This window comes from Bradyrhizobium elkanii WSM2783 (genome assembly GCF_000472865.1).
Taxonomy (GTDB): Bacteria; Pseudomonadota; Alphaproteobacteria; order Rhizobiales; family Xanthobacteraceae; genus Bradyrhizobium; species Bradyrhizobium elkanii_A.
In genome coordinates, this window is record NZ_AXAP01000005.1 from 1 (window position 1) to 112,708 (window position 112,708).

Below are 112,708 nucleotides of genomic sequence, written 5' to 3' on the forward strand. Positions count from 1 at the left end.
CGTCCACCGCATCTCACCGCAACGTTCGTGACGATCGCGAGCCGCCCCTCATCCGCCGTGAGACGCGCGGAGTTAAATCACTGATTTGCCCGACGACGAAAGCGGAATGTTTTTGCGCGGGGGCTGGACGAGGCAAATCACGTTGGAATTGCTGCCGAATTTTTCTCCGCCGTCATTCCGGGGCATCGCGAAGCGATGAGCCCGGAATCCATGTCGCCACCTGCGCAAGTGGATGAATGAATTCCGGGCTCGTCCTTCGGACGCCCCGGAATGACGGAGAGAGCGATGCGCGCTTCACGCAGGCGGTTCATCCGGATCGAGTGCAGCCTCGAAGCGCGTCGATGCATCGCTTGCTTCGCCGGCCGCACCAAACACCGCGGCGGCGGTGATGTCCTTGGCGAGATGGGTGCATTCGAGCCAGACCAGATTGAGCATCAAGGGCGGCAGTTCGCGCGCCTGCTGCATGTTCCTGCAGCGGGCCTCGGCGCCTTCCATGCCCCACCATTGCTGGGCGACCGTCACGACTTTGCGGAAGTTGCGCAAGGTACCCGACGACTTCGCGCGATCGACCTTGGCGAGCTGCGCGCAATGGTTCAGCCAGTTCAGCCCGGCGACGATCGCAATCGCGACATCGTCGACCGCGCGTCCGGTGAAATCGATCACCGTGTCCTCGTGCGGCTGCTGGCGCAGGAAGCCGTCGATCATCTCGGCCTGGCGCGATGGCTCCGTCAGCAGCGCGGAGTCGCGTCCCGGAATCATGGTCAGATAGCGCATCCCTTCCAGCCGCGTGTGGCGCCAGATTTCGCGCGGGCTGGCGCTCGCATCATTCGATTTGCGCTTACAGGCAGGATACACGAGATCGCCGTGATCGGCCTTTTCGAGATATGTCGCGACCACCTTGTCCAGCGCCTGCAACAAGGCGTCCGCGCCGGCCCTGGCGTCCAGGACCTCTTCTGACGGCACCTCTCTGCCCCAACCAAACAAGGCCATGCTTGTTTCCAGCGTGATCCTCTCCTTTTAAGAGTGTAGCACCGGCGCGGCCGATTGCACTGTGCCAATCCGCCGTATTTTCGGCAGAAACGGGGCCGCGGGCGGCAGGATCCAAGGGAACCGGCGCTTTCCTAGCGATTGACGAGCCAGATGATCACGCTCAGCACGATGCTGAGCAGTAGCGATGTCATCAGTGGAAAATAGAACGAATAGTTTGATCCCTCGACACGGATGTCGCCAGGCAGCCGACCGAGCCCGAGCTTGCCGATCACCGGCCAGAGCAGACCGGCGGCGAGGAGCAGCAGTCCGAGGATCATCAGCGTACGCTGCATCCGATGCCTCCAATTCGTAGGGCCGTTTATCAATCCGCCCCACGAATATCGCTTAACCCCACGGTCCGCGCGAAGTGGACGCGCCGCCCCATGGGCTGCGGGAAGGATAGCCCGCCCCGGCGGTAGGTGCAGCACCGCCGCCGAGCTCGGCGGCGAGCTGCTGCAGCGCCGCGACGCGGTTCTCGGTCGACGGGTGGGTGGAGAAGAGATTGTCGACGCCATGGCCCGACAACGGATTGATGATGAACATATGCGCGGTCGCCGGATTGCGCTCGGCCTCGAAGTTCGGCACCTGGTGCGCGGCATTCTCGATCTTCATCAGCGCGGAAGCGAGCCACATCGGCTGGCCGACGATACGCGCGCCGAGATTGTCGGCGGCATATTCGCGGGTGCGGCTGATCGCCGTCTGCACCAGCATGGCTCCGAGCGGCCCCAGGATCATCAGCGCGATCGAGCCGACGACGCCTGGACCGCTGCTGCTGTTGCGGTGGCCACCGAAGAACATGCCGAATTGCGCCAGCATCGAGATCGCGCCGGCGATGGTGGCGGTGATGGTCATCAAGAGCGTGTCATGGTTCTTGATATGCGCAAGCTCATGCGCGATCACGCCGGCGAGCTCCTCTCGGCTGAGCTGCTGCATGATGCCGGCGGTGACGGCGACCGCGGCATTCTGCGGGTTGCGGCCGGTGGCAAAAGCGTTGGGTTGCGCCTCGTCCATCACGAACACGCGCGGCATCGGCAGGCCGGCGCGGCTCGCGAGCTCGGCGACAAGGCCGACAAGCTCGGGCGCGGTGCGCGCATCGACCTCATGGGCGCCGTACATCCTGAGCACCATGCGGTCGGAATTCCAGTAGGTGAATAGATTGGTCGCGGCCGCAACCACCAGCGCGATCATCGCGCCGCTGGCGCCGCCGATGAGATAGCCGATCCCCATGAACAGGGCGGTGAGGCCGGCCAGCAGAAGAGCTGTCTTGAAATAGTTCATCGTCGTTTCCCCTGCGTCGTTGCGGAAAAACCACTGTTGCAGGCGCACCTTAGGTAGGAACTTGCCCATCGCCGCCGCAAGTGGCGAAAGGTGCGTCGGGGCGACGCGGGCGGGCGGAAACAAGCAGGCTTCCTCCCACGTCGTCCCGGCGAAGGCCGGGACCCATAGCCACAAATGGTCGTTGTGGCGCGCGCAAGCAGCCGCACCCTAGCACAACAATGCACGTTTGTGGTTATGGGTCCCGGGTCAAGCCCGGGACCACAGTGGAGTGAGGGATAGCCCGAGCATAAAGCTTCACGTAAGATCATTACTATCTTTCGTAAGCCCATCCCCTACCGGCGAGTTCTGATGTTCAAGACCCGATTTGCGATCGCGGCCGTCACGATGATTGCGGCATCTGCGGCCTCCGCGCAGCAATTGTTGCCGGCACCCACACGTCAGGCACCGGCGGCTGCGCGGCCTGCGGCGGTGCCCTCCTCACGCGCGGCGGCTTGCCACAATGGCCAGAGCTTCGAGCGCTTCCTTGCCGATCTCAAGCAGCGCGCAGTGTCCGAAGGCGTGTCGCAGCAGGCGATCGCGGAAGCCTCGCCCTACCTCGTCTACAACCAGGGCATCGTCAACCGCGACCGCGGGCAGCGCGTGTTCGGGCAGATCTTCACCGAGTTCGCGGGGCGAATGGCCGCGCCCTATCGGATGCAGCAGGGACAGCAGCGCATCAAGACCTATGCAGCGGCGTTCGCGCGCGCGGAGAAGGAGTACGGCGTGCCGCCGGCGGTGATCGCGGCGTTCTGGGGACTGGAGAGCGACTTCGGCGCCAACATGGGCAATCTGCCGACGCTGCCTTCGCTGGTGTCGCTTGCCTATGATTGCCGGCGCTCCGAGATGTTCCAGAACGAGACCATCGCAGCCTTGAAGATCATCGACCGCGGCGACCTTTCGGCCGATGAGATGGTCGGCTCCTGGGCCGGCGAGCTCGGGCAGACGCAATTCCTGCCGACGCACTATTTCAACTATGCCGTCGACTACGATGGCGATGGCCATCGCAATCTCCTGAGCAGCGGGCCCGACGTGATCGGATCGACTGCGAACTATATCGCCAACGGATTGAAGTGGCGGCGCGGCGAGCCGTGGCTGCAGGAAGTGCGCGTGACCGCTTCCAACTTTCCGTGGGACCAGGCCGATCTCACAACCAAGCTGCCGCGTTCAAAATGGGCGCAGCTCGGCGTGACCTATCCGGATGGACGTCCACTAGCGAATGACGACATGCCCGCATCGCTGCTGTTGCCGATGGGACGAAATGGGCCGGCGTTCCTGGCCTATGCCAATTTCGCCGCCTACACCGAATGGAATAATTCGCTGATCTATTCGACCACCGCAGGCTATCTCGCGTCGCGCATCGCAGGCTGCCCGCCGATGCTGCGGCCTTCGGGTCCCGTGGCGCAATTGCCGTTCAACGAGATCAAGGAATTGCAGCAGCTCCTGGTGCGCGCCGGCTTCAATGTCGGCAAGGTCGACGGCGTGCTCGGACAGGCGAGCCGTAGCGCCGTGAAGGCGATGCAGATCAAATATGGACTACCGGCGGATTCCTGGCCGACCGCGGACCTGCTGGCGCGGATGCGCGGGCGCACCCAGCCGACGGAAGCGGCGATGCCGGCCGTTCGTTAGGACGTAAGTCCGCTTCGGGAAATGACGCCTCTGTGACGGACCTGCTCAAGAGGTCGTTCTTGCTGCTCACATCCTGATTTGGAACAAATCCTACTGGGGCATTGCACCCATCGCCGCAATGCACAAGTGTTGGGTATCGTTCATTTCCGGAAAGCCCTCATGAGCCAATCCTCCAAACTGTTCGAGCCCTTCAAGCTTGGTCCGCTGACGCTGCCCAATCGGGCGGTGATGGCGCCGTTGACACGCAACCGGGCGGCACCGTCGAGCTTCGTTCCAAGCCCGCTTGCGGTCGACTATTACGCGCAGCGCGCCTCCGCCGGCCTTCTGATCACCGAGGCGAGCCAGGTCTCGCAGCAGGGCCAGGGCTACCAGGACACGCCCGGCATCTATTCGAAGGAACAGATTGCGGGATGGCGCAAGGTTACCGATGCCGTGCACGCGCGCGGCGGACGCATTGTCATCCAGCTCTGGCATGTCGGCCGCATCTCCCACACCCTGCTACAGCCGAACGGCGGCGCGCCGGTTGCGCCATCCGCGATCCGCGCCAAGACCAAAACCTTCGTCAATGGCAGCTTTACCGACGTGTCCGAGCCCCGCGCGCTCGAGCTCGCCGAAATTCCTGGGATCATCGAAGACTTCCGGCGCGGCGCGGCGAATGCGATCGAAGCCGGTTTTGACGGCGTCGAGATCCACGGCGCCAACGGCTATCTGCTCGACCAGTTCGCCAAGGATGGCACCAACAAGCGCACCGACGCCTATGGCGGGTCGATCGAGAACCGCGCGCGGCTGATGCTGGAAGTCTCCAAAGCGGTGGCCGCGGAAGTCGGCGCCGAGCGCACCGGCATCCGCATCTCGCCGGTGACGCCAGCCAATGACGTCTCCGACTCCAATCCGCAGCCGCTGTTCGATTACATCGTCGATGGGCTCAACGCGCTGAAGCTGGTCTATATCCACGTCATCGAAGGCGCGACCGGCGGGCCGCGCGATGTCGCGCCGTTCGATTACGCGTCGCTGCGCAAGCGCTTCAAGCAGGCATATGTGGCGAACAACGGCTATGATTTCGCGCTGGCGAACAAGGTGCTGGAATCCGGTGCCGCCGACCTGATCGCGTTCGGCAAGCTGTTCATCTCCAACCCCGACCTGGTCGAGCGCCTGAAGAGTGGCGCAGCGCTGAACGAATGGGACAAGGCCACGTTCTACGGCGGCGGCGCGAAGGGATACACGGACTATCCGACGCTGGAGGCCGCGGAAGCGGCGCAGTAAAGCAAGCGCCGTCATTGCGAGGAGCGACAGCGACGAAGCAATCCATGCTGCCGCGCGCGCGGACAGCTGGATTGCTTCGCTTCGCTCGCAATGACGGGTGGAAAGGACGCCGTCTCTCTCCCACTGTCATTCCGGGGCGCGCGTAGCGCGAGCCCGGAATCCATCGGGCAGCAGGCGACGCCGTGAAATGGATTCCGGGCTCGCGCTTCGCGCGCCCCGGAATGACGAAAGGCCGGGATTGCTCCCGGCCTTTTTTCTCTCTCCGTCATGCCCGGGCTTGTCCCGGGCATCCACGTCTTTCCACACGCGCGGCGACGCGTGGATGGCCGGGACAAGCCCGGCCATGACGGCGTTGCAAGAGATCACTTCGCCTCGGCGCGCTTCGGCGGGGTAGCGGGCCACGACTTGATCAGGGTGTCGTAGTCGACCGTCTCGCCCTTCGGCTTCTCGTTGGCGAGCTTGCGCTGCGGCGCGATGGTGCCATCCTTCTCGGCCTTGGCGAACCAGTATTCCGGCTTCTCCTTCTTGTTCAGCTTCGGGCCGCAGGCGCCCTGCACGCCTGATTTCTCGAGCCGCTCCATCACCGAGTCCTGGGCCGCGGCGAGCGCGTCCATCGCCTGTTGCGGCGTCTTCGCACCCGACGACGCATCGCCGATGTTCTGCCACCAGAGCTGGGCGAGCTTCGGATAGTCAGGTACGTTGTTGCCGGTCGGGGTCCACTGCACGCGCGCGGGCGAGCGGTAGAACTCGATCAGGCCGCCGAGCTGGGGCGCGCGCTCGGTGAACGACTTGTCCCAGATATCGGACTCGCGGATGAAGGTGAGACCGACATGGCTCTTCTTCAACGACACCGTCTTGGAGACGATGAACTGCAGATAGAGCCAGGCTGCCTTGCGGCGGTCCGCCGGCGTCGACTTCAACAGCGTCAGCGAGCCGGCATCCTGATAGCCGAGCTTCATGCCCTCCTTCCAGTACGAGCCGTGCGGCGACGGGGCCATGCGCCATTTCGGCGTGCCGTCTGCGTTCATGACGGGAATGCCGGGCTTCACCATGTCAGCCGTGAACGCGGTGTACCAGAAGATCTGCTGGGCGATGTTGCCCTGCGCCGGCACCGGGCCCGATTCGGAGAAGGTCATGCCCTGCGCCTGCGGCGGGGCATACTTCTTGAGCCACTCGAGATATTTGGTGATCGAGTAGACGGCGGCCGGACCATTGGTGTCGCCGCCGCGCTCGACCGACGAACCAACGGGGCGGCAGCCTTCCATGCGGATGCCCCACTCGTCGACCGGCAGACCGTTCGGGATGCCCCTGTCGCCATTGCCCGCCATCGACAGCCAGGCGTCGGTGAAGCGCCAGCCGAGCGAGGGGTCCTTCTTGCCATAGTCCATATGGCCGTAGACCTTGACGCCGTTGATCTCCTTGATGTCGTTGGTGAAGAACTCGGCGATATCTTCATACGCCGACCAGTTCACGGGCACGCCGAGCTCGTAGCCATACTTGGCCTTGAACTTGGCCTTGTAGTCGGGGTTGGTGAACCAGTCGTAGCGGAACCAATAGACGTTGGCGAACTGCTGGTCGGGCAACTGATAGAGCTTGCCGTCCGGCGCCGTCGTGAACGACTTGCCGATGAAGTCGTTGACGTCGAGATAGGGATCGGTGACGTCCTTGCCCTCGCCCGTCATGTAGTCCGACAGCACGATGGTCTGGCCGTAGCGGAAATGCGTGCCGATCAGGTCGCTGTCGTTGATCCAGCCGTCATAGACGTTCTTGCCGGACTGCATCTGGGTCTGCAGCTTCTCGACCACGTCGCCTTCCTGGATGGTGTCGTGCTTGAGCTTGATGCCCGTGATCTCGCTGAATGCCTTGGCGAGCGTCTTCGCCTCATATTCATGCGTCGTAATGGTTTCCGAGACGATGTTGATTTCCATGCCCTTGAAGGGCTCGGCCGCCTTGGCGAACCACTGCAGCTCCTTCATCTGCTCTTCCTTCGAGATCGTCGAAGGCTGGAATTCGCTGTCGATCCATTTCTGGTTGACGGCATCGTCGGCGCGCGCCGGTGCGGCAACGCCCGCGGCAGCCACGAGCAGCGCGGCGGCGCTGGTCATCGCGAGCCAACGGCTCCTGGTCAGGTTCCTTCCTCTCAAGTGTCGCATGGCGGTTCCTCCGGTTATGGCGACAAATTAAAATCCAGGTCCGGGTTGATCCCGGATCTGCTCTTCTTCACTTCCTCAGACGGTGCGGAAAATCACAACGGCCGTGGCAAGCGAAATCAGTGTGGCGAGCCACAGGCTCGAAACCTCGACGCCCTCCTCCCCAATGGGCAGCGTGGTGATGGAGTCGGCGCCGACGAGCCCGATCCAGACGAGATGGATGACGGCGGCGAGCACCAGCGAGATGAAGAGACGATCGCCGCGCGTGGTCGGAATCCTGAGCACGCCGACGCGCTCGGCTTCGGGATAGGCGACCGCGAGCCAGGTCATCAGCGCAAGCGTCATGCCGAGCAGCGCAAAGAAGATCGCCGTCGGCAGCGTCCAGGCCATCCATGCGATACTTTCCATCGGGCGCCTCCTACACGCGGCCGAGCGCGAAGCCGCGCGCGATATAGTTGCGGACGAACCAGATCACGAGCGCGCCCGGGATGATGGTGAGCGCGCCGGCGGCCGCCAAGAGGCCCCAATCCATGCCGGCAGCGGAAACCGTGCGCGTCATCACCGCGGAGATCGGCTTGGCATAGACAGAGGTGAGCGTGCGCGCGAGCAGCAGCTCGACCCAGGAGAACATGAAGCAGAAGAAGGCGGCCACGCCGATGCCGCTTGCGATCAAGGGCACCAGGATCTTGATGAAGAAGCGCGGAAAGGAATAGCCGTCGAGGAACGCGGTCTCGTCGATCTCGCGCGGCACGCTGGAGACGAAGCCTTCGAGGATCCAGACCGCGAGCGGAACGTTGAAGATGCAATGCGCCAGCGCCACCGCCCAGGGCGTATCGAACAGGCCGATCGCCGAATAGAGATTGAAGAACGGCAGCGCAAAGACCGCGGCCGGCGCCATGCGGTTCGACAGCAGCCAGAAGAACAGGTGCTTGTCGCCGAGGAAGCGATAGCGCGAGAACGCGTAAGCCGCGGGCAGCGCCACCGAGATCGAGATCACGGTGTTGATGATCACATATTTCAGCGAGTTGATGTAGCCGGAATACCAGCTTTCGTCGGTGAAGATGCGCATGTAGTTCTCGATCGTCGGCTGGTGCGGCCACAGCGTCATGGTCGAGACGATCTCGCTGTTGGTCTTGAAGCTCATGTTGATGAGCCAGTAGATCGGCAACAACAGGAAGATCAGGAACAGCGAGATGATGAGGCGGCGCCCGGGAATCGTGCCCATCACACAGCTCCCTCTTTTTGCGGGCGCTCGGCGCCGGCATTGGTCATGACGGTGTAGAACACCCAGCAGACGATCAGGATGATGAGGTTGTAGACCAGCGACAACGCCGCGGCCTTGCCGAGATCGAATTGGCCGAGCGCGATCTTGACCAGCTCGATCGAGATGAAGGTGGTCGAATTGCCCGGCCCGCCGCCGGTGACGACGAACGGCTCGGTATAGATCATGAAACTGTCCATGAAGCGAAGCAGCACCGCGATCAGGAGCACGCGGTTCATCTTCGGCAACTGGATCGCGCGGAACACCGCCCAGCGCGAGGCGCCGTCGATCTGGGCGGCCTGGTAATATGCATCGGGAATCGACTTCAGGCCGGCGTAGCAGAGCAGCGCCACAAGGCTGGTCCAGTGCCAGACGTCCATCACGATGACGGTCGCCCAGGCGTCGAACTCGTTGGAAACGTAGTTGTAGTTGATACCCAGGCTGTTCAGGGTATAGCCGAGCAGGCCGATGTCGGGACGGCCGAAGATCTGCCAGATGGTGCCGACCACGTTAAACGGAATGAGTAGCGGCAGCGCCAGGATCACGAGGCAGACGGCGACGGTCCAGCCCTCGCGCGGCATCGACAGCGCGACCACGATGCCAAGCGGGATCTCGATCGCGAGGATGATCGCGGAGAAGATCAGGTTGCGCCAGAGCGAGGCGAAGAAGCGTTCGCCGAGATCGGTCGAGGGATCGAGCAATTCCTTGAACCAGCCGACGCCGTTCCAGAAGAACTGGTTGTTGCCGAACGTGTCCTGCATCGAATAGTTCACCACCGTCATCAGCGGAATGATCGCGGAGAACGCCACCACCAGGAACACCGGCAGCACCAGGAACCAGGCTTTCTGGTTGACCGTCTTGTCCATCACGCAACCCCCTCGACCAGGAGGCTGTCGGCATAGACGTGCACATGCGCGGGATCGAACACGAGCCCGGCCATGTTGTCGGGCACCGAAAATCCCGGCGGCACACGTGCCGCGAATTTGGAATCGCCGACGCGCACCCGCGCAAAGCGGATGCGGCCGAGATCGTCGATCCGCTCGATCGTCGCCGCGAGCAGGCCGGAGGCAGGCGGCGCGATGTCGACGAATTCGGGCCGCACCCCGATCTCGATTTTCGCGTCCGCGGGCAGCACGCCGTAATTGCGGTGCAGGCCGATGGTGTGGCCATCGATCCGCGCTTCGCGCCCATCGACGTGAGCCGGCACGATGTTCATGCCAGGCGAGCCGATGAAATAGCCGACAAAGGTGTGCGCGGGCTTGTCAAACAGTTCGGCCGGCGAGCCGCTCTGCACGACGCGGCCGTCATGCATGACGACGACGGTGTCGGCGAAGGTCAGCGCCTCCGTCTGGTCGTGGGTGACATAGATCATCGTCAGATCGAGCTCGCGGTGCAGCGCCTTCAATTTCGAACGCAACTGCCATTTCAGTTCAGGGTCGATGACGGTCAGCGGCTCGTCGAATAGGATCGCGGCGACGTCAGATCGCACCAATCCGCGGCCGAGCGAGATCTTCTGCTTGGCATCGGCGGTGAGCCGCGTCGCCTTGCGGTTAAGATAGGGCGCAAGGTCGAGCAACTCGGCGATCCGCTTCACGCGCGCTGATATCTCCGCCTTCGGCACGCCGCGGTTCTTCAGCGGGAAGGCCAGATTCTCGCCGACCGTCATGGTGTCGTAGATGACCGGGAACTGGAACACCTGCGCGATGTTGCGCTTCTGCGTCGACAGCGGCGTAATGTCCTTGCCGTCGAACAGGATCTGTCCGCGCGACGGCGTCACGATGCCTGAGATGAGATTCAGCAGCGTGGTCTTGCCGCAGCCGGAGGGGCCGAGCAGCGCATAGGCGCCGCCCTGCCGCCAAGTCATCGTCACCGGCTTCAGCGCGAAGGATTCCGGCGGCGCGTCATTGCCGCTGTAGGAGTGCGCGAGATCGACGAGGTCAATGCGGGCCATACGCCATCTCCCTCAATTCCGGCCAGGGGCTGCGACCAGGCGGTCGGCCAAGTCGAACACGAAGATATCGTCCGGATTGAGCGCCGCGTTGAGCGCCTGCCCGGGCTCATATTCATGCACGCCGTGCAGCACCGCGACCCAGTTGGCGGAACCGTGCTGCAGGTGGACAAAGCTTTCGGAGCCGGTGATCTCGGTCACCGTGACGGTCGCCCGGAAGGTATGGCGGCCGGTAGCGTGGCGGCCGACTTCGAGCTGGTGCGCACGGAAACCGACGCGATAGGCGCCATCGGCAAGGCCCAGATAGAGTCCGGCCGTTGGCGCCTGCATGCCGCCGGGATAGTGCACAGCGCCGTTCTTCTTTTCGATATTGACGATGTTGAGCGGCGGATCGGAATAGACTTGGGCGACGCGCAGCGTCTCGGGCTGCCGATACACTTTTGAGCTGGCGCCGGCCTGCAGCACGCGGCCTTGCCACATGCAGATGGTATCGCCGCCGAGCAGCAGCGCTTCCGAAGGCTCGGTGGTGGCGTAGACGAAGATCGCGCCTGACGCCTCGAAGATGCGCGGCAGTTCGGTGCGCAATTCCTCGCGGAGCTTGTAATCGAGATTGGCGAGCGGCTCGTCGAGCAGCACGAGGTCGGCGCCCTTGACGAGTGCGCGTGCAATCGCGGTGCGCTGCTGCTGACCGCCGGACAATTGCAGCGGCGTGCGCTTCAGGAACGGTTCAAGCCGCAACAGCTTTGCGGCATCCGCCACGCGCTTGTCGATCTCCTCGCGCGGCCGGCCCTGCACGCGCAACGGCGAGGCGATGTTCTCATACACCGAGAGCGAGGGATAGTTGATGAACTGCTGATAGACCATCGCGACCGAGCGCCGGCGCACGTCGATGCCGGTGACGTCCTTGCCGTCGACCAGCACGCGGCCGGTGGTCGGCTTGTCGAGGCCGGCGAGCAACCGCATGATCGAGGTCTTACCTGATAGCGTTGGTCCGAGCAGGACGCTGAGCGTGCCGCGCTCGAGCGTCAGCGAGACATCGTGGATGGCCGGGATGCCGTCCACGGTGCGCGTGACGTGGTCGAGCGAGACGCTCATGGCCGTCCTCCCGCTTCGCGTAGCGGACGTTCGCCGGACAGGCCATGAGCGGCGATCCATTCGTCGAGCGCCGATATCTCGGCGGCCGACATCCTCAAACCCAATTTGGAGCGGCGCCAGACGATGTCTTCGGCGGTCAACGCCCATTCGTTCGCCATCAGGTACCTGACTTCGCTCTCCGTCAAGGTGGCGCCGAAGGACTTTCCGAGATCGCCGATCGATTCCGCGCTGCCGAGTACTTTTGTCGCACGCGTGCCGTAGGCGTGTGCGAGCCGGCTCGCATGCGCCGCCGACAGGAACGGATAGTCGCGCACCAGTTCCGCAGCGAGCGCGTCGACCGCGGAGACATCCATCTCGCCACCGGGCAGCGGCGCCTTGCCGGTCCAGCCCTCACTGGCTTTTGCACTGGGCAAGTAGGGCGCAAGCCGCTCCAGCGCTTCTTCGGCCAATCGCCGGTAGGTCGTGATCTTGCCGCCATAGATCGAGAGCAGCGGCACGCCGCCGGGCGTATCGAGCTCGAACACGTAGTCGCGCGTGGCGGCCTTCGCCTCGCTCGCGCCGTCATCATAGAGCGGGCGCACACCGGAATAGGTCCAGACAACATCCTCCGGCTTCACCGGCCTCGCCAGATACTCGCTGACGGAGGCGCAGAGATAGCTGATCTCCTCCTCCGTCGCCTTCACCTTGGCGGGGTCGCCGTCGTAGTCGCGGTCGGTGGTGCCGATCAGCGAGAACTCACCCTGGTAAGGAATCACGAAGACGATGCGGCCATCCGCGTTCTGGAAGATGTAAGCGCGGTCGTGGTCGTAAAGCTTCTTCACGACGATATGAGAGCCCTGCACAAGCCGCACTTTTGCGCGCGCGTTGACGCCGGCGCCCGAAGCAAGCACCTCCTCGACCCAGGGACCGCCGGCATTGACCAGCGCCCGCGCCCGCACCGTCCGCCGCGCGCCGCTGCCGTCGTCCTCGACCGTGACATTCCAGAGACCGTCGGCCTGCCTGATCTCGACGGCACGGGTGCGCGTGCAAATCTCTGCCCCGCGATCGGCCGCATCGCGCGCGGTCAGCACGACCAGCCGCGCGTCGTCGACGAAGCAGTCCGAATACTCGAACCCTTTGACGTAGCGATTCTTGATCAGGGGCTTGCCGACCTCGTCGCGGGTGAGGTCCACCGTCCGTGTCGGCGGCAGCAGGTGCCGGCCGCCGATGTGATCGTAAAGGAACAGCCCGAGCCGGAGCAGCCAGGCCGGGCGCAGGCCGGCGTGGTGCGGCAAAACGAAACGCAGGGGGCGGATGATGTGGGGCGCGATCTGCCAGAGAATCTCGCGCTCGATCAGGGCTTCGCGGACCAGGCGGAACTCGTAATATTCGAGGTAGCGCAGCCCGCCATGCACGAGCTTGGTCGACCAGGACGATGTCCCGCTCGCCAAGTCATTCATTTCACAGAGAAAAACGGAACTACCCCGCCCCGCCGCATCGCGCGCGATGCCGCAGCCGTTAATGCCGCCCCCAATGATTGCGAGGTCGAAAATCCGATCCAACAGACGCTTCCCCGGCCACGAGCGTTCGCTTTCGGCGATTTCGCTTTCGGATTGGATTAGATCACAAAGGAAAACGAAAGCAAACCGAAAATGGGGAACCGGGGGTTCACGACCTGGGGATGGGGGGAGTTGAAAGGCGAAATCGGGGCCACATCCTTCGAGACGCGCGTTCCGCGCTCCTCAGGATGAGGATCTGGCGGCCGGCAACGAAGCAAATCCATGCCTCCGCAAGCGGCGAGATGGATTGCTTCCGCCTTCGCTCGTTGAGCTACGGCGGACAAGTCGCTCCGCTCGCAATGACGGGGGGGAGAGAGCGGCGCGCTCGCATCTATCCCCTCACCCTGAGGAGGCCGCGAAGCGGCCGTCTCGAAGGGTGAGGCCACCGGCGGTGCTAGACGCTTCGCAGTGTCACCGGTGCGGGCTCAGGCGCCGTGTCGTCGATATCGGCGGCGGGCTTATCCATCGCCACGACCACCTCGATGCCTCTGCTGTGGCAGATGTTGGCGAGTCCTGCCGGCAATTCGGTGTCGGTAATAAAAGTCTGGATCTGGCTGATATGGGCGATGCGGACCGGGGCGCTGCGGCGGAGTTTTGTTGAGTCCGCCACCAGCATCACGTTGCGGGCGTTGGCTATGATGGCCTGGGCGACCTGGACTTCGCGATAGTCGAAATCCAAAAGCGCGCCCTCCTCGTCGATCGCCGACGCGCCGATGATCGCGTAGTCGACCTTGAACTGGCCGATCAGTTGCGTCGCGGTCGAGCCGACCACGGCGCCGTCGGCGCGCCGCACGGTGCCGCCCGCCACCACCACCTCGATGCGGGGATGGCGGTACAGCAGCATCGCGACATTGAGGTTGTTGGTGATGACGAGCAGACCCTCATGCGAGGTCAGCGCGCTCGCGACCTCCTCCGTCGTGGTGCCGATGTTGATGAAGAGCGAGCAGCCGTTCGGAATGCGCGCCGCAGCCGCTGCCCCGATCGCCTTCTTCTCCTCGGCGGCGACGAAGCGCCGCGCCTCATAGGCAAGATTTTCCACGCCGGATGCGATGATCGCGCCGCCATGGATGCGCGTCAGCGAACGGCGGTCGCAGAGATCGTTGAGGTCTTTGCGGATGGTCTGCGCAGAGACTTCGAAACGTTTTGCCAAGTCTTCCACCATCACGCGGCCAAAGGCGCGCGCGAGGTTGAGGATTTCGGTCTGGCGATGGGTCAATATGGGCACGGCGGCACCTTGAGCGCGCGGAACGCTCTATCGTGCGGCGGTTTGGCGCTGCGGTCAACGCGGGAGATCGTCTCCTCCCGTCGTCCCGGGCTTGACCCGGGACCCATAACCACAGGCCTTTGTTATGTGCTCCGCTGCAACCGCTTGCTTGCGCCACAACAACTCCCTGGGGTTATGGGTCCCGGGTCAAGCCCGGGACGACGGGAGATCCTGGAATCTACGATGCCAGCTTCAGCTCGCCGTCGGCGAGGCGGCGGGCGGCGCGTTCGGCTTCGCGGGCGTTGCGGAAGACGTGGCCTTCGAGCCGGTTGAACTGATGACTGGCTGCGAAGAAGCGATAGCCACGCTCATCGCGTACGACGATTCCGGCCGGATTGGAGCCGACTTCGATTATGTAGGTATCAGACATTCCCAGTCCCGATTGAAGTGCGGGCCAATAACGGGAAGAGAGCCTGATTGTTCCTCAGGCCTCGCCGCCGTGTCATGCGAAAACCGATGCTTGGCGCCACGAAATGACCGCACTTGCTCGGCCCTCCGAGCACCGAATCACCTGCTTTCGCGAGAGGTGGGATACGAGCGGCTGATAACAATCATGTGTAAGCGATGAGACGTCCCGGTTACGTGGCGAGCGTCGCGCCATCGCGCTGGATCGGCTGCGGATTGCCGTGGTCGTCAATCGAGACGTAGGTAAAATTGCCGTCGGTCACCAGGATCGATTGCCGCTCTTTCCGTCGCAGCACCCAGGCTTCGAGATGGACGGTGATCGAGGTGCGACCGATCCGCACAAGGTTGGCGTGCACCGAGACGAGATCGCCGACATAGACAGCTTTACGAAAATTCATCGCCTCGATCGCGACCGTCACGGTGCGCGATCGCGCGACCTTCGAGGCGAACACGCCGCCACCGAGATCCATCTGGCTCAGCAGCCAGCCGCCGAAGATGTCGCCATTGGCGTTGGTATCCGCCGGCATCGCCAGCGTGCGGATGCAGAGATCGCCGTGCGGCTCGTTTTGTGCCAGCGGAACTTTGGTGTCAGTCACTTGAAACTCTCCCAGCCGGCGTCGGGCGCAAAACGGCCGCCGAATTTTTGCTCGAGTGCCTGCAAGGTAGACACCACATTCTCGACACCCCGGGTGCGGGCATAGTTCAGCGGACCGCCGCGGAACGGCGCATAGCCGGTGCCGAAGATCATGGCGCCGTCGACCACGTCAGCATTATCGACGATCCCCTCGCGCAGGCAGGCGACGCAGACGTTCGACATCGGCAGCACGAGACGATCGATCATTTCCTGTGTCGGTTCGGTGGCCAACGCCGGAGCTGTTTGCTCCCGCTTGCCGTCCTTCCAGACGTAAAAGCCCTTGCCGGTCTTGCGGCCGAGCTCGCCCTTCGCGACCTTCTCGCGCAGCCACGCCGGTGTCGGCGGCAAGAGGTCGCCGAATTTCGAGCGCAGCATGTCGCCGACATCGAGGCAGATATCGAGGCCGACCTGGTCGGCAAGCTCGATTGGGCCCATCGGCATGCCGAACTTCTTTGCCGCCGTATCGATGACTGATTTGTCGACCTTCTCGTCCAGCAGCAGCATCGCTTCCAGCATGTAGGGCGTCAGCGCGCGGTTGACGACGAAGCCGGGCGAACTCTTCACGGGCAACGGCAGGCGGTCGATGGCGCCGACGAAAGCGAGCGCCTGCTTCAACAGCTCGGCGTCGGTGCCGTCATGGCTGACGATCTCGACGAGCTGCAATCGCGAGACCGGATTGAAGAAGTGCAGACCGAGCAAGCGCGCGGGCTTTTCCAGCGTCGCGCGCAGATCCTGCAGCGGAATGCTGGAGGTGTTGGTCGCAAGAATTGCGCCCGGTTTCATCTTCGGCTCGATGCCGGCATAGACCTTCTGCTTCAGCTCAAGCTTTTCCGGCACCGCCTCGATGATGAGATCGGCATTACGCACGCCCTCGCCATCCATGTCCGGGATCAGCCGATCATGCGCGTCGCGCACCTCCGTGCGCTTGCGGATGATCTTCCCATAGAGATCATTGGCGCGTTTGATCGCGCTTGCGATCGGCTCCGGCTTCATGTCCGACAGCGTGACGCGCAGATCCTGCCCGGCGCACCAGGCGGCGATATCGCCGCCCATCGCGCCGGCGCCGATGACGTGGACATGTGCGATCGTGTTGCCGCCTCCCGCAAGCTTCTTCATCTGCTCGCGCAGGAAGAAGACCCGGATCAGGTTCTGCGCGGCCGGCGTCACCATCAATTCGGCAAAGGAACGCTTCTCGGCCGCAAGCATCGCCTGCTTCTCGCTGCCGTATTTTTCCCATAGGTCGATCAGCGCGTAGGGCGCGGGATAATGCGCCTGCGGCGCGGCCTTGGCGGCCTCGCTGCGCATGCGGGAGGCGAGGAAGCCGCGCACCGGGCCGAAGTTCAGGAGCGTGTTGACCGGCCCGGGCCTGGCGCGCTTCATGCGGCCGAACACGGCGTCCTTCACCGCGTTCCTGACATGACGCTCCTGCGTTACCGCATCGACCAGGCCGAGCGATTTGGCGCGGCGCGCATCGATGGTCTTGCCCGTCAGCATCAGGCTCATCGCCTGCATCGGGTTGACGAGCTGCGTGAAGCGCGCAGTGCCGCCTAAGCCAGGATGCAGGCCGAGCATCACCTCGGGAAAGCCGAACCGCGCGCCATCAATGGCAATTCGCGACTGGCAGGCCAGCGCGACTTCTAGGCCGCCGCCGAGGCAGAAGCCGTGGATCACGGCGACCGTCGGCACGCGCAGCGCTTCGAGCCGGTCGATCACCGCATGCGCTCGGCCGATCTCGGCTTCGACCAGGCGCGCATCGCTGGCGCCGCGGAATTCGTTGACATCGGCGCCGGCGATGAAGCCGCTTGTCTTCGCCGAGCGGATGACGAGGCCGGTCGGCCGCTGGCTTTCGAGCGCGGCCAGCACCGCATCGAATTCCTCGAGCACCTCGGCGTTCAGCGTGTTGGCGCTGGCGCCTTCACGGTCGAACAGGAGCCAGGCGATGCCGTCGCCATCGCGCGTCAGCTTGAAATGCTTGTAGGGACCGGCTTCCGGCGCGGGCCCGAGTTCGAGCACGCGGTCGGCAAGGACGTTCATGATCTGCGAATCCATGATCACACCGTCTCTATCAGCATGGCGCCGCCCTGCCCGCCGCCGATGCATTCGGTGGCGATGCCGCGCCGCGTGCCGAGCCGCTTCATGACGTTGACGAGATGCAGCACGATGCGGTTGCCGCTGGTGCCGACGGGATGGCCGAGGCTGATCGCGCCGCCATCGACGTTGAGCTTCGCACGATCAATTTCGCCCGCCGCGCCGTCGAGACCGAGGATCTCGCGACAGAATTTTTCATCGTTCCAGGCCGCAAGGCAGCCGAGCACCTGCGTCGCAAAGGCCTCGTTCAACTCCCAGGTCTCGACGTCCTGCAAGCTCAAGTCATTGCGCTTCAAGAGCGCGGTCGCCGAGAGCACGGGTCCGAGCCCCATGATGCTAGGATCAAGCGCGGCCCACTGGCTGTCGAGGATGACGGCCTTCGGCTTCAGCCCGTGCTTGGCCACCGCCTCCTCGGAAGCGAGGATAACCCAGGAAGCGCCGTCGGTGATCTGCGAGGAATTGCCCGCGGTGACCTGGCCCCATGGGCGCTCGAACACCGGCTTGAGTTTTGCCAAGGTCTCCGGCGTCGAGTCCGGGCGGACGCCGTCGTCGTGATCGTAGAACCTGCCGTCGCGCGAGAACGAGGTCTCGACTTCGCCCTTCAGCCAGCCTTCGGCTTGCGCTTTCGCTAGACGGCGGTGACTCTCTGCGGCGTAGGCATCCGATTGTGCGCGGGTGATGCCGAAGAGATGACTGACGACCTCGGCGGTCTGGCCCATGTTGAGCTCAGTGATGGGATCGGTCAGCCCGCGCTCCAGGCCGATGATCGGCTTGAAATAACCGGGACGGAGCTTGAAGAAGGCGGCGATCTTCGCACCCATGCCCTTGGCGCCGGCGAGGCCAGCGAACCAGCGCACGCCGGCATTGGGCCACACCAGAGGCGCGTGGCTAAGCGCCTCAGCGCCGCCGGCAAGGATGAGATCGGCTGTGCCTTCGCGAATATAGCGGTAGCCAGTATCGATCGATTGCATGCCGGAGCCGCAATTGATTTGCACGGTGAAGGCGACCATCTTCTCGCCCATGCCGAGCCGGAGCGCGGCGACACGCGCCGGGTTCATCTCGTCGGCAATGACATTGACGCAGCCGAGGATCACCTGATCGAAGGCATCGGGCGCGAACGGCTGCCGCGCCAATAGGGGCCGGCCGCATTGCACGGCAAGGTCAACAGGCGTGAACGGTCCTGGACCGGAGCGCGCCTTCAGGAACGGCGTGCGGCTGCCGTCAACAATAAAGACCGGTCGCGCCATCAGCTCGCAGCCCTCTGCTCTCCCAATTCCTGGAAGAACTGATGCACGTCGGCGCCCTTCCTGTAAATCGGCGACAGCGCCTCGGGCGCGAAATCGTCGACCTCGATCACCGCGGCGACCGCCGCGTGGGCGGCTATGAGCTTGTCGGCATCCGATTGGGTGATGACGCCCTTTTTCACCGCTTCGTGTGGATCGCGCAGGCGTGCGGCGCGCATGTGCCTGGAGATATCCTCGGTCGCGGTGAACAGGCGGAAGGCCTTCTCCAGCCGCGCCACACCGCCGTCGTCTTCGACGAAGGCCAGATCGGGCGTGATGCGATCGCGCGCGGCCGACGGCTCCAGCACCAGCGCGGCGCATTGATGCACGACGCGGTCGGAAGGCCCGAGCACGCGCGCCCCGAACGGCTGGATCAAGAGCTTCAGGAAGCCTGCAATGAAGCGGTTCGGCAGGTTGGCGAGGATCTCCGCAAAACGGTTCTCGATGGTCTTGAAGCCGCTCGCCATGCACCATTCGAGCGCGGCGAAATCTTCCTTCTGTCGGCCTTCATCCTGCCAGCGCTTGAGCGCGGCGGAGAGCAGATAGAGCTCGGAGAGGATGTCGCCGAAACGGGCCGAGAGCATCTCCTTGCGCTTGAGCGCGCCGCCGAGCGTGAGCAGCGCCATGTCGGCGCAAATCGCAAAGGCCGAAGAGTAGCGCGAGAGCTGGCGGTAGAATTTCGTGGCGTCGCCCGCATCGGGAGCCGGTGCGAACAGGCCGAAGGTCCAGCTTCGCCCCATCGCGCGGAACATGGTCTTGAAGGTATGGCCGATATGCTTCCATACCGCCTTGTCGAAGGCGTCCAGGCCCTTGGCACGGTCGGCTTCGCCGAGCGCGGTCATCTCCTCGAGCAGATAAGGATGGGCGCGGATCGCGCCCTGGCCGAACACGATCAGATTGCGAGTGAGGATATTGGCGCCTTCCACGGTGATGCCGACCGGCACCGCGCGATGCAGATTGCCGAGATAGTTTTGCGGGCCGTCGATCACGGCCTTGCCGCCATGGATGTCCATGGCGTCGTCGATCGCGATCCGCATCCGCTCGGTGGCGTGCAGTTTCATGATGCCGGAGATGACCGCGGGATGATGGCCGGCGTTCAGCGCGGCGCAGGTCAATCGCCGCGCGGCATCGAGCAGATAGGCGGTGCCGACGATGCGGGCGAGCGGCTCCTCGACGCCTTCGAACTTGGAGATTGAGATGCCGAACTGTTCGCGGATGCGGGCATAGGCGCCGGTGGTGCGCGCGGCATAGGCGGCGCCGGCCGCCGACAATGACGGCAGCGAGATGCCGCGGCCGGCGGCGAGCGCGGTCATCAGCATCTTCCAGCCTTGTCCAAGGCGCTCCTTGCCGCCGATGATGTAGTCGAGCGGGATGAAAACGTCGTGGCCCCGGTTCGGGCCGTTCTGGAACACCTGCATCGCCGGCAAATGGCGGTGGCCGATCTCAACGCCGGGCAAATGGGACGGGATCAGCGCGACCGTGATGCCGAGCTCTTCCTGGTCACTGAGGAGATGATCGGGATCGTAAGCCTTGAAAGCGAGACCGAGCAACGTCGCAACGGGTCCGAGCGTGATATAGCGCTTGTGCCAGTTGAGGCGCAGGCCGATCACCTCAACGCCCTCGAAATTGCCTTTGCAGATGATGCCGGTGTCAACCATCGAGGCCGCATCCGATCCTGCTTCCGGGCTGGTGAGGCCGAAGCAAGGAATGTCGTGGCCGGAGGCCAGACGCGGCAGCCATTTCTCCTGCTGCTCTTTGGTGCCAAAGCGCATCAGCAGCTCGCCGGGGCCGAGCGAGTTCGGCACCATCACGGTGACGGCGGCGGTCAGCGAGCGCGAGGAGAGTTTTCGCACCACCTCGGAATGCGCATAAGGCGAGAAGCCGAGGCCGCCGAATTGCTTCGGGATGATCATGCCGAAAAATTTTTCGCGCTTGATGAAGTCCCAGACCTCGCGCGGCAGGTCGCGCCACTCCCAGAAGATCTTCCATTCGTCGAGCATCCTGCAGAGCTCGTCGACTGGGCCGCCCAAGAAGGCCTTTTCCTCGTCCGTGAGTTCGGCTTGGGGATAGGCGAGCAGCTTCGACCAATCGGGATTGCCACTGAAGAGGTCGGCATCCCACCAGACGTCGCCGGCTTCCAGCGCCTCGCGCTCGGTGTCCGACATGGTCGGCATCACGCCGCGGGCGAACCCAAAGATCGGCTTGGTGACGAAGTCGCGACGGAAACTCATGGCGGTATCCTCATGATCGGCGGCGCGTTCCAGCATATTTTAGCGGAAAGTGGCCGACAGAAGTGAACACTTCGCTGGCAAATTGGCGCGAATTGACGCGGTCGATATAACGACCGAAGCGCGGTGCCAGTTCCCGGGATGAGCTTCGTAGCCCGGATGGAGCGCAGCGCAATCCGGGGTTATCTCGCAAACGGATTCGATTATCCCGGGTTGCGCTGCGCTTCACCCGGGCTACGCATCTACGCGTCCCACCTAATCCGGGCGGACCATCTCGAACATGGCCTCAGGCCGGATCTCGAAATAGTCGCCGCGGCGGCCGGCGCGGACGATGGGGCGCGCGGCGGCGGTCTGGTAGACGCCGTCCTTGATCATGGCCTTATCGATGTGCACGGCGACGACTTCGCCGAAGGTCACCCAGGCCGGCACCTTGTCGCCGCCCGCGTTCTGGAGCTGGATGATCTGGGTCAGCTTGCACTCGAAGGACACCGGGCTCTCCGCTACTCGCGGCACGTTGACGATCTTGCTCGGGGCCGCCGTCAAGCCCGCGACCGAGAACTCGTTGACGTCGTGTGCGACATGGGCGGCGGTCGCGTTCATCTGCTTCGCCAGGTCCATGGTGGCGAGATTCCAGACGAACTCCTTGGTCTCCTGGATATTGGCAACACTGTCCTTCCAGGACGTGGAGGAGAAGCCGATGATCGGCGGGACGTAGCAGAATCCGTTGAAGAAGCTGTAGGGCGCGAGGTTGACGTGGCCCTTGGCGTCGCGCGAGGAGATCCAGCCGATCGGGCGCGGGGCGATGATGGCGTTGAAGGGATCGTGCTTGAGGCCGTGGCCGTTCTTCGGCTCGTAATAATGCAGGTCTTTCGCGGTCACGCTGAATTCCTCGAGGATACGGCGTCATTCCGGGATGGTCCGAAGGACCAGACCCGGAATCTCGAGATTCCGGGTTCGATGCTTCGCATCGCCCCGGAATGACCAGGATGATGTCAGTTCGTCAACTTACCACGCGGCGAGAGACCCGCGATCACAAAATCGATCATCTGGTCGATGGTCGGGCCCGGCTTGGTGGCGCATTGGGCGATCATCTGCGGATGGAAGAAGCGCATCATCGCGGTGCAGGCGCAGAGCGAGGCGAGGTGCACGTCCGGAACGTCGAATTCGCCGGAGGCCGCCCCCTGCCCGATCACCTGGCCGATGGTGGAGGCGATCATCTCCATATGGGCGATGCAGACGTCCCAATCCTCCTGCATCGCGATCTCGACCATCTCGTGCAGCTTGGAGTCGCCGACATAGCGCTCCGTGTTCATGCGGTTGACGGTCTTCATCAGGTCGCGCAGGCGCACAGTCGCCGGGCCCGGCAACCGCACGATCCGCTGCGCCTCGACCTCGACCTCGCCCATCAGCGTCCGCGCCACGCCCTCGTGGATCGCCTTCTTCGAATCGAAGAAGCGATACACGTTGGCGGGGCTCATCCGGAGCTCCTTGGCGATGTCGGCGACCGTGGTCTTCTGGTAGCCGATCTGACGGAACAACCGTTCGGCCACCACGAGAATCCGCTCCCGGGTGTCACTTTCGATATGTTCCGAAACCAGCGTCATCTGTGAGGACTCAATTATGCGTTCACTGTTCAACTATTCAGCGGCCTCAGCAAGCGGAATTGCCGGGCGCGCATTGCCGTCATGCTGCGCCGCCGAAGCGGCTTCCTCGCCCGCGCCGCTCTCCTCCAGGCTCTTGCGGAACCATAGGGCATAAAGGCCCGGCAGGTACAAGAGCGTCAGGAAGGTCGCGACGAACAGGCCGCCCATGATGGTGATCGCCATCGGGCCCCAGAACGCCGAGCGCGACAGCGGGATCATCGCCAGGATCGCGGCCAGTGCGGTCAACACCACCGGGCGAGCGCGGCGGACCGTGGCCTCCACGATCGCCTCCTTGCGGGTCAGGCCGTGGGCAACATCGGTCTCGATCTGATCGACCAGGATCACGGTGTTGCGCATGATCATGCCGGCGAGCGCGATCAGGCCGAGCAGCGCCACGAAGCCGAACGGCTGGTTGGCGACGTTCAGGCCCAGCGAAGCGCCGACAATGCCGAGCGGCGCCGTCAGGAACACCAGGATCAGGCGCGAGAAGCTCTGCAGCTGGATCATCAGCAGCGTCAGCATCACCAGCACCATCATCGGGAAGAGCACGAAGATCGAGGCATTGCCCTTGGCCGATTCCTCGAACGCGCCGCCCGGCTCGATCCGGTAGGCCGGCTCGAGATGGTTCTGGATCTCCTTGAGCTTGGGCGAGATCTGGTTGGTGACATCGGGTGCCTGTACGCCGTCGACGACGTCGGAGCGCACAGTGATCGCCATGTCGCGGTTACGCCGCCACAGGATCGGCTCCTCATGAGCATATTCGATTTTGGCAATCTGCTGCAGCGGCACCGCGACACCATTGCGTGAGGTGATCGTGAGATCGCCGACGCGCCCCAGATCGAGCCGCTCGGACGGCACGGCGCGGGCGACCACGCCGACCTTCTCGATGCCGTCGCGGATGGTCGTAACCGGCGCGCCCGAGATCAGCATCGACAGCGCCTGCGAGACCTCCTGCGGGGTGAGGCCCAGCGCGCGGGCACGGTCCTGGTCGACGACCAGCTTCAGGTAGGGCGACTGCTCGTTCCAGTCGAGCTGCACGTCCTTGACGTTCGGGTTCTGCCGCATGACGTCGCGCACCTGATAGGCGATATCGCGGACCTTCTGGGCGTCGGGACCGATCACGCGGAACTGAACGGGGAAGCCGACGGGCGGGCCGAAATTGAAGCGGTCGACGCGCACGCGCGCCTCGTTCAGCGCGCCATTGGCCGCCGCATTCTCGATCTTGGCCTTGATGCGCTCGCGCGCCTCGACGTCCTTGGACAGGATTACGATCTCGGCAAAGGCCTCGTTCGGCAGTTGCGGGTTGAGGCCGAGCCAGAAGCGCGGCGAGCCTTGGCCGACATAGGCGGTGTAGGTCGCAATATCCTTGTCGCCTTTCAGAAGGTCCTCGGCCTTCTTGACGGCCTTCTCGGTCACGTTGAAGGCGGTGCCTTCCGGCAGGCGGAGCTGCAGGAACAGCTCGGGACGCTCGGAGAGCGGGAAGAACTGCTGCTGGACGTGGCCGAAGGCAACGATCGAGGCGACGAACACGCCGACCGTGGACGCCACCACCGTGATGCGGTGATTGACGCACCACTGCACCACCGCGCGCAAACCGCGGTAAAGCCGGGTCTCGTAGATCGCGTGCGGATCGTGGTTATGATGCACCTTGATGTTGGGGAGCAGCTTCACGCCGATATAGGGCGTGAAGATCACCGCAACGAACCAGGACGCGACCAGCGCGATCGCAACGATCCAGAAGATGCCGCCGGCATATTCGCCGACCGCCGAATTGGCAAAACCGATCGGCAGGAAGCCGGCCGCGGTGACCAGCGTGCCCGTCAGCATCGGAAACGCCGTGGATTCCCAGGCGAACGATGCGGCGCGCATGCGGTCCCAGCCCTGCTCCATCTTCACCACCATCATTTCGACCGCGATGATGGCATCGTCGACCAGGAGGCCGAGCGCGATGATCAGCGCGCCCAAGGTGATGCGGTGCAGGTCGAGCGACATCGCGTTCATGACGATGAAGACGATCGCGAGCACCAAGGGCACCGACAGCGCCACCACGATGCCGGTGCGCCAGCCGAGCGCGAGGAAGGAGACGAACAGCACGATCGCGAGCGCTTCGACGAAGGAGTGCACGAACTCGCTGACCGCATGCTCGACCACCTTCGGCTGGTCAGCGATCTGCTCGACCTCGATGCCCTGCGGCACCGCCTTCATGAAGTCGGCGGTCGCCTTCTCGACGTCCTTGCCGAGGTCGAGGATGTTGGCGCCCTTGGCGGTGACGATGCCAATGCCGATCGCGGGCTTGCCTTCCTGGCGCACGGTGAAGGTCGGCGGATCGACGAAGCCGTGGGTGACGGTTGCGATATCGCCCAACCGGAACACGCGGCCGTTGCTCTCGACCGGGCTCTCAGCCACCGCCTTGGCGCCGTCGAGCGCGCCGGTGACGCGCAGCGGCACGCGCTGCGAGGACGTCTCGACCGTGCCGGCCGGGGTGACATTGTTCTGCTTGGCGAGCGAGTCGAACAGCGCCTGCGGGGTGATGCCGAGGGTAGCGAGCTTGGCGTGGGAGAACTCGACATAGATGCGCTCGTCCTGGGTGCCGTAGAAGTCGACCTTGGTCACCCCCGGCACGCGCAGCAGCCGCTGGCGGAAGCCTTCGGCCGCCTTTTTCAACTGCGCGTAATCGGCGCCGTCGCCGGTCATCATATAGAGGATCGAATCGACGTCGGAGAACTCGTCATTGACGACGGGACCGAGGATTCCTTGCGGCAACTGGCCCTGCACGTCGACCAGCTTCTTGCGCAGCAGGTAAAAGAGATAGGGCACGTCCTTCGGCGGCGTCGAGTCGCGGAACGTCACCTGCATCGCCACGAAGGCCGGCTTGGAATAGGTCTGCACCTTCTCGAAATACGGCAGTTCCTGCAGCTTCTTCTCGATGGGGTCGGCGACCTGGGTCTGCATCTCGTTCGCAGTGGCGCCCGGCCACATCACGGAGACGTTGACCACTTTCACCGTGAAGAACGGATCCTCGGCGCGGCCGAGCTTCTGATAGGAGAAGTAGCCGGCGGCGGCGAGCGCGATCATCAGGAACAGGATCAGGGTCGGATGGCTCACCGCCCAGCCCGACAGGTTGAAGCGCTTCATGTCACCCTCCAATATCCAAAACCGGTTGCGGCCGACGGATCAGAACGACAGCGACGCCACGACGCGGACCTTCTGGGCCGGGTCGAGTTTCTGCACCCCGAGAGCGACCACTTTCGCGCCCTCCTCGACGCCGCCGGCGATGACGACGCAATTGCTCTCGTACGCCTTCACCTTGACCGGCTTCAGCGTGATCTCGCCGGCGTCGCCCACGACATAGAGCGAGGGTTCGCCGCCCTGGCTGTACAGCGCCGACAGCGGCAGCTTCGCCACGCGCTCGGTCTCGGCATCGGCGAGCGTCAGCGTCGCCGTCATGCCGAGCGAGACGTCGTCGCCGGCTTCCGGCAGCGAGAACTTGGCGAGATAGGTGCGGGTGGCGGGATCGGCCGAGGGCGCGACCTCACGCAGCTTTGCGGCGTACTTCTTCTTAGCCTCGGACCACAGCGTCACGGTCGCGACCCCGGTCTTGGCGCGGCCGAGCAAGGTCTCGGGGATCGCGACCACCGCCTCCTTCTCGCCGAGCCGCGCAACGCGGATCGAGGTCTGGCCGGCGGCCACGACCTGGCCGGGTTCAATCAGGGTCGAGGTGACGACACCGCGGGTGTCGGCGACGAGCGTCGCATAGGAAAGTGAGTTCCTGGTCAGTTCGACCGAGCGTTCGGCGCGGTTGAGGCGGGCGCGGGCCTCATCCGCCGCGGCGCTGCTCTGGTCCAACTGCGCGTCCGTAGTCCAGCCCTTGGCCCGCAGGTCCTTGGCGCGCTTCTCGGCGGCCGCCGCCTGCGCCAGCACGCCGGTGGCGGCGCGCAGTTCGGCTTCAGCCTGCTCGGCCTGCAGCTTCAGGTCAACTTCGTCGAGGGTGGCGAGCGGCTGGCCGATATCGACGGTCTGGCCGACTTCGACGAGGCGCTTTGCGACCTTGCCAGCGACCCGGAAGCCCATGTCGCTTTCGATGCGCGGCTTGACCGTGCCGACAAAGCTGCGCTCGGGGGTCTCGGCCTCATAATGCACCATGGAGACCAGGACCGGACGCCCGGGATCGGCTTTCTCGGCGACCGTCTCGTCGCAGCCGGCCAGCGAAATCGCCGCCGCCGCGAGCAGCGCGCCAGCTAAAAGCTTGTAATAATTTGCGAAAATGGAACGGGCAAACATCGGTCTCTCCATTGGGCTGATGTCTGATGAAGAGTATTGATTGAGTACTGACGAATGTCAATAATCGTCAGTGTTCAACACTGAATCGTGAGTTTGGGCATGGCCGATTGACTGCGGGCAAAGGGGGTTTGCGATGGCGGGTAGCCCGGATGGAGCGCAGCGCAATCCGGGGTTCTGGCCGTATGGATAGACCAGCCCCGGATTGCGCTGCGCTCCATCCGGGCTACGGCATGTCCGATGGCGAAGCTGCGCTACTTCGCGCTGGCGAATTCGGTCTTGGTCTCGTGGCCGCCGAGGAACGTGAGGAGGCCGGCGGCGAGCGGCAACAGCGACAGCACAAGCAGGCCGGTCGAGGTGTTGCCGGTGGCGTCCTTGACCCAGCCGATCAGATAGGGCCCGCCGAAGCCGGCGAGATTGCCGATCGAATTGATCAGCGCGATGGCGCCGGCCGCCGCGGTGCCGGAGAGCCAGGCGGTCGGCAATGTCCAGAACACCGCGAAGGTGCAGAAGATCCCGATCGCCGCGATCGTCAGCACGACCATGGTGATGGTGGGATCGGTGAGATAGCTGGAGACGCCGAGCGCGAGTGCCGTAAGCAACAGCGGCCCGCCGACATGGGCGACGCGCTCCCGCCTGGCGTCGGAGTGCCGCGCCCACAGCACCATCGCGATGGTGCCGAACAGATAGGGGATCGCGGTGACGAAGCCGGTCTGCGCGTTGGTGAGGCCGAAGGCTTTCACGATCTGCGGCAGCCAGAACTGCATGCCATAAAGCGCGCCGACGAAGCCGAAATAGATCAGGCTCAACGTGATCACCTTGGGCGAGGACAGCGCCTCGCCGAGCGTGAAATGCCTGACCGCCTGCTTGGCCGCGGCCTCGGCGTCAAGCTTTGCCTTGAGCCACGCCTTCTGCTCCGCGGTCAGCCAGTTCGCCTTCTCCGGCCTGTCGGTGAGATAGAACCAGGTGACGATGCCGAGCAGGACCGAGGGGATGCCCTCGATGATGAACAGCCACTGCCAGCCCCTCAGCCCCATCACGCCGTCAAGCCCGAGCAGAAGCCCGGAGATCGGCGCGCCGATCACGGTGGACACGGGAACGGCGACCGCAAACGCGGCCATGAAGCGGGCGCGGTATTCGGCCGGATACCAATAGGTCAGATAAAGGATGATGCCGGGGAAGAAGCCGGCTTCCGCCACGCCGAGCAGGAAGCGCAGCACAAGAAAACTCGTCTCGCCGCTGACCGTCGCCATCAGCGCCGAGATCACGCCCCAGGTCACCATGATACGGGCGATCCAGCGGCTGGCGCCGAATCTCTCCAGCGCGAGATTGCTCGGCACCTCGAAGATGAAATAGCCGATGAAGAAGATGCCGGCGCCCCAGGCAAAGACCAGCGGCGAGAACTTCAGGTCCGCGTTCATGGTCAGCGCGGCGAAGCTGAGATTGACGCGGTCGAGATAGGAGAAGAAGTAGGCCAGCACCAGGAACGGGATCAGGCGCGCCGAGATGGCGCGGATGGTCGAGGTCTCGATCTCGCTCTTCGCACTCGCGGCGGTGGCAAGCGTGGTGGTCTGGCTCATGGGTGTCCCCCCGAGGGCTGTTATTGCTATTGCCTTGGGGTTTTGAGCATCAGGCGCACGCTGTCAATCGGAATTGTGACAAGGATCTCCGCGGGGTGCGGCGGGCACGGCCTCGGGTGCGAACTTGCGCCGGGCGCGGACCTGAGCTTTAGCTCCGTCTCCCGCGAGGCTTGCCCGCTCATGATTGTCCGCATCCTGCTTTGTCTTTCGATCATCATCGCCGGGCTGGCGCTGCGCCGGTTCGGCTTCGGCGTGGGGCTCCCGGCATTCGTCGTGAAGTATGGCGGCTCGCTATTGTGGGGGACGATGGTGTTCTTCCTGGTCGCGATTGCCGCGCCGGGATGGGCGCGGCGCACAGTACCCTTGATCGCGCTTGCGATTGCGGTGGGCGTGGAATTGTTTCGGCTGGTGCATACGCCGTGGCTCGATGCCTTCCGCCTGACGACCGCCGGCGCGCTGTTGCTGGGCCGCATCTTCTCAGCATGGAATATCGTCGCTTATGCCGCCGGGATTTTGCTCGGCGTGGCGCTGGATCGTTGTGCGATGCCAATCAAGCTACGTAGGGCGGACTAGCGAAGCGTAATCCGCCGCCACCGCTCTCGTCGTTCCGGGGCGATGCGCAGCATCGAACCCGGAATCCATGGTGCCACCTGGGCATGTGGCGCGATGGACTTCCGCGCCTGCGCTTGGCGGCGCATCCCGGAATGACGGGGAGAGTTGGCGCGAGGCCGACCGCTACCGCCGTGCTTTCCGAGTCTTCTTTGCGGCCTTGGTCTTCTTCGCGGTCTTCTTGGCCGCCTTGGCCGAGCGCTTCTTGGCGGATTTCTTGCCGGCTTTGCTGGCCGACCGTTTCCTCGCGGCCTTCTTTGCCGCGGCCGCCGTCCGTCTTGCGCTCGCTGGCGCCGGCTTGGGTGCGGCGCGCCGCTTGCGCGGCGGGGCCGTTGCCATCGGCGGCACCATCGGATCGGAAACGAGGCCGTCGGCGGCGAGCGGGACATAGGTCGCCGTGCGCTCGTCAGCTTTCGTGGCCTCTTCGTCCGGCTTCAATGCGCCGCCGGCGGTGCTGGCGACGCCCTTCATGGTGTCCGTGATCTTGTCGAGAATTGATTTATCCTTGCCCATAATGCCTCCCTGAAATTAGTTGCAATAAACTAACCGGCCGGGAGGCCGCGGGTTCCCGAGACGAAACTTGGAGCCATGTAGGGCGAGGAGCCAGCGACGAAGCAATCCACGCTTCCGCAAGCGGTGAGATGGATTGCTTCGCTTCGTTCGCAATGACGGCAAACCTTACGGGCCGTCACCAAGCTGGAAGCGCTCGAAGCGGTGCAGTTCTTCCTCGATGCGGGGCTTGAACTCCTTGCGGGCGCCTCGCTTGGCGGCGCTGCCGACCCAGCTCCATTTCTGCATCAGGAGCTTCTTGTTCGCCCGGTCGGTCTTCAGGTCGATGGCGGCGACGATCTCGTCGCCGACCAGGACCGGCAGCGCAAAATAACCGAACAGGCGCTTTTCCTTCGGCACATACGCCTCGAAACGGTGGCCGTAACCGAAGAACAGTTCGCTGCGCTTGCGCTGGATGATGAGCGGATCGAACGGCGAGAGGATGTGGACCAGGGTTGGATCGCCCTCACCCGCCGGCTGCAGTGCCTCAGGGCGCGCCCAATGCTCCTGCTTGCCGGCGCCTTCGAGCGCGACCGGCACCAGTTCGCCTCGCCGCAGGCGGGTCTCGATCAGGCGCCGCACCGGCTTCTTGCTGGGCGCATCGAGATGGCAGATCGAATCCAGGCTGACGACGCCCTGCGACCGCAGCGCGCGGTCGAGCAGATAGGCGGTGATCTCGCGCGCCGAGGCCGGCTTCGGCGGCTTGTCCCAGCCGAAATGCCGCGCCATCAGATCGTAGGTCTTCAGCATGCCGTTGCGCTCGGTGATCGTGAGGGCACCGGTGTAAAAGGCGAGCTGCAGCGCACGCTTTGACGGCTTGCGGCTCTGCCAGAGATGCTCCTTTTCCACCAGCACGTCGTCGTCGATGTCGCGGATGGTGAGCGGTCCCTGCCGGATCAGGCGCATCACCTTGCGCATGTCGGCGGGCGTGACCGAGTTGAACCATTTGTGGCCCTCGCGCCTGTGCTGCCGCATCGCCGACAGGAAGAAGCGCAGATCCCCGGCCGGCACATAAGAGAGGGCATGGGTCCAGTATTCGAACACGCTCCTGTCGACGCTCTGGGCGTGGCGGAGATCGGCGCGGCGGTAGTCAGGGATGCGGCTATAGAGGATGTGATGGTGGGCGCGCTCGATCACGTTGATGGTGTCGATCTGCACATAGCCGAGATGCTCGACGGCAGCGGCCACGGCCGCCGGCCCATCGCCAAACGGCACGGGCGTGTCGAGCCGTTGGGCGCGCAGCCAGATGCGGCGGGCGTCGGTCCTGCTCAGAGGATGGGATGGAATCGGGCGGGGCATTACCCGCAATGTAGTGCATGATCCGGAAAAGTGGACACTGGATTTCCGCCCCGCCAACGCCAAGCGTTTGCGCGAAGACGATGATCATGGATTCCCGACCACGGGACGCAGGCAAGGAAAAGGCCGCACCAGGTGGCGCGGCCCAAGCTCGGTGGTCGGTCTTGTTTACTTGGCCGCCTGGGCCTCCAGGTAGTGCTTGCAGGCGCCGCGCATGTTGCCCTTGCTCATCTCGCTATTGGCCTTGCTGATGCTCTTGGCCATCGCCGCCTTGCCGGGCCCTTCCGGCATCGTGTTCATCGAGGCCGTCGATTTGGCCATGTTCTCCGTGGTGCAGGCCACCGGCTTGGCCAAGGCAGGCGCAAAGGCAACAGCCGAGAACGCAGCAGCCAGGATCAATCGTCGCATCGGAAAAATCTCCCTTGGAATGAAACCGGCGTGACACCGGCCAATACAGCACGCATTGGCTCGCGGCCGCGTTTCCGGCGGAAAGCTATTTTTCCTGTATTGCAGTGGGATGAAGCAAAGGCGAACTGCGACCAGCGGTCGCGGTCGTGAGCCGATTTGCTACGAGCCAGGAGATTGCCGAGCTCGCCGCGACCGAGCTGCAGATCTCCCTCGAAATCCATTCGCCGTAGCCCGGGTGAAGCGCAGCGCAACCCGGGGATGCTCGCTGCGTGGCGAGATGAACCCGGTTACGCTTCGCTGCATCCGGGCTACGTCACGGGCTTGTCGAGCATTTCCCTGATCCTTGCCGCGAGCACGGTCTGCGTCAGCGGCTTCTGCAACAGCGATACGTCGTCGTCGGGCCGATCCTCGTCGCCGACGGCGTTGCCCGCATAGCCGGTCATGAACAGCACCTTCAGGTCGGGCTGGATACGGTGCAGTTCATCGGCCAATTCGCGGCCATTCAGGCCGGGCATGATGATGTCGGTGAGCAGCAGGTCGACATGGAACCGCCCGCCCTTGAACAGCGCCAGCGCGGCCGAGCCATCGCCCGCCTCGCGGACTTTGTAGTTCAGGTCCTGCAGGGTCTCCACGAGGAAGGACCTCACGCTGGCCTCGTCCTCGACCACCAGGATCGTCTCATTGCCGGCGCTGCCGACGACCGGGACGACGTCCGTTTCGACCGGGGCGGCGGTTGGAAGAGGCGGCTGGTAGGCGGGCTTGAGATCGGGCGGCTCGCCCCGCGCATGGGTGAGGAGTTGCTGCGTCAATACCGCCGCCCGCTGTGCACTGTTGGAGGCATTGCCGATCACGCGCGCCAGCCGGTCGCGCTTGACGCCGCCGTCCGATTGCACGCTGCGCGCGGCGATCTCCAGGTTGCCGCTGATAACAGTCAAAAGATTGTTGAAATCGTGCGCCACGCCGCCGGTCACCTGCTGCGACTGTCGCAGCAAGTCCTCGGCCTCGCGGAGCTGCGACAGCGAGGGCAGCGCCAAGAGCTTCGGCAGCAGCGGCCACAGCATGGCGGCGGTGACGATGGACGCGGCGGCCGTCAACAATTTGGCAATGCCCTCGATGCCGTAGATCGGCACCCAGAGCGTGACGATCGACAGCACATGGGTTAAGCCGCAGAACAGGATGAAAAGCGCAAAAGCCCAGAAGACCCAGCCGAACGCGACGTCGCGCCGCTTCGACACGAAGATGGCCAGCGCTATGGGGATGGAGAAGTAGGCCGCCGCAATCACCGCGTCGGAGATGACGTGGAGCCAGATCAGCCCAGGCTCCCACAGCAGGCAAATTCCGTGCGGGGAAAGCGTTGACGAATCGAAGAGACGCTCCAGCATGATGGTCGTTCCACTGCCCTTGACGCAAATCGATGGACCTACCTTTGCATGCAAAAATCCATGAGCCGTTACGGCCCGTCAAGCCTGCCGCGACATCTCAGATCCAGCTTCGGAACAGCATCAGGTGATTGAAGGCCGCCGTCGAGGTACCGATGAAGGCCGCCGAGATCGGCAGCATGACCGCAAAGCCCAGCGCACCGATGGCGACGAAGGCCCATAGCAGCCAGCGCGGAGTGCCGGCGCGGGTCAGCGCGTAGACCAGGGCAAAGCTCGCGGTGGTCGCAGCCGGCAGGTAGTAATAGGTGAAGCCAAGCGTGCGCGGCAGCAATGCCCAGGCGAGATAGGGACCAAAATAGAACGCGAGCACCAGGAACGCGTCCGCCCGCCGCACCACGATCCAGTCGCGCAAGGTTACGGTGAGCGCGGCCAGCGCCGGCCACAGAATCAGGGGATTGCCGAGCAGGACCACCGCGGCGATGCTGTTGTCGCCGAGCTTGTCGAAGAGATACCAGACCGGACGCACCAGGAACGGCCAGGACGGCCAAGAGCTCATATAGGTGTGGCCGGCGATCGCGGTCGTAGTATTGTCGGCAAAGATGCGGCGCTGCGCCTCCAGGATATCGGGAAACGAAAATCCGTACAGCGGAACAAAGCTCGCGAGATAGACGATCGCGGGCAGCAGCGCGAAGCATGCGGCAAAGTGATGGGGACGAAAATCGGGCCAGAGGTCGGGCTGGTACCAGTCCTCCGGCTTGGGATCGGCGAACCGCGTGCGCCAGCCTTGCATCAGCCAAATCACGGCGACGATGGCGATGCAGGTCGCGAGCACGAACAGGCCGCTCCATTTGCAGGCGGCAGAGAGGCCGGATGCGATCCCGGCAAGCGCAAAGTAAAGCTGCGGCCGAGCCTGCCTGAAGCCGTGGGCGAACGCCGCAATCGCGAACAGGCCGAAGGCGAGCGCGAAAATATCCAGCATCGCGATCCGCGACTGCACGAACAGCATCTGGTTGAATGCGGCGAGCAGCGTTGCCGCAATCGCCGACGACTGCCGGGCGAACAGGGCCAGTCCGCCGAGATAGACCCCAACCAGCGCCAGCGCTCCGAACAGTGCGGCGGGATAGCGCCAGCCGAACGGATTGTCGCCGAACGTCCTGATCGACAGCGCGATGAACTGCTTGGCGAGCGGCGGATGCATCGGGTTGAGCATCGGCTCTGGTATCACCGGCTCCAGCATCTGCCGCGCCGCCGGCACGTAATGCACCTCGTCGAAGTAGAATTTTTCCGGCGCGCTGACGCCGATCAGGAGCAAAAGATGCGCGACGATGAAGATGATGAGCGCAGTGAGAACGGTTCTGCGCGCGGACGAAATGGAAGGTGATTTTGGCACGATGTCTTCGGCGATCGTGGTGCAGCAAGGATGTCAATTGTGAGCGCCGCCGATTCTTCTGTCCATCGCATTGAACGTATTTCGCGCCGATCGTCACCAGGAAACGGCGTTGTAGGACTCAGACGCGTAGGGTGGGCAAAGCGCAGCGTGCCCACCATCCACGTTCGGTGCAAGAAAGGTGGGCACGCTGCGCTTTGCCCACCCTACGCATCTGCGCGGATTATGCCGCTGACTTCCCCTCATAGGCGCGGCGGAGGCCTTCGATATCGAGCTTGACCATGCCGAGCATGGCTTGCATCGCGCGCGCTGCGCCGGCCTTGTCCGGGCCGCTGAGATATTTGGGCAGCACGCTCGGCACGATCTGCCAGGGGACGCCGAAGCGGTCCCTGAGCCAGCCGCATTGCTCGGCCTTGCCGCCATTGGCGAGCAGTGCGTCCCAGAGCCGATCGACCTCGGCCTGGTCCGCGCAGTCGATCACGAACGAGGCGGCGTAAGTGTATTCCATTTTCATCCCGCCGTTCAGCGCCATGAAGCGCTGACCAGCCAATGTGAACTCCACCAACAGCACTGCACCGGCTTTGCCGGCGGGACCATCGATGATGTTCTTCTGGACCGTCTCGATCCGGGAATCCGGCAACAGCGAAACGTAGAGCTTGGCGGCTTCCTCGGCTTCGCCGTCGAACCACAGGCAAGGGGTAATCTTGGACATGAGAAACTCCTCTACGCGATCGACGATCAAGCGCCAGCGGTCGCGGCTTTGGCGGCCGCTTCGAGATCCATCCACATCACTTCCCAGATGTGACCGTCCGGATCCTCGAAGCTGCGGCCGTACATGAAGCCGAAATCCTGCTTCGGCCCGGGGTCGGCACTGCCGCCGGCGCCGGTGGCCTTGCCAACCATGTCGTCGACGGCATCGCGGCCGTCGGCGGAAAGGCAGATCAGGACCTCGCTCGACGTTTTGGCGTCAGCGATCTTCTTCGGCGTGAACTGCCGGAATTTGTCATGCGTGAGCAGCATGACGTGAATGGTGTCGGAGAACACCATGCAGGAGGCGGTATCGTCGGAGAACTGCGGATTCTTGGCGGCGCCGATCGCCTGGTAGAAGGCGGTCGAGCGGGCGAGATCGCTGACCGGCAGGTTCACGAAGATCATTTTGGACATCAAGGGCTCCTTTGCATGGGGTTCGGCCCAAGGACGGATGGGCGGGCGGGAGTCCGACAAGGGGGGTGCAAAATTTTTTGCGGCAGGAACCCCACCCGTCATTGCGAGCGCAACGAAGCAATCCATTTCGCCACCTGCGAAGACATGGATTGCTTCGTCGCTGCGCTCCTCGCAATGACGGTGGAGAAAGTCGCGTCATTACGTCGCAATCGGCGTCGGCATGGTCAGGAACGAGCGCGTCACATGCCAGAACAACTGCCGGTTGATCGCGAGCACCACCGAATGAGCGGTCCCGGGGAGGATGACGAACTGGCGATCGCCGTTCGGCAGCCGGTTGAAGAATTCTTCGAGATCGGCGACGGTCGCAATGCCGTCATATTCGCCGCGGACCAGCAGCACCGGCGCCAGCACCTTTTCCGGATGCACCACCGGCAGATTGGCGGTCATGTCAAGATAGGTGCCGGTCGGAATCTGGTCGCCGAACTGCAATTCCGCATCCGCGAGCGCTTCCATCACCGCGGGGTCGGAGGTGCCGGGCTTGTCGCGGGTCGCGATCGAGCGGATCATGTCGCGGTCGCGCTTGCGCATATTGTGCGAGCGGAAATAGTCGAGCTGTTCGGCGCGCTTTGCCAGCGTCGGCGATCCCTCGCCCTTGTAGGTGAAGGCCGCAAACACCAGCCGATCGATGCGCTCGGGCGCGGCCATGGCGTAGGCGCCGGCGCGCAGCGCGCCCGAGGACTCGCCGACGAAATGGTATTTCTGCCGGCCGGTCGCACCGGCGATGACTTCGACCGCGGCTTTCAGGTCCTCGACGCCGCTGGCGATATCGGAATTGCCCGAGGTGCGACCCGACTTGCCGTAATTCTCGTGATCCATGGTCCAGCAGTCGAAACCATAGCGGGCGAATTCATTCATCACGGAGTATTCGCCCTTGCCGGGCACACTGACGTCGAACGCGCGCGAGGTCACCGATGAGCCGTGGACGAAAAACACTACCGGCCGCGACGGCTCCCCGGCTTGCGGGGCGCCGATCCGCTTGCGGTACATCCAAAGCGGGACATCGCCCTTCTTCGCCCAGTATTCGCTGCTCCAGATCTCCTCGCCGGGCGACGGAACCGCCGACTCCGCCTGCGCGGGCGGCGCGCCGATTGCACCGGTGGCAATGCCGGCGCCGATGCTCTTGATGATCGTGCGCCGTGGGACCCTGTGTTCGGAACGCGCCATCGCTCATCTCCCCGGTGGTTTCGGATTCTCCGTCCGATCGTCGGTCACGACTTTAGCAGCGTTGGCGCGGCGTTGCGAGAGAGCTGGAGATAATCGCGCTGTACGCACGCGTTGCAAGACTCGGCGCACGCGTTTGTGAACATTGCCGCGGGAAGAAGTCGCGGACGCTTTGCAAAACTGAGCCTAGTCTTTGCCACCGCCAGACCGGAGAAAACCCGGCGCAATCAGGGAGCACTTCATGAGCAGCAATCTCACCGAAGAAGAACTTGCAGCTTTGATGCCGTCGGAACTTTGCCAATATCCGACACCGATCCCGACCCAGATCGTCTCCAGCGACGAATTCTATCCCGACCCGCAGAACGAACGGCAGCGCGAGGTCGAGGCGCGGCTGCTCGCAATGGCCGACGCGATCGGCGCCAAGCAAGGCATGGATCGCCGCAGATTCTTCCAGACCGCCGCCGGCATGGCAGCCTCCTTCGTGGCGATGAACGAGGTCTATGGACCGCTGTTCGCGGTGAGCAGGGCCGAGGCCGCAACGCCAGCGATGGCGCAGGAACGCGCGGACGCGTTGAAAGACCAGTTCATCATGGACATGCACACGCATTTCCTGCGCGACGACACCCGCATCATGGGCTTTGTCGAGATGCGCAAGGCGGTCGGCAAGGCCGGCTGGAACAAGCAGCTCAGCGACCACGAGCAGACCATCGAGGATCTGAAGTTCAACAACTACAAGAAAGAGATGTTTCTCGACTCCGACACCAAGATCGCGCTGATCTCGTCGGCGCCATCGGACATCGAGCAGGACTGGTTCCTGACCAACGAGCAGATGGCGGACGCGCGCAAGAAGATCAACGACGAGGCCGGCTCGCGCCGGGTGTTCTGTCACGCGATCTTCACGCCCGGCCAGCCCGGCTGGCTCGACAAGCTCGATGCGGCGCTGGCGCTGAAGCCGGAGTCCTGCAAGGGCTACACGATCGGCGACAACACCCACAAGGAGATCAGCCGTTATCCGTGGCGGATGGACGACGAGAAGGTCGCCTACAAGGGCTACGAGAAAATGGTGAAGGCAGGCATCAAGAATGTCTGCGTGCACAAGGGGCTGTTCCCGCCGGGCATCGAGAAGCAATATCCGAACCTGCGCGGCTTCGCCGACGTCGCCGATGTCGGGCAAGCCGCAAAAGACTGGCCGCAGCTCAACTTCATCATCTATCACTCCGCCTATCGCCATGTCGGCGGCGACCCCAAGGTGGCGCTCGCCGAGTTCGAGCGCACTGGCCGCATTGCCTGGACCAGCGACCTCGCCGACATTCCCGCGCAGTATGGCGTCAACAACGTCTATGGCGATGTCGGACAATTGTTTGCCACCACGCTGGTGGCGGAGCCGAATGTCTGCGCTGCGCTGATGGGCACGCTGATCAAGGGCCTCGGCGTCGACCATGTCTGCTGGGGCTCGGACTCGCTCTGGACCGGTGCACCGCAATGGCAGATCGAGGGCCTCAGAAGGCTCGAGATCCCCGAGGCGATGCAGAAGAACTTCGGCTACGCGCCGCTCGGCCCTGCGGACGGACCTGTGAAGCGCGCGATCTTCGGCGATAACAATGCCCGGCTCTACGACGTCCAGCCCAAGCGCGCGATGCTGGAATTGAAGGGCGACCGCTTCGCGATGATGCGAGCCGAGTACGAAAAGGCCGGCGTAGAACCGTCGAACATGCGCTACGGCTACGTGGTGCCGAACGGGACGATTGACCACCGCGTGTTTGCGTGAGCTTCAAGCTCACCGTCATTGCGAGCGCAAGCGAAGCAATCCATCTCACCACTTGTGGAGGCATGGATTGCTTCGTCGCTGCGCTCCTCGCAATGACGGGGGACTCTCTCTTCCGACGCTGTGGCGCGAGATTCCGGGTTCTCGCTCCGCGAGCCCCGGAATGACGGGAGAGCGCATGGCGTCTTTGAGTTATCATGACTTGTCTATTCGCACGGTGATCTTGCATCACGCCTGCGTCAAGGTTGCAAAATCCGGCCCTTGGCTTTTGACATTCCTGAGAAGTCAGCCTTACGAATAGACGACCACGGCTGTGTTGAAATAGTCGGAGCCCTTCGCCATGGAGCCTGCTGTTCGTCTGTCACCCGGCTCGATCAATGATGGCCGCACGAGCGTCACGGATGACGCCGCCCTCCTTAAGCGTCTTTCCGGTATCGTCGGAAGATCCCATGTGCTGACCGGCATGGAGAGCACCCGCAGATTCTGCACCGGCTTCCGTTTCGGACATGGTTCGGTCGTCGCGGTGGTCCGTCCCGGCACCCTCGTCGAGCAGTGGCGGGTGTTGAAGGCCTGCGCCGCCGCCAACAAGATCGTGATCATGCAGGCCGCCAATACCGGCCTTACCGGTGGCTCGACGCCCGACGGCAACGACTATGACCGCGGCATCGTGTTGATCAACACCATGCGGATCACCGGCATCCATCTTGTCAACGAAGGCAAGCAGGTGGTGTGCCTGCCCGGTGCGACGCTCTACCAGCTCGAGGACCGATTGCGGCCGCTGGGGCGGGACCCTCATTCCGTGATCGGCTCGTCCTGCATCGGTGCCTCCGTGTTCGGCGGCATCTGCAACAATTCAGGCGGCGCGCTGATCCATCGTGGCCCCGCCTTTACGCAACTCGCTTTGTTCGCCCAGCTGGACGAAGCCGGCGACGTTCATCTCGTCAACCATCTCGGCATCGATCTCGGTAATGATCCCGAGGCAATGCTGGAAAGGCTTGAGAAGGGAGCCTTCACGGACGCCGACGTCGCAAACGATCCGAACCGGCTGGCGTCCGACCATGATTATGCGACGCATGTCCGCGACATCGAGGCGCCGACCGCGGCTCGCTTCAATGCCGATCCGCACCGGCTGTTCGAGGCATCGGGCAGCGCCGGCAAGGTGATGCTGATGGCGGTGCGGCTCGATACCTTCGCCAAGACCGCGCGAACCGGCGCCTTCTATATCGGCTCCAACGATCCTTCCGAACTCGAGACGATCCGCCGGCACATCCTGGCCGGGTTCAAATCGCTGCCGATCTCCGGCGAATATCTGCACCGCACAGCCTTCGATATCGCGGAAAAATACGGCAAGGATACTTTTCTCGCGATCCACTATCTCGGCACCGCCTGGCTGCCCATGCTGTTCGCAATCAAGGGACGCTTTGACGGCATTTGCGAGCGCCTGGCTTTCCTGCCGGGCAACCTCAGCGACAGAATCATGCAATTTGCAAGCTCGCTGTTTCCCCGTCACCTGCCGAAGAGGATGATGGAGTATCGCGATCGCTTCGAGCATCACCTGATCCTGCAAATGGGTGATGACGGCATCGAGGAAGCCGCTCAATATTTGAAATCGATCTTTCCCTCAGAGAACGGCGACTTCTTCACCTGTACCGACGACGAGGGCGCCAAGGCGATGCTCCACCGCTTCGCCGCCGCAGGCGCTGCGGTGCGCTATCGCGCCGTCCACGGCCGCGAGGTCGAGGACATCGTCGCCCTCGACGTCGCGCTCCGCCGCAACGACGAGCAGTGGTGTGAAAGCCTGCCGCCCGACATCGACGCAAAGCTTCTGCACAAGCTCTACTACGGCCACTTCTTCTGCCACGTCTTCCACCAGGACTACATCGTGGCGAAAGGACATGATTGTCCGGCGATCGAGGAGCAGATGTGGAAACTGCTCGATCAGCGCGGCGCCGAATATCCGGCCGAGCACAATGTCGGCCATCTCTATCACGCAAAGCCGGCGCTGGTAGAACACTACAAGGCGCTCGACCCCTGCAATGCCTTCAATCCCGGGATTGGGCGAACCACCAAATGCCTGCATTGGAATACCGGGCTTGACACTGGCCCCGCCGCGGCGCCGAAGATCAGCGCCTCCTGGACTTCTTGAGCCGACCGAGCCGTCAGCAATGATAGGCTGGACTTTTCAAACCACGCCGCCCAGCTATGATCGTCGAATGATCGATGCATCGCTGATCTCGGGTTTTGCGGCACTCGCCGGTGCTGCCATCGGAGGGCTGACGTCGGCAACGGCCGCCTGGTTCACCCAGCGCGCCATGGTGCATTCGCAATGGTCTGCCGGCGAAAATCTGCGCCGGCAGGACATCTATCGCGAATTCATCGAGATCGCTTCAAAATGCTACATCGACGCGCTTCAGCATGAGAATCCCGACCTTCCGGATCTGGTCGGGCTTTATGCCAAGATCTCGCGGATGCGGGTGTTGTCATCCACCGAGATCGTTGACGAGGCCGAACGGGTTGCGCAGAGAATCCTCGATACCTATGCCGAGCCCGACAAGAGCTTCGTCGAGATGCGAGGCATGGTCAAAGACCACACCATCGACCTCCTGCATGGGTTCAGCAAAGCGTGCCGGCGGGAGTACGAGCAGTATCGATCGCGGCAATTCTAGAGTACCGCTCCGTTACTTCTTCTCATCCGGATGCCGGTGCACCGGATCGACCCACAACACCGTCTCCGGCTTCTCCACCGGCTCGATGTCGAGGTTGATCGCGACCGCTTCGCCGTCGCTGCGGACCAGCACGCATTCGAGCACTTCGTCCGGGCTGGCGTTGATCTCCTGGTGCGGCACATAGGGCGGCACGAAGATGAAATCGCCGGGGCCGGCTTCCGCCGTGAATTGCAGGTGTTCACCCCAGCGCATCCGCGCCTTGCCCTTCACGACATAGATGATGCTTTCGAGATGGCCGTGATGATGCGCGCCGGTCTTGGCGTCGGGCTTGATGGTCACGGTACCGGCCCACAGCTTCTGCGCGCCGACGCGGGCAAAGTTGATCGCGGCCTTGCGGTCCATGCCGGCCGTCGACGGCACGTTCGGATCGAGCTGGTTGCCGGGAATGACGCGGACGCCGTCGTGCTTCCAGCGCTCGTCGTGATCGTGGGAATGCGAGTGGTCGTGGGTGCCGCTCATCTCTGCTGCCTTCAAAAAGACTGTCGCGGTAACGCTACAGAAAAACGCGGTCGCAGGCCAGATGAAACCAGACACCTCTGCTCGTCATGGCCGGGCTTGACCCGGCCATCCACGTCTTGGCCAGTCGGTCGAAAGCGCGTGGATGCCCGGGACGAGCCCGGGCATGACGGAGAGAGAGAACCCGGCCTTTACTTCACGGCCAGCAATTCGACGTCGAACATCAGCGTCGCATTCGGCGGGATCACGCCGCCGGCGCCGCGCGCGCCGTAGCCCAGATTGGGCGGGATGATGAGAGTGCGCTTGCCGCCGACCTTCATCGTGGCGACGCCCTCGTCCCAGCCGGTGATGACCTTGCGCTGGCCGATCGGAAACTCGAACGGCTCGTTGCGATCCACCGACGAGTCGAATTTCTTGCCCTTCTGGCCGTTCTCGTAGAGCCAGCCGGTGTAATGCATGACGCAGATCTGGCCGGGCTTCGGGAAAGCACCGGTGCCCTCCTTGGTATCGATAATCTGCAGTCCTGAAGGTGTCGTCACGGTTTTTCCTGCTGGTTGGGCCGATGCCATCTTCGACATGGCGGGAACGGAAATCGCGGCCGCGACGGCAGCGATGGTCTTGACGATGGTACGTCGGCTGGAGTGCATCGCAACTACCTTCTTTACGTAGGGCGGCACGTCTCTAACGCAAGGCAGGCGATTTCCCTAGCTCTTTTTCGACGCGCTATACCTCGATCTTTTCCAAACGCACCGGCAATCTCCGGATGCGCTGACCGGTGGCGTGAAAGATCGCGTTGCAGACCGCAGCGTTGGTGCCGACATTGCCGAGTTCGCCAAGCCCCTTCACGCCGGCCGGATTGATCTGCGTGTCCTCCTCCGAGAGCAGGATCACCTCAACGTCAGGAATATCGGCGTTCACCGGGACGAGATAGTCGGCGAGATTGTCATTGACGTAGCGCGCATAGCGCTCGTCGAGTTCGGTTGCCTCATGCAGCGCGGAGGCCACGCCCCAGATCAGGCCGCCCATCAGCTGGCTGCGCGCGGTGCGCGGGTTCATGATGTGGCCGGCGGCAAACGCGCCGAGCACGCGCGGCACCCGGATCTCATGCGTGAAGCGGTTGACGCGCACCTCGACGAAGTCGGCGCCGAAAGCGTAGGCGATCTTCCCGCCGAACTCCGGGCCGCCGACCATGCGCACCTGGCCGTTATGCATGGCGCGGAATGAGTCCGCCGGCGCGCCGTCGGGTTTCCACTCGCCATACTCCTCGATCACGCTGACGCCGAGCGCGTCGAACGCTGCCTCACGATCGAGATCGAGCCGCTGGTCGCTGCGCGAGGCTCCGCCTGACGGCGTCTGGCCGACGGTCTGCCCTTGGTTCGGCATCATGGCCTTGAGCAGCCGCTGCCTGACCTGGTCGCACACCATCATCACGGTGGAGCAGGTGCTCGCGGTCGAGTTCGAGCCGCCGGCCACCGGCGCCGGCGGCAAGTCGCTGTCGCCGATCACGACGGTGACCCTCTCGACGGGAACCTCGAGCCTCGTGGCGGCCGCCTGCGCTATAACGGTGTAGGCGCCATTGCCGATCTCGTGACCGGCGATCTCGACGCGCACGCGCCCATCGCGCCGCAGCCGCACGCGAGCCGCGGCCGGCGCCATCTGGGTCGGATAGCAGGTGGTGGCGCAGCCATAGCCGATCAGCCACTCGCCGTCCGCCATCGATCGAGGCTCGCGGTTGCGCTCCGCCCAGCCGAACGCCTTGGCACCCTCATCGAAACAGGCCATCAGCGAGCGAGACGTGTAGGGCTTGCCGCCGATCGGCTCCCGGTTCGTGTCGTTGACGCGCCGCAGCTCGATCGGGTCCATCTTCAACTGATACGCCAATTCGTCCATCGCGCTTTCCAGCGCGAAGAGGTACGGTACTTCCGGCGGCGAGCGCATGAAGCCCGGCGTGTTGCGGTCGGCACGCACGATCCAGACCAGGCTGTCGACATTCGGGCAGTCATAGAGCCGCGTCGTGGTCTTGGTGCCACCGACGCAATAGGCGTCCGCGCGCGAGGAGATTTCCCAGCCCTCGTGCCGCAACGCCGTCAGCTTGCCGTCGCTCATTGCGCCGAGTTCGACGCGGTGGCGCGTCTCGGCGCGGTAGGTCGAGACGTTGAAGCCCTGATCGCGCGTGGCGACGAGCTTCACCGGGCGGCGCAGGCGACGGGAAATGCTTGCCATGATCGCGGTGCGCGGGGTCATCGAGCCCTTCGAGCCGAAGGCGCCGCCGACATAGGGATTGACCACATGCACGCGGTCCGGATCAATGCCGAGCTGGGTGGCAACTCCGTTCTTCAGGCCGTGGACGAACTGGCTTGGTTCGTAGATGGTCAGGCTGTCGCCATTCCAGGCGACGCTGGTGGCGAACAGCTCCATCGGATTGTGGTGCTGCGGCGGCGTTTCATACTCGGCGGAAATCTGCACCTCCGCCTCCTCGAACGCCTTGTCGAAATCGCCGACCTTTGGGTCGTCCTTGAACATCGCAAGCTGGCCCTTGGCGCGGGCCGCGACCGTGCCGGGCGAATGAAAGCTCGCAGTCGGCGTCGCCGCCGTATAGCTCACCTTGACCCGATGCGCGGCCTCGCGCGCCGCCTCATAGGTATCCGCGAGCACGACCGCGATGATCTGGCCCTCCTCGGCAATGTCAGGAGATCGCAGCGGCTGATTGGTCGTGGACGCATAGCCGCCATTGCTGAAGAACTTTGCGGGCTCAAGGTGCTCCGCATTCTCGTGCGTGACGATATCGACAACGCCGCGCACCTTCTGCGCTTCGGACAGGTCGAAGTTGTCGACACGGCCCTTCGCGATCGCGCTGGTGACGAGATAGGCATAGGCCGGATCGCGCAGTGGCATGTCGGCAGCATATTGCGCCGTCCCGGTCACCTTGGCGACGGCATCATAGCGCGGGATCGGCTGGCCCATATTGGCCTTGGGAGCGGGAGCGGCTGTCGTCATCGTCAGATCTCCATGGTCATGGCCTGATGCAGCGCGCGGGCGACGACGCGCTTGCCGAGCTCGATCTTGAATTCATTATGGCTACGCGCGGATGCGCCTTCGAAGGCGATTTCAGCCACTCGTTCTGCCAGTGCATCGTCGAACTTCTGGCCTTTGAGCTCAGCTTCGGCGTCGCGCGCCCGCCATGGCAGCGTTGCGACACCGCCAAGTGCGATGCGCGCATCTCGCACCGTGCCGTCCTGAACATCGAGCGCGATCGCAGCCGATGCCAAAGCGAATTCGTAGGACTGGCGGTCCCGCACCTTGAGATAGGCCGAGCGCGGCCAGCGGCCGGGGATGGTGAAACCGGAGATCAGTTCACCCGGCTCGAGCGTGGTCTCGAGCTGCGGCGTGTCGCCAGGCGCCTTGTGCAGTTGCGCAAAGGGAATAGTCCGGGTGCCCGACTTGCCGGTGATGTCCACGCTCGCATCGAGCGCGATCAGGGCCTGCGCGAAATCGCCGGGATAGGTTGCGATGCATTTGTCCGAAGTGCCGAGCACCGCGTGGCTGCGGTTGAAGCCGTCCATCGCGGCGCAGCCCGAGCCCGGATTGCGCTTGTTGCAGGCCTCATAGCTGACGTCGCGGAAATAGGTGCAGCGGGTCCGCTGCAGCACGTTGCCGCCGAGGGTGGCCATGTTGCGAAGCTGCGCGCTCGCGGCAAGCTTCAGCGAGTCGGCGACTACGGGATAGTTCTGCTGGATCTCCGGATTGGCCGCGACGTCGGCCATCCGCGCCATCGCGCCGAGGCGCAGATTGCCGTTCTCCAGGCTGACCGTAGCCCACGTCGGCGACAGCGGATTGATGTCGACGATTGCGCGCGGGCGCATCACGTCGAGCTTCATCAGGTCGAGCAGCGTAGTGCCGCCGGCAAGCGGCTGGATTTCGGCTTCGGTCAGGGGATTATTGCTGGCGCTTGCCGCCGCCAGCGCCTGGATGGCCGCAGAGGGATCGGCGGCTCTTTGATAGGCAAAGGATCGCATGGGTATGCCCTTGCTAGCCAGAGAGGATTTCGGGCGCGGCCTGCTTCACGGCGGCCACGATGTTCGGATAGGCGGCGCAGCGGCAGATGTTGCCGCTCATATATTCGCGGATGTCCTCGTCGTTGCCGGCGTGGCCTTCCTTCACGCAGGCGATCGCCGACATGATCTGGCCTGGCGTGCAATAACCGCACTGGAAGGCATCCTGGTCGATGAAGGCCTGCTGCATCGGATGCAGGCGCGCGCCGTTGGAGAGACCTTCGATCGTGGTGATCTCGTGATCCTGCGCCGACAGCGCGAGCGTCAGGCAGGACAGCACGCGACGCCCCTCGATCAGCACGGTGCAGGCGCCGCACTGGCCGTGGTCGCAGCCCTTCTTGCTGCCGGTGAGCCCTATATGCTCGCGCAGCGCGTCGAGCACCGTGGTGCGCGCATCGATGTTGAGGGCATTGTCGTGGCCGTTGACGCGCAGCGTCACCGGAACGGGAAGCGTGGGATCCTGTGTCGAAGGGATCGTGGTCGTCGCCGGTTCAGCCGCGCGCGCCGCCAGCGGGAACATAGCGCCGCCGGCAGCTCCCGCAAGGAACGAACGCCGATTGAAGCTGGAACGGGATTGCGGATTTGTCTTGTCATCCATGACGGGCTCCGCTTGCGAAAGGAATTGCGGCGCACGCCTGCGCCTCACCGCCCTAACAAAGGCGGTGAAGCGTTGTTCCGGAGATGACGAAGCACAGCGCTGTGAAGCAGCGCCAGTTCCAGGATGTTGAAGACGCGCTTGGAGCGTTTTCGAGCGAAGTGGATGCCGGTTAGCGTGAAGAAAACGCGTCGAGAGGAGAATCCAGAGCCTCGGTTCTGATTCAATCAGAACCGAGAAAATGGTCTAGTAACCGAGCGCGCAGCCGTCCTTGCGCGGATCGGAACCGCCGGTCAGCGTGCCCTTGTCCCAGTCGATCCAGATCGCCTGCCCGCCACCGAGCGGAGCAACCACGCTGGTGGTCTTGTGCCCTATCTTCTTCAGGCCCTCGACGATCGCGGCCGGCACGCTGTCCTCGAGCTGATAGACGCCCTCGTAATGCAGGCCGCGCGGCATATCGATCGCTTCCTGCACGTCGCAGCCATAGTCGAGGATGTTGGTCAGCACTCGGGTCTGGCCGACCGGCTGGTACTGTCCGCCCATCACGCCGAACGGCATGATTGCGCGGCCGTTCTTGGTCGCAAGGCTCGGGATTATCGTATGCAGGGGACGCTTGCCCGGCGCGATGCAGTTGGGATGGCCGGGCTGGATGCGGAAGCCGCCGGCGCGGTTCTGCAGGAGGATGCCGGTCTTGTTGGAGACGATCGCCGAGCCGAAGGAGTGCGCGATCGAGTTGATGAAGGAGCAGACGTTGCGGTCCTTGTCGACCACGGTGATATAGACCGTCGACGGATTCATCGGCGGCGCGACATTCGGCAGTTCCAGCAGCCGGTCCATCCGGATGTTCTTGATGTATTCGTCGGCGAATTCCTTGGCCAGGATGCCGGCGACATCCACATGCACGTGCCGCGGATCGCCGATGTGCTGCTCGCGCATCATGTAGGCGATGCGCGCGGCCTCCGCCTCGAGATGGAAACGTTCGACGCTGAGCGCGGGGAACTTGGTCAGATCGAAACGCGAGAGGATGTTGAGCATCACCAGCATGGTAATGCCCGGGCCGTTCGGTGGGCACTGCCAGACGTCGTAGCCCTTGTAGATGGTGCCGATCGGCGCGGTGACCTCGGTCGAGTGATTGGCGAAATCGTCCAGCGTGTGCAGGCCGCCGATGCTGCGCAGCGTCGCGACCATGTCCTCAGCGATCTCACCGGTATAGAAGGCCTTCGGGCCGTCCTTTGCGATCGCACGCAGCGTCTTGCCGAGCTCGGGCTGGCGGATCACGTCGCCCGCGACCGCGGGCTTGCCGTGCGGCAACAGATAGCGCGCGGTGTTGGTGCCGTTCTTCAGTTTCTCGAACTGGTTCTTCCAGTCGAAGGCGATGCGCGGCGCGACGACATAGCCCTCTTCCGCCGCCTTGATCGCCGGCTGCAGCAGCTTGTCGAGGCCGAACTTGCCGTGATCCCGCAAAATCGTCTGCCATGCGTCGACGGCGCCGGGGATGCTCACCGCATGCGCCGAGGTCAGCGGCACCGAATGGATCTTGCGCTCGAGATACCATTCGCAGGTCGCCGCCATCGGGGCGCGGCCCGAGCCGTTATAGGCCGTGATCTTGCCCTCGCCTCTTGGCTGCACCAGCGCAAAGCAGTCGCCGCCGATGCCGGTCGATTGCGGCTCGATCACCGCCAGCAGCGCTGACGCGGCGATCGCCGCATCCACTGCCGTGCCGCCCTCGCGCATCACGTCGATCGCCGCCAGCGCGGCCTCCGGGTGCGACGTCGCCACCATGCCGTTGAGCGAGTGGACGGTGGAGCGGCCGGCGAAATGGAAGTTTCTCATTAAAGGTAGCTCACTTGGTTGTTCTGCATTGGAGTTCCCGGCGAGGCGGGAGCTACATGACATATTCGTGCCGTTCTCTGCAATGGCTGGCATGCCAGAGCTGCGTTGCGCCGGGAAATCCGACTAAGGGTTTTCGCTGGCCCAACTGCCTGATAAATCCGCGCCATGCCGCTGAAAGTCGCCGCCTTCTACCAATTCGCCAGTCTGCCCGATTACCGGGAGCTGCGCGACCCCCTGCACGCAATTTCTGCGGGTCTCGGGTTGAGGGGCAGCATCCTGCTGGCGAGCGAGGGCGTCAATGGCACGACCGCGGGACGCGCCGAGGCGATCGACGCCTTTGTCGGGGAACTGCGGCACGGCGCGGTGTTCGGCGGCCGGCTCAACAGATTGGAACTGAAATTCTCGGAAGCCTCCGCAATGCCATTCCAGCGAATGAAGGTGCGGCTGAAGAAGGAGATCGTCACGCTCGGCGATGCCTCCGTCGATCCGACGCGGCAGGTCGGGATCTATGTCGATCCCGCCGAGTGGAATGCGCTGATCGCCGATCCTGACACGCTTGTGATCGACACCCGCAACGCCTTCGAGGTCGCGCTGGGCACGTTCGAGGGCGCGGTCGATCCCGGCATCAAGAGTTTCGGACAGTTCAAGGACTTTGCCGCGCGCGAGCTCGATCCGGCCAGGCACCGGAAGATCGCGATGTTCTGCACCGGCGGCATCCGCTGCGAGAAGGCGAGCAGCTTTTTGCTCGCGCGCGGCTTCGGTGAAGTGTACCACCTCAAGGGCGGCATCCTGAAATATCTGGAAGAGATGCCGAAGCGGGAGAGCCGCTGGCGCGGCGAATGTTTCGTATTCGACGAACGGGTCGCGCTCGGCCACGGCTTGCGCGAGCGCGGAAAAGAGACCGCCCATGACTGACGCCATGACGCCTGATATGAAAACACTCGCCGAGCGCATCGATGCACTGGAAACGCGGATCGCCTATCAGGACGACACGATCGAGACGCTGAACGAGACCATCACCGCGCAATGGAAGCAGATCGATGCGCTGACGCGGCAAATGGGGGAATTGCGCGGGCGGTTGCAGGAAGCCGAAAGCAACACGGCCGCTCCGATCAACGAGCGGCCGCCGCATTATTGAAATGTGGCCGTCGTCCCGGGCTTGACCCGGGACCCATAACCACCGCCATCCAAGATGGGCTCCGGACTCAGTTCAGAGCGTAACACTAAATCCTGTGGTTATGGGTCCTCGCTTTCGCGAGGACGACGGAGGCTCGTTCGCGACGACGGCTAGCGGAACACTGCCTTCACTTTTTCCCAGAGCGACGGGTCTTCGCTCTCGCCATCGTGCTTGGTCGGCGAAGGTTGGGCCGCGCTCACGGGGTCGGAGGCCGGAAAGGTGTGCTCCAGGCCGGCCTCGAGCTTCTCGTGCGTCTCGCGATCGGCGGCGAGCGCCTCGCGCGGGTCATCGGCATGCTTGTCATGCGGCGCCGGATTGAATTTCTCAGCCATATGCTCCCTCCATTTGCGCGGGATCAACGCACCGTGCTCGCCGGCGGTTCCAGATCCGCCTTGGCCGGACGCGGCGCGCCGTGTACAGAAGCGCCAGAATGTCAGTCGTTTCAGCAGGAACCTTTCTTGTCCCAAGATTCTCCCAAGCCGCTCCTTGATGTGCTTGCCGGCAATCGCCAGCCGATCCCGCCGATCTGGATGATGCGGCAGGCCGGCCGCTATCTGCCCGAATATCGCGAATTGCGGGCCAAGGCCGGCAGCTTCCTCGATCTGTGCTTCACGCCGGACTATGCCGCCGAAGTCACGCTGCAGCCGATCCGCCGCTTCAACTTCGATGCGGCGATCATCTTCTCCGACATCCTCGTCATTCCCTATGCACTGGGACGCTCGGTGCGGTTCGAGGCCGGCGAAGGCCCACGGCTTGATCCGCTCGATACGCCCGAAAAAGTGAAGACGCTTGCCGCGCATGCAGACTTCACAAAGCTCGAGCCGGTCTATGAAGCGCTGCGCCGCGTGCGGCGCGAGCTCGACGACAGGATCGCGCTGATCGGCTTCTGCGGCGCGCCATGGACGGTCGCAACCTATATGGTCGCGGGCCAGGGCACGCCCGATCAGGCGCCGGCGCGGATGATGGCCTATCGACAGCCCGCGGCATTCGAAAAGATCATCGACGTACTGGTGGAGAATTCGATCCACTATCTCGTCGGTCAGTTGAAAGCCGGTGCCGACTGCCTGCAGCTATTCGACACCTGGGCGGGCGTGCTGCCGCCGCGCGAATTCGAGCGCTGGTCGATCGAGCCGGCGCGGCGCATCGTCGAGGGCGTGCGGAGGCAGGTGCCAGGCGCCAAGATCATCGGCTTTCCCCGTGGCGCAGCCGGCATGCTGCCAGCCTATGTCGAAGCGACCGGCGTCAACGCCGTCAGCATCGACTGGACGGCGGAGCCGGCGATGATCTGCGAACGGGTACAGAGCCGCGTCGCGGTGCAGGGCAATCTCGATCCGCTCGCGCTGATCACCGGCGGCGACGCGCTCGATCGCGCGGTCGACGATGTGCTGGAGAATTACGGCAAGGGCCGGCTGATCTTCAATCTCGGCCACGGCATCCAGCCGGAGACGCCGATCGCCCATGTCGAGCAGATGGTGCAGCGGGTGCGGTCGTATCGGGGTTAGCTATTTCTCCCTCTCCCCGTTCTTACGGGGAGAGGGTTGGGGTGAGGGGCTCTCGCCGCGTATATTGGTGGCAGACGGATTCGCGGAGACTCCCCCTCACCCGGATCGCATCTTGCGATGCGATCCGGCCTCTCCCCGCAGGCGGGGAGAGGCGATCAGCGCGCATCCTCCAAAATCATGTCCGACGCCTTTTCCGCGATCATGATCGTCGGCGCGTTGGTGTTGCCTGACATCAGGTCGGGCATGATCGAAGCATCGACCACGCGCAAACCTCCGATGCCGCGCACCTTGAGCCGTTGGTCGACGACGGCCAGCGCGTCGTTGCCCATGCGGCAGGTCGAGGTCGGGTGATAGACCGTTGAGCCGGTGCGGCGGCAGAAATCGAGCAGGTCCTCATCGCTGATCGTCTTCGGACCCGGCTCGATCTCTTCCGCGCAATAGGTCTTCAGCGCCGGCGCTGCGAGGATCTTGCGCAGGATGCGGAGGCCATCGATGAAGGCGCGACGGTCGGTTTCGGTCGACAGATAATTGATGCGGATTTCCGGCGGCACGGAAGCGTCCGCACTTTTGATGCGGAGCGAGCCGCGGCTTTCGGGGCGGAGCTGACAGACGGAGGCGGTGAAGCCTGAAAACGTGTGCAGGTTCTCGCCCATCTTGTCGGTCGAGAACGGGATGAAGTGGATCTGGATGTCAGGCGTCGCCAGTCGCGGATCGGTCTTGAAGAATGCGCCCGAAGTGCCGGCGGCGATCGTCAGCGGGCCGCGCCGCAAGGCCGCATAATGCGCGCCCGCCCAAAGGCGTCGCAGCGGATGGTTGACGACGTCGTTGAGCGTGACGCGCTGCAGGCAGCGCGTGATCAGCCGCACCTGCAGATGATCCTGCAGATCATTGCCGACGCCCGCCTGGTCGAGCACGACCTCGATGCCGTGCTTCTTCAAGAGCGCCGCCGGACCGACGCCGGAGAGCTGCAGCAGTTGCGGTGAGTTGTAGGCGCCGCCGGCGACCAGGATCTCGCGCCGCGCACGCGCCGTGCGGACCCGCCCCTCCTGCTTGAATTCGACCGCACGAGCGCGGCGGCCTTCGAAGACGATGCGCTGCGCCAGCGCCGAGGTCTCGACATGCAGATTGCCGCGCTTCATCGCCGGGCGCAGATAGGAGAACGCGCTGCTGGCGCGGCGCCCGCGCCGCGTCGTGGTCTGGAAGAAGCCGGCGCCTTCCTGCGTCGCGCCATTGAAATCGGGATTGGTGGGAATGCCGACCTCGGCCGCCGCCTTCACGAAGGCTTCCGACAGCGGATCGTGATGCCGCCAGTCCGAGACCGGCAGCGGACCGCCGGCGCCGTGATACTTATTCGCGCCGCGCTGCTGGTCTTCCGCCCGCTTGAAATAAGGCAGCACGTCCTCATAGCCCCAACCGGCATTGCCGTGCTGACGCCAGCGGTCGTAATCCTCGTGCTGGCCGCGCACATAGAGCAGACCGTTGATCGAGCTCGAACCGCCCAGCACTTTTCCGCGTGGCTGAAAGACCTGGCGCCCGTGCAGTTCCGGCTCGGGCTCGGTCTGGTACATCCAGTTGACGGTTCTTTCCTTGAACAGCTTGCCGTAGCCGAGCGGTACATGGATCCAGACGTTGGTGTCCCTGGGTCCCGCTTCGAGCAGCAGCACCGAGTTCTTGCCGTCGGCGCTCAAGCGATTGGCGAGCACGCAACCGGCGGAACCGGCGCCGACGATGACGTAATCAAATTCCAAGCTGTCATTGTTATTGTTCATTTTGTTTCCCCCAGATTTTTATTTTCCGTGGTCGTACAGACAAAGCTACAATTTGAAAAGACTTATGGCCATGCGCCTTCGCCTGAGAGCCCTGACTGCCACGCTCAATTGGCGGCTCCGCCGGCAGCGCCGCGCCCAATCGCCGTCAAGCGCATTTGTATCGATTTGTTAGCGATGCACGCGCACGCCGTTATCACAACGTCTTGTTGTGGTGTCCGCCCGGTCCATAATTCATAGTTTGTCAAAGCTTTGCAGCGAGGTTCCGCAATCGGCGCCCGCCTTGGGGCCAGGCCTGCAGGGCGAGGGATGCGGACGTATCTGAGCTCATATTTCTCAAAATTGTTCGCCGGCGATCTCGCCGCGTTCGGCGGACCGGCGGCGGACGAGACGGGCGCCGGCTACATCCGCTCCGAGCAGATGTCGCTTGTGCTCGGCCATGCCGTCGGCTTCATGCTGGCCAACGTCTGCAACGCGACCATATTTGCGATCGCGCTCTGGCACTCGGCGGACTGGCTTCGTGCCAGCATCTGGACCGCGGCCGTGGCCTTTGGCGCAGCATGGCTCGGATGGCAATCACGCGCGTCGCGACGAATTGCAAAGCCGCAGTTCGTCTCTCGCCGAACCATGCATCGATTGGTGCTAAACGCAGTCGTGCTGGGGTCCGCGTGGGCGATCGTTCCGGTGGCGTTCTTTGCCAACGCCTCGAATGGCGGCCAACTGGTGATCACCTGTCTTTGCGCCGGAATGCTTGCGGGCGGCGCGCTCGCTTTCGCCACCATCCCGATCGCCGCCATCGCCTTTACCACGCCGATCTTTATCGGCTCCACGATCTGCCTGTACAGGATTGGCGACTTCGTCTACCTGCTGGTTGCAATCCTGCTCGCGATCTATGGCTCCGTGCTGCTCCGCGCCGTGTTCGTCAATTCCTTCGAATTCACACGGCGCATCATCGTGCAGCTCGAGGCGGAGCGGACCGTCCGGCGGGATCTGCTGACTGGGCTGCCGAACCGCATAGCCTTCAACGAAAACCTGGAAGACGCGCTTGACCGGCTGGCACGCACCGGCGAGGAGTTTGCCGTCCTGCTGCTCGATCTCGACCGCTTCAAGGAAGTGAACGACAAGTTCGGCCATCCTGCCGGCGACGAGTTTCTGATCCAGGCGGCTGCGCGATTGCAGCGCTGCACCCGCGCCACCGAGCACGTCGCGCGCATCGGTGGCGACGAGTTCGCGCTGATCATGGCCAATCTGACCAGGCCGAAAGAGGCCTTCGAGATCGCCGAGTGTTTCGTTGCCTCCTTCGACGATCCGTTGGTGATCGATGGACGCGAAGCGTTCGGGGCAACCAGCGTCGGCATCGTGCTGGCGCCGCGCGACGGCAACACGCCCCACGACCTCATGAAACACGTCGACATCGCGCTGTATCGCGCCAAGAAGACGGGACCCGGCACGATCTGTTTCTTCGAACCCGGCGACGACAAGTCGGCGCGCGATCGCCTGGCATTGCGGCGGGATCTGGAAGGGGCAATCGAGCGGAACGAGTTGTTCCTGGTCTATCAGCCATTCATCGAGATCGGCGAAAACCGCATCACCGGGTTCGAAGCGCTGCTGCGCTGGCAGCATCCCGAGCGGGGGCTGGTGTCGCCTGGTGACTTCATCCCGATCGCGGAAGAGACCGGGCTGATTCACCAGATCGGCGAATGGGTGGTCGACCGCGCCTGCCTGGCGCTTGCGGAATGGCCCGACGACATCCGCGTGGCCGTGAACTTCTCCGCGGTGCAGTTCAACAATGCCGGCATCCTGCAGACGATCGTGCAGGCGCTTGCGCGAGCCGGCGTGCGTCCCGAACGGCTCGAGATCGAGATCACGGAATCGATGCTGATCGCAAAGTATGGATCAGCCTTGTCGATCCTGAACTCGCTGTTGGATTTGGGGGTAACGGTTGCGCTCGACGATTTCGGCACCGGCTTCTCGTCGCTGACATACTTGCGCAAACTGCCCTTTAGCCGCATCAAGATCGACCAATCCTTCATCCGCGACATGCTGGTGCAGCCCGACTGCGCTGCGATCGTCAAGTCCGTGATCGGGCTTGCGCAGGAGCTGCGCATCGGCGTGGTGGCGGAAGGCGTGGAAACGGCTGACCAGCTCGAATATCTGCGCCAGACCAATTGCGACGAGGCCCAGGGCTATTTCATTGGCCGCCCGGTTCCGGCCGAACAGATCCCTGCTCTGCTCGATCAGAAGCAGCGGTCGATCCACGCGGCCTAGACTGGACGCCGAATCATTCCGACTTGCCACTGCAATGGCGCGTCGCCCTGCTCCCATCTTCAAGCGGTCAGACTTTTTGCGACTGCGAAATGGTATCCGCCATACCAGCATCACTCGCGGTGAACACGCTGCGAGGCACGGCATCACGGAACTCGAGAATAGGAAAAATCGATTTTCGATTGACGGCAGTGGTCGGGCCCGTCAATCTCCGCCGCCATGAACAGCATCGAGTTGAGTTTTCGTGAGGGATTTGGCGACGAGCGGCCGCGAAGCCTCACGTCTGCGGTGCAGGAGCGGCTGCGCGCGGACATCCTTTCGACCCGGCTCTTGCCCGGGCAGAAGCTCCACATCGCGGGGCTGGCCAAACAGTTTTCCGTCAGCCTCGCCGCGGTGCGCGAGGCACTGTCGCGACTGGTGGCGGATGGGTTGGTGCAGGCCTCCGACCAGCGCGGCTTTCGCGTCAGCCCGGTCTCGCTCGCCGATCTCGCCGACGTCACGCAGACGCGGATCGACATCGAAGGATTGGCGCTGCGGCGTTCGATCGAACGCGGCGACGCAGCCTGGCTCGCCGCCGTCGAGGCCGCCTGGGAGGCGCTCAAGGCGGTGCCTTACCGCTATCCCGATCAGCCGGGCGTGCATTACGAGGAATGGGTGGTGCGCCACCGCGTCTTCCATCGCGCGCTCGTCAATGCCTGCGGCTCGCGATGGCTGCTCGGCTTTCGCGACGAACTGCACGAGCAGAGCGAGCGCTATCGCCGGCTGTCGATCCGACGCGGCGAGCCGCGCGACGTCGAAGCCGAGCATGCCGCGATCGTCGAAGCCGTACGCAGGCGAGATGCGGATGCCGCCGTCATCGCGCTGTCCAAGCACTTCACGATCACCATGGAATTCGTCGAGCTCGCCGCGCCCCGGATCTCGGAGGTGAACGGCACGAACTGAAGGCCGGGCGCAGTTCCCGGAAAACAAGCAGTCATCCTGGAGGAAACAGAACTATGCCCATGTCCCGCCGCCATGCCCTGGCGTCGCTCGTCGCCGTCACCGTGCTCGCAGCGCCCATCGCCGCCTCCGCGGCCGAGACGATTCGCGTCGGGCTGCCGACCAAGACCTATTGGCCGACGACGATCGCCGAGACCGCCGTGCGGCAGAAGCTGTTCGAAAAGGAAGGCATCAACGCCGAGCTGACGATCTACCGCGGCGGCGCCGAGACCTTCGAGGCGATGGCGGCAGGTGCTGCCGACATCATTCTCGACCCTCCGTCCCTGGTGTCGGCCGGACGCAAGAAGGGTGTGATGTCGAAGCTCGTCGCCAATGCCGCGATGGGCAGCTTCGGCTGGCAACTGATGGTGCCGGTCAAGTCGACGCTCGAGGTGAAGGATCTGAACGGCAAGAAGGTCGCGATCACCTCGGCCGGCTCCGGCTCGGACCTGCTCGCCCTGTGGACGGCGCAGGACAAGAAGCTCGAATTCACCCGCGTGCCGGTCGGCGGTGGCGGCCTGGTGCCGAACCTGCTCGCGGGCAATGTCGATGCCGCCGTGGTCTATTCGCCGCTCAGCTTCCAGATTGCTAAGTCGGGCGAGGCCCGCACCATCCTCGACTACGCCAAGGAAGTGCCGCCCAATCTGAGCGCTGGCTGGATCGTGCTCGACAAATATGCCGATGCCAAGCCCGAGGTGGTGCAGAAGGCCGTCAACGCGCTCTACGGCGCGCTGCAATTCATGCGCGCCAACCGCGACACAACGGTGAAGCTGATCGCCGAGCTTTACGAGATGCCGGCCGAGATCGCCGCGCTGGAATATGAGAACACGATTCTGAAGCTGGAGACCGACGGCAACATGGGTGCCGCGAACGTGCCCGCCGCCGTGCAGCTTTCGCTCGATCTCGCCAAGCTCGGCGGGCTCAAGGATATCGTGCCGGTGGAGGAAATCATCTCCACCAAGTTCAAGCCGGTCCCGACGAAGTTCTGAGATGCGGGGCACTCTTGCCATAAAGCTGGCGCGGATCGCGATCGTGGTCGCGATCTTTGCGCTGTGGGAACTGTTGTCGCGCGCCGGCATCGTCAATCCGCGGCTGCTGCCGTCGGCGTCCGACACGCTGGTGACGCTCGGCGATCTCCTGCAGCGCGCCGCCGTGCGCAAGGATCTGATGGTGACGGCAACCGAAGTGCTGGCGGCGTTCACGCTCGCGGTCCCCTTTGGCGCACTGATCGGGTTCCTGATCGCGGAAAACCGCTACTTTGCGGAAGTGGCAAAGCCGCTCTTGTTCTTCGCCTTCAGCATCCCGAAATCGATCTTTCTGCCGATGTTCATCCTGGTGTTCGGCGTCGGCTTCTCGCAGAAGGTCGGGTTCGGCTTCTTCTCGACCATCTTCATCGTGATCATGTCGACCACGACGGCTGTGGAGTCGGTGAAGGTGGAGCATTTGACGGTCGCCCGCTCCTACGGCGCGACGCCGGCGCAGACCGCGTTCCGCGTCTATCTGCCGAGCATGCTGCCAGTGCTGCTGGAGGCGTTGCGGATCTCCATGATCTTCAACCTCACCGGCGTGATCCTCGCCGAAATGTACGCCTCGCGCGACGGCATCGGCCACCAGATCGCGACCTGGGGCGAGAATTTTCAGATGAAGCAATTGCTGGCAGGCGTGGTGATGGTCGCGGCGATCGCGATGACCTTCAACGAACTGATCAGATGGGTGGAAACGCGATGCAGCCATTGGCGAACGTAACCCCGCTAAAGCCTCCGCCGCGCGCCGGCGCGATCGAGGTCAAGAATGTCGGCCAAATCTTCAAGACGTCGACGCAGGACGTGGTCGCGCTCGACAGCGTCTCGCTCGAGATCAAGCCGGGCCGCTTCGTCGTGCTGGTCGGCCCGAGCGGCTGCGGCAAGTCGACGCTTTTGATGATGATGGCGGGTCTGCGCCAGCAGACCACGGGCACCATCACCATCAACGGCGCGCCGATCCCCAAGCCGGACCCGGACCGCGTCGGTGTGGTGTTCCAGGAGGCGAGCCTGTTCCCATGGCTCACCGCGGAAGAGAATGTCGAGTTTCCGCTGGCGCTGCGCGGCGTGGCGAAAGCGGAGCGTCGCGCCAAGGCGCAGGAGGCGCTGAAGCTGGTCGGGCTCGACGGTTTCGGCAAGCGTCATCCGCATGAATTGTCCGGCGGCATGAAGCAGCGCGTCTCGATCGCGCGCGGCCTGGTGCAGGATCCGCCGGTGCTGCTGATGGACGAGCCGTTCGCCGCGCTCGACGAGCAGACCCGCATGACCATGGGCGACGAATTGCTGCGCATCTGGTCGGCGACCGGCAAGACGGTGGTGTTCGTCACCCACAGCCTGACCGAAGCGGTCTACCTCGCGGATGAGGTGATCGTGATGTCGGCTCGGCCCGGCCGCATCGTCGACCATCTGCAGGTGCCGCTGCCGCGGCCGCGCACCTATGAGATGCTGAGCGGCGACGCCTTCGGCACGCTGCGCGACCGCATCTGGCGGCATATCCGCAAATCGGCGTGAGGCTTGCGATGAGCGCGAAGACGCTTCGGCATCTGATCGTGATCGGCCTGATCGCGCTGTGGGAGATCCTGCCGCGCACCGGTCTTATTCCGGAACTGTTCCTGCCGTCGCTGTCCTCGACGCTCAGGGCCGGATGGAACGAGGCGCCAGAATATGGCCACGCGCTGGCGGTGACGCTCTATGAGGTCGCGATCTCGATGGCGATCGCCTGCGGCGGCGGCATCCTGCTCGGCGCCATCGTCGGCAGCCTGCCGCGACCGCGCGTGCTGATCATGCCGATGGTCTCGAGCCTCTATGCGGTGCCGCTGGTGATCCTGTATCCCGTGTTCACTGTCTGGCTCGGCATCGGCACGGAATCCAAGATCGCCTTCGCCTCGATCTACGGCTTCCTGCCGACGATGCTCGCGACCGCTGCCGGAATCCAGACCATCGACCCGCAGCTCATACTGGCCGCGCGCAGCATGGGCGCAACGATGAGCCAGCGCCTCGTCCGTGTCATCATTCCCGCCGCGATCCCGACCGTGCTGTCGGGCCTGCGCGTCGGCGGCGCGCTTGTGATCGTCGGCGTGGTGGTGTCAGAGATGCTGATTTCGTCCGCCGGCATCGGCTACCTGATCTCGCGCTACCGCACCATCCTGGACAGCCCGCACGTCTTCGCCGGCGTGCTGCTGGTGCTGTTCATGGCGATGGCCTTCAATGCGTTGATCAAGTGGATCGAACGCAAGGCCGCGATCTGGCAGACCGGCACCCGCGCCGGCCAGAGCGCTGCCGACGACGTCGGATCCGGCGCCGTGCAGCCGGCGACGTAAAGGATGCCAGCGTGTTCGACCTGACATTGAGTTTCGACAATGGCCCCGAGCCGGAGGTCACGCCGCGCGTGCTCGACATCCTGCGCGAGCGCGACATCAAGACGACGTTCTTCGTGATCGGCGAGAAGCTCGGTGATCCCGCGCGGCGCAGGCTCGCGGCTCGCGCTCATGACGACGGCCACTGGATCGGCAACCACACCTTCACTCACAGCATTCCGCTCGGCCAGCAGGCGGATGCGGATACGGCGGAGAACGAGATCGGCCGCACGCAGGCGGCGATTGGCGACCTCGCCCATCCGCAGCGCTGGTTCCGGCCGTTTGGTGGCGGCGGCAATCTCGACGACCGCCTGCTCAAGCCGTCCGTTGTCGATCACCTCAGGCGCAACAAGCATAGCTGCGTGCTCTGGAACGCGATACCGCGCGACTGGGAGGATCCGGACGGCTGGGTCGGCCGCGCGCTCGATCAATGCGGTTCGCAACCCTGGACGTTGATGGTGGTGCACGACCTGCCGACCGGCGCGATGGACCATCTCGAGGATTTTCTCGATCGCGCCAAGGAGCTCGGCGCCCGCTTCCGCCAGGAATTTCCGCCGGACTGCGTCCCGATCCGCTCGGGCGAGATCGTGCTGCCTATCGACGACTATGTTTCCTCCATCGAAGAAAGTGTCAGACCATGAAGATCGCAAGTTTCAAGGCGGCTGGTGTCGCGAGCTATGGCATCGTCACCGATTCCGGCGTGATCGACACCGGCAAGCGACTGAAGAACTTTCCGACGCTGAAGGCGCTGCTTGCGGAGGGCTCGCTCGACGAATTGAAGAAGCTGCAGGGCGAGCGCGCCGACTACGCGCTCAAGGATGTCGAGCTGCTGCCGACCGTGCCCGATCCCGACAAGATCCTTTGCATCGGCGTCAACTACGCCACGCACCTTGCCGAGAGTGGCCATCCGACGCCGCCGCATCCGATGATCTTCACCCGCTTCGCCAACAGCCAGGTCGGCGCCGGCCAGCCGATGATCCGCCCGCTGGAATCCGAGCGTTTCGACTATGAAGGCGAGATGGCCGTCATCATCGGCAAGGCCGGCCGGCGGATTTCGCGCGAGGCTGCGCTTTCGCATGTGGCGGGCTATGCCTGCTACAATGACGGCAGCATCCGCGACTGGCAGCGCCACACCTCGCAATTTGCCCCGGGCAAGAACTTCGTCGGCACCGGCGCGTTCGGCCCGTGGATGGTGACGACCGACGAACTCCCCGACATCAGCAAGCAGAGCATCGCCACCCGCCTCAACGGGGTCGAGGTGCAGGCCGCGTCGATCTCCGACCTCGTGTTCGACGTCCCTGCCCTGATCGCCTATTGCTCGACCTTTACCGAGCTTGCGCCCGGCGACGTCATCGTCACAGGCACCACCGGCGGTGTCGGCGCCTATCGCACCCCGCCGCTCTGGATGAAGGAAGGCGATGTCGTCGAGGTCGAGATTTCCGGCATCGGCGTGCTGCGCAATCCCGTGAAGGACGAAGTCGCGGCCGCGGCAACCCGCGCGGCGTAACGCGCCTCGCTGAACCAAGAACAACAAGGAGACTATCATGAACCTCCCGATGCATCTCTTGCCGACCACGGTTGTCGGCAGCTACCCGCAGCCGGAATGGCTGGTCGACCGCGCCATGCTGTCGAAGGTCGTGCCGCGCACCCGCCTGCACGCGATGTGGCGGTTGCCGGCCGAGCACCTTGAAGAAGCCCAGGACGATGCGACGATCGTCGCCATCAGAGACATGGAGCGCGCCGGCATCGATATCGTCACCGACGGCGAGATCCGCCGCGAAAGCTATTCCAACCGCTTTGCCACCGCGCTCGAAGGCATCGATGACGAAAATCCGGCCATCATCACCGCCCGCACCGGCAGTACGCAGACGCCGGTGCCGCGCGTGGTCGGCCCGGTGAAGCGCACGCGCGCGGTCGAGCTGCACGACATGCAGTTCCTGCGGCAGAACACCGACCGCGCGGCCAAGATCACCCTGCCCGGCCCGTTCACCATGAGCCAGCAGGCCAAGAACGAGTTCTACAAGGATGACGAGGAACTCGCGATGGCGTTCGCCGAAGCCGTCAACGCCGAGGCGCTCGACCTGCAAAAGGCCGGCGCCGACGTGATCCAGCTCGACGAGCCCTGGGTGCGCAACAATCCAGACCTCGCCAAGCGCTATGCCGTGAAGGCGATCAACCGCGCGCTTCAAGACATCACGGTGCCGACCGTCGTTCATCTCTGCTTCGGCTATGCCGCGGTCGTGCCGGGCTCGAACAAGCCCGCCGGCTATTCCTTCCTTGGCGAGCTCAACGACACCACGGCCGACCAGATCTCGATCGAGGCCGCGCAGCCGAAGCTCGATCTCGGCGTGCTCAAGGAGCTGTCGTCGAAGAAGATCATGCTTGGCGTGCTCGACCTCGGCAATCCCGAGATCGAGTCCGTGGAGACGGTCGCCGCACGCATCCGGAGCGGCCTGAAGCAGGTGCCCGCCGAACGGCTGGTGGTCGCGCCCGATTGCGGCATGAAATACATGCCGCGGCACGTCGCGTTCGGAAAGCTGAAGGCGATGTGCGACGCCGCCGCGCTGGTGCGGAAGGAGATCGGCGGTTAGCTCGCTCCGAGAGGGCTGGAGTCGGGCGCCTCCGGGACATAGGTGCGAGTGGAGAGACATGATCCCCACCCGGTTTGCGCGTTCCACGCGCAAACCGACCTCCCCTTTCCAAGGGGAGGTGACACGCAGCCTCTAGCGCCGCCGCACTCCTTCCCCCTGAAAGGGGAAAGGCCGGGATGGGGGTCTGCCGCGAGTCGCACTGCCTGGGTGGAGAGAATCCTCTCCCGCAAGCGGGAGAGGTGAAACGAACTCCCCGGCCGCTTCTACGACTGCGACGCTGAGCGCGTGGCTGCGGCCTGCGGCGGGCGGTCGTTGAGCCGGACCACGACGACGATGCGCTTGATCTCGCCATTGCGGTAGGCCTTCAGGAAATGGTCGTAGTTCTTGATCGAGACGCAGCCGTTGGAATCGCCGTTCGGGCCGAGCATGTAAGGGTGGGCCAGGAGGCCGGCGCGGCCGAACGTATCCGTGCCATCGACCGGGGTCATGCGCAGCGCCGGCACGCCATGGAATAGCTTCTCGCGCGGCTTCATCTCGTAGATGCCGGGCGGCGTCGCGCCGGCGTTGCGGGTATTCACGCGGGAGGGGTCGTCCATCAGGCCGCCGAGACCCGAATGCGCCTCGAGCTTGGTGCCGTCAGGCATGTAAACGGTGCGCGCCGTGATGTCATAGACGGCGGTGGTGCTGTCGTAGCCAAGCGTGGTCAGGCTCGGCCCGGTGCCGGGAAGGATTCCGCCATTCGGCTCGAGGGACGCCAGTTGCACCCGTCCTGGCACCCAGTCGGTGATCTTCTGCCAAATGGAGCGTTCCTCCGCCTGCGCCACAGGTGCCGGCGCCGGGGGCAGATCGTTCCTTGCCTGCAGGTTGGCATCGACCGGACGCGACCGCGGCAGCGGAATCGCGGCGACTGCGGGAGTCGGCGCCGGGCTGGGCGGGCTGGCTTGCGCGGGTTCGTCGGTCTGGGTGTCGCGAAGCTGCTCGGTCAGCGAACCCTGGATATGGGCGAATTCCGCATTGAAATCGTTACGGCTGCCACGAAGCATCGGGCGGGAGGGGTAGTAGATGAAGGCGGAATCGAGCGTCGAGCGCGCCCCGAACCGATCGTTGAAGGAAATCGCCGCGGACGTGTTCGCCAAGGCCGAACCACGCAGCAAATCCAAGGGGTTAACCTCTGCGATCCAGGCGGCAAGGGTAGACGCCAACGCAAGCGAGGCGACGGAAAATGTCGCCTTGCCCACCCATCGAGCGCCACCCCGCGGGCGCTCGCCTGCAGCTGTCCCAATCTGACCCATCTAACCCCGTTCGGCGCATCGGAGCCTCTGACGGGCTCCAGATAAGGATTCACCGAATTGACTTTGGATATCACGGAACAAGACTTGGGCACAATCGAGACCAAATGGCCGGTCACCCCCGAAAAGTGATGACAGAAAGGCCCGCGCAAGTCTCCCTTTAGGGAGCCAGATACCGCAGCAGTTCCGGGTCGTCCCTGACTGCGGCGGCCGGGCCCTGCAGCGCGACGCGGCCGCGGTCGAGGACATAGGCGTAGTCGGCCACGCGCAGCGCAAGGTCGAGATGCTGCTCGACGATGACGACCGCGATGTCCTTTGCCAGCTCGATCAGGCGCTCGGTGATCTCCTCGATCACGCCGATCCACACGCCCTCGGTCGGCTCGTCCAACAGCAGCAGTTTCGGATCGCCAAGCATCGCGCGGCCGATCGCCAGCATCTTGCGCTCGCCACCCGATAGCGTGCCGGCGGGCTGGTCAAGCCGCTGGGCGAGTTTCGGGAAGATCGCCAGTACCCGGTCGATGGCCGTGGCGTCGTGATTATAGAGTGCGCCGACCGCGAGATTGTCGCGCACCGACAACCGCGCGAACACCGAATGCTCCTGCGGCACATAGCCGATGCCGAGCCGCACACGCTGCTCGGTCGGGCTGCGGCCGATATCCTTGCCGTTGAATTTGAGCTCGCCCCTGGTCAGGCCGAGTTCGCCGACGATGGTCTTCATCAGCGTGGTCTTGCCGGCGCCGTTGCGGCCGAGCACGGCGACGCCGCCGCGCCAGGGAATGCCCATATTGACGTCGAACAGGACCTGGCTGCGGCCATAGCCTGCGTCGAGATTGGTGATATCGAGGAACTGGCTGTCAGGCACGGCGCAGATAGATCTCCTGTACCTCCGGGCTCGCCTGGATCTCGGCGACGGTGCCGCTCTCCAGCACTTTCCCCTGATCGAGCACGGTGAGGCGGTCGCAGATGTCGCGGATGAAATCTAGGTCGTGCTCGACGATCACGAGCGAGCAGTGCGACTTGATCGGTTGCAGCAGTTCGCCGGTGACGCGCCGCTCCTCCAGGCTCATGCCGCCGGTCGGCTCGTCGAGCAGCAACAGGCGCGGCTTGCCCGCGAGCGCCATCGCGATCTCCAGCCATTGCTGCTGGCCGTGTGACAGCGTCGCCGCCGCATCATGGGCGCGATCGGCGAGCCGGAACTGCGTGAGCATCGCCATGACCTGTTCATGTAATATGCCGCGGGTGCGCGACAGCACGAGATCGAGCAGCGAGCATTGCGCCTGCAGCGCCAGCAGGATGTTGTCGTAAAGCGTCAGCGACGGCAACACGCTGGTGATCTGGAATTTCAGGCTCATGCCGGCGCGGGCGCGCTCGGTCGGCGACAGCGCGGTGATGTCGCTGCCGGCAAAGTGCACGGTGCCCTCGGTCGGGGTTTCGGCGCCGGCGACGCATTTCATCAGCGTGCTCTTGCCCGAGCCGTTCGGGCCGATCAGGCCATGAAATTCGTTCTCGGAGACCGTCAGCCCCGCACCGTCAAGCGCGGTCAACTTGCCGAACACCTTACTGATGCCGGTGGCTTCAAGGAGCGGCATGACTGCTCCCCTTCGCTCTTCCGCCGAAGCTGCCGACGCGCTCGCGCTCGCCGAGCACGAAGCTGATCAGGCCGAGCGGACGGAACAGGATCACCAGCAGCAGCAATACGCCGAGGATGATCGGCCAGATGTCGCGGTAGTTGTCCGACAGCCAGAAGCTGACGCCCTCGATGATCACGGTGCCGATGACGGCGCCAATCAGCGTGCCCGACCCGCCGAACAGGACATAGAGCACGACCTGGGTCGAGATCACGACGCCCAGCATATTAGGCCAGACGAAACCCTCGTGGAATGCATAGAGTCCGCCGGCAAGGCCCGCGATGGTGCCGCCGACGGTAAAGACGATTGCCTTCAGGTGCTGCGCCTTGTAGCCGAAGAAAGCGATGCGCTGCTCGTTCTCGCGCAGACCCGCGAGCGCAAGACCGAATTGCGAGCGCACCAGGAAGCGGCACAAGAGATAGACGACCAAGAGAATGCCGAGCGCGAGGTAGTAATAGACTGGCCCCTCCGTGATATCGGTGCTGCCAAGCGACATCGGCGGGATCGAGGGGATGCCGTTCTGCCCACCGAGATAATACCAGCCGCGCGCCAGGCGATCGGCGGCATAGGACCCGGTGAGCGTCCCGAGCGCAACGAAGATCATGCTCGACGGGTTCCGGCCGAGCAACAGGAAGCAGCCGAGCAGGAGCGAGAATATCAGCCCGATCAGCATCGCCGCCGGCAGCACCAGAAAGATCGACGTGACGTTGAGGTCGCGCGCCAGCAGCGCCACGCCGTAACCGGCCGAGCCGAAGAACAGGGCTTGGCCGAAGCTCATGATGCCGGCATAACCCCAGACGAGATCGAACGACAGTGCGAACAGCGCAAGGATGATGACGCGGGTGGCGAAGACGGTCAGATAATCCTGCAGCACCAGCGGCAGGAAGACTGCGACCAGCAGCACCAGGATTTCCACGATCGGCAGGACCCGGCGCGGCGTCTTGGCCTGCGACGTCAGCGTCGCGGCCGCGCCGTGCTCAGCCTTCGAGATGTCCGGCTGTTCGTCGATCCCCGTACGAACCGCCTGCTCGGTTGCGCCCATTCTTCGCTCAGCATTCCTTGGGGTCGACCAGCCCGCTGCTGCGGGCCACGATCTCGTACACGCCGCCCTTGGCGACCGCGGTGTACATGTTCATCTTGCAGTGCCGCTTGCCCGGCACCATCTCGGCGGGGCCGCCCGGCCCCTCCGCGATCTTGGCGTGATCCAGCGCGGCAGCAACGGAATCGCGATCGACCTTGCCGGCTTCCTTCACGGCGGCGGCCCACAGCTTCAATCCGCGATAGGTGCCGGTCGCGGCGCTGCCGGCGGCGAACAGGAAATTGCCGGGGAAATCCTTCTCATAGGTCGCCTGGATCTTGGCGCTGACCGGATCGTCCTTGGTCAGCACCTTGAAATAATCGAGGCAGCTCGCGAGCCCTTCGATCTCGTTGGCTTGATTAATGTTGAGCGTGTTCTCGTCATAGTAGACGCAGGACAGCCGGCCGCCGTTCTTCAGAAAGCCGGCTTCATAGAGCTGCTTGAAGAACGGACCGACGCCGGGTGGAATCACCGTGTTGAAGACGACGTCGACCTTGTTGGAGACGATGCGGTTGACGGTGGCGCTGAAATCGACCTGGTCGAGCGGGTAATATTCCTCGAAGATCACCTCGCCGCCATTGGCCTCGATCACCTTGCGCGCATAGACGTTCAGCGTATGCGGCCAGACGTAATTGGCGCTCGGCAGCGCGAAGCGCTTGCCGCCGTTCTTGATCAGCCAGGGGATGAACTCGTCGCATTGCTGCGCCGGCGTCGGCCCGGTGCAGAACAGATAGGGCGTGCACTCCTTGCCCTCGTAGAGCTGCGGGTAGATGTAGAGCGTCTTGCCGCGGGCGACGATCGGGTCCTTGATCGCGTTGCGCATCGAGCTCGTGATGCCGCCGAGCACGAGATCGACCTTGTCGCGCTGGATCAATTTGCGGACGTTGCCGACCGCGACCGACTCATTGGACGCGGTGTCCTCGATGAAAAGCTCGATGGGACGGCCGAGCAGGCCACCGGCATCGTTGATCTCCTTGACCACCATCTTGGCCGTGTTGGCATCGGCGTTGCCGGCATAGGCGATCGGGCCGGTGAGGTCGGTGGCGATGCCGACCTTGATCGGGCCTTCGGCGGCATTGGCCCATTCGGGACGGATCACCCAGCTTCCTACGCCGGTCGCGATCGCGGTGGAGGCAAAGGCAAAGTTCTGCAGGAAACGACGCCGGCTCAACCTCAAATGATCGCTACGCATGAGACTAGACCCCTTTTCCCGAAAGCAGGCCTTGCGGCCGGAATTTGATGAAGACGATGGCAAGCACGAAGACGAGGATGTCGGCGATCACCGGCGCCATCACCCATGGCAGCGCTGCGCTGAGCGTGCCGATCACCGCCGCGCCCGCGACCGGGCCGATGAACGAGCCGACGCCGCCGACCATGACCGCGACAAAGCCCTGGATCAGGAAGCGGATGCCGAGATCGGCGAACAGGCTGAACACCGGCACCAGCAGCGCGCCGGCCAATCCCGCAAGCGCCGCGCCGAAGGCAAAGGTGGTGCCATACATCGCGGCGGTGGAAACGCCGGAGGCCCGCGCCAGCGCCGGATTTTCCAGCGTGGCACGCACCCGCAGGCCGAAAGTGGTGCGCGACAGCAAGAGATAGCAGCCGATCATCACCAGGATCGTGATCACGATGATGGTGAAGCGCCATGCCGAGATATGGACGGTGCCGAGATCGATCGAGCCGCCGATCGGCTCCGGCACGGAGAGATAGAGCCCGCCGATCAGGCCGCGCACGCATTCGCGGATGATCAGGCCGAGCGCATAGGTGCCGAGCATCGCGACGATCGGTGCCGCGTAGAAGCGCCGGATGATCAGCGCCTCGAGCACGAAGCCGAGCGCGCCGACCAGAAACGGCGCGGCCGCCATGCCGACCCAGACCGGGAGGCCATGGCTATAGGCGAGATAGGTGATGTAGGCACCCAGCAGGACGAACTCGCCCTGCGCAAAGTTGAAGATGCCCATCATGCTGGCGATGATCCCGAGCCCCAGCACGACCAGGACGATGATCGCGCCGAAGCTCAGGATTTCGAAAGCGGCGACGAATGCACTACCCATGCATCGCGATCCGGCCGAAGTGCAACGATAACTTCCTCACATCTTCTTCCAGTCGCCGGACTGCTCGAAGGCATGCGCGGCGCGGTAGATAGTGGATTCCTCGAAGTGGCGGCCGACCAGCATCAAGCCGACCGGAAGGCCATCGACCATGCCGCACGGCAGCGACATCGCCGGATGATGGGAGATGTCGAACGGCGAGGTGTTGGAGATCATCTCGAACGCGCGCGCGACATAATCCTCGCGGCTCGGATTTGCCGGCGGCAGCGGCGTCGCCTTCATAGGCGTGGTCGGCAGCAGCAGCAGATCGTAGTCCTTGAACACCGCGTCATAGGCGGCCGTCAGCCGGCGCGAGACGTTGACGGCCTTGCCGTAATGGCGCGGGCCGAAAGTGTTGTTGATGTAGGTGCCGAACAGCAGCAACAGCTTGGTGGTCTCCGAAAGCGAATCCGCCTGTCGCCGCCAGCCGCGGTGGAAATCCATCAGCGAGGTTGAATAGAGGTCGGGACGGCTCAGGCCGTAACCGTCGCCGTACATCATGGTCTGCGTCATCCCCTCGGTGCCGATCGGCATCCAGATCGCGGGGCCGAGCAGATGCATTGGAATCGAGACGTCGGTGACGGAGGCGCCGAGATCCTTGAAGCGCTTCGCCGCTTCGCGGACGCTTTCGTTCACCGCGGGCTCCGCTCCGGCCTGCTCGAACCCTTCCTTGAGCACACCGATCTTCAATCCCTTCACACCCTTGCCGAGCGCCTTGGTGTATTCATCGACCTTGGGCGCCTTGATGCGGGGATCGTAGCCGTCGTCGCCGGCGAGCACTTCGAGCAACAAGGCGTTGTCTTCCACCGTCGCCGTCATCGGCCCGGTGTGATCGACGAAGACCTCGATCGGCATCACGCCGGTGTAGGGCACGAGCCCCCAGGTCGGCTTCATACCATAGGTGCCACAGAACGAGGATGGCATGCGGATCGAGCCGCCCTGGTCGCCGCCGATCGCCATGTCGACCTCGCCAAGCGCGACCACGACGCCGCTGCCCGATGACGATCCGCCGGCCGAATAGCCCATCTTGTAGGGATTATGCACCGGCCCGGTGGAATTGGTGTGGCTGCCGCCGGAAATGCAGAAGGATTCGCAATGCACCTTGCCGGCGATCTCCGCGCCGGCATCCAGCATGCGCGTCACGATCGTCGCATCGAAATCGGGGACATAACCTTCGAGCGTCGACGAGCCGTTCATCATCGGCACGCCCGCCAGCATGATGTTGTCCTTCAGCGCGACCTTCTTGCCCTTGAGCTTGCCACTGTCCGCACCCTTTACCGTCGCCTTGCGGTACCAGGCGTTGCGCGGATTTTCCTCCGGGCTCGGCCGATAGCCGGGCGTGCGCGGATATTTTACGGGCGGCACCTCGTCCGGCATCGCGGCAACGAGGTTGTAGGCGTCGACCGAACTTTGCATCAGCCCGCGGAACGAAGCGACGTCTTCGTCGGAAAGCGCGAGGCCGCATTGCGCGGCGACCGCGCGAAGTTGCGTGGGGGTCGGAAGCACGACGGACAAGACACTCTCCCTGGAAGCTTGATGATGGCGCGCGGCCGCGGAATGCATGCGAAGACGCGGTCCCATCCGAGGCCGCCCGGGTATTACAGACGGAAATATTTTCCTTTTCAAGAATTATTTTGCAGAACGGCGCGCGCGGACGCAATTCCTTGCGTGCGTCAGATCGTCTTGATCAGCTTGAAATCGAGGCCGTCGGCTTCGGCGAGATACATCGGCATCTCGGCGCGGCCATTGCGAACGGTCACCGGGCCGCGAGCGCCGGTATAGATGATGTTGCGCCCCGCCGTGAGCAGCGGCTTGAACGCCAGCGAGCCCGCACGTTCGGCCGCCGCCTGCAGGAAGCGCAGACCCTCGTAGTTGGATTGCGCGACCGAACCGATTGGCGGTGCCATGGGGCCGAACGTGGCGCGATATTGACTGAGGAAGTCGTCGTTGGCGCGCGAGCCGATGCCGATGAAATAGCCGGACGCGCAGAACAGGTTCTCGGTGTTGTCGGCGCCGATACCGAGCAGCACGGTCTCGTCCATCGCGCCGGCCAGCCTGAGCGTCGTTGCCGCCAGGCCACTCTCGGCAAAGGCGCGGTTGAAGGTGACGCTGTCGGTGCCGATCAGCGAGATCAGCACGACATCGGGACGCGCGGCACGGATGCGGTCGAGATGGGCCGAATGATTGTCCTCGCCGACCGGGACGAACTCCTCGCCGACCACCTGCCCGCCGGACTCGGCGATATATTTCTTCACCGCACGATGCGATTGCCACGGCCAGACATAGTCGCTGCCGATCAGATACCAGCGCGAGGCCTTCTTGACATCGGCGAGCCAGTGGATCGCGGGCCGGCTCTGCCAGCGCGGCGTCTCGCCGATCGCCATCACCCCCGGCGTGCGCTCGCCGCCCTCATAGACCGGCGTGTAGATATAGGGCACCCGGCCGCCGGTGACCTTGCGCAGCGCGACGCGGACCGCGCTGATATGCGAGCCCATGATCACGTCGACCTCGTCAAAGGCGACCGCCTCCGCGGCACGGCGCACGACATCCTCGATCGGGCCGCCGGCATCCAGCATCGTCAATTCGATCTCGCGGCCCAGAATGCCGCCGCGACGATTGATCTCGGAGACCGCGAGCAACACCGCGTTGGTGGTGGCCGGCCCCCAAATTCCCGGCGAGCCGGAGAAGGTGAGGAAGTTCGCGACCCTCAATTTGTTGTGGGCGCCACCTCGCTTGCTGAAGCCGACATCAGCGGGATGCCAGGACGGATCGGTCGTCGGCGCCGAGAGGCCTCTGAACACGAAGGGCGGCATGGCGGCGCCGCCGCTGTTGACGCTGACTGTTGAGAGCACGCCCACTCCTGTCCGACACTTCGCCCCTTGTCGCGCGGTGCATCGATGCACGGCGCCGCCGGTTGTCCCACCCGTTCGACAAATATCCTAGGCGAAAATATTGAAACTTCAACAATTGCCATGCATATAGAACGGGCAATCAGCGCCAGTCATTCGCTCATCAGGGTCAAAACAAAGTCTTCGATCGTGGCCAAACCGCCAAGCCAAGATACCCCGCTCACTGAACATCTCGCCTACCTGCTCGCGCAAGCCAACCGGGAAATCAACCGGCAGCTTGAATCGCGGCTGGCCAAGGAGGGTGTGCCGGTCGAGCAGTGGCGAATCCTGAAGGTCCTGTTCGACGGCAACGGCCGTTCGATGGGCGAACTCGCCGAAGCCGTGCTGCTCAACCACCCGACCCTGACCAAGATCGTCGACCGCATGGTGTCGGACGCCCTCGTCTACCGCGTCCAGGACCCGAAGGACCGCCGCAAGGTGCTGATGTTCTGCTCCGAGCGCGGAAAAATTCTGTGCCAGCGATTGAACTCGCTCGCCATGAGCCAGGAAGCGCACATCGTCGAGAACTACGGCAACAAGTCCACCAACGAATTGAAGCGGCTGCTGGAAAATCTGATCGACAGCGCGAATTGAGTTGTGAACTTGTAGGGTGGCCAAAGGCGCGTCAGCGCCGTGCCCACCATCAAGCGCTCCGCTCGTAACGGTGGGCACGCTTCTGTCATCGCTTGTTGAACCATCGAGCAAGAAGTCGCTTTGCCCACCCTACGAAACCACAAAACTCATGGCCGAAGACGCGGCGTCGTGTTCGGCGGGGGCGCCTGCTCGAGTTCGGTCTCTTCCGGCAGCTTCTCGCCGTGCACGGTGAGCGGCCGGCCGATCCAGAGCGGATCGACGAGATGATCGCGGCGCGGATTGCGCGTGTTCGGATGCACAAGGATACTGAGGCTGCCGTGGTTGAGCATCAGCCACGGCACGAACTCGGCAAAGACTTCCGCGGCGAAAGCCACCTGGTACATGGCCTGATCGTGCGGCCCGACCTTGACGTCGTGCCATCGGCCGAGCGTGACCGAAAAGCGCTCGCCGATCCATGTCCTCAAGCGCTCGGCCTCCGGCCTCGTTGTCGCCGGATCGTAGTAGATATGGGCGTGATAGCTCGCGATCTCGCCGGCCGACCGCGGCATGGCACCTTCCTGCAAATCGCTCATCCGTCTTTAACCTTCCGACCGATCCTTCACTTGATCTGCGCCAGGTCGCGCATATGGGCAAGATCAATCACGCGTCCGTGGCTGACGACGGCGGCCGGAGGCGCGTGAAAGCGAAGCACGTTCGTGACATCAGGGTGGTCGAGCACAACAAGGTTGGCAGGATAGCCCGCCTCGATCCCGTACTTCGCCAGATTGATCGCCGCTGCCGGTCGCGACGTGATCATATCATGCAGCGTATCGATGTCCCGCTCCTTCGTCATCCACAACAGATGCGCGGCAAGGAACGCCACCTCGGGCATGTTGTTCCTGCCGAATGGATAGTAGGCATCGGAAATATCGTCCTGCCCGAGGCAGACATTGACGCCCCGTTGCAGGAGCTCCTTGACCCGCGCATGCAACGGGCCGGTATGAGGGTCGCTGACGATGCTGACGCGCGCTTGCCGCAACAGCTCGGTCAATTCGCCGAAATAGGATTGCGGATAGAGCGCCATCGCCCGGCAATGATGCGCCAGCGCGCGTCCCTGGTAGCCGCGCGAGATCGCCTGGCGCGCCATCGATTCCAGCGTCTTCATGTTGGGATCGCCGACGTCGTCCAGCAACATCGAGATGTCGGCGTTGAACTCGGCGGCGAGATCGAAACAGAAATCGATGTGCGCCTGCATGTCGTCGGCATTGGATTCGATCCAGGGAATACCGCCGACGACGTCAGCGCCCATCGCCATCGCCTCCCGCATCAATCGGTCGGCGCCCGGCTCGCGCGCAAGCCCGTCCTGCGCGAACGCCACGACCTGGAGATCGACGATATCGCGGAATTCCTCGCGGACCGCCAGCAGTGCCTTGACGCCCTCGAGCCGCGCCTTGGTGTCGACATCGGCAAAGGCACGGATGTGCAGATTGCCATGCAGCGCTGCCAGCGCGACCGCACGCCTGGCGTTCGGGATGATCCAGGACGCGTCGTACTTCTCCTTCACCGCGGCGGCGAGATCGATCGCTTTCGCCGCCTCGCTCATGCCGCCGCCGTGATAGGCTTCGAGTGCCGCTTCCGACAGCATCGGCAGCGTCCACACCTTGCAAAGATGCAGATGCGCGTTGACGTAAGGCGGCGTCACCAGGTTTCCACCGGCGTCCAGCGTCAGGCGGGCATCTCCGCCAAGGCGAGGCGCTATCTCGGCAATGACGCCATCCGAAATCGCGATGTCCGCAAGCGCGTCGCCCTGGCCCAGCAAGCGGGCATTTCGGATCAGAAGGTCGGTCATATCGGCAATTCCGGTCGAGCAGGAGAATTGAGAAGCTGGGCCTCGTATCGAGGGCCGCAATGCACATCTGATGCAAGAAGGATACCGTTCCGGCGCGGCGGTTCACGCCTGCCCACCCGGGCAGTTTCCAACGGCGCAGGAGCGTGCCCAGATCGGAGAAAATCCAACGGAGTTTTACCATGTCCGATCCCTCAGTGCTTGCCACATTCTCCGGCGCGATCGCCGACATCGTCGCCCGCGTCGCGCCGGCCATCGTTTCCGTGCACTCGCACCGCTCGCGTGCTTCGGGCTTTGTCTGGAAAGCGGGCCTGGTCGTCACCGCCGACGAGGCGCTTGCAGAAGAAGGCGAGGTCATCGTCCGCTTTGCCGACGGAACGGAGCGACCTGCAACCATCGCCGGACGCGATCACACCACGGATATTGCGCTATTGCGGGTCGAGACCTCCAGCATCGCGCCGATCAAGCTTTCATCGGCGGTACCGGCGCTCGGATCGCTGGCGTTGGTCGTCGCCGCCGAGCGTGGCGTGCCCGCGGCGGCGCTCGGCCTGATATCGCTGGTCGGCGGCACCTGGCGGAGCCTGCGCGGCGGCGACATCGATGCGCGCATCGAGCTCGACGTCCGCCTGAGGCCAAGTCACGAGGGTGGGCTTGCGCTCAATGGCTCCGGCGACGCCATCGGCATGGCCGTGCTCGGCGCGCGGCGCGTCCTTGTCATTCCGGCCGCGACCATCGCGCGCGTGGCGGGCCGGCTGGAGACCCATGGCCGGATCGCGCGCGGCTATCTCGGGCTCGGCCTGCAGCCGGTCAAGCTCGACGACGGCATTGGCGCGATGGTGATGAGCGTCGACAAGGCCGGCCCCTCGGCGGCCGCCGGCATCCGGCAAGGCGACGTGATCGTCGGCTGGAACGACGAGAAGATTTCCGGCGTGCGGGCCCTGCTCAGGGCGCTCGGGCCCGACAGCGTCGGCGCCACCGTCGACGTCGCGGTGCGGCGTGGCGGCGAGCCGGTGCGGGTCAAGCTGACGGTCGGGGAAAGGCCGGAGACGTGAGCGAACAGACCTCGCCTCCCCTCGTCGTCGCCATCGACGTCGGCGATCCCGCGCTTGCGGACCGGCTCGCCTCGCTGCTCGGCGGCGTCGCAGGCTTGCGCCTTGCCGCGCCGGGCGAAGCGGCGAGCATCGCGCTGGTCTCAAGGGATCAGCCAACGGGCGAACGATCGGAGATCGAGCTGACGCCGCGCGAGCGCGACGTGCTGGCGCTGATGGCCGAGGGCGCCTCGAACAAGGCGATTGCGCGGCAGCTCGGGATCTCCGCGCACACCGCCAAATTCCACGTCAGCTCGCTGCTCGACAAACTCGATGCCACCGGCCGCACCGATGCGGTGGCGCATGCGGCGCGACGCGGGGTGATCCATCTGTAGCGCGATGAGATCGGGTTAAATTGCATCTACCGCGCTCGCGATAGTGGTCGCGTGCTACGGCGGGCAAGTCGCCTTGCCCTCCGTCGTCCCCGCGAAAGCGGGGACCCATAACCGCAGGGTTGTGTTGTGGCGCGAGCAAGCGGTTGCAGCGGAGCACACCACAAAGGCCGGTGGTTATGGGTCCCGGTCCCGGCTACGCCAAGAGGCTTCGCCGCGGCGCGCAAGCCCGGGACGACGGGAGGAAGGTTCTGATTCAATTGTCAAACAGCGAGGGGATGTGAATCTGCATTCTCGCGGCGCTTTGCGTCCGAGCTTTGCGTCCGTTTCACCCTCCTCGATATCAGAGGGCGCAGGGAAAGCCGGGTGCTGGTTGCACCCGTGGGTCCCGTGCAACAAAAAGCACGGGGGTAGGACCACAGGTTCAACCGAAGCATTCCGGCTTTCCCTGCGCGATGGTGTTACGGTTTGCTTCGTGCTCTCCCCGGTGACCGGGCTCTTTTGCCACCGTCACTTCGCAAGAAGCTTAGCGCCGGCGTCGGGGCGCCAGGACCACACGACTTCGCCGTCCGCTGATGTTGCGTTCGTCTTGCGCAACAGCCGCGTCCACCGCATCTCACCGCAACGTTCGTGACGATCGCGAGCCGCCCCTCATCCGCCGTGAGACGCGCGGAGTCATAGTGCTGATTTGCCCGACGGCGAAAGTGGAATGTTTTTCGCGCGAGGGCTGGACAGACTTTTGGTGATTTGCCCGTCGGGTTGATTTGTCGCACCCATTGCCTCCACATCGTCATTGCGAGCGGAGCGAAGCAATCCATAGCGCTACGCGTGGAGGCGTGGATTGCTTCGCTTCGCTCGCAATGACGGCGGAGTTTGGCGCCCAGGAGGCGGTAGGTTACGCTGCGCTCCCGCTACGAACGGCCCGCACTTGGAGAGGTGGAAAGAGAGCAGATGCTGGAGGCCATCAAAACCTGGGTGCGCACGCTCAAGCGCGACAGTCGCGCTGTCTATCTGGCCGCCCGCGACCCGCGGGTGCCGTGGTACGCGAAGCTACTCGCCATTGCGGTTGCGGGATATGCGCTCTCGCCGATCGACCTCATTCCCGACTTCATTCCGGTGATCGGCTATCTCGACGATCTCGTGCTGGTGCCGCTCGGGATCTGGCTCGTGATCTCGCTGGTTCCGAAGGAGATCATGATCGAGTGCCGCGCCAGGGCGAGCGAAGCCTCGCCTCCCGCGAGCCGTGCCGCGATGGCTGTCATCATCCTCGTCTGGATCAGTGCCGCGCTGGCGCTTGGCTGGGCCGCCTACAGGTATTGGGGTTAGAACGTCGCCCGAACTCCTGCATAGAAGGCGCGCGGCCGTGCCGGGCTGACCGAGCGCGGGTCGGTGAACGGCACCCCGCCGGCGGCGAAATTGGGCGCCTGGTCCGTCTCGAAGAAGGTGCCGAAGGTCGCATATCGGCTGTCGAGCAGGTTATCGATACGACCATAGATCTGGACGTTCTTGGTGAGCTGGTAGGAGGCATGGGCATTGAACACCGCGTAGGACGCCAGCTTCGGCGCCTGGTTGGAATCGTCGCCGACAAAATACTGGCCGCTGACGTAGATCGCGTCCGCGCCGACCTTGAACTGATCGGTGAGCGCATAGTCGAAGCCGGCCTTGATGCGATGGCGAGGAACCGCAGGAACCTGGTTGCCGGGCAGGATCTGCACATTGCCGTTTTCATCGGCGAAGGGACTGTTGGAGCCGACCTGCAGCGCATCCAGAAACCGCGCGTCGATGAAGGCATAGCTCGCATACATCTGCAGCGCGGATGATTTCACCTGGATTTCGGCCTCGACGCCCTGTCGTCGCGTCGAACCGACATTCTGGAAATAGCCGAAGCCCTGCAGCACCGGGCTTGGGATCGCGAGAATGTCGTTGTTGTTGGTGGTGCGGAAGCCGCCGACCTTCCAGGACAGCGTGCCGATGTTCAATTCCTTGGTGCCGCGCAGGCCGGCCTCGACGGTGCGCGACACCACCTGCTGCAGTGGCGGATCGGAGACCAGGAAGGCGCCAACAATGCAGGGGCGCGCGGGATCGGCGCAGCCCAGCTCCAGCGGCGTCGGCGCGCGATTGGCTTCGGAGTAGCCGGCATAGCCGGTCAGCTCCGGTGTGATCTTGTAGGTGCCGCCGATGATCGGGTTGAAGCGGTCATAGATGCTGTAGCCGTTCAGGGCGGTGCCGATCTGGTCCTCAAGCCTGATGCGCGCATCGTTGTAGCGGCCGCCCGCCGTGATCGAGAACGCATTCGTGACGTCGAAGGTGTCGAGCGCATAGATGCCGGTATACTGATTGGTGGTGCGCAGCGAGACCGGGCCGATCGAGACGGGATCGCCGGACTGGCCGAGAAAGATGCCGCTGCCGCTGACGACGTAGTTCGGGCCAATGGTGCCGAGCTCCGCACTCGCGGTGAAGTTCGAGACGCTGGTGTCGAAGCTGGCACCGATCGTGAAGCGGTTGTCATGGCCGAAGAGTTGATCCGTGTTCGTCGCCGCCAGTTGCATGCCTCCCGTGGTCGATTTCGTCGTGGTGCGGTCGTTCTCGCCAAGCACCGCGCCCGCCGGAAACGGATTGGCGAGCTGGACGCCGTTCAGGCCGTTTGCCGGGACATCATCGCTGTTGAAGCACAGTAGCCCTGCATCGGCCTCGCACGGCTCCGTCGCTGTCGGATTGCCGTCTTGCGTCTTCTGCTTGTAGAATCGCAGATGCGCGGCGCCCTCGATGGTCCAGGTCGGGGTCGCCTCCACTTTTCCTGTCAGGTTGAAGTAGCTGACCTTGTTGGCCGTGGTTTGCGGCGTGGTGTAGGTCGCGCCCCAATATCGCTGCAGCAGTTCGACCGGCACGGTGGCCGCCGCGCCGAACTTGTTGTCGGCGAGGCCGATATTGAGATGGAATTCGCTGACGTCGTTCTTGTGGGCGACGTCGCCGTAGAAGCGGCGGACGTCGGAAGGAGAGAAGTTGCGAAAGCCGTTGTCGTGCAGACCTTCCAGCGCGCCATAAACGGCAAAATTGTCGATCTGCTTGCCCCATTGCGCCGCGCCCTGGATGCGGCCGAACGAGCCGCCCATGGTGTTGATCTCGGCGCCCTGATAGGAAAAGCCGTCCTTCATCTGGACGACGACTGCGCCGCCCAGCGCGTTGAGACCGAAGGCTGGATTGTTGGTCACAACATCGATGGACCTGACCGCACTGGTTGGAATCAGGTCCCAGTTGACCGTGTCACCGAAGGCTTCGTTGATCCGTACCCCGTTCTGGTAGACCGCAAGGCCCTGCGGCGTGCCTGCCACCGGAGACGCCACGAAGCCGCGGAATTGGACATCAGGCTGGAAGGGATTGCCGGCGACCTCGTTGACGATGACGCCCGGCACGCGCTGATCGAGCGCGGTCGTGATATTGAACGAATCGGTTCGCGCGATTTCCCTGCTGTCGACGACATTGACGGCCGCCGGAATCTTGTCCGCTTCGACCGCGGCGGCCGAATCCGAGGTCGGCGTCGGCGCGGTCGGGACATAAACGACCCTTGGCGCTCTTGTCCGCGCGCGCACGGGAGCCGCCGTAGGACGGCCGCGCCTGGTGCGGTCTGCAGGCGTCACCTCCACCGGCGGCAATGTCTCGACCTGCTGGCCCCCGCTCTGGGCGAATCCGGTCTCGTTCCCGACGACAACGACAACACCCGTCGCAATCGATGCGACAAGCAGCACCCGCACGCCCGCCATTTACCACCCGTTCCACCCACCGTCCGGCCGTTGTCGCCGATTCGAGCGATACTAGAGTGCAGAACGCGCAGTGCGCTACCTGCAAGTGTTCCCGAAAGTTTCGGGAAAATTCCCGATCCGCTTCGGCCAGCGCCATCGGCCATCGACAATATCTGCTATATGCCGACCCTCACGAGTTCCTCTCTGGATGCACCAATGAAGCCAATCTCTGGCACGCCGCCGAAGCGCTCTGATACGGCGCCACTCATTGCTCCCACCGAATTGCGCCGGCGCTGGCGGGCCGGCGAGGAGGTGGCGCTGCTCGACGTGCGCGAGGAAGGCCCCTACTCGCTGGCGCATCCGTTCTTCGCCGTCTCCCTGCCGCTTTCGCAGATCGAGCTGCGTGTTCTCGATCTGATCCCGCGGCTTGGCGCCCCCATTGTCGTGTACGACGACGGCGAAGGATATGCCGAGCGGGCGGCGACACGCATTTCAGCGCTCGGCTATACGGATGTCTCGATCCTGGACGGCGGCCTCGGAGCTTATCGGGCGGTCGGCGAGGTCTTTCGCGACGTCAATGTGCCGAGCAAGGCGTTCGGCGAGCTCGTCGAGGCGATCCGCCACACACCTTCCCTGTCGGCGGACGAGGTCAAGGCCCTGATCGAGACCGAGCCCGATCTGGTCGTGCTCGACGCCCGCCGGTTCGAGGAATACCGGACCATGAGCATTCCGCGCGGCGTCAGCGTTCCCGGCGGTGAGCTCGCGTTTCGCGCAAGGGAAATCGCGCCTGCGCCCGGCACCACCATCATCGTCAATTGCGCCGGCCGGACGCGCAGCATCATCGGCACGCAGTCGCTGATCAATGCCGGGCTTCCCAACAAAATCTTCGCGCTGCGAAACGGCACGATCGGCTGGACCTTGGCCGGACATCAGGTCGAACGTGACAGGACCGACCGGTTCCTGGAGCGCCCCGAAGCGACTTATTCCACAGCACTAGCCAGCGCGACGCAATGGGCCGAGCGCGTTGGTGTTCCGGCCCTCGACCGCACCACATTCGATCGCTTTGTTGCGCAGGCGAATGAACGTACGCTCTATCTGCTCGATGTGCGGACGCCGGAGGAATACGAGCGCGGACATCCGCCCGGCTTCGCCTCCGCACCTGGCGGGCAGCTCGTGCAGGCGACGGACGAATGGGTTACCGTGCGCGGATCGCGGCTCGTGCTGTTCGATGACGACGGCGTTCGCGCACGCATGGCCGCATCCTGGTTGATCCAGATGGGCTGGGAGGCTCACATCGTCGGGCCGGAGGTGATGGGGGCGACCGAGGCCGGCACTCGGCCACCGCGCCGTCCCGTGCCGGCAGCCTCGGTCCCAACGATCGACGTGGCGGACCTGATCGCAAACCCCGATAGCTGGACCGTCATTGATCTCGCGCGCAGCCCCGCTTATGCCGCGGGCCATATCCCCGGCGCTCATTTCGTGCTGGCCTCGCGCTTCACCGAGGATTTGCCGCGGCTGCCCGGCGAAGGAGCGATCGTTCTCACCAGCGCCGACGGCGACGAGGCCCTGTTCGCGCTTGCGGATGCGACCGCTTCGACGCAGCGCAAAGTAGCCGTGCTGAAAGGCGGAACGCGCGCCTGGACCGGCAGCAATCAGCCGCTGGAGCGGGACCGGCATTCCTGGATCTCGCACCCTGATGATGTCTACAAGCGCCCGTATGAGGGGACAGACAATGCGGCGGCCGCGATGCAGGCCTATATCGATTGGGAGCTGCACCTTGTCGCCCAGCTCGCAAACGATTCAGTGTCCAACTTTCACGTCGTGTAGGTCTCACGTCGTCTGGGGCGGCACAACCAGCTACAGTATGATGTCATTAGGTTGAATCGGCCTGGCCGCAAGTTCACCTCTCCCTATGGGAGAGGTGAAGTGCAGCACCCTTGGCGGATACAATTCGACCTCATCTCATGGAACTAGGCGCGCGCACCCGTAGGAACCAGCGCCTCCACCGTCACGCCATCAGACGACGAAACCGTCAGCGAGCCGCCCAATGCCAACAGGCGTTCGCGCATGCCGGTGAGGCCGAAGCCGAACTGGTGATCGGGGCTGAGGCCACGGCCGTTGTCGCGGACCCGCACCCGCGCGCAACAGCGATTTCCCCGCACGCTGTCCGGCTGCTCCGCCGGCTCGACCGTGACCGTGACCGCGGTCGCACCGGCATGGCGGAAGGCATTGGTCAGCGCTTCCTGGACGACGCGGTAGATCGTGAGATCGGCCGTCTCCCCGGTCTCGCCGAGGGAAGGAGAAATGGTTGTTTCGATCGCGACCTCCGGATGCGATTCCTTCCACAGGCGGAACAGGGCAGAGAGCGCCTCGTGAAGTCCGAGCTCAGCGAGCCCGATCGGCCGCAGCTTCTCCAATATCCGGCGCGTGAACTGCTGCAGCGCATTGACCTGCTCCAGCATCGCCCCGCCGTGCTTTCGCACCTGGTCCGGACTTGCCTCGCGCGCATCAGGTAGCCGCATCAACGCGCTTGCGTGAGCGCGCAGCGCGAACAAATGCGGGCCGAGTTCGTCGTGCAATTCGCGCGCGATCTCCTTGCGCTCGCGGTCCTGCAGCGAAAACGCGCGTTCGGCAAGCTGCCGCTTGTCCTCGATCGCCTCGCCGAGCGTGGTCGCGAGGTGGTTGAGCTGGCCACAGATCGCAGCCAGCTCCGGCGCGCCGCCCGGCGTCACCCGAACATCGTATTGCCCGGCCTCGATCTTCGCCATGGCTTGCGACAGCTCTTCGAGCGGCGCCAGCGCACGGCCGACAACGCTTCTGATGATCAGGAAAAGCACGACGACGATCGCGGAACCGATCGCGAGCTGGGTGACGATGCCGTCCCAGATCTCCGCCATCTCGTCATTCGGATGCGAGGTGATCACGAGCGATTCCGATTTGCCGCGGATCGAGATCGGCACGCTAACGGACGTTGTCTCCGGATGGACGAGCGCGACGAACCAGGCCGGCGGCGATCGCGCTTCCTCGCGGCTCTCGGTCGCCTCGTCCTGCCCGGACTTTGCGGTCGCGCCGTCCTGCCGCATGATGCTGACGTGACGCAGCCGGCTCAGATCGCGAACGATCTGGTCGAGCCGGGCGTCAGGATCCGGCGCCTCGTTCAATCCGGCAACGATCGTGGTCACGAATTCCCGCGCCAAACGAATGACGCTCTGGTCCTCGGCCTGGACCCGGGGCCCTGCCTCGACGACAAGCCGGGCGATGTTGATGGCGAGACCGAGCGCGAGGACGAGCGCCAGCAGCAGGTTGATCCGCCCGCGCAAGGAAAGTTTCTGCCACATCGCCTTTGCCCACGATCACCCGCGTTCGGTTCCTCAATCAAGAGGAGCGTTGACAGACAAATACCGCGTCTGTCTAATCGAAGGGTACAGCAATCGCGCTGGAGATGCATGAGCCAGCCTGCGGGCGAGCCGCGCTCGTGCATTCTGATGCGGTGCAGCAACGGACTGACGCAGCTATCCGGGACTTCAAGCATGCGCGTGCTGATCGTTGACGACCATCCGATCGTCGCTTCCGGCTGCCGCACCGTGTTCGCCGACGAGCCGGAGATCGAATTGCTTGAGGCATGCGACGCGGAAAGCGGCGAGCGCGTCTTTGTCGCCGAACGTCCCGACATCTCCGTGGTCGACATCAACTTGCCGACCGTCTCCGGCTTCGAACTGGCGCGGCGGATGCTGGCGCGGGACGACTCGGCGCGCATCATCATGTTCAGCATGAACGACGATCCGGTGTTCGCCGCCCGCGCCATCGAGATTGGCGCCAAGGGTTATGTGGCGAAGACTGGCGATCCCAACGATCTCGTCGAGGCGATCCGCGAAGTCGGCAATGGCGGCGTCTATCTGCCGCCCGCGATCGCGCGGCGCGTGGCCTTTGCCGGCCCCGCCGCGGCGCAGAGCCCGCTGTCGAAGCTCAATCCGCGCGAGATGGAGATCCTGCGCCTATTGAGTGCCGGCAAGACGCTCTCCGAGATCGCCTGGCTGGTTCATTCTTCCTACAAGACCGTCGCCAACACCTCCTCGATCATGCGCCAGAAACTGGGCGTGCGCACCTCAGCCGAACTGGTGCGGTTGGCGATCGAGAGCGGCGTCGCCTGAAGATCGCGCACGCATGATGCGGAATTGCAGGCAGCGGTTTTCCGAAAAGATTATGCGCAGACATAGAAAAGCGCCGGAGTGCTGGAGATGACGATTCAGACCGTTTCGACCAACAAATCCCATGGCGGCATCCAGGGCGTGTACAAGCATGCCAGCCGCGAAACCAAGACCGACATGACCTTTTCGGTTTATGTCCCCCCGCATCCGGCGGGCGCGAAGCTGCCGGTGGTGTACTATCTCTCCGGCCTGACCTGCACCCATGCCAATGTCACCGAGAAGGGCGAATACCGCGACACCTGCGCCGATCTCGGCCTGATCTTCGTGGCGCCCGACACCAGCCCGCGCGGCGAGGGCGTACCCGGGGATCCCGCCGGCGCCTATGACTTCGGGCTTGGCGCCGGTTTCTATGTCGACGCCACGCAGGAGCCGTTTGCGCAGAACTACCGGATGTGGAGCTATGTGACGCAGGAATTGCCGCAGGTGGTCGCGGCAAACTTCCCGGTCGATCCCGTGCGGCAGTCGATCATGGGCCACTCCATGGGCGGCCATGGCGCGCTGACGGTGGCGCTGCGTCATCCGAACCGCTATCGCGCCGCGAGCGCGTTTGCGCCGATCGTTGCGCCGTCACAGGTGCCCTGGGGCATCAAGGCGCTCGGCGGCTATCTCGGCGATGACAGAAGCGCTTGGCGCAAGCACGACACGGTGGCGCTGATCGAGGACGGCGCGCGGTTTTCCGACCTCTTGGTGGACGTCGGCGATGCCGACTCCTTCCTTGCTGAACAGCTTCGCCCGGAACTGCTGCAACAGGCCTGCGCGCAGGCAAATATCCCGCTCCTGCTCCGACGCCAGGAAGGCTACGATCATAGCTATTATTTCATCTCCACCTTCATGAGCGATCACTTGCGCTGGCACGCCGCGCGGCTCACGGCCTGAACCATCTCCATTGCGGCCACAGGTACGGCGGCATTCGACATCATTGCCGCGACGGCAGACCGCGCTCTCATGATCGTGATCGGGCGGAATCGAGGACGTCGCAACGACAAAATGCGGGGTTGCAAGCCAGGACAATTCAGTCATCTTGCAGCCCACAAGTAGCTCCATCGCCGGTCAAGGCGAGGAGGCGTTCGGAGGAAACATGGTCCGATGGCTGGTCGCCGCAATCGGTCTGATCGCAATGGCAATGCCCGTGCGTGCCACCGAGCCGATCGAGATCGGCATCGGCTATCTTGGCCGCGCCGGCGTGCAGCAGACACTGTCGCTGGTCGAGCAGCCCGCCGAGAATGACGGCATCGCCGGCGCGCGGCTTGCGGTCGAGGACAACAACACCACCGGAAAATTCCTCAACCAGCGCTTTAACCTGGAAGAGGCCCGTCTCAAGGAAGGCGAGGACGCAGCGAAGGCCGCGACTGCGCTCGCCGATCGCAATGGCTTCATCATCGCCGATCTTCCACCGGATGCGCTGCTGCAGGCGGCGGACGCACTGCGCGATCGCGGCACAGTGCTCTTGAACGCTGGCGCGATCGACGACCGGCTGCGTGAGCAGGACTGCCGCGCCAACGTGATCCACGTCGCGCCGACGCGCTCGATGCTGGCGGATGCGCTGGCGCAATATCTGGTGTGGAAGCAATGGAAGCGCTGGTTCCTCGTGGTCGGCTCACACGAGAAGGACAAGCTCTATGCCGATGCGCTGCGCCGCGCGGCGACGCGGTTCGGCGCCAAGATCGTGCAGGAGAAGATCTTCGAGGACACCGGCGGCGCCCGCCGCACCGACAGCGGGGTGACGCTGATCCAGCGGCAGATGCCGGTCTTCACCCAGCAGATTCCGGCCTATGACGTGCTGGTTGCCGCTGATGAAAGCGAGGTCTTCGCGTCCTATCTGCCCTATCGCACCTGGGACCCGCGGCCGGTCGCGGGCTCGGCCGGGCTCGTGCCGACGAGCTGGGACGCAGCGCAGGATCAGTGGGGCGCGGTCCAGATCCAGAACCGCTTTGTGAAACTGAATTCGCGGCGCATGACGGCGCTCGACATGCAGGCCTGGACCGCCGCGCGCATGATCGGCGAAGCCGCCTCGCGCACGAACTCGGGCGACCCGAAGAAGCTGCTTGCTTTCCTCAAGGGACCGGATTTCTCGGTGGCGGCGTTCAAGGGCACGCGGCTGACGCTGCGCGACTGGAACCTGCAGCTTCGCCAGCCGATTCTTCTGGTCGATGGGCGCATGGTCGTCTCGGTGTCGCCGCAGGAAGGCTTCCTGCACCAGGTCTCCGAGCTCGACACGCTCGGCGTCGACCGTCCCGAGACGAAATGCAAGCTGCAATGAGGGAGAGATCGCGCATGTTGCGCCGCTGTCTGCTTTCCGGAACGGTCCTTTGGCTCACGGCCGCCGCCCCCGCTTCCGCCTTCATGGCTTACGTCTCGAACGAGAAGGGCAACACCGTCTCCGTGATCGACACCGATAGCTGGACGGTGACAAAGACCATCAAGGTTGGCCAACGCCCGCGCGGCATCGAGTTCAGCCGCGACGGCAAGTTCGTGATGGTCGCGGTCGGCGACGACGATACCATCCAGGTGATCGACGCCAAGAAGCAGGAGGTGGTTGATACCCTGCCGTCCGGTCCCGATCCGGAACTGTTCACCCAGGATGCCGCGGGCAAGATCATGTATGTCGCCAATGAGAACGACAACACGGTGACCGTGATCGATCTCGAGAAGCGCGCCCGCATCGGCGACGTCCAGGTCGGCGTCGAGCCGGAGGGCATGACGATCAGCCCGGATGGCAAGATCCTGATCAACACCTCCGAGACCACCAACATGGCGCATTTCATCGACACGTCGACGCGCCAGATCGTCGCCAACGTGCTAGTCGACGCCCGGCCGCGCTTTGCCGAGTTCAAGCATGACGGCTCGGAATTGTGGGTCTCGTCCGAGATCGGCGGCACGGTGTCGATCGTCGATCCCGTCAAGCACGTGGTGACTGGCAAGGTCACCTTCAACATTCCCGGCCTACGCAGCGAGGCGATCCAGCCGGTCGGGATCGGCATGACCAAGGACGACAAGACCGCCTTCGTCGCGCTCGGCCCCGCCAACCGCATCGCGGTGGTCGACGCCGTCAATCACAAGGTGATCAAATATCTCCTGGTCGGGCAGCGGGTCTGGCACATGGCGTTCACGCCGGACGAGAAATACCTGCTGGTGACCAATGGCGTGTCCAACGACGTCTCCGTCATCGACGTCGCCGCGCAAAAGGTGATCAAGACCATCCAGGTCGGCGAACTTCCCTGGGGCGTTACGATTGCACCGCAATGACAGCAGCCGAGATACCCATCGCTGACAAATCATCGCCGGACATGTCGGCCCGGCACGATCCTGCCGGCGTTGCCGCTCTGTCGATCGAAGGCGTCAGCCATTCCTATGGCGCGCGCCGCGCGCTGATCGATGTGAGCTTTGAGGTCGCGCCGGCGAGCTTCACGGCCCTGCTCGGCCTGAACGGCGCCGGCAAGAGCACGCTGTTCTCGCTGATCACCCGATTGTTCGGCATCCAGGCAGGTCGCATCGGCATTTTCGGCCACGACATCAGCCGCGCGCCGGGCGAGGCGCTGCGGCTGCTCGGCGTCGTATTCCAGCCGCGCACGCTCGACCTCGATCTCTCGGTGACGCAGAACCTGCTCTATCACGCCGCCCTGCACGGCATCGGCCGGCGCGAGGCGCGGCTGCGCTCAGGCGAGGTGCTGGCGCGTATCGCGCTCTCCGACCGCGCCGGCAGCAAGGTGCGCGATCTCTCCGGCGGCCAGATGCGCCGGCTGGAGATCGCGCGTGCACTGCTGCACCGGCCGCGCCTGTTGCTGCTGGACGAGGCGACGGTCGGCCTCGACGTCAAGGCCCGTTCAGACATCCTTAACCACGTCCGACAGCTCGTCTCCGAGCAAGGCATCGGCGTGCTCTGGGCCACGCATTTGTTCGACGAGATCATGGCAAGCGATGACCTCGTGGTGCTGCACCAGGGCAAGGTGCTGGCGCGCGGCCAGGTCTCACGCGTGATCGCGGACACTGGCGCGCAGGACATCAACACCGCCTTCATGCGCCTGACCGGGGCTGCAGGGAAAGCCGGGAGCGAGGCATCATGAGCTCCATCACCGTCACGCCGTCACGGCGCGGCTTTTCGTTCGGCGAATACCTCACCTGCCTGAACGGCATTGTGTGGCGCGAGGCGCTACGCTTTCTGCATCAGCGCGAACGCTTCGTCTCGGCGCTGGTCAGGCCGCTGGTATGGCTGTTCATCTTCGCCGCCGGCTTCCGCCAGGTGCTGGGCATCTCGATCATTCCGCCCTACGAGACCTACATCCTCTACGAGGTCTATATCGCGCCGGGACTGATGGCGATGATCCAGCTTTTCAACGGCATGCAATCCTCGCTCTCGATGGTCTATGACCGCGAGATGGGCAATATGCGCACGCTGCTGGTGAGCCCGCTGCCGCGCGGCTATCTTTTGTTCTGCAAATTGCTGGCGGGCACCGCGGTGTCGCTGTTGCAGGTCTATGCCTTCCTCGTCATCGCATGGCTCTGGGACATCACGCCGCCGCCGATCGACTATCTCACCGTGCTGCCGGCGCTGGTGCTATCAGGGCTGATGTTGGGGGCGCTCGGCATGCTGATCTCCTCGGGGATCAAGCAGCTCGAGAATTTTGCCGGCGTCATGAACTTCGTGATCTTTCCGATGTTCTTTGCCTCATCCGCGCTGTATCCGCTGTGGCGCGTGCAGGAAGGCAGCCCGATGCTTTACTATGTCTGCCAGTTCAATCCATTCACCCACGCGGTCGAATTGATCCGCTTTGCGCTGTATGGCCAGATCAACTGGATTTCGCTCGGCGTCGTCGCCGGCTGCACGGCGGTGTTCATGATCGGCGCGATCCTGGCCTATGATCCCTCGCGTGGTTTGGCGCGGCGCGGGCCTGCGGGAGGGGAGACATGATCGGGCGGATTGCGATCGGAACATTGCTTGCCATCGCGGCGTCGCTCGGGATCGCGCGCGCCGCGGATCCGCGCTATCCCGACTGGCCCTGCGCGCAGGCCAAAGTGCCGGAGATTTCGCTCGCGGCGGTCTGGGCGGGACCGTCGCTCGACGACGTCCAGAACAAATGGAAAGAGGACCCCAAGATCAGCGTGCTGGTCGAGAAGCTGGCCGCGCGGCGCACGCCGCTTGATGATGCCCAAAAGGCGATCACTGACTTCCTTGCGGCTTCCGCGTCCGACAAGACCACCGCCGGCAAGCTGCTGTTCGCCGGCTTGTTCGATTCGCTCAACGCCCAGCGTTCCTCGGTCATGAACGGCATCGAGCGGGTGACGCGCAAGCAACGCGAGGCGGCCGAGAAGGTCCGCGCCGATACGCTCGCGCTGCAGGCGCTGCAGAACGCGTCCTCGCCCGATCAGGCCAAGATCGACGAACTCAGCAACCAGCTCCTGTGGGAAACACGGATCTTCGAGGACCGCCAACGTGTGGTCAGATTTGTCTGCGAAGTACCGACAACGATCGACCAGCGCCTGTTCGCGCTTGGCCGTACGATCCAGCAAGAGATGGAGTAGCGCCGGTTCCGGCGCGAAAAGGTCAGTACAGCTCACCTTTTGTCCGGTTCCGCCGACTAAATGCCGGAACCAAACGTGATTCCAGCGTCTTGTCGCTCAAGCCATCTCGAAACCCGGAGAGTTTTGATGAGAACAACGACGATCATCTTGGCGGGCGCGACGGCCCTCGGAATCTTTGCAACCGCGGCTTCGGCTCAACAAAACATGACGGGAACCATCACCAAGATCGACCGGCTGAATAGCACCATCTCGATCCAGCAAACGCAGAGCGGCACGGTCGGCGCAGGCAGTGGCGCGATCCAGGAGTTCAAGGTGACTGATACCAACAAGCTTGAACCCTTCCACGCCGGCGACAAGGTGAACTTCTCCGCCTCCGAAGGCGGCAGCACCAAGACCATCACCGACCTGAAGAAGCAGTAGTGTCACCGCACTGAGCCTCGGCCCTCGCGGCCGAGGTTCAGCTTCGCCTGAGTGAAGTGGTCGCAGGGTTATTTCTCTTCACCCGTCCGCGGCTCCGGCTTGGCTTCGACGAGTGGTAGGCCTGCGCGCTCCCATCCATCGGATCCCAGGGGATACCAGGCGATGTTGGAATAGCCGTAAGTTTGCGCGCGCCTGGCTGCATTCCACGACATCCAGCAATTTTCCTGGCAATAGATCACGAGCAGCGCCGCCTTGTTGCCATCCGAGGCGCGCTCAAGGCCGTGGCGAAGATAGTCTTCGGTGACGTCAGCGAGTTTTCCGTAGCCGGTGTCGGGCAGCCAGATGCTGCCGGGGATGTTGTGTCGCGGCTTGTCGCGCCACACCGTGCCTTCGGGCAGGTTGGCGGGCTTAGGCGGACGCGGTAGCACATCGACGAAGGCGCCGGTCTTGTCGCGCCAGATCGCCTCCGCTTCCGCGGTCGAGAGCACGCGGGCGCCGGCGAGCGTCGCCGGCACCGGCGCCCGGTAATTTTCGGTGCGGTAGTCTTGCGGCTCAGGGACCTGCGGCTGCGCATGGGCCGCGACGAGCGACGCGGCGGCAACGACCAGGCTCGTGAGCCACCGCCTCATGGCGATTTCGCCGCCGTGTCCGGGCCGATCGGCCGATCGTTCTCGTCCAGGAGCGGCACGCCGTAGTCGAGCAGGATCTTGTTGATCTCGCCCTGGTTCTCCTGGATCAGGCGGTTGAGCTGGCGTTTCCAGTTCTGGTCAGCCGGGCGCACGCCCATGCCGATCCGATAGATGAGCTTTGGGCCCGTCGTCTCCTTCACCAGCGGCGTAACGTGCAGCGGCGGATTAGCCTCCTTGGCATAGAAGCCGGCCATCGGCCCCCACAACACGCCGGCATCGATCTCGCCCTTGGCAAGATCTTTCATCATCGCTTCTGCGGAAGAGTCGATGCGCGTATCGATCATCAATGGATAGGGTTTTGCAGTCGCCATCAGGCCGGCCGCGGCCATATTGGTGCCGGGCGGCGTGCCGGCGACGATGCCGATATGCTTGCCCTTCAGCCGCTCGTCCTCGAGCGTGGTCACATCGTCGAGGCCGCTGCCTTGCTTCGTGACCAGTGCATAGGCGGTGCGATAATAGGGATTGGTGCTCTGGGCCAGCTCGTCGCCCTGCGGGAAGCCCATGATGACGTCGCAGCGATGCGAGCCGAGCGTCATCCGCACGAAGCCGGTCGCCTGCGGAAAATAGGTGAACTCAAGCTTCTTCTGCAGTTTCTGAGCAAACAGCTCGGCGAGCTTGTTCTCAAAGCCTTCGCCCTTCTCGTTGGAGAACGGCAGGTTCCGTGGGTCGGCACAGACGCGCAGAACCTTGGGATCGATCAATTCGATCGAGAGATCGCCGCTTTCATTGGTCTGCGCGCGAGCGGCACCATACCCGATTGCCATCGTGGCGATCGCAAGCAGCGCCGGCAACAAGCGGCGATATTGTCCGGCACCCGCCATCGCGCTTCCTCCTCTTTCTTGTTTGGGGCTAACCATAGATTGCCCGGCGCGTCACGGCGTGCAACAGATTCGTGATGATCTCGCCGGCGTGCTGCAGCGCAAACAGGCGTGACGTGAGTGCGAAACGGCCGATGTCGCTTCGCGCATGAACTTGGGCGGAAACATGGCTCGCATCGTCTCGCTGATCGCGCTTGTCGCTGCACTCTGCCTATCGACCCTAGCGCGGGCGCAGGAGCAAGAATTGCCTGTGAGCGAAGTCGCGCCGGGAATATTCGTGCATAACGGCGAGATCGCCCTGATGACCGGCGAGAACGAAGGCGCCATCGCCAATGTCGGATTCGTCATCGGCGACAGCGCCGTTGCCGTGATCGATACCGGCGGCAGCGTCCGCGAGGGAGGGCGACTGTTGGCCGCCATCCGCGCCCGCACCGACAAGCCGGTCCGCTATGTCATCAACACCCACGCCCATCCCGATCATGCCTTCGGCAACGCGGCGTTTGCCGGTGATGGAACCGTTTTCGTGGGCCACAAGAAGCTTCCCGACGCGCTGACCGCGCGCGGCCAGTTCTATCTCGAGGCGTTCCGCCGGACGATGGGCGCGAAACTGATGGATGACGTGCGCATCGTGCCGCCCACGACGCTCGTCGATGGCAGCCTCGCGCTCGATCTCGGTGGACGATCGCTTACACTAAGGGCATGGCCGACCGCGCATAGCGATAACGACCTCACCGTGCTCGATGAGAACACCCGGACCTTGTTCGCCGGCGATCTCGTATTCATCACCCATATCCCGGTCGTGGACGGCAGCATCAAAGGCTGGCTCGCCATTCTCGGTGAACTTACCGCCCTGCCCGCGCAGCGCGTGGTTCCCGGTCACGGGCCCGTGAGCGAATGGCCGGCAGCGCTGGCCGATGAGCGCCACTATCTCGAGACGCTGGCAGCCGACGTGCGCGCGCTGATCGCAAAGGGCAAGCCGATCACCGCTGCCGCCGAAAGTGCCGCGGCATCGGAGCGGCCGCGCTGGAAACTGTTCGACGACTATAACGCCCGGAACGCAACTGCAGCATTTTCGCAATTGGAGTGGGAATAGGTTTGGCGAGGCCATATAGTACAGGCGTTGCTTCCATCGTCGCCGCGGGGAGAACGACCATGTCCGGAGCACCTTTCCGTCTCGTCTATATCGCTGGCCTCCTGGGCATCATCGCGTTTGGCGCGCGCCTTGCGCCCGCGGTGAGCGCGGAGGCCTACGATCCCTGGCCCGGCCTGGTCCAGGACATCTTCAACAATCGCCCGATGAGCGACGGCAGCAACGTGATCGCGCTCGAGATGCCGGCTCGTGCGGAGGATGCCGCCATCGTGCCGGTGACGCTGCGCAGCAAGCTCGCGCCCGACGACACCCGCCGCGTGCGGACGATCACCCTCGTCATCGACCAGAACCCGGCGCCGATGGCGGCCAAGTTCGCGCTTGGGCCGGACGCCAACGTCACGGAAATCTCGACCCGCGTGCGCATCAACAACTACACCGACGTCCATGCCGTAGCCGAACTCACCGACGGCAAGCTCTATGTGGTGAAGACTTACGTAAAGGCGTCCGGCGGCTGCGCCGCACCTGCGCTCAAGAACGCCGAGGAGGCCAAGGCCAGGCTCGGTCAGATCCGATATCGGCAGCTTTCGAAAGCTGGTGAAGGCTCCACAAGCGGAGCCCGGGAGGCGCAGGTCATGATCGGCCATCCCAACAATTCCGGCCTGCAGATGGACCAGGTGACGCAGCTCTATATTCCCGCCTTCTATGTCGACCGGCTGCAGCTCTGGCAGGACGACAGCCTGGTGCTGAAGATGGAAGGCGGAATCTCGATCTCCGAGGACCCCAATATCCGCTTCACCTATGTCTCGAATGGCGCCAAGCGTTTCCGCGCCGAGGCCAAGGACACCGACGGCCACGTGTTCGAGCACGAATGGAAGATCGATTCGGATAGTTGAAGGGTTTCAGAAGCACCTGACTTCTGCTTCGGCCTGGGCGCGGCGGAGATCGTTGAGGGCATTGGCCGCCTGTTCGGACGTGCGGAAGGGCGAGCCCATATCGCCCCTCACCTGGGACAGGCTGAGCACCGTCTCAGCGGTGACATAGCGGTCATAGGGAATCAGCGATGCGACCACGTCGATCGAGCACGAGCATTGCTCGATGGCGTGCCGTGTCTCGCCATTCGCCTTCAGGCAGCCGAACACGTATTCCGCGCGGGCGGCGGTCGGATAATCGTTGACCTCCTCGCCGCGCGCGATCGCCGCGGTTGCCGCGAATACGATCAAAGCGGCGACAATAGGTCGTACCGGTCCCGCAATCGTCATGACGATCCTCTCGCTTTCAATGGCGCAAGCTATGCTATGACTACGCGATAGAAAAGAACACGTTCGAGGAAACGGCTCAACAAAATGAGTGCCATCATTCGCACGCTGGCGGCCGCCGCGGTTCTTGCGGTAACGCCGTTCGCCGCCTGCTTCGGCGCAGACACGATCCGCGTTGCAGTGCAGAAAACCGGCACCTTTGCCTGGGAACTGGCGGTGATCCGCGCGTATGGCCTCGACAAGAAGGCCAATCTTGCGATCGAGGCCACCGAGCTCGCAAGCCCGGAGGCGGGCAAGATCGCGCTCCGCGCCGGCAATGCCGACGTCATGGTCTCCGATTGGCTGTGGGTGTCTCGCGAGCGGACGCTCGGCGCCAAGCTCGCCTTCTATCCCTATTCGAGCGCGCTGGGCGCAGTGATGGTGCCGAACTCCTCGCCGATCCGTTCGCTCACCGATCTCCGGGGGCGCAAGCTTGCCGTTGCCGGCGGACCGATCGACAAGAGTTGGCTGCTGCTGCAGGCGTCGCTGAAGCAGGACGGTCTCGACCTGAAGTCGGCGGCGACCATCGTCTATGGCGCGCCGCCGCTGCTCGTGGCCAAGGCGGCAGGCGGCGAGGTCGATGCCGTCGTCAATTACTGGAATTTCTGCGCCGCGCTGGAAGCCAAGGGCTTTCGCCGCGTCGCCGGCATCGAGGACATCCTGCCGAAACTCGGCGCCAAGGGTCGCATCGCGATGGTCGGCTATGTCTTCGACGAAGGCTGGGCCAACGCGAACCGGGATGCGGTCGAGCGTTTCATCACGATGACCCGTGCTGCCAAGGAGATCCTCACGAAGTCCGACGACGAATGGGAGAAGATCGCGCCCCTGACCGGTGCCCCGGACGCCGCAACGCTGCACGCCTATCGCGACCGCTATCGCGAAGGCATTCCGCGCCGCCCGATCGCGGACGAAGAGGCCGACGCGCGGGTGCTCTACCGGGTGCTCGCCAAGATCGGCGGCAGCGAGCTGGTGGGATCGGCAACCGAGCTTGACCCCGGCACGTTCTATCACGCGATTCCGGGAGATTGAGCCGTGGTGCGCCTTCTCTCCTTCCTCCTGTTCCTTGCGACGTGGTGGCTCGCAGCGCTCCTGACCGGTGACGTGAAGCTCCCGGCGCCGCCGGCGGTGCTGGCGGTGATCCTAAGAGAAGCGGCATCCGGCGCGCTGTTCATCAATCTCGGCGTTACGCTGGCGCGAGTCGCCTTGTCCTTCACGCTCGCGATGGCGCTGGGCGCCGCCATCGGCTACCTGATGGGCCGGGTCAAGCTCGCCGACAGGATCGGCGATCCCTGGCTGATCCTGCTGCTCAATCTGCCCGCACTTGTCGTCATCGTGCTCGCCTATATCTGGGCGGGGCTCACCGAGGTCGCCGCGATTGCGGCGATCGCCGTCAACAAGCTTCCGACCGCGGTCGTTACGCTGCGCGAGGGCGCGCGGGCGCTCGACCGCTCGCTGGACGAGATGGCAAGCGTGTTCGCGATCCCGCGCGGAAGAGCGTTCCGGCACGTGATCCTGCCGCAGCTTGGGCCCTATATCGCGGCTGCCGCGCGATCGGGGCTCTCGCTGGTCTGGAAGATCGTGCTGGTTGCGGAATATCTCGGACGTCCGAACGGCGTCGGCTTCGAGATCGGCGTCGCCTTTCAGTTGTTCGATATTCCGCTGCTGCTCGCCTATTCGCTGACCTTTGCCGCGGTCGTACTGGTGATCGAGACGGTGCTGGTACAGCCATTCGAACTTCGCGCATCCCGGTGGCGGCCCCGTGCAGCTTGAGGTCGACATCACCGGTAAGCATTTCGAGAGTGCGGCGGGCGAGCGACACGACGTGCTCGCGGGCGTCAACTTCTCGCTTCACGCCGGCGAAGTCGGCGTGTTCGTCGGCCCCTCCGGCTGCGGCAAGAGCACAATGCTGAAGATCCTGGCCGGCCTCGACCACGACTATCAGGGAAAGGTCTCGCGTCCAACAGCGGCGCGGCTCGGGATGGTGTTTCAGGAGCCGCGGCTTTTGCCGTGGCGGTCGGTCGAGGACAATATCCGGCTCGCTGCGCCACATATTGACGAGAAACGGCTCTCGGAACTGTTCGCCATCCTGGAACTGACGGAGCATCGCAGTCATTTCCCCGGCGAGCTCTCGCTTGGTCTCGCGCGCCGCGTCGCGCTTGCGCGAGCCTTCGCGATCGAGCCCGATTTCCTCATTCTCGACGAGCCACTGGCTTCACTCGACGATGCGCTCGCCGCTCACCTGCGCGAGCAGATCGCAACGCTGGTGGAAAGCCGCTCGATGATGACGCTGCTGGTCACGCATAATCTCGACGATGCCGTTTACCTTGGCGACCGGCTGTTCCTGCTGTCGGCGCGGCCGGCCAGGATTCTGCAGGAAGTGCTGATCCCGACACCGCGCGCGCGACGGAGCGCTGCCGAGATCAACCACATCAAGGCCGACCTGGTGCGGCGGCGGCTTGCAAAGATATAAGACGTGGTCTTCATATTGAGAAAATCATATCGAGAAAAGATTGGGAGCTCACGATGCCGCGCCGATTGATTGCTGTCGCCCTCCTGCTGGTCGCACTGCCCAGCGAACTCAGCGCGCAGACCAAAGGTAAAGGCATCAGGCTCTGGAATCTCACGACGTCGACCATCTCCGGCTTCCAACTTTCGCCGGTCGGAAAGAACGATTGGGGGCCCAATCAGACCCTGAATGACAAGGACAAGGAGGTCGACCACGACGAGCGGCTGCGCCTCGTGGGCGTCGAGCCCGGACGCTACGACGCCAAGGTGAGTTATGCCGGCGCCAGGCAGTGCTTCGTCCGCGACATCGAGATCAAGGCCGACGCGGTGTTCTCGATCTCTGACAAGGATCTGAAGGACTGCAACAAATAGGCTCAGCCCGCGATCGGAGCCGCCGTCTTTTCCGCTCGATCATTGCTGTGCGGATATTCGCAGCGCCATTTGACCGCGGTCCACTTCGGATGCTCGCCGACCCATTGCGCAATGTAGGGCGGAGCCGCCATCGCACATTGCCGCAGCGAACCGTTGAAGGAGAACACCAGATGGGTCTCCTCGCAGGTGGCGGGCGACAGCACGGCACAGACGGTCACGATGAGATCGATCGGATTCATGCCTCAAATCCCTGGTGCTTCGGTGAAGTAACAGCACAGCAAGCTACGTGGGCGGCGAGGCCAGGTTTCGCCTCACCGTGAAAGCCGGAACCACTGCGGGAGGTTCCTAGAAATTCATGCCAAACACAAGCCGCGCCTGATGGCGCTCGAAATTGACCAGATCGAGCGCCACAGCCGATCCGGCAGGACGCCCCCAGGCCTGCACGCTCCAGGCCGCGGTCAGCCGCGCACGTTCCGAGAGCTGGAGATAGGCGACCGGACCGATGAACAAGGCCTGCCCCTCGAACTCGTTCAGCCCGATCCCGTCATAATGGCGGAGATAGCGCGCCTCGCCGCCAACGAAAACGCCGGGCCTGATCTGCGCCATCAGCCCCACGGCCGCGCCAACCGTCGCCTCCTGTTCCGCAGCGCGCGAGGCAAGAAAACGCGTCCATTCCGGCTGATAGATGAAATTGAGTGCCGCGATCAGGAAGTTCGGTACCAACTCGCGATCGAACGCCAACCTCAATTCAGTGCCGAAATTGCGGATGCGATCGGCTGTGGTCTCGTCGATCCGGTCGGAGTGGCTTTCCACTGCGAGGGTCAGGCCGAACGGCGCCGTCTCGCGGTCGAGAAATCGGTAACGGACATCCAAAGAAAGACCTTGCCAGGTCAATTGACGCCGATCTTCAAAGCCGGGAATGCCGTAGATCTGGTGCGCCACAAAGGCGCCGCCAAGCTCGATGCGAATGTCGCGGGCCGGCACGAATTCGAGTTCGAACTCCTGGGTAACCGCACGATAGCTGCCACCATTCCTGGAAAAGCTTCCCGTGGTCTCGGTCTGGAATTCACGCTCGCCGACACGCCCGATGTCGGTGCCGATCAGGAAGCCAAACAGATGCTCGGTATCGATTTCCTCGGCACGCGCACCGACGGCAGCAAGCAGTGCGAAAAAGCACACGGCAGCCGCCCGGAGCATCGTTGTGCGAAAAGACATCTCAGTCCCGAGAGCGAATCGAAAGCATCAGCAGCGCCGACAAGAACATTCCTATCACAACGTCCTGTCGAGCGGCAGCGATTGGAAGCTTGATTGCAAGGACCATTTCGGCTGCAATGCAAGACCCGGGAAGGGCCCGCGGAAGAACAATCGCTTCAGGGAGAATAAACCGAATGGCACGAGTTCTGGTACTTTATAAAACGCCGAAAAACGCCGAGGCCTTCGACAAGTATTACGCATCGGTGCACATTCCGCTGGCCAAGAAGATCCCGGGACTGAAGAAATACGACATCAGCACGGCTCCGCTCAGGACGCCAGCGGGCGAGAGCAACGTCCACCTTGCGGCAACGCTGTATTTCGACTCGCTCGACGCGCTGAAGGCAGGCATGGGATCGGCGGAAGGAAAGGCGGCAGGCGCGGATCTCGCCAACTTTGCCGATGGCGGCGCCGATCTCTACATTTTCGATACGAAGGAAGTTTAAGGGCGTCTCACACAGAGCCCAACAAATGTGAGCCTGACGAATTCGCCTGCCTCGGCTTGCGCAGATAGCGCTGCGCGAGCCGGGCAGGCGCTTGACGCTTACTTGCGTGACGCGCAGGCGTACATGTTGATTTCCATGCCGACCTGCACTTCGACGATCTTCGGAGTCTTCCAGCTCATTCGATCCTCCCAAATGGCTTGGCGCGAGGTTCACGCCAAGGTCGAACCTATGGCCAGCTCACGCGTGGCGCAAGTGGACAAGATCGACCAGCGAGCGCATCTGTGCCGCAGTTGAGCGCCGATAGTTCCCTCCTGGACAAACAAGTTCCCTCTTGGGCAAAGCCTGTCACGCTGGGCACACACTCGCACGCGAGTGCTTCAACGATCGATCGCACGACACAGCGTGAGGCGTGACGCCGTTCAAGAGCAACGCGCTCAGCAATCGTTGTCCTTGTTCGCCATCTGGCCTTCGGACTTCTTTCCTTCGGCTTGCTGTGCTGCCGTGGGCTCGCCCTGCATCTGCCGCTGCACATCCTGCGAGGATGTGGCGACATCTCCGGTGGCCCTATTCATCGTGCTGGTCGGCGGATGCTCCTTGTCGCTCGCCATGCCCGTTGTGGTCTGGCTGCTGGTCGATGCCGGGCCAGAACCCGCATCCTTATTGGCGCTTTGGCCTTGGGTATTGCAGGGACCTGCCAGCGCGGCGCCGGCGCTCAGCACCAGGATGGAGCAACCCGCAAAGATGGTGCGTCTTGTGCTCATGTCTCGTCTCCTTCTCGAATCGGCGCGTGCCCCTGCACGCCGGGATCACGGAAGAACCGAAGCACGCGTCCCAGGTTCCGGGTGGCGAGGTGAAATCCGATGCTGTTCACTGCCGCCGTTCACGCCGCATCAGTTGCAAGCGCTTTTCGAGGCCTCGCATGAGAACGTCATCCCGCCTCTTACTCGTTCCATTCATCATGATCGCTGTTGCATCGCCAGCCGCCGCCGAGGAACGGCGCCAGCCCGGGCAGACGCAGATGCCGGCGACGCTGACCGGCAAGGAACGGCTCGGCAAGAAATGGATGGACGAGCAGCGGATCGACAATTGCAATGTGCCGCCCGACAAGCGCGGCTCCAGGCCGCGGCCCGCAGCCTGCTCGCACGGGCCTGCCAGCTAGAGAGCATGGTCCGGAAAAGTGCAAACCGGTTTTCCGAAAAGGCCATGCTCAAGACCCTGTCATCCTATCGCAATAGCCGCAGCAGGGCGCGACCGGCGGGCGACTGCAGTTCCTTGGCGTCAAGCGTTCCATCCTTGTCCGGATTGGCCGCGTTGAAGCGCTGCTCCACGACCGCAAGATATTCATCCTGCGTCAGCGTTCCGTCATGGTCAGGATCGGCAGCCGCCAATTCCTTGGCGCTGAGGCGGCCGCGCAATTCTCGCGCATCGAGCGTGCCGTCATGATCCCCGTCCAGTTTGGCAAACAGCGCCGATGCCGCCTTCTTCACCTCGGCCAGATCGAGAGTGCCATCATTGTCGGTGTCGAACGTCTTGATCGGGTCGGCGCGCTTCGGAGCGGCCAGAGCCGGGGCCGAAAACACCGCAGCGGCTAAAATCAAGACAAAAAGACCACGCAATTTCATCTCTCATCTCCCTTGGCAGAGCCTCTACGACAAGGGCAGCAGAGAAGCTTGCATGGATGGCAGAGCGCACGCCGGCCGCCCACGGCGCGCTTTATGATCTAGTCCGAAGTCGCCGAAAACTCCGCGGCGGAGCCGGCCTGCTGCTGCCGGTGGACGGCTGACGGCACGATGCCGAAATACTTCCGGAACACGCGGCTGAAATGCGAAGAGCTGGAAAAGCCCCAGGAGAACGCGACGTCCGTGATCGTCTTGCCGGGCTGCGCTTCCAATTCCTCGCGGCAATGCTGCAGCCGGGCGCGCCAAATATAGTCGCTCACGGTCATGCCGCGCTCGCTGAACAGCATGTGGAGATAGCGCTTGGTGCAGCCTAGCGCGGTCGAGATCTGGTCGATGCAGAGATCCGGATCGCGCAGGTGTTCGCGGATGAAGAACTGGGCTCGGATATAGGTCGCCTCCGCACCGCCATGGTTGAACGTCGTCTCGGCTTCACGCAGCGGCAACAGCAACAGATCGATCAACGAATCGGCGACGCCCATCGCATTGTAGGGAGACAGCCGGCTCGCCTCGGAAAAGGCCGCATGCACGAAATCGTAGGCGATGCGGCCGGTGCCGCTGCGGGCGGAGAGCTTGCAGGCCGGCATCCGTGCCGAACGGAAACCACGCTCCTGCAACAGCGCCTTCGGCACGATCACGACCTCATGCCGCGTCAGCGACGGGCTGATGATGGTGTGCGGGCTGGAAACGTCATAGGCGAGGCAATCGCCGGGAACGAGCTCGAAATGGCGGCCATCCTGCTCGAAATAGGAGGTGCCATGGGTCTGGAACAGGATCTTGATGTAGGGATGGTCGCTCAGTTTCGAGCGCGCATTGACATGCGCGATACGGTGCTGGCTCACCTCGATCTGGCAGAGTTTCAGCCGCGAGACGGTGGTATAATTGACCCGTGCCTCGAGCGTGGACGCGTCCATCGGGTCGACATCAAACCGGCCGCATAGATCGGTCAGTGCATCTGTCCAACACTGGACCTGCTTCTTCGGCGTCAATCCGGAGGTAGTGAGCGAACGGACGGTATCGGGCATATCCAGCCACCGATTCGAGATGAAAGCGTGACTGCTCGCCGCGAGAGGCTTTGGTCACCGTGAAGTACCGTTACCTCAATCTTAACGCGGTCTTTGACCCCTGAGCAGCGTTCCTCCTGACAACCTTAAGGATTAATCCTCGACTTTACTGCAAGTGCCGTCAAGGGAAATCAGTCTCGCGCGCCCGCGACCGACGTTACGCCCGCGCTCCACTGCGCTGCACTGCAAGCAAAAAAGTTCTTCGAGTTTCACTTCTGAGCAAGTCGCCCTTCTCTCTTGGGCAAGTCGCGCGTCGGCGAAGGGGATAGGAGGAGGAACCAAAAATAATGGGCCGTTTCGACGGAAAGCGGAAGCTCATCATTGGGAGGAAATTACTATGCGCAAGGTGCTAATCGCGACCTCTATCGGCGCCGTGGCGGCGCTCGGCGGAGGTGCTGCCAGTGCCAACGAAGAACTCAGCAAGATGACGCAAAACCCGAAGGACTGGGTTATGCCGGCGGGTGACTATGCCAACACGCGCTACTCGAAGCTGAATCAGATCAACGCCTCGAACGTTGGAAAGTTGCAGGTCGCCTGGACTTTTTCGACCGGCGTGCTGCGTGGCCATGAGGGCGGGCCGCTGATCATCGGCAACATGATGTACGTGCACACGCCCTTCCCGAACAAGGTCTATGCTCTTGACCTGTCGCAGGACAACAAGATTGTCTGGAGGTACGAGCCGAAGCAGGATCCGAACGTGATCCCGGTGATGTGCTGCGACACGGTGAATCGTGGCGTGGCCTATGGCGACGGCAAGATCTTCCTGCACCAGGCCGACACCTCGCTGGTGGCACTCGACGCCAAGACCGGCAAGGTGGAGTGGACGGCCAAGAACGGCGATCCTGGCAAGGGCGAGACCGGCACATCCGCACCGCTGGTCGTGAAGGACAAGGTGCTGGTCGGCATCTCCGGCGGCGAGTTCGGCGTGCAATGCCACGTGACCGCCTACGACACGAAGAGCGGCAAGCAGGTCTGGCGCGCCTATTCCGAAGGGCCTGATGACCAGATCAAGATCGATCCCGAGAAGACCACCGCTCTCGGCAAGCCGGTCGGCAAGGACTCGAGCCTCAAGACCTGGCAGGGCGACCAGTGGAAGACCGGCGGCGGCTGCACCTGGGGCTGGTTGTCGTACGACCCGACGCTCGACCTCGTCTATTACGGTTCGGGCAATCCCTCGACCTGGAACCCAAAGCAGCGTCCGGGCGACAACAAGTGGTCGATGACCATCTTCGCGCGCAGTCCGGACAACGGCACGGCCAAGTGGGTCTATCAGATGACGCCCCATGACGAATGGGACTATGACGGCGTCAACGAGATGATCCTGACCGACCAGCCCTTCAACGGTCAGGAGCGCAAGCTGCTGACGCACTTCGATCGTAACGGCTTAGCCTATACGCTCGATCGCACCAATGGCGAACTGCTCGTCGCCGAGAAGTATGATCCGAAGGTCAACTGGACCAGCGGCGTCGACATGAACAAGAGCTCGCCGACCTACGGCCGGCCGAAGGTCCTCGACCAATATTCGACCGACAAGCAGGGCGAAGATGTCAACGTCAAGGGCATCTGCCCGGCTGCGCTCGGCAGCAAGGACGAGCAGCCGGCAGCCTATTCGCCGGAGACGCAACTGTTCTACGTGCCGACCAACCACGTCTGCATGGACTATGAACCGTTCAAGGTGAGCTACACCGCGGGCCAGCCCTATGTCGGCGCGACGCTCTCGATGTATCCGCCTCCCGGCGAAACCCACATGGGCAACTTCATCGCCTGGGACAACAAGACCGGAAAGATCGTCTGGTCGAACAAGGAGCAGTTCTCGGTCTGGTCAGGCGCGCTTGCGACCGCCGGCGGCGTGGTGTTCTACGGCACGCTCGAAGGCTATCTCAAGGCGGTCGACGCCAAGACCGGCAAGGAGCTCTACAAGTTCAAGACTCCCTCCGGCATCATCGGCAACGTCACGACCTATGAGCAGGGTGGCAAGCAGTATGTGGCCATACTCTCGGGTGTCGGCGGCTGGGCAGGCATCGGCCTTGCTGCAGGGCTGACCGATCCGACTGCCGGTCTCGGCGCAGTCGGCGGCTACGCGGCGCTGAGCAACTATACCGCCCTCGGCGGAACGCTCACCGTGTTCTCCCTCCCGCAGTGAGCCGAACGTCGTTCCGGCGCGTGGACCATCCACGCGCCGGTTTTGCCTGTATCTGATCTCGAGGACATGCTCTTGCGTAAAAGCTGGTTTGTGGTTGCGGCGATGATCATCGCCGTATCTGGAGGATTCGCCTTCGCCGACGATGCGGTCGATCCGGCCGCCGTGAAGGAAGAGAACGGCAAATATCTGGACAAGGAAGGTAACCCGACCTTCAAGGTCGCAGCCGACGGGGCGGTGGATTGGTACACCTACTCCGGATATCGGCGGTATCATTCCGAATGCCATGTCTGCCATGGCCCGGACGGCATGGGTTCGACCTATGCACCGGCATTGGCGAGTTCGCTGAAGACCATGAGTTACGCCGATTTCCTCGGCGTCGTCGCCAGCGGCCGCAAGAACGTCAGTACCGCACAGGAAAATGTCATGCCGGCGTTCGGTGACAATCCAAACGTCGCCTGCTACATGGACGACCTCTATGTCTACCTGCGCGCCCGCGCCAATGACGCGGTGGGGCGCGTACGCCCCGCAAAGCATGAAGAGAAGCCCGCCGCCTATAAGCAGGCGGAAGAGTCCTGCATGGGCAAGAACTGAAGCTGCGGAGCGCGGGCGACAACACGCTTTACGGAGAGATCAACATGAAGACACGCGCCGCCGTCGCATTCGAAGCCAAGAAGCCGCTTGAGATCGTCGAGCTCGACCTGGAAGGCCCGAAGGCCGGTGAAGTCCTGGTCGAGATCAAGGCGACCGGCATCTGTCATACCGATGCCTACACGCTTGACGGCTTCGACAGCGAGGGAATCTTCCCTTCCATCCTCGGCCATGAGGGCGCCGGCATCGTCCGCGAGGTCGGTGCAGGCGTGACCTCGGTGAAGCCGGGCGATCACGTGATCCCGCTCTACACGCCCGAATGCAGGCAGTGCAAAAGCTGCCTGAGCCAGAAGACCAACCTCTGCACCGCGATCCGCGCCACCCAGGGCAAGGGCGTGATGCCGGATGGCACCTCGCGCTTCAGCTACAAGGGCCAGACCATCTACCACTACATGGGTTGCTCGACCTTCTCGAACTACACGGTGCTGCCGGAGATCGCGGTGGCGAAGATCCGCGAGGACGCTCCGTTCGACAAGAGCTGCTATGTCGGCTGCGGCGTGACCACCGGCGTCGGCGCCGTGGTCAACACCGCCAAGGTCACGCCAGGCTCCAACGTCGTGGTGTTCGGCCTCGGCGGTATCGGGCTCAACGTGATCCAGGGCGCCAAGATGGTCGGCGCGGACAAGATAATCGGCGTTGACATCAACGACTCCAAGGAAGATTGGGGCCGCCGCTTCGGCATGACGCATTTCGTCAATCCGACGAAAGTCGGCGGCGATATCGTCCAGCATCTGGTCGGACTCACCGATGGCGGCGCCGATTACACCTTCGACTGCACCGGCAACACCAATGTGATGCGCCAGGCGCTGGAAGCCTGCCACCGCGGCTGGGGCGTCTCCGTGATCATCGGCGTTGCGGAATCCGGCAAGGAGATCGCGACCCGGCCGTTCCAGCTCGTCACCGGACGGGTCTGGAAGGGCACGGCCTTCGGCGGCGCGCGCGGCCGCACCGACACGCCGAAGATCGTCGACTGGTACATGAACGGAAAGATCCAGATCGATCCGATGATCACCCACGTGCTCAAGCTCGAGGACATCAACAAGGGATTCGACTTGATGCACGAGGGCAAGTCGATCCGTTCGGTCGTCGTCTACTAGGGCGTGATCCGAATCGGAGTGCCAGGTCGGCGGAAGCGGACCCGGCTCCCCGGAAGGGTCATGCTCCAGCAAAAGGTGGAACGGGATCACGATGTCCCGTTCCAGAATCAACGTGTCAAACACCAGGAGGATTGACCCATGACTGTTCATCTCCACCCGTCGATTGACAACGGCATCCAAAAAGGCTCGGGCAACTTTGCCGGTGGCACGCTGGTCTGCAAATGCTCGGACCGACCGGTGAAGGTCGAGATCAAGGGCGACGTCGCACATAACCACGCCTGTGGCTGCACCAAATGCTGGAAGCCGGAAGGGGCGATGTTCTCGGTCGTTGCGGTGGTACCGAGACAGAACCTGACGGTCCTGGAAAACGGCGACAAGCTGCAGATCGTCGACCCCGCGGCCGTGATCCAGCGCTATGCCTGCAAGGATTGCGGCACGCATATGTACGGGCGGATTGAGAACAAGGCGCATCCGTTCTACGGCCTTGACTTCATCCATCCCGAACTATTCCAGGAAAGCGGCTCGGCGGCGCCGGGATTTGCTGCGTTCGTCTCGTCGGTGATCGAGTCCGGCGCCAAGCCGGAGGACATGCCGGCGATCCGCGGCCGGCTGAAGGAGTTGGGACTCGAGCCCTATGACTGCCTGTCGCCGGCGCTGATGGATGCGATCGCGACTCACGTCGCGAAATCCAAGGCTGCTTAACAAGGCTGCCTGATTTGCCCGCGCTCCCGCTGGCGGTGCTCGACCGCCAGCGGTGCCATCTGCGCCCGCACCGCAGCATTTTCCGCTGCACGCGCCCATCCTTCATATTGCTCCCGTAAATAGGTCAGTTCCGCCTTTTCCCGATCCGCGTCTGCCTCGCGCGGTGAATTTTTCGTCGGCCGCGTTTGCAAAAATATCCTGACGATCTAACATCACTGATGGTCGGCCCCGCTTTTGACAAACGGCAAATGCAGAACACCGGGCTGTGAAGTCACTGTCGCATCGGTTTCTGATAACATTTGTTTTTCCCGATGCGCGCGGGCGGCGCATTTCATTTGAACATAGCAAAGGAGCAGCCGGACACGGACTACCGATCGTGCAACGGGCTCCCTTAAACATCTCCAAGGACCTGCCCGCCACACGAGACCCAGAAGAAGTGGTCGCGAGCGCAGGGAGAAATATGTTCTCGCTTGCGGCCTGCAGACATCAACAGCTTAAGAAGAGCGAGGGACGATCATGGTCAAGTTGAAGATTAATGGTCAGGAACAGAATTGGGATGGCGATCCCGATCTTCCGCTACTCTGGTTCATCCGTGACGAAATAGGACTCACCGGCACCAAATTCGGTTGCGGTCAGGCGCTGTGCGGCTCCTGCACCGTGATCATGGACAAGCAGGCGGTGCGCGCCTGTGTCACCTCGGTATCGGATGCGTCCGGACGCGAGGTCACCACCATCGAGGGCTTGCATCCGGCCGGCGACCACCCGGTGCAGAAGGCTTGGCGCCAGCTCAACGTGCCGCAATGCGGCTATTGCCAGGCCGGCCAGATCATGCAGGCCGCTGCGCTGCTGATGGACAATCCCAAGCCATCGCACGACCAGATCCGCGAAGCCATGTCCGGCAACATCTGCCGCTGCGGCTGCTACCAGCGGATCGAGAACGCAGTTCATCTCGCATCGACGGGGGTGTGACATGAATATCCTCACCAATCCCAACAAGCTTCGCGGTTTCGAGAAGCACATCAAGGTCGAGAACGTTTCGCGCCGCAGCATCCTGAAGACCTTAGGGCTGGCCGGCGGGTTCGTGCTCGCTGCACCTGTGATGATACGCCCGAGCTTTGCCTACGAGACCGGCGCGGGGAAGATGCCGCACGGCGTCGTCGTCGACCCGCGCGTCTTCGTCTCGATCGCGCCTGACGGTATCGTCACGATCGTGGCGCACCGCTCCGAGATGGGAACCGGTGTGCGCACCAGCCTGCCGCTGATCGTGGCCGAAGAGCTGGAAGCCGACTGGTCGCGCGTCCGCGTCCAGCAGGCGCATGGCGATGAGGTCAAGTTCGGCAACCAGGATACCGACGGCTCGCGCAGCACGCGCCACTACCTGATCCCGATGCGCCAGATCGGCGCCTCGGCCCGCACCATGCTGGAGCAAGCCGCGGCGAAACGCTGGGGCGTGCCGGCGAGCGAGGTGAAGGCGGTCCGTCATGAAGTCGTCCACAGCGCGAGCGGGCGCAAGCTCGGCTTCGGCGAACTCGCGGCCGATGCCGCAAAGGAGTCGGTACCGAGCATCGAAGGCCTGAAGCTCAAGAACCCCAAGGACTTCCGGTACCTCGGCAAGGGCGAGATCGGCATGGTCGATCTCCACGACATCACGACGGGCGCCGCCCGCTATGGCGCCGACGTGCGGCTGCCGGGGATGAAATATGCCGTCATCGCCCGTCCGCCGGTGACCGGCGGCAAGCTCGTCTCCTTCGACGGCGCCGAAGCGCTGAAAGTCTCCGGCGTCGAGAAGGTGATGGAAGTGAAGGGATGGCCGTGGCCGTCGAAATTCCAGCCGCTCGGCGGAGTGGCCGTGATCGCACGCAATACCGGCGCTGCGATCAAGGGCTGCAATGCGCTGAAGGTGACCTGGGATGACGGCGCCAACGCCAAATACGACTCGGTCGCCTATCGCGCCGAGCTCGAAGCAGCCGCGCGCAAGCCAGGTCTTGTCGTGCGCAAGGAAGGCGATGCCGAGACGGCGTTGAAGAGCGCCGACAAGGTCATCGTCGGCGAGTACTACCTGCCCCATTTCGCCCATGTCAGTATGGAACCGCCGGTCGCGGTCGCCAACGTCAAGGGCGACAAGGCGGAAATCTGGGCCCCCGTGCAGAGCCCGGGCGGAACGCGCGAGGACGTCGCCAAGACGCTCGGCATCCCCGAAGAGAACGTGACCGTCAACGTCACGCTGCTTGGCGGCGGTTTCGGGCGCAAGTCGAAATGCGACTTCGCGCTTGAGGCCGCGCTGCTCTCGAAGGAGCTGGGGGTGCCTGTGAAGGTACAGTGGACGCGCGAAGACGACGTGCGCCATGACTTCCTCCATACTGTCTCGGTCGAGCGGATCGAGGCGGGGCTGGACAAGAATGGCAAGGTGATCGCCTGGCGCCATCGCAGCGTGGCTCCGTCGATCGCCTCGACCTTCGCCGCCGGGACCGTCCACCAGGCGCCGTTCGAGCTTGGCATGGGGCTGATCGACAATCCGTTCGAGATCGCCAACCTGCAGTGCGAGAATCCGGAAGCGGCCGCGCATACCCGCATCGGCTGGTTCCGTTCGGTCTCGAACATCCCGCGCGCCTTCGCGGTGCAGTCGATGGTCGCCGAAATCGCCCAGGCCACCAACCGCGATCCGAAGGATATGCTGCTGGAGCTGATCGGTTCGCCGCGGATCGTCAATCTGTCCTCGGTGAAGGATCCCTGGAACTACGGCGAGCCCTATGACAGCTACCCGATCGACACCGCGCGGCTGCGCAAGGTGGTCGAACTGGTTGCCGACAAGGGCGGCTGGGGACGCTCGGTACCCAAGGGCCATGGCCTCGGCATCGCGGTGCACAGGAGCTTCGTCAGCTACATCGCGACCATCGTCGAGGTGGCTGTCGACGACAAGGGCAAGCTGACGGTGCCGAGGGTCGACACCGCGATCGATTGCGGCACCTATGTCAACCCCGAGCGCATCCAGTCGCAGATCGAGGGCGCGGCAATCATGGGCCTGAGCCTTGCCAAATATGGCGAGGTCACCTTCAAGGACGGCAAGGTGCAGCAGGGCAATTTCGACGATCACCCGGTGATCCGGATCGACGAGGCCCCTGCCGTGACCAATGTCTACATCGTGCCGCCCCCGAGCCCCGATACGCCGCCGAGCGGCGTCGGCGAACCTGGCGTGCCGCCATTCGCACCGGCGCTGATCAATGCGATCTTCGCCGCGACCGGCAAGCGCATCCGTGCGATGCCGATCGGCAAGCAACTGGAGGCATGACGCGGAACGCAAACTCGCACCAACCGTTTCATCGGTCTGGAGAGGAGACAGATCGATGAAACACAATTTCCCGGCGCTCGCGGTGTCCCTACTGGCGGGCGCCTTTCTTTTGAATGCGCAAGCAGCGAACGCACAAGCGAACACGTCACCACCCGCGACTGCCACGCGGCCGGCGAAGACGCCCGCGGAGCAGAATTCCCTGCCGAACAACGCCCCACCGGCCACCACCAACCAGACCACAGGAGAAGCCAGCCGCGATCCGACGGTCAAGAAGATGAACGAGGACGAGAAGGCGAAGGTCGACAACAAAGGCAAGTAATCCCTAACGAAGAACGGCGGACCTTTCGGTCCGCCGCTTTGTCCCCCCGCTCCGCCGCGTCGCTATTTCTTGACCGCGAACACCCAGACGACGCCGCCCTGGGGAACGTTGTTCTCCACGCCGACATTCTGGGTGGCCAAGGCATCCTGGATACGCTGCGCGTCGACGCCCCAGCCCGACTGGATCGCGATATATTGCGTGCCGTCGACCTCATAGGACATCGGCATGCCCATGATGCCGGAATTGGTCTTCTGCTCCCACAGCAGCTCGCCACTCTTGGCATCGAAGGCCCGGAAGTTGCGATCGTTGGTGCCTCCGGCAAAGACCAGATCACCCGCTGTCGCGAGCACCGAACCGAACAGTTGCGATTTCGGGAAGGTGTGCGACCAGACCTTCTTGCCGGTCCCCGGATCCCAGGCCTGCAACTCGCCCATGTGAGTGGCGCCCGGGCGCACCGTCAGACCGATATCTTCCGGCTTGGTGCCGAGCCAGAGCTGGCCGGGAACCAGCGGCGTTTTCTCGCCGGAGAAGCCGCCGCAGAAATTCTCATTGGCGGGAACGTAGACGAGCTTGGTCTTCTGGCTATAGGCCGCCGACGGCCAATCCTTGCCGCCCCACAGCGACGGACAGAATTCGACCCGCTTGCCGAGCACCGGCTTGTGCTCGGGATCGACGATCGGCCTGCCGGTCTCCTTCTCGATGCCTTTCCAGACATTGGTGTACACGAACGGCCAGCCCGTCACATAGTTGATACGATCGGGCTTCGCTTCGAGAACCCAGAAGATCGCATCGCGCCCGGGGTGAATGAGCGCCTTGAACGGACGGCCTTCCCGTTCCACGTTGACCAGGATCGGCGCTTCGACCTCGTCCCAGTCCCAGGAATCGTTCTGGTGATACTGGAAGTGGGTCTTGATCTTGCCGGTGTCCGGATCGAGCGCGAGCACCGCGCTGGTGTAGAGGTTGTCGCCAGCATGCGCCGAGCCGGGCCATGGTGCGGCGTTGCCGACGCCCCAATAGATCGTCTTGGTGTCCTTGTCGTAATTGCCGGTCATCCAGGCCGATCCGCCGCCGGTCTTCCAGTCGTCGCCGCTCCACGTCTCGCTGCCGGGCTCGCCGGGGGCGGGAATAGTGAAGGTCCGCCACAGCTCCTTGCCGCTGTTGGCGTCATATGCGACGACATAACCACGGACGCCGAATTCGCCGCCGGAGCCGCCGACGATGACCTTGCCGTCGACGATCAGCGGCATCAGGGTCATGTACTGGCCCTTCTTGTAATCCTGCACCTTCGTATCCCAGACCACCTTGCCGGTCTTGGCATCGAGCGCGACCACATGGTCATCCGTCGTGGCAAGATAGAGCTTGTCCTGCCACAGGCCGACGCCGCGGCTGGTCGGATGCAACTGGAACAGATCTTCCGGAAGCTGCCGCTTGTATCGCCAATATTCGTCGCCGGTCTTGGCGTTGAGCGCGATCACCTGCCCCATCGGGGTTGCAACGAACATCACGCCGTTGTTGACGATCGGCGGCGCCTCGTGGCCTTCGATCACGCCGGTGGAGAAAGTCCATACCGGCGTCAGGCTCTTGACGTTCGAGGTGTTGATCTGCTCGAGCGGGCTATAGCCCTGCCCGTCATAGGTCCGCCGATACAGCATCCAGTTGCTCGGCTCGGGATTTTCGAGACGCGCCGAGGTCACCGGGCTGTAATTCTCGATCGGGCCAGCCACCGCGGCGGTTGAGACAAGGCACGCGAACGCCGCTGCACTCGTAAGAAGCCATTGTTTCCTGCTCATTAGATGCTACCTCCCTGCTCTGTTTTTCATTTACGACCTTTCGCAACTTTTAGTTGCATAAATCCAATTCGATCGCGTTGCCTGATCCTTTGCCTCAAACACCTACCTTTCCTACGAACGCCGCAGACACTGTGAGCGAACCGTCAGTAAGAGCCAACGGAAGCGCCGCCAGACGACGGGTTGCCGGCCCGAACACGACGTCCGCGCTGTGCCGCGGGTCATATTCGGAATTGTGGCAAAAACACTTGAGGACCTTCTGGTCGCTTTCGGCCGCCTTCACCCAACCGGTGGTCGGACATCCGGCATGCGCGCAGATCACTGAATAGGCGACGATGCCGTCGGCCGAACGCGCGCGCGTGTCATCATCGAGTTCATCGGGATTTAGCCTGATGACGAGCACTTCATTCAAACGCGAACCTTTGCGGACCACCGAGGTGGCGGGATCCTTCGGCCAGGCGCGCACCGGAGGGCCGCCTAGCTTGAGGTCGTCGGACTTGATGACTTGGCCGGCGCGGTCGCCTTCGGAGATAACGAGGAGATCGCCCTTCTTCGGCCGATCGCTGCTGCCGGGCTGATCCTCTTGCGCCGGAACAGGCGAGGCGGCCGCAACGCAGGCGCCGGTGGCAAGAACCTTCAGAAGCGAACGACGTGTCTGGTCTGGATGGTGCATCTCGAGTTCCATCTTGAGTTGAGGTGTAACACCGAGCTTGAATTCAGACCCGGTGCAAATGAGCGCCGGAACTCTGCCGAAAACAAGGCAATCAATGACTCCGTTGCAGCGAGTGGTTTTTTCTCTTGCCGTTCGTTGTCGACAGCAGTCGCGATGCTCAAGCCCTCATCACATCACGCGCGAGCAGCAATGCAATGATGATTTTTCGTATCAGGTTGGACGCTCCTGAATTTGTGCGGCGCGCCAAGGAACGTGTGCGATGCGGATGCAGGTGCACGGCGCCAACTGTAATAGCCCGCTAACACATCGAGCTCGCGAGAAACGCGCGCGCGAATGATGGGTTTCGCTTCGCTCTACCCATCCTACGATGTCGTCCCTGCGGAAGCAGGCACCCATAACAACCACAGGGAGGTGTTGCGGCGCCAACGAGCAGTTGCAGCGGAGCACATCACAAGCGCCTGCGGTTATGGGTCCCGGGTCCCGGCTACGCCTAGGAGCTTCGCCGCGGCGCGCAAGCCCGGGACGACGGCGGAAAGGTCTGATTTCAAATTTCAAACAGCGGAGGGGATGTGAGCTCGCGTTCTCGCGGCGCTTTGCGCCCGAGGCTTGCTTCACTTTCCACCCTCTTCGATATCAGAGGGCGCAGGGAAAGCCGGGTGCTGGTTGCACCCATGGGTCCCGTGCAACAAAAAGCACGGGGGTAGGACCACAGGTTCAACCGAAGCATTCCGGCTTTCCCTGCGCGATGGTTTTACGGTTTCCTTCGCGCTCTCCCCGGTGACCGGGCTTTCTTGCCACCGTCGCCTCTCGCGCGAACTTCTTCGCGCAAAAAGCTTAGCGCCATCACGTCCACCGCATCTCACCGCAACGTTCGTGACGATCGCGAGCCGCCCCTCATCCGCCGGTGAGACGCGCGGAGTTAAATCACTGATTTGCCCGACGGCGGAAGCAGAATGTTTTTTGCGCGGGGGCTGGACAGACTTTTGACTGATTTGCCCGTCGAGTCGTCGTGTCGCACCCAAGCACGCAAGATATCCTTGCACGCGAAGCGAAGCAGACTATCGCGGCGGCGTGAGGGTGCGACGTACCAGCAGCTCTTGGATGAGATCCGCTATACGATGGCTCGCGAACTTCTCGGACTGACGGAGCTATCAGTCGGCGAAGTTGCGGAGGCATTGTCCTATTCTGAGCAATCCGACAAGGGATTCCGCCGCTGGAGCGGCATATCCCCTAACGAGTGGCGCGTGGCCGCGCGGTCCGGGTCCGAAGCGATCGATGAGCCGGCTACCGGTCAATTTCAGAAGCGAGCAATCGATTCAAGGAGCGCCCGTAAGCACCGCGGAACAGTCGCCTGATCGCTTGTCGGCCCCGAGTATTGTCTCCAAACCGGGCCTACCGGGTCGCTCTTTTGTGCGGCTAGTGTCCGAGATTAGGTCGAACCGTTAGGTCAAAAGAAGAACCACGGAACTCGGGCATGTCTTTTGCTTCTCGACAGGAAGCCATCCTGCCGAGGTCAGTATGTTAGGAATTCCACGTCGATACAGCCATTTCGTATATGGAACCATACAATCGGGTTTGACGTGCGCCATCGCGGCGGCGATCGCCAGCTATCCACTCGCGCATTCAGGAGACGTCGTGATGTGGTGGCTGCAATCATGGATGTTCTCCTGGTTCGTCATGTTGCCAGTCGTGCTATTCGCAGCGCCAGTCATCCGGCGACTGGCACTTGCTGTGACAAAGGAGGATTAGGGCGGGCGATGACGGGTTTGCCTCCGGACGATCTGATCGCCGAACTCAGCAAGTCACGATCGATGTCGGCCACTGCAATTTTGGCTCCCATTCAGACACCCTGACTCGGCTCTTCGGGAGAGGGCGGCTGATTCTGGCGAGAACGGATCGGCGAATGCACGATCTAAGCAAAATCAATGTGCTTGTTCAGCGGCAACTCGCGGATGCGCTTGCCGGTGGCGGCGAAGATGGCGTTGGCGAGTGCGGGAGCGGCGGGCGGAACCGGAGGCTCGCCGATGCCGCGGATCGGGCTGCCGTTGTCGACGGCGCGCACTTCGATCGCCGGCGCCTGATTGAGGCGCAAGCCTTGATAGGCGTCGAAGTTCGTCTGCTCGGCGACGCCGTCCTTGAAGGTCAGTTCGCAATTGACAGCGTGGCCCAATCCCCAGATCACGGCGCCCTGAACCTGGTTCTCGAAATTGGTCGGGTCCAGCACCTTGCCGACATCGGCGGCGACGAACACCTTGTCGATCCGGATGCCGCGCGGCGTGTTCGAGACTTCCACGACCTCGGCCACCGGCACGCCGAATGACAGCGTGAACGCGATGCCGCGGCCGCGATCCTTGCCTGTAGCGCTGCCCCATTTCGACATCTCGCCCACGGCTTCAAGCACTCTGCGCGACGGCTCGTG

At 63.5% G+C, this 112,708-nt stretch carries 109 protein-coding genes (1 of these 109 cut by a window edge); 48 read left to right on the plus strand and 61 right to left on the minus strand.

Annotation, left to right across the window (positions count from 1 at the left end):
* Positions 1–294: 294 nt before the first annotated feature.
* The 3 genes from YY7_RS0106680 to htpX form a co-directional block, all read right to left on the minus strand.
* A complete protein-coding gene (locus YY7_RS0106680; protein WP_028162554.1) occupies positions 295–990 on the minus strand; it encodes a hypothetical protein in 696 nt (231 codons plus the stop codon).
* Between the two features lie 131 nt (positions 991–1,121).
* Positions 1,122–1,322 carry a DUF2905 domain-containing protein gene (locus YY7_RS0106685; protein WP_028162555.1) on the minus strand — a complete coding sequence of 67 codons (201 nt, stop codon included), beginning with the start codon at positions 1,320–1,322 and terminating at the stop codon, positions 1,122–1,124.
* 52 nt (positions 1,323–1,374) lie between these two features.
* Complete coding sequence (htpX, locus tag YY7_RS0106690) at positions 1,375–2,307, minus strand: zinc metalloprotease HtpX (protein WP_028162556.1); 933 nt, start codon at positions 2,305–2,307, stop codon at positions 1,375–1,377.
* 348 nt (positions 2,308–2,655) lie between these two features.
* Between htpX and YY7_RS50920 the strand changes: the two genes are divergently transcribed.
* Together YY7_RS50920 and YY7_RS0106700 are read left to right on the plus strand one after the other, a co-directional pair.
* Positions 2,656–3,972, plus strand: a complete 1,317-nt coding sequence (locus YY7_RS50920) for a lytic murein transglycosylase (RefSeq protein ID WP_035689468.1) — start codon at positions 2,656–2,658, stop codon at positions 3,970–3,972.
* 159 nt (positions 3,973–4,131) lie between these two features.
* Positions 4,132–5,235 (plus strand): alkene reductase, encoded by a 1,104-nt coding sequence (locus YY7_RS0106700; RefSeq protein ID WP_028162557.1) that lies wholly within the window; start codon positions 4,132–4,134, stop codon positions 5,233–5,235.
* A gap of 362 nt (positions 5,236–5,597) precedes the next feature.
* Here the strand turns inward: YY7_RS0106700 and YY7_RS0106705 are convergent, their stop codons facing one another.
* From YY7_RS0106705 to YY7_RS0106795, 18 genes are all read right to left on the minus strand, one after another.
* Positions 5,598–7,340 (minus strand): ABC transporter substrate-binding protein, encoded by a 1,743-nt coding sequence (locus tag YY7_RS0106705; RefSeq protein ID WP_028162558.1) that lies wholly within the window; start codon positions 7,338–7,340, stop codon positions 5,598–5,600.
* Positions 7,341–7,463: 123 nt separating this feature from the next.
* Positions 7,464–7,793: a DUF2160 domain-containing protein gene (locus YY7_RS0106710; RefSeq protein ID WP_028162559.1), complete on the minus strand. Its 330-nt coding sequence runs from the start codon at positions 7,791–7,793 to the stop codon at positions 7,464–7,466.
* A 10-nt stretch (positions 7,794–7,803) separates the two neighbouring features.
* Positions 7,804–8,610, minus strand: coding sequence for a carbohydrate ABC transporter permease (locus tag YY7_RS0106715; protein ID WP_028162560.1), 807 nt, complete (start codon positions 8,608–8,610; stop codon positions 7,804–7,806).
* Positions 8,610–9,512: a carbohydrate ABC transporter permease gene (locus YY7_RS0106720; protein ID WP_028162561.1), complete on the minus strand. Its 903-nt coding sequence runs from the start codon at positions 9,510–9,512 to the stop codon at positions 8,610–8,612. Before YY7_RS0106720 ends, YY7_RS0106715 begins: the two co-directional genes overlap by 1 nt.
* On the minus strand, positions 9,512–10,597 hold the full coding sequence (locus tag YY7_RS0106725) for an ABC transporter ATP-binding protein (RefSeq protein ID WP_028162562.1): 1,086 nt from the start codon (positions 10,595–10,597) through the stop codon (positions 9,512–9,514). The genes YY7_RS0106720 and YY7_RS0106725 overlap by 1 nt, the downstream gene beginning before the upstream one ends.
* Positions 10,598–10,609: 12 nt before the next feature.
* A complete protein-coding gene (locus YY7_RS0106730; protein ID WP_028162563.1) occupies positions 10,610–11,689 on the minus strand; it encodes an ABC transporter ATP-binding protein in 1,080 nt (359 codons plus the stop codon).
* Entirely contained in the window at positions 11,686–13,230 is a 1,545-nt protein-coding gene (gene glpD, locus YY7_RS0106735; protein ID WP_028162564.1) for a glycerol-3-phosphate dehydrogenase, read from the minus strand. The genes YY7_RS0106730 and glpD overlap by 4 nt, the downstream gene beginning before the upstream one ends.
* Positions 13,231–13,621: 391 nt before the next feature.
* Complete coding sequence (locus tag YY7_RS0106740) at positions 13,622–14,452, minus strand: DeoR/GlpR family DNA-binding transcription regulator (protein WP_028162565.1); 831 nt, start codon at positions 14,450–14,452, stop codon at positions 13,622–13,624.
* A gap of 217 nt (positions 14,453–14,669) precedes the next feature.
* A complete protein-coding gene (locus YY7_RS0106745; protein WP_027582590.1) occupies positions 14,670–14,861 on the minus strand; it encodes a hypothetical protein in 192 nt (63 codons plus the stop codon).
* 208 nt (positions 14,862–15,069) lie between these two features.
* Complete coding sequence (locus YY7_RS0106750) at positions 15,070–15,423, minus strand: acyl-CoA thioesterase (protein WP_196237233.1); 354 nt, start codon at positions 15,421–15,423, stop codon at positions 15,070–15,072.
* Positions 15,424–15,488: 65 nt separating this feature from the next.
* Positions 15,489–17,579 carry a 3-hydroxyacyl-CoA dehydrogenase NAD-binding domain-containing protein gene (locus tag YY7_RS0106755; RefSeq protein WP_028162567.1) on the minus strand — a complete coding sequence of 697 codons (2,091 nt, stop codon included), beginning with the start codon at positions 17,577–17,579 and terminating at the stop codon, positions 15,489–15,491.
* Between the two features lie 2 nt (positions 17,580–17,581).
* A complete protein-coding gene (locus tag YY7_RS0106760; RefSeq protein WP_028162568.1) occupies positions 17,582–18,865 on the minus strand; it encodes an acetyl-CoA C-acetyltransferase in 1,284 nt (427 codons plus the stop codon).
* Positions 18,865–21,132: an acyl-CoA dehydrogenase gene (locus tag YY7_RS0106765; RefSeq protein WP_028162569.1), complete on the minus strand. Its 2,268-nt coding sequence runs from the start codon at positions 21,130–21,132 to the stop codon at positions 18,865–18,867. The genes YY7_RS0106760 and YY7_RS0106765 overlap by 1 nt, the downstream gene beginning before the upstream one ends.
* A 252-nt stretch (positions 21,133–21,384) precedes the next feature.
* The gene (locus YY7_RS0106770; RefSeq protein ID WP_028162570.1) at positions 21,385–22,008 is read right to left on the minus strand and encodes a flavin reductase family protein; all 624 of its coding nucleotides are present in this window, start codon (positions 22,006–22,008) and stop codon (positions 21,385–21,387) included.
* A gap of 113 nt (positions 22,009–22,121) precedes the next feature.
* Complete coding sequence (locus tag YY7_RS0106780) at positions 22,122–22,733, minus strand: TetR/AcrR family transcriptional regulator (protein WP_028162571.1); 612 nt, start codon at positions 22,731–22,733, stop codon at positions 22,122–22,124.
* Positions 22,734–22,766: 33 nt separating this feature from the next.
* Entirely contained in the window at positions 22,767–25,907 is a 3,141-nt protein-coding gene (locus tag YY7_RS0106785) for an efflux RND transporter permease subunit (protein WP_028162572.1), read from the minus strand.
* 39 nt (positions 25,908–25,946) lie between these two features.
* Entirely contained in the window at positions 25,947–27,053 is a 1,107-nt protein-coding gene (locus YY7_RS0106790; RefSeq protein ID WP_028162573.1) for an efflux RND transporter periplasmic adaptor subunit, read from the minus strand.
* Positions 27,054–27,304: 251 nt separating this feature from the next.
* On the minus strand, positions 27,305–28,630 hold the full coding sequence (locus YY7_RS0106795; RefSeq protein WP_028162574.1) for an MFS transporter: 1,326 nt from the start codon (positions 28,628–28,630) through the stop codon (positions 27,305–27,307).
* A 180-nt stretch (positions 28,631–28,810) separates the two neighbouring features.
* Between YY7_RS0106795 and YY7_RS50925 the strand changes: the two genes are divergently transcribed.
* Positions 28,811–29,203 (plus strand): DUF2809 domain-containing protein, encoded by a 393-nt coding sequence (locus tag YY7_RS50925; protein ID WP_035689473.1) that lies wholly within the window; start codon positions 28,811–28,813, stop codon positions 29,201–29,203.
* Between the two features lie 162 nt (positions 29,204–29,365).
* Here the strand turns inward: YY7_RS50925 and YY7_RS61810 are convergent, their stop codons facing one another.
* The 8 genes from YY7_RS61810 to YY7_RS0106845 form a co-directional block, all read right to left on the minus strand.
* Complete coding sequence (locus YY7_RS61810; protein WP_196237231.1) at positions 29,366–29,752, minus strand: hypothetical protein; 387 nt, start codon at positions 29,750–29,752, stop codon at positions 29,366–29,368.
* A 165-nt stretch (positions 29,753–29,917) separates the two neighbouring features.
* On the minus strand, positions 29,918–31,087 hold the full coding sequence (locus tag YY7_RS0106810; protein ID WP_028162576.1) for a winged helix-turn-helix domain-containing protein: 1,170 nt from the start codon (positions 31,085–31,087) through the stop codon (positions 29,918–29,920).
* A gap of 165 nt (positions 31,088–31,252) precedes the next feature.
* Positions 31,253–31,492 (minus strand): hypothetical protein, encoded by a 240-nt coding sequence (locus YY7_RS0106815; RefSeq protein WP_028162577.1) that lies wholly within the window; start codon positions 31,490–31,492, stop codon positions 31,253–31,255.
* A gap of 308 nt (positions 31,493–31,800) precedes the next feature.
* Entirely contained in the window at positions 31,801–32,874 is a 1,074-nt protein-coding gene (locus YY7_RS0106825; protein WP_028162578.1) for a response regulator, read from the minus strand.
* A 97-nt stretch (positions 32,875–32,971) separates the two neighbouring features.
* On the minus strand, positions 32,972–34,261 hold the full coding sequence (locus YY7_RS0106830; protein ID WP_028162579.1) for a phospholipid carrier-dependent glycosyltransferase: 1,290 nt from the start codon (positions 34,259–34,261) through the stop codon (positions 32,972–32,974).
* Between the two features lie 220 nt (positions 34,262–34,481).
* Positions 34,482–34,970 carry a VOC family protein gene (locus tag YY7_RS0106835; RefSeq protein WP_028162580.1) on the minus strand — a complete coding sequence of 163 codons (489 nt, stop codon included), beginning with the start codon at positions 34,968–34,970 and terminating at the stop codon, positions 34,482–34,484.
* Between the two features lie 26 nt (positions 34,971–34,996).
* Entirely contained in the window at positions 34,997–35,422 is a 426-nt protein-coding gene (locus YY7_RS0106840) for a VOC family protein (RefSeq protein ID WP_028162581.1), read from the minus strand.
* A gap of 198 nt (positions 35,423–35,620) precedes the next feature.
* The gene (locus YY7_RS0106845) at positions 35,621–36,646 is read right to left on the minus strand and encodes an alpha/beta hydrolase (protein ID WP_028162582.1); all 1,026 of its coding nucleotides are present in this window, start codon (positions 36,644–36,646) and stop codon (positions 35,621–35,623) included.
* A gap of 238 nt (positions 36,647–36,884) precedes the next feature.
* Between YY7_RS0106845 and YY7_RS0106850 the strand changes: the two genes are divergently transcribed.
* The 3 genes from YY7_RS0106850 (at position 36,885) to YY7_RS0106860 (ending at position 41,074) form a co-directional block, all read left to right on the plus strand.
* Positions 36,885–38,411 carry an amidohydrolase family protein gene (locus YY7_RS0106850; RefSeq protein WP_028162583.1) on the plus strand — a complete coding sequence of 509 codons (1,527 nt, stop codon included), beginning with the start codon at positions 36,885–36,887 and terminating at the stop codon, positions 38,409–38,411.
* 337 nt (positions 38,412–38,748) lie between these two features.
* A complete protein-coding gene (dld, locus tag YY7_RS0106855) occupies positions 38,749–40,554 on the plus strand; it encodes a D-lactate dehydrogenase (protein WP_080663612.1) in 1,806 nt (601 codons plus the stop codon).
* Positions 40,555–40,621: 67 nt separating this feature from the next.
* The gene (locus tag YY7_RS0106860) at positions 40,622–41,074 is read left to right on the plus strand and encodes a hypothetical protein (RefSeq protein WP_028162585.1); all 453 of its coding nucleotides are present in this window, start codon (positions 40,622–40,624) and stop codon (positions 41,072–41,074) included.
* 12 nt (positions 41,075–41,086) lie between these two features.
* Here the strand turns inward: YY7_RS0106860 and YY7_RS0106865 are convergent, their stop codons facing one another.
* The 6 genes from YY7_RS0106865 to ggt form a co-directional block, all read right to left on the minus strand.
* The gene (locus tag YY7_RS0106865) at positions 41,087–41,593 is read right to left on the minus strand and encodes a cupin domain-containing protein (RefSeq protein ID WP_028162586.1); all 507 of its coding nucleotides are present in this window, start codon (positions 41,591–41,593) and stop codon (positions 41,087–41,089) included.
* Positions 41,594–41,781: 188 nt separating this feature from the next.
* Positions 41,782–42,168, minus strand: a complete 387-nt coding sequence (locus YY7_RS0106870; protein ID WP_245287222.1) for an FKBP-type peptidyl-prolyl cis-trans isomerase — start codon at positions 42,166–42,168, stop codon at positions 41,782–41,784.
* Between the two features lie 145 nt (positions 42,169–42,313).
* Positions 42,314–44,587, minus strand: coding sequence for a xanthine dehydrogenase family protein molybdopterin-binding subunit (locus YY7_RS0106875; protein WP_028162588.1), 2,274 nt, complete (start codon positions 44,585–44,587; stop codon positions 42,314–42,316).
* A gap of 2 nt (positions 44,588–44,589) precedes the next feature.
* Positions 44,590–45,606 carry an FAD binding domain-containing protein gene (locus YY7_RS0106880; RefSeq protein WP_028162589.1) on the minus strand — a complete coding sequence of 339 codons (1,017 nt, stop codon included), beginning with the start codon at positions 45,604–45,606 and terminating at the stop codon, positions 44,590–44,592.
* A 13-nt stretch (positions 45,607–45,619) separates the two neighbouring features.
* Complete coding sequence (locus tag YY7_RS0106885) at positions 45,620–46,240, minus strand: (2Fe-2S)-binding protein (RefSeq protein WP_028162590.1); 621 nt, start codon at positions 46,238–46,240, stop codon at positions 45,620–45,622.
* A 243-nt stretch (positions 46,241–46,483) separates the two neighbouring features.
* Entirely contained in the window at positions 46,484–48,070 is a 1,587-nt protein-coding gene (ggt, locus tag YY7_RS0106890) for a gamma-glutamyltransferase (protein ID WP_028162591.1), read from the minus strand.
* Positions 48,071–48,235: 165 nt separating this feature from the next.
* Here ggt and YY7_RS50930 point away from each other — a divergent pair, with 165 nt between their 5' ends.
* Together YY7_RS50930 and YY7_RS0106900 are read left to right on the plus strand one after the other, a co-directional pair.
* The gene (locus YY7_RS50930; protein WP_035689476.1) at positions 48,236–48,985 is read left to right on the plus strand and encodes a rhodanese-related sulfurtransferase; all 750 of its coding nucleotides are present in this window, start codon (positions 48,236–48,238) and stop codon (positions 48,983–48,985) included.
* Positions 48,986–48,989: 4 nt separating this feature from the next.
* Positions 48,990–49,208 (plus strand): SlyX family protein, encoded by a 219-nt coding sequence (locus YY7_RS0106900; protein ID WP_028162592.1) that lies wholly within the window; start codon positions 48,990–48,992, stop codon positions 49,206–49,208.
* 149 nt (positions 49,209–49,357) lie between these two features.
* Here YY7_RS0106900 and YY7_RS0106905 read toward each other — a convergent pair whose 3' ends face one another.
* On the minus strand, positions 49,358–49,579 hold the full coding sequence (locus YY7_RS0106905) for a hypothetical protein (RefSeq protein WP_028162593.1): 222 nt from the start codon (positions 49,577–49,579) through the stop codon (positions 49,358–49,360).
* Between the two features lie 126 nt (positions 49,580–49,705).
* On the opposite strand from YY7_RS0106905, the gene hemE reads away from it, so the two are divergent.
* Positions 49,706–50,749, plus strand: coding sequence for a uroporphyrinogen decarboxylase (gene hemE, locus YY7_RS0106910; protein ID WP_028162594.1), 1,044 nt, complete (start codon positions 49,706–49,708; stop codon positions 50,747–50,749).
* Between the two features lie 155 nt (positions 50,750–50,904).
* Here the strand turns inward: hemE and YY7_RS0106915 are convergent, their stop codons facing one another.
* Positions 50,905–52,518, minus strand: a complete 1,614-nt coding sequence (locus YY7_RS0106915; RefSeq protein ID WP_028162595.1) for a GMC family oxidoreductase — start codon at positions 52,516–52,518, stop codon at positions 50,905–50,907.
* Between the two features lie 306 nt (positions 52,519–52,824).
* Here YY7_RS0106915 and YY7_RS0106920 point away from each other — a divergent pair, with 306 nt between their 5' ends.
* The 9 genes from YY7_RS0106920 (at position 52,825) to YY7_RS0106960 (ending at position 61,725) form a co-directional block, all read left to right on the plus strand.
* Positions 52,825–54,783, plus strand: a complete 1,959-nt coding sequence (locus tag YY7_RS0106920; RefSeq protein WP_028162596.1) for a putative bifunctional diguanylate cyclase/phosphodiesterase — start codon at positions 52,825–52,827, stop codon at positions 54,781–54,783.
* Between the two features lie 216 nt (positions 54,784–54,999).
* Positions 55,000–55,722, plus strand: coding sequence for a GntR family transcriptional regulator (locus YY7_RS0106925; protein ID WP_028162597.1), 723 nt, complete (start codon positions 55,000–55,002; stop codon positions 55,720–55,722).
* 53 nt (positions 55,723–55,775) lie between these two features.
* Positions 55,776–56,747: an ABC transporter substrate-binding protein gene (locus tag YY7_RS0106930; protein ID WP_028162598.1), complete on the plus strand. Its 972-nt coding sequence runs from the start codon at positions 55,776–55,778 to the stop codon at positions 56,745–56,747.
* Between the two features lies 1 nt (position 56,748).
* Positions 56,749–57,504 (plus strand): ABC transporter permease, encoded by a 756-nt coding sequence (locus tag YY7_RS0106935; protein WP_028162599.1) that lies wholly within the window; start codon positions 56,749–56,751, stop codon positions 57,502–57,504.
* A complete protein-coding gene (locus YY7_RS0106940; protein WP_051396585.1) occupies positions 57,483–58,289 on the plus strand; it encodes an ABC transporter ATP-binding protein in 807 nt (268 codons plus the stop codon). The genes YY7_RS0106935 and YY7_RS0106940 overlap by 22 nt, the downstream gene beginning before the upstream one ends.
* A gap of 8 nt (positions 58,290–58,297) precedes the next feature.
* Positions 58,298–59,098: an ABC transporter permease gene (locus YY7_RS0106945; protein ID WP_035689479.1), complete on the plus strand. Its 801-nt coding sequence runs from the start codon at positions 58,298–58,300 to the stop codon at positions 59,096–59,098.
* 11 nt (positions 59,099–59,109) lie between these two features.
* The gene (locus YY7_RS0106950; RefSeq protein ID WP_028162602.1) at positions 59,110–59,775 is read left to right on the plus strand and encodes a polysaccharide deacetylase family protein; all 666 of its coding nucleotides are present in this window, start codon (positions 59,110–59,112) and stop codon (positions 59,773–59,775) included.
* The gene (locus YY7_RS0106955) at positions 59,772–60,641 is read left to right on the plus strand and encodes a fumarylacetoacetate hydrolase family protein (RefSeq protein WP_028162603.1); all 870 of its coding nucleotides are present in this window, start codon (positions 59,772–59,774) and stop codon (positions 60,639–60,641) included. The genes YY7_RS0106950 and YY7_RS0106955 overlap by 4 nt, the downstream gene beginning before the upstream one ends.
* A 37-nt stretch (positions 60,642–60,678) precedes the next feature.
* Positions 60,679–61,725, plus strand: a complete 1,047-nt coding sequence (locus YY7_RS0106960) for a uroporphyrinogen decarboxylase family protein (RefSeq protein WP_028162604.1) — start codon at positions 60,679–60,681, stop codon at positions 61,723–61,725.
* A gap of 263 nt (positions 61,726–61,988) precedes the next feature.
* On the opposite strand, the gene YY7_RS0106965 is transcribed toward YY7_RS0106960, so the two are convergent.
* From YY7_RS0106965 to YY7_RS0107000, 8 genes are all read right to left on the minus strand, one after another.
* A complete protein-coding gene (locus YY7_RS0106965; protein WP_245287216.1) occupies positions 61,989–62,885 on the minus strand; it encodes a DUF2778 domain-containing protein in 897 nt (298 codons plus the stop codon).
* 289 nt (positions 62,886–63,174) lie between these two features.
* Positions 63,175–63,876 (minus strand): ABC transporter ATP-binding protein, encoded by a 702-nt coding sequence (locus YY7_RS0106970; protein WP_028162606.1) that lies wholly within the window; start codon positions 63,874–63,876, stop codon positions 63,175–63,177.
* Complete coding sequence (locus YY7_RS0106975; protein WP_028162607.1) at positions 63,869–64,603, minus strand: ABC transporter ATP-binding protein; 735 nt, start codon at positions 64,601–64,603, stop codon at positions 63,869–63,871. The genes YY7_RS0106970 and YY7_RS0106975 overlap by 8 nt, the downstream gene beginning before the upstream one ends.
* Positions 64,590–65,684: a branched-chain amino acid ABC transporter permease gene (locus YY7_RS0106980; RefSeq protein WP_028162608.1), complete on the minus strand. Its 1,095-nt coding sequence runs from the start codon at positions 65,682–65,684 to the stop codon at positions 64,590–64,592. Before YY7_RS0106980 ends, YY7_RS0106975 begins: the two co-directional genes overlap by 14 nt.
* Before the next feature lie 7 nt (positions 65,685–65,691).
* Positions 65,692–66,912, minus strand: coding sequence for a substrate-binding protein (locus tag YY7_RS0106985; RefSeq protein WP_028162609.1), 1,221 nt, complete (start codon positions 66,910–66,912; stop codon positions 65,692–65,694).
* 4 nt (positions 66,913–66,916) lie between these two features.
* Positions 66,917–67,774, minus strand: coding sequence for a branched-chain amino acid ABC transporter permease (locus YY7_RS0106990; protein WP_028162610.1), 858 nt, complete (start codon positions 67,772–67,774; stop codon positions 66,917–66,919).
* A 36-nt stretch (positions 67,775–67,810) separates the two neighbouring features.
* Positions 67,811–69,325: an amidase gene (locus YY7_RS0106995; RefSeq protein WP_028162611.1), complete on the minus strand. Its 1,515-nt coding sequence runs from the start codon at positions 69,323–69,325 to the stop codon at positions 67,811–67,813.
* A gap of 158 nt (positions 69,326–69,483) precedes the next feature.
* The gene (locus YY7_RS0107000; protein ID WP_155255075.1) at positions 69,484–70,623 is read right to left on the minus strand and encodes a substrate-binding domain-containing protein; all 1,140 of its coding nucleotides are present in this window, start codon (positions 70,621–70,623) and stop codon (positions 69,484–69,486) included.
* A gap of 225 nt (positions 70,624–70,848) precedes the next feature.
* On the opposite strand from YY7_RS0107000, the gene YY7_RS0107005 reads away from it, so the two are divergent.
* Positions 70,849–71,292, plus strand: coding sequence for a MarR family winged helix-turn-helix transcriptional regulator (locus YY7_RS0107005; RefSeq protein WP_028162613.1), 444 nt, complete (start codon positions 70,849–70,851; stop codon positions 71,290–71,292).
* Positions 71,293–71,438: 146 nt separating this feature from the next.
* Here YY7_RS0107005 and YY7_RS0107010 read toward each other — a convergent pair whose 3' ends face one another.
* Together YY7_RS0107010 and YY7_RS0107015 are read right to left on the minus strand one after the other, a co-directional pair.
* Positions 71,439–71,840: a DOPA 4,5-dioxygenase family protein gene (locus tag YY7_RS0107010; RefSeq protein WP_028162614.1), complete on the minus strand. Its 402-nt coding sequence runs from the start codon at positions 71,838–71,840 to the stop codon at positions 71,439–71,441.
* A 50-nt stretch (positions 71,841–71,890) separates the two neighbouring features.
* The gene (locus YY7_RS0107015) at positions 71,891–73,120 is read right to left on the minus strand and encodes an amidohydrolase family protein (protein ID WP_051396575.1); all 1,230 of its coding nucleotides are present in this window, start codon (positions 73,118–73,120) and stop codon (positions 71,891–71,893) included.
* Positions 73,121–73,299: 179 nt separating this feature from the next.
* Here YY7_RS0107015 and YY7_RS0107020 point away from each other — a divergent pair, with 179 nt between their 5' ends.
* From YY7_RS0107020 to YY7_RS0107035, 3 genes are all read left to right on the plus strand, one after another.
* Entirely contained in the window at positions 73,300–74,169 is an 870-nt protein-coding gene (locus YY7_RS0107020) for a S1C family serine protease (protein ID WP_028162616.1), read from the plus strand.
* Positions 74,166–74,540: a response regulator transcription factor gene (locus tag YY7_RS0107025; RefSeq protein WP_028162617.1), complete on the plus strand. Its 375-nt coding sequence runs from the start codon at positions 74,166–74,168 to the stop codon at positions 74,538–74,540. Before YY7_RS0107020 ends, YY7_RS0107025 begins: the two co-directional genes overlap by 4 nt.
* Before the next feature lie 948 nt (positions 74,541–75,488).
* Positions 75,489–75,863 (plus strand): YkvA family protein, encoded by a 375-nt coding sequence (locus YY7_RS0107035; RefSeq protein WP_028162618.1) that lies wholly within the window; start codon positions 75,489–75,491, stop codon positions 75,861–75,863.
* On the opposite strand, the gene YY7_RS0107040 is transcribed toward YY7_RS0107035, so the two are convergent.
* Positions 75,860–78,298 (minus strand): TonB-dependent receptor, encoded by a 2,439-nt coding sequence (locus YY7_RS0107040; RefSeq protein WP_028162619.1) that lies wholly within the window; start codon positions 78,296–78,298, stop codon positions 75,860–75,862. The genes YY7_RS0107035 and YY7_RS0107040 overlap by 4 nt on opposite strands.
* A gap of 195 nt (positions 78,299–78,493) precedes the next feature.
* Between YY7_RS0107040 and YY7_RS0107045 the strand changes: the two genes are divergently transcribed.
* Complete coding sequence (locus YY7_RS0107045; protein WP_051396576.1) at positions 78,494–80,104, plus strand: rhodanese-like domain-containing protein; 1,611 nt, start codon at positions 78,494–78,496, stop codon at positions 80,102–80,104.
* 143 nt (positions 80,105–80,247) lie between these two features.
* Here the strand turns inward: YY7_RS0107045 and YY7_RS0107050 are convergent, their stop codons facing one another.
* On the minus strand, positions 80,248–81,615 hold the full coding sequence (locus YY7_RS0107050) for a HAMP domain-containing sensor histidine kinase (protein WP_028162621.1): 1,368 nt from the start codon (positions 81,613–81,615) through the stop codon (positions 80,248–80,250).
* Between the two features lie 192 nt (positions 81,616–81,807).
* Between YY7_RS0107050 and YY7_RS0107055 the strand changes: the two genes are divergently transcribed.
* The 8 genes from YY7_RS0107055 (at position 81,808) to YY7_RS0107090 (ending at position 88,425) form a co-directional block, all read left to right on the plus strand.
* Entirely contained in the window at positions 81,808–82,428 is a 621-nt protein-coding gene (locus YY7_RS0107055) for a response regulator (RefSeq protein ID WP_028162622.1), read from the plus strand.
* Positions 82,429–82,515: 87 nt separating this feature from the next.
* Complete coding sequence (gene fghA, locus YY7_RS0107060; protein WP_028162623.1) at positions 82,516–83,361, plus strand: S-formylglutathione hydrolase; 846 nt, start codon at positions 82,516–82,518, stop codon at positions 83,359–83,361.
* 202 nt (positions 83,362–83,563) lie between these two features.
* Positions 83,564–84,745: an ABC transporter substrate-binding protein gene (locus YY7_RS0107065; protein ID WP_028162624.1), complete on the plus strand. Its 1,182-nt coding sequence runs from the start codon at positions 83,564–83,566 to the stop codon at positions 84,743–84,745.
* 14 nt (positions 84,746–84,759) lie between these two features.
* Entirely contained in the window at positions 84,760–85,731 is a 972-nt protein-coding gene (locus YY7_RS0107070; RefSeq protein ID WP_245287217.1) for a YVTN family beta-propeller repeat protein, read from the plus strand.
* Between the two features lie 41 nt (positions 85,732–85,772).
* Complete coding sequence (locus YY7_RS0107075; RefSeq protein WP_051396586.1) at positions 85,773–86,549, plus strand: ABC transporter ATP-binding protein; 777 nt, start codon at positions 85,773–85,775, stop codon at positions 86,547–86,549.
* Positions 86,546–87,394, plus strand: coding sequence for an ABC transporter permease (locus YY7_RS0107080; protein WP_028162627.1), 849 nt, complete (start codon positions 86,546–86,548; stop codon positions 87,392–87,394). Before YY7_RS0107075 ends, YY7_RS0107080 begins: the two co-directional genes overlap by 4 nt.
* Positions 87,391–88,005, plus strand: a complete 615-nt coding sequence (locus tag YY7_RS0107085) for a hypothetical protein (RefSeq protein ID WP_028162628.1) — start codon at positions 87,391–87,393, stop codon at positions 88,003–88,005. Before YY7_RS0107080 ends, YY7_RS0107085 begins: the two co-directional genes overlap by 4 nt.
* 126 nt (positions 88,006–88,131) lie before the next feature.
* A complete protein-coding gene (locus tag YY7_RS0107090; RefSeq protein WP_028162629.1) occupies positions 88,132–88,425 on the plus strand; it encodes a copper-binding protein in 294 nt (97 codons plus the stop codon).
* A gap of 68 nt (positions 88,426–88,493) precedes the next feature.
* On the opposite strand, the gene YY7_RS0107095 is transcribed toward YY7_RS0107090, so the two are convergent.
* Both YY7_RS0107095 and YY7_RS0107100 read right to left on the minus strand, forming a co-directional pair.
* Positions 88,494–89,054, minus strand: coding sequence for a PQQ-dependent catabolism-associated CXXCW motif protein (locus YY7_RS0107095; protein ID WP_028162630.1), 561 nt, complete (start codon positions 89,052–89,054; stop codon positions 88,494–88,496).
* Positions 89,051–89,935, minus strand: coding sequence for a substrate-binding domain-containing protein (locus YY7_RS0107100; protein WP_028162631.1), 885 nt, complete (start codon positions 89,933–89,935; stop codon positions 89,051–89,053). The genes YY7_RS0107095 and YY7_RS0107100 overlap by 4 nt, the downstream gene beginning before the upstream one ends.
* A 163-nt stretch (positions 89,936–90,098) precedes the next feature.
* Here YY7_RS0107100 and YY7_RS0107105 point away from each other — a divergent pair, with 163 nt between their 5' ends.
* Both YY7_RS0107105 and YY7_RS0107110 read left to right on the plus strand, forming a co-directional pair.
* Positions 90,099–91,025, plus strand: coding sequence for a quinoprotein relay system zinc metallohydrolase 2 (locus tag YY7_RS0107105; protein WP_028162632.1), 927 nt, complete (start codon positions 90,099–90,101; stop codon positions 91,023–91,025).
* A 59-nt stretch (positions 91,026–91,084) separates the two neighbouring features.
* Complete coding sequence (locus YY7_RS0107110) at positions 91,085–91,915, plus strand: quinoprotein dehydrogenase-associated SoxYZ-like carrier (RefSeq protein ID WP_028162633.1); 831 nt, start codon at positions 91,085–91,087, stop codon at positions 91,913–91,915.
* A 6-nt stretch (positions 91,916–91,921) separates the two neighbouring features.
* On the opposite strand, the gene YY7_RS0107115 is transcribed toward YY7_RS0107110, so the two are convergent.
* The gene (locus YY7_RS0107115; protein ID WP_028162634.1) at positions 91,922–92,281 is read right to left on the minus strand and encodes a hypothetical protein; all 360 of its coding nucleotides are present in this window, start codon (positions 92,279–92,281) and stop codon (positions 91,922–91,924) included.
* An 84-nt stretch (positions 92,282–92,365) separates the two neighbouring features.
* On the opposite strand from YY7_RS0107115, the gene YY7_RS0107120 reads away from it, so the two are divergent.
* The 4 genes from YY7_RS0107120 to YY7_RS0107135 are packed head-to-tail and all read left to right on the plus strand — an operon-like array spanning position 92,366 to position 95,194.
* Positions 92,366–93,346 carry an ABC transporter substrate-binding protein gene (locus YY7_RS0107120; protein ID WP_028162635.1) on the plus strand — a complete coding sequence of 327 codons (981 nt, stop codon included), beginning with the start codon at positions 92,366–92,368 and terminating at the stop codon, positions 93,344–93,346.
* Between the two features lie 3 nt (positions 93,347–93,349).
* Entirely contained in the window at positions 93,350–94,087 is a 738-nt protein-coding gene (locus tag YY7_RS0107125) for an ABC transporter permease (RefSeq protein ID WP_028162636.1), read from the plus strand.
* Entirely contained in the window at positions 94,077–94,787 is a 711-nt protein-coding gene (locus YY7_RS0107130) for an ABC transporter ATP-binding protein (protein WP_028162637.1), read from the plus strand. Before YY7_RS0107125 ends, YY7_RS0107130 begins: the two co-directional genes overlap by 11 nt.
* A gap of 53 nt (positions 94,788–94,840) precedes the next feature.
* Complete coding sequence (locus tag YY7_RS0107135; RefSeq protein ID WP_028162638.1) at positions 94,841–95,194, plus strand: hypothetical protein; 354 nt, start codon at positions 94,841–94,843, stop codon at positions 95,192–95,194.
* Positions 95,195–95,196: 2 nt separating this feature from the next.
* On the opposite strand, the gene YY7_RS0107140 is transcribed toward YY7_RS0107135, so the two are convergent.
* A complete protein-coding gene (locus YY7_RS0107140; protein WP_028162639.1) occupies positions 95,197–95,433 on the minus strand; it encodes a hypothetical protein in 237 nt (78 codons plus the stop codon).
* 106 nt (positions 95,434–95,539) lie between these two features.
* Positions 95,540–96,373 (minus strand): hypothetical protein, encoded by an 834-nt coding sequence (locus YY7_RS0107145; protein WP_028162640.1) that lies wholly within the window; start codon positions 96,371–96,373, stop codon positions 95,540–95,542.
* A gap of 209 nt (positions 96,374–96,582) precedes the next feature.
* Here YY7_RS0107145 and YY7_RS0107155 point away from each other — a divergent pair, with 209 nt between their 5' ends.
* Positions 96,583–96,891, plus strand: coding sequence for an EthD family reductase (locus YY7_RS0107155; RefSeq protein WP_028162641.1), 309 nt, complete (start codon positions 96,583–96,585; stop codon positions 96,889–96,891).
* Positions 96,892–96,989: 98 nt separating this feature from the next.
* Here YY7_RS0107155 and pqqA read toward each other — a convergent pair whose 3' ends face one another.
* Both pqqA and YY7_RS0107165 read right to left on the minus strand, forming a co-directional pair.
* Complete coding sequence (gene pqqA / locus YY7_RS50935; protein ID WP_035689484.1) at positions 96,990–97,070, minus strand: pyrroloquinoline quinone precursor peptide PqqA; 81 nt, start codon at positions 97,068–97,070, stop codon at positions 96,990–96,992.
* Positions 97,071–97,325: 255 nt separating this feature from the next.
* The gene (locus YY7_RS0107165) at positions 97,326–97,652 is read right to left on the minus strand and encodes a hypothetical protein (RefSeq protein ID WP_028162642.1); all 327 of its coding nucleotides are present in this window, start codon (positions 97,650–97,652) and stop codon (positions 97,326–97,328) included.
* Positions 97,653–97,810: 158 nt separating this feature from the next.
* Between YY7_RS0107165 and YY7_RS50940 the strand changes: the two genes are divergently transcribed.
* On the plus strand, positions 97,811–98,050 hold the full coding sequence (locus tag YY7_RS50940) for a hypothetical protein (protein WP_051396577.1): 240 nt from the start codon (positions 97,811–97,813) through the stop codon (positions 98,048–98,050).
* Positions 98,051–98,114: 64 nt separating this feature from the next.
* Here YY7_RS50940 and YY7_RS0107175 read toward each other — a convergent pair whose 3' ends face one another.
* Together YY7_RS0107175 and YY7_RS0107180 are read right to left on the minus strand one after the other, a co-directional pair.
* Complete coding sequence (locus tag YY7_RS0107175) at positions 98,115–98,513, minus strand: EF-hand domain-containing protein (RefSeq protein WP_051396578.1); 399 nt, start codon at positions 98,511–98,513, stop codon at positions 98,115–98,117.
* Between the two features lie 98 nt (positions 98,514–98,611).
* Positions 98,612–99,592, minus strand: coding sequence for a helix-turn-helix domain-containing protein (locus tag YY7_RS0107180; protein ID WP_028162645.1), 981 nt, complete (start codon positions 99,590–99,592; stop codon positions 98,612–98,614).
* 376 nt (positions 99,593–99,968) lie between these two features.
* Here YY7_RS0107180 and xoxF5 point away from each other — a divergent pair, with 376 nt between their 5' ends.
* From xoxF5 to YY7_RS0107215, 7 genes are all read left to right on the plus strand, one after another.
* On the plus strand, positions 99,969–101,774 hold the full coding sequence (gene xoxF5 / locus YY7_RS0107185) for a lanthanide-dependent methanol dehydrogenase XoxF5 (protein ID WP_028162646.1): 1,806 nt from the start codon (positions 99,969–99,971) through the stop codon (positions 101,772–101,774).
* Positions 101,775–101,876: 102 nt separating this feature from the next.
* Complete coding sequence (locus YY7_RS0107190; protein WP_028162647.1) at positions 101,877–102,365, plus strand: c-type cytochrome, methanol metabolism-related; 489 nt, start codon at positions 101,877–101,879, stop codon at positions 102,363–102,365.
* Positions 102,366–102,409: 44 nt separating this feature from the next.
* Positions 102,410–103,519, plus strand: coding sequence for an S-(hydroxymethyl)glutathione dehydrogenase/class III alcohol dehydrogenase (locus YY7_RS0107195; RefSeq protein ID WP_028162648.1), 1,110 nt, complete (start codon positions 102,410–102,412; stop codon positions 103,517–103,519).
* A gap of 138 nt (positions 103,520–103,657) precedes the next feature.
* The gene (gene gfa / locus YY7_RS0107200) at positions 103,658–104,221 is read left to right on the plus strand and encodes an S-(hydroxymethyl)glutathione synthase (RefSeq protein WP_028162649.1); all 564 of its coding nucleotides are present in this window, start codon (positions 103,658–103,660) and stop codon (positions 104,219–104,221) included.
* Between the two features lie 516 nt (positions 104,222–104,737).
* Positions 104,738–105,190 (plus strand): (2Fe-2S)-binding protein, encoded by a 453-nt coding sequence (locus tag YY7_RS0107205; protein ID WP_028162650.1) that lies wholly within the window; start codon positions 104,738–104,740, stop codon positions 105,188–105,190.
* 1 nt (position 105,191) lies between these two features.
* Entirely contained in the window at positions 105,192–107,510 is a 2,319-nt protein-coding gene (locus YY7_RS0107210) for a xanthine dehydrogenase family protein molybdopterin-binding subunit (RefSeq protein WP_028162651.1), read from the plus strand.
* Between the two features lie 55 nt (positions 107,511–107,565).
* Positions 107,566–107,829, plus strand: coding sequence for a hypothetical protein (locus YY7_RS0107215; protein WP_028162652.1), 264 nt, complete (start codon positions 107,566–107,568; stop codon positions 107,827–107,829).
* A gap of 62 nt (positions 107,830–107,891) precedes the next feature.
* On the opposite strand, the gene YY7_RS0107220 is transcribed toward YY7_RS0107215, so the two are convergent.
* Both YY7_RS0107220 and YY7_RS50945 read right to left on the minus strand, forming a co-directional pair.
* On the minus strand, positions 107,892–109,619 hold the full coding sequence (locus tag YY7_RS0107220; RefSeq protein ID WP_028162653.1) for a methanol/ethanol family PQQ-dependent dehydrogenase: 1,728 nt from the start codon (positions 109,617–109,619) through the stop codon (positions 107,892–107,894).
* A gap of 94 nt (positions 109,620–109,713) precedes the next feature.
* Positions 109,714–110,289 carry a ubiquinol-cytochrome c reductase iron-sulfur subunit gene (locus YY7_RS50945; RefSeq protein ID WP_051396587.1) on the minus strand — a complete coding sequence of 192 codons (576 nt, stop codon included), beginning with the start codon at positions 110,287–110,289 and terminating at the stop codon, positions 109,714–109,716.
* A 953-nt stretch (positions 110,290–111,242) separates the two neighbouring features.
* Here YY7_RS50945 and YY7_RS64990 point away from each other — a divergent pair.
* Both YY7_RS64990 and YY7_RS0107235 read left to right on the plus strand, forming a co-directional pair.
* A complete protein-coding gene (locus YY7_RS64990; protein WP_028162654.1) occupies positions 111,243–111,644 on the plus strand; it encodes a helix-turn-helix domain-containing protein in 402 nt (133 codons plus the stop codon).
* Between the two features lie 163 nt (positions 111,645–111,807).
* Positions 111,808–112,038 carry a DUF2798 domain-containing protein gene (locus YY7_RS0107235; protein ID WP_028162655.1) on the plus strand — a complete coding sequence of 77 codons (231 nt, stop codon included), beginning with the start codon at positions 111,808–111,810 and terminating at the stop codon, positions 112,036–112,038.
* Positions 112,039–112,201: 163 nt separating this feature from the next.
* Here the strand turns inward: YY7_RS0107235 and YY7_RS0107240 are convergent, their stop codons facing one another.
* A protein-coding gene (locus YY7_RS0107240; RefSeq protein WP_028162656.1) for a xanthine dehydrogenase family protein molybdopterin-binding subunit crosses the window boundary here: on the minus strand, positions 112,202–112,708 show its 3' portion. 1,734 nt of this gene lie beyond the right edge of the window; 507 of the gene's 2,241 nt are visible here — the last part of the coding sequence; its start codon lies off the right edge, out of view; its stop codon occupies positions 112,202–112,204.

What these genes read in the sequence shown, in the direction of transcription:
- YY7_RS0107065 (WP_028162624.1), top strand. Translation starts at nt 83,564, where the DNA reads ATGGTCCGATGGCTGGTCGCCGCAATCGGTCTGATCGCAATGGCAATG.
- YY7_RS0106725 (WP_028162562.1), bottom strand. Translation starts at nt 10,597, where the DNA reads ATGGCCCGCATTGACCTCGTCGATCTCGCGCACTCCTACAGCGGCAAT.
- YY7_RS0107085 (WP_028162628.1), top strand. Translation starts at nt 87,391, where the DNA reads ATGATCGGGCGGATTGCGATCGGAACATTGCTTGCCATCGCGGCGTCG.
- YY7_RS0106790 (WP_028162573.1), bottom strand. Translation starts at nt 27,053, where the DNA reads ATGTTTGCCCGTTCCATTTTCGCAAATTATTACAAGCTTTTAGCTGGC.
- YY7_RS0106870 (WP_245287222.1), bottom strand. Translation starts at nt 42,168, where the DNA reads ATGTCGAAGATGGCATCGGCCCAACCAGCAGGAAAAACCGTGACGACA.
- YY7_RS64990 (WP_028162654.1), top strand. Translation starts at nt 111,243, where the DNA reads ATGTTTTTTGCGCGGGGGCTGGACAGACTTTTGACTGATTTGCCCGTC.
- ggt (WP_028162591.1), bottom strand. Translation starts at nt 48,070, where the DNA reads ATGAGAAACTTCCATTTCGCCGGCCGCTCCACCGTCCACTCGCTCAAC.
- YY7_RS0107015 (WP_051396575.1), bottom strand. Translation starts at nt 73,120, where the DNA reads ATGACCGACCTTCTGATCCGAAATGCCCGCTTGCTGGGCCAGGGCGAC.
- YY7_RS0107210 (WP_028162651.1), top strand. Translation starts at nt 105,192, where the DNA reads ATGAATATCCTCACCAATCCCAACAAGCTTCGCGGTTTCGAGAAGCAC.
- YY7_RS0106900 (WP_028162592.1), top strand. Translation starts at nt 48,990, where the DNA reads ATGACGCCTGATATGAAAACACTCGCCGAGCGCATCGATGCACTGGAA.
- YY7_RS50920 (WP_035689468.1), top strand. Translation starts at nt 2,656, where the DNA reads ATGTTCAAGACCCGATTTGCGATCGCGGCCGTCACGATGATTGCGGCA.
- YY7_RS0106925 (WP_028162597.1), top strand. Translation starts at nt 55,000, where the DNA reads ATGAACAGCATCGAGTTGAGTTTTCGTGAGGGATTTGGCGACGAGCGG.
- YY7_RS0107080 (WP_028162627.1), top strand. Translation starts at nt 86,546, where the DNA reads ATGAGCTCCATCACCGTCACGCCGTCACGGCGCGGCTTTTCGTTCGGC.
- YY7_RS0106915 (WP_028162595.1), bottom strand. Translation starts at nt 52,518, where the DNA reads ATGAACAATAACAATGACAGCTTGGAATTTGATTACGTCATCGTCGGC.
- YY7_RS0107010 (WP_028162614.1), bottom strand. Translation starts at nt 71,840, where the DNA reads ATGCCGCGGTCGGCCGGCGAGATCGCGAGCTATCACGCCCATATCTAC.
- YY7_RS0106845 (WP_028162582.1), bottom strand. Translation starts at nt 36,646, where the DNA reads ATGGCGCGTTCCGAACACAGGGTCCCACGGCGCACGATCATCAAGAGC.
- YY7_RS0107000 (WP_155255075.1), bottom strand. Translation starts at nt 70,623, where the DNA reads ATGCCGCCCTTCGTGTTCAGAGGCCTCTCGGCGCCGACGACCGATCCG.
- YY7_RS0107105 (WP_028162632.1), top strand. Translation starts at nt 90,099, where the DNA reads ATGGCTCGCATCGTCTCGCTGATCGCGCTTGTCGCTGCACTCTGCCTA.
- YY7_RS0107055 (WP_028162622.1), top strand. Translation starts at nt 81,808, where the DNA reads ATGCGCGTGCTGATCGTTGACGACCATCCGATCGTCGCTTCCGGCTGC.
- YY7_RS0106760 (WP_028162568.1), bottom strand. Translation starts at nt 18,865, where the DNA reads ATGGCGCGACCGGTCTTTATTGTTGACGGCAGCCGCACGCCGTTCCTG.
- YY7_RS0106865 (WP_028162586.1), bottom strand. Translation starts at nt 41,593, where the DNA reads ATGAGCGGCACCCACGACCACTCGCATTCCCACGATCACGACGAGCGC.
- YY7_RS0107075 (WP_051396586.1), top strand. Translation starts at nt 85,773, where the DNA reads ATGTCGGCCCGGCACGATCCTGCCGGCGTTGCCGCTCTGTCGATCGAA.
- YY7_RS0106940 (WP_051396585.1), top strand. Translation starts at nt 57,483, where the DNA reads ATGCAGCCATTGGCGAACGTAACCCCGCTAAAGCCTCCGCCGCGCGCC.
- YY7_RS0106905 (WP_028162593.1), bottom strand. Translation starts at nt 49,579, where the DNA reads ATGGCTGAGAAATTCAATCCGGCGCCGCATGACAAGCATGCCGATGAC.
- YY7_RS0107235 (WP_028162655.1), top strand. Translation starts at nt 111,808, where the DNA reads ATGTTAGGAATTCCACGTCGATACAGCCATTTCGTATATGGAACCATA.
- pqqA (WP_035689484.1), bottom strand. Translation starts at nt 97,070, where the DNA reads ATGAGCTGGAAGACTCCGAAGATCGTCGAAGTGCAGGTCGGCATGGAA.
- YY7_RS0107135 (WP_028162638.1), top strand. Translation starts at nt 94,841, where the DNA reads ATGCCGCGCCGATTGATTGCTGTCGCCCTCCTGCTGGTCGCACTGCCC.
- YY7_RS50940 (WP_051396577.1), top strand. Translation starts at nt 97,811, where the DNA reads ATGAGAACGTCATCCCGCCTCTTACTCGTTCCATTCATCATGATCGCT.
- YY7_RS0106875 (WP_028162588.1), bottom strand. Translation starts at nt 44,587, where the DNA reads ATGACGACAGCCGCTCCCGCTCCCAAGGCCAATATGGGCCAGCCGATC.
- YY7_RS0106980 (WP_028162608.1), bottom strand. Translation starts at nt 65,684, where the DNA reads ATGGGCGCAACCGAGCAGGCGGTTCGTACGGGGATCGACGAACAGCCG.
- YY7_RS0106685 (WP_028162555.1), bottom strand. Translation starts at nt 1,322, where the DNA reads ATGCAGCGTACGCTGATGATCCTCGGACTGCTGCTCCTCGCCGCCGGT.
- YY7_RS0107215 (WP_028162652.1), top strand. Translation starts at nt 107,566, where the DNA reads ATGAAACACAATTTCCCGGCGCTCGCGGTGTCCCTACTGGCGGGCGCC.
- YY7_RS0106835 (WP_028162580.1), bottom strand. Translation starts at nt 34,970, where the DNA reads ATGTCCAAGATTACCCCTTGCCTGTGGTTCGACGGCGAAGCCGAGGAA.
- YY7_RS0106920 (WP_028162596.1), top strand. Translation starts at nt 52,825, where the DNA reads ATGCGGACGTATCTGAGCTCATATTTCTCAAAATTGTTCGCCGGCGAT.
- dld (WP_080663612.1), top strand. Translation starts at nt 38,749, where the DNA reads ATGGAGCCTGCTGTTCGTCTGTCACCCGGCTCGATCAATGATGGCCGC.
- YY7_RS0107120 (WP_028162635.1), top strand. Translation starts at nt 92,366, where the DNA reads ATGAGTGCCATCATTCGCACGCTGGCGGCCGCCGCGGTTCTTGCGGTA.
- YY7_RS61810 (WP_196237231.1), bottom strand. Translation starts at nt 29,752, where the DNA reads ATGGGCAAGGATAAATCAATTCTCGACAAGATCACGGACACCATGAAG.
- htpX (WP_028162556.1), bottom strand. Translation starts at nt 2,307, where the DNA reads ATGAACTATTTCAAGACAGCTCTTCTGCTGGCCGGCCTCACCGCCCTG.
- YY7_RS0107175 (WP_051396578.1), bottom strand. Translation starts at nt 98,513, where the DNA reads ATGAAATTGCGTGGTCTTTTTGTCTTGATTTTAGCCGCTGCGGTGTTT.
- YY7_RS0106700 (WP_028162557.1), top strand. Translation starts at nt 4,132, where the DNA reads ATGAGCCAATCCTCCAAACTGTTCGAGCCCTTCAAGCTTGGTCCGCTG.
- YY7_RS0107040 (WP_028162619.1), bottom strand. Translation starts at nt 78,298, where the DNA reads ATGGCGGGCGTGCGGGTGCTGCTTGTCGCATCGATTGCGACGGGTGTT.
- YY7_RS0106955 (WP_028162603.1), top strand. Translation starts at nt 59,772, where the DNA reads ATGAAGATCGCAAGTTTCAAGGCGGCTGGTGTCGCGAGCTATGGCATC.
- YY7_RS0106860 (WP_028162585.1), top strand. Translation starts at nt 40,622, where the DNA reads ATGATCGATGCATCGCTGATCTCGGGTTTTGCGGCACTCGCCGGTGCT.
- YY7_RS0106710 (WP_028162559.1), bottom strand. Translation starts at nt 7,793, where the DNA reads ATGGAAAGTATCGCATGGATGGCCTGGACGCTGCCGACGGCGATCTTC.
- YY7_RS0107090 (WP_028162629.1), top strand. Translation starts at nt 88,132, where the DNA reads ATGAGAACAACGACGATCATCTTGGCGGGCGCGACGGCCCTCGGAATC.
- YY7_RS0107110 (WP_028162633.1), top strand. Translation starts at nt 91,085, where the DNA reads ATGTCCGGAGCACCTTTCCGTCTCGTCTATATCGCTGGCCTCCTGGGC.
- YY7_RS0106730 (WP_028162563.1), bottom strand. Translation starts at nt 11,689, where the DNA reads ATGAGCGTCTCGCTCGACCACGTCACGCGCACCGTGGACGGCATCCCG.
- YY7_RS50925 (WP_035689473.1), top strand. Translation starts at nt 28,811, where the DNA reads ATGATTGTCCGCATCCTGCTTTGTCTTTCGATCATCATCGCCGGGCTG.
- xoxF5 (WP_028162646.1), top strand. Translation starts at nt 99,969, where the DNA reads ATGCGCAAGGTGCTAATCGCGACCTCTATCGGCGCCGTGGCGGCGCTC.
- YY7_RS0106850 (WP_028162583.1), top strand. Translation starts at nt 36,885, where the DNA reads ATGAGCAGCAATCTCACCGAAGAAGAACTTGCAGCTTTGATGCCGTCG.
- YY7_RS0106810 (WP_028162576.1), bottom strand. Translation starts at nt 31,087, where the DNA reads ATGCCCCGCCCGATTCCATCCCATCCTCTGAGCAGGACCGACGCCCGC.
- YY7_RS0107195 (WP_028162648.1), top strand. Translation starts at nt 102,410, where the DNA reads ATGAAGACACGCGCCGCCGTCGCATTCGAAGCCAAGAAGCCGCTTGAG.
- YY7_RS0107045 (WP_051396576.1), top strand. Translation starts at nt 78,494, where the DNA reads ATGAAGCCAATCTCTGGCACGCCGCCGAAGCGCTCTGATACGGCGCCA.
- YY7_RS0107070 (WP_245287217.1), top strand. Translation starts at nt 84,760, where the DNA reads ATGTTGCGCCGCTGTCTGCTTTCCGGAACGGTCCTTTGGCTCACGGCC.
- YY7_RS0107140 (WP_028162639.1), bottom strand. Translation starts at nt 95,433, where the DNA reads ATGAATCCGATCGATCTCATCGTGACCGTCTGTGCCGTGCTGTCGCCC.
- YY7_RS0107155 (WP_028162641.1), top strand. Translation starts at nt 96,583, where the DNA reads ATGGCACGAGTTCTGGTACTTTATAAAACGCCGAAAAACGCCGAGGCC.
- YY7_RS0106930 (WP_028162598.1), top strand. Translation starts at nt 55,776, where the DNA reads ATGCCCATGTCCCGCCGCCATGCCCTGGCGTCGCTCGTCGCCGTCACC.
- YY7_RS0106705 (WP_028162558.1), bottom strand. Translation starts at nt 7,340, where the DNA reads ATGACCAGCGCCGCCGCGCTGCTCGTGGCTGCCGCGGGCGTTGCCGCA.
- YY7_RS0106935 (WP_028162599.1), top strand. Translation starts at nt 56,749, where the DNA reads ATGCGGGGCACTCTTGCCATAAAGCTGGCGCGGATCGCGATCGTGGTC.
- YY7_RS0106785 (WP_028162572.1), bottom strand. Translation starts at nt 25,907, where the DNA reads ATGAAGCGCTTCAACCTGTCGGGCTGGGCGGTGAGCCATCCGACCCTG.
- YY7_RS0106880 (WP_028162589.1), bottom strand. Translation starts at nt 45,606, where the DNA reads ATGCGATCCTTTGCCTATCAAAGAGCCGCCGATCCCTCTGCGGCCATC.
- YY7_RS0107050 (WP_028162621.1), bottom strand. Translation starts at nt 81,615, where the DNA reads ATGTGGCAGAAACTTTCCTTGCGCGGGCGGATCAACCTGCTGCTGGCG.
- YY7_RS0106985 (WP_028162609.1), bottom strand. Translation starts at nt 66,912, where the DNA reads ATGCGTAGCGATCATTTGAGGTTGAGCCGGCGTCGTTTCCTGCAGAAC.
- YY7_RS50930 (WP_035689476.1), top strand. Translation starts at nt 48,236, where the DNA reads ATGCCGCTGAAAGTCGCCGCCTTCTACCAATTCGCCAGTCTGCCCGAT.
- YY7_RS0106715 (WP_028162560.1), bottom strand. Translation starts at nt 8,610, where the DNA reads ATGGGCACGATTCCCGGGCGCCGCCTCATCATCTCGCTGTTCCTGATC.
- YY7_RS0107035 (WP_028162618.1), top strand. Translation starts at nt 75,489, where the DNA reads ATGCTGGAGGCCATCAAAACCTGGGTGCGCACGCTCAAGCGCGACAGT.
- gfa (WP_028162649.1), top strand. Translation starts at nt 103,658, where the DNA reads ATGACTGTTCATCTCCACCCGTCGATTGACAACGGCATCCAAAAAGGC.
- YY7_RS0106755 (WP_028162567.1), bottom strand. Translation starts at nt 17,579, where the DNA reads ATGGATTCGCAGATCATGAACGTCCTTGCCGACCGCGTGCTCGAACTC.
- YY7_RS0106765 (WP_028162569.1), bottom strand. Translation starts at nt 21,132, where the DNA reads ATGAGTTTCCGTCGCGACTTCGTCACCAAGCCGATCTTTGGGTTCGCC.
- YY7_RS0106795 (WP_028162574.1), bottom strand. Translation starts at nt 28,630, where the DNA reads ATGAGCCAGACCACCACGCTTGCCACCGCCGCGAGTGCGAAGAGCGAG.
- YY7_RS0106680 (WP_028162554.1), bottom strand. Translation starts at nt 990, where the DNA reads ATGGCCTTGTTTGGTTGGGGCAGAGAGGTGCCGTCAGAAGAGGTCCTG.
- fghA (WP_028162623.1), top strand. Translation starts at nt 82,516, where the DNA reads ATGACGATTCAGACCGTTTCGACCAACAAATCCCATGGCGGCATCCAG.
- YY7_RS0106975 (WP_028162607.1), bottom strand. Translation starts at nt 64,603, where the DNA reads ATGCCGCTCCTTGAAGCCACCGGCATCAGTAAGGTGTTCGGCAAGTTG.
- YY7_RS0106960 (WP_028162604.1), top strand. Translation starts at nt 60,679, where the DNA reads ATGAACCTCCCGATGCATCTCTTGCCGACCACGGTTGTCGGCAGCTAC.
- YY7_RS0106840 (WP_028162581.1), bottom strand. Translation starts at nt 35,422, where the DNA reads ATGTCCAAAATGATCTTCGTGAACCTGCCGGTCAGCGATCTCGCCCGC.
- YY7_RS0106780 (WP_028162571.1), bottom strand. Translation starts at nt 22,733, where the DNA reads ATGACGCTGGTTTCGGAACATATCGAAAGTGACACCCGGGAGCGGATT.
- YY7_RS0106885 (WP_028162590.1), bottom strand. Translation starts at nt 46,240, where the DNA reads ATGGATGACAAGACAAATCCGCAATCCCGTTCCAGCTTCAATCGGCGT.
- YY7_RS0106825 (WP_028162578.1), bottom strand. Translation starts at nt 32,874, where the DNA reads ATGCTGGAGCGTCTCTTCGATTCGTCAACGCTTTCCCCGCACGGAATT.
- YY7_RS0107115 (WP_028162634.1), bottom strand. Translation starts at nt 92,281, where the DNA reads ATGACGATTGCGGGACCGGTACGACCTATTGTCGCCGCTTTGATCGTA.
- YY7_RS0106815 (WP_028162577.1), bottom strand. Translation starts at nt 31,492, where the DNA reads ATGCGACGATTGATCCTGGCTGCTGCGTTCTCGGCTGTTGCCTTTGCG.
- YY7_RS0107020 (WP_028162616.1), top strand. Translation starts at nt 73,300, where the DNA reads ATGTCCGATCCCTCAGTGCTTGCCACATTCTCCGGCGCGATCGCCGAC.
- YY7_RS0106750 (WP_196237233.1), bottom strand. Translation starts at nt 15,423, where the DNA reads ATGCCGGCGGATACCAACGCCAATGGCGACATCTTCGGCGGCTGGCTG.
- YY7_RS0106945 (WP_035689479.1), top strand. Translation starts at nt 58,298, where the DNA reads ATGAGCGCGAAGACGCTTCGGCATCTGATCGTGATCGGCCTGATCGCG.
- YY7_RS0107180 (WP_028162645.1), bottom strand. Translation starts at nt 99,592, where the DNA reads ATGCCCGATACCGTCCGTTCGCTCACTACCTCCGGATTGACGCCGAAG.
- YY7_RS0107190 (WP_028162647.1), top strand. Translation starts at nt 101,877, where the DNA reads ATGATCATCGCCGTATCTGGAGGATTCGCCTTCGCCGACGATGCGGTC.
- YY7_RS50945 (WP_051396587.1), bottom strand. Translation starts at nt 110,289, where the DNA reads ATGCACCATCCAGACCAGACACGTCGTTCGCTTCTGAAGGTTCTTGCC.
- YY7_RS0107100 (WP_028162631.1), bottom strand. Translation starts at nt 89,935, where the DNA reads ATGGCGGGTGCCGGACAATATCGCCGCTTGTTGCCGGCGCTGCTTGCG.
- YY7_RS0107220 (WP_028162653.1), bottom strand. Translation starts at nt 109,619, where the DNA reads ATGAGCAGGAAACAATGGCTTCTTACGAGTGCAGCGGCGTTCGCGTGC.
- YY7_RS0107095 (WP_028162630.1), bottom strand. Translation starts at nt 89,054, where the DNA reads ATGAGGCGGTGGCTCACGAGCCTGGTCGTTGCCGCCGCGTCGCTCGTC.
- YY7_RS0106990 (WP_028162610.1), bottom strand. Translation starts at nt 67,774, where the DNA reads ATGGGTAGTGCATTCGTCGCCGCTTTCGAAATCCTGAGCTTCGGCGCG.
- YY7_RS0106745 (WP_027582590.1), bottom strand. Translation starts at nt 14,861, where the DNA reads ATGTCTGATACCTACATAATCGAAGTCGGCTCCAATCCGGCCGGAATC.
- YY7_RS0107165 (WP_028162642.1), bottom strand. Translation starts at nt 97,652, where the DNA reads ATGAGCACAAGACGCACCATCTTTGCGGGTTGCTCCATCCTGGTGCTG.
- YY7_RS0107205 (WP_028162650.1), top strand. Translation starts at nt 104,738, where the DNA reads ATGGTCAAGTTGAAGATTAATGGTCAGGAACAGAATTGGGATGGCGAT.
- YY7_RS0106720 (WP_028162561.1), bottom strand. Translation starts at nt 9,512, where the DNA reads ATGGACAAGACGGTCAACCAGAAAGCCTGGTTCCTGGTGCTGCCGGTG.